General features: G+C 36.9%; 107 protein-coding genes and 1 tRNA gene (2 of these 108 running past the window's edge). 52 read left to right on the top strand and 56 right to left on the bottom strand.

What is annotated here, in order from left to right; all coding sequences use genetic code 11:
* Positions 1-715, top strand: the 3' portion of a protein-coding gene (phoH, locus tag GWI97_RS12815) for a phosphate starvation-inducible protein PhoH (RefSeq protein WP_036936486.1). Its footprint begins 71 nt before the window's first position; only the last 715 of its 786 coding nucleotides appear in the window; its start codon lies beyond the left edge, outside the window; it ends in the stop codon at positions 713-715.
* Positions 716-816: 101 nt separating this feature from the next.
* Here phoH and GWI97_RS12810 read toward each other — a convergent pair whose 3' ends face one another.
* The 5 genes from GWI97_RS12810 to GWI97_RS12790 form a co-directional block, all read right to left on the bottom strand.
* A complete protein-coding gene (locus tag GWI97_RS12810; RefSeq protein ID WP_036936488.1) occupies positions 817-1662 on the bottom strand; it encodes a siderophore-interacting protein in 846 nt (281 codons plus the stop codon).
* 409 nt (positions 1663-2071) lie between these two features.
* A complete protein-coding gene (locus tag GWI97_RS12805; RefSeq protein ID WP_036936491.1) occupies positions 2072-2455 on the bottom strand; it encodes a DUF805 domain-containing protein in 384 nt (127 codons plus the stop codon).
* Between the two features lie 516 nt (positions 2456-2971).
* Positions 2972-3133, bottom strand: coding sequence for a DUF2474 domain-containing protein (locus GWI97_RS12800; RefSeq protein WP_161752012.1), 162 nt, complete (start codon positions 3131-3133; stop codon positions 2972-2974).
* Positions 3114-4121: a cytochrome d ubiquinol oxidase subunit II gene (cydB, locus tag GWI97_RS12795; protein WP_087802295.1), complete on the bottom strand. Its 1008-nt coding sequence runs from the start codon at positions 4119-4121 to the stop codon at positions 3114-3116. Before cydB ends, GWI97_RS12800 begins: the two co-directional genes overlap by 20 nt.
* Complete coding sequence (locus tag GWI97_RS12790; protein WP_115370918.1) at positions 4111-5445, bottom strand: cytochrome ubiquinol oxidase subunit I; 1335 nt, start codon at positions 5443-5445, stop codon at positions 4111-4113. Before GWI97_RS12790 ends, cydB begins: the two co-directional genes overlap by 11 nt.
* Positions 5446-5575: 130 nt before the next feature.
* Here GWI97_RS12790 and GWI97_RS12785 point away from each other — a divergent pair, with 130 nt between their 5' ends.
* Positions 5576-6991, top strand: coding sequence for an aminotransferase-like domain-containing protein (locus GWI97_RS12785; protein ID WP_087802299.1), 1416 nt, complete (start codon positions 5576-5578; stop codon positions 6989-6991).
* Between the two features lie 115 nt (positions 6992-7106).
* A complete protein-coding gene (locus GWI97_RS12780; protein WP_036936503.1) occupies positions 7107-7676 on the top strand; it encodes a HutD/Ves family protein in 570 nt (189 codons plus the stop codon).
* A gap of 57 nt (positions 7677-7733) precedes the next feature.
* Here the strand turns inward: GWI97_RS12780 and GWI97_RS12775 are convergent, their stop codons facing one another.
* Positions 7734-8345 carry a LysE family translocator gene (locus GWI97_RS12775; protein WP_036936506.1) on the bottom strand — a complete coding sequence of 204 codons (612 nt, stop codon included), beginning with the start codon at positions 8343-8345 and terminating at the stop codon, positions 7734-7736.
* Positions 8346-8506: 161 nt separating this feature from the next.
* On the opposite strand from GWI97_RS12775, the gene GWI97_RS12770 reads away from it, so the two are divergent.
* Complete coding sequence (locus GWI97_RS12770; RefSeq protein ID WP_036936508.1) at positions 8507-8971, top strand: Lrp/AsnC family transcriptional regulator; 465 nt, start codon at positions 8507-8509, stop codon at positions 8969-8971.
* 89 nt (positions 8972-9060) lie between these two features.
* On the opposite strand, the gene GWI97_RS12765 is transcribed toward GWI97_RS12770, so the two are convergent.
* Positions 9061-9285, bottom strand: coding sequence for a hypothetical protein (locus GWI97_RS12765; protein ID WP_087802301.1), 225 nt, complete (start codon positions 9283-9285; stop codon positions 9061-9063).
* Between the two features lie 162 nt (positions 9286-9447).
* Positions 9448-10344: a class A beta-lactamase gene (bla, locus tag GWI97_RS12760; RefSeq protein ID WP_036936514.1), complete on the bottom strand. Its 897-nt coding sequence runs from the start codon at positions 10342-10344 to the stop codon at positions 9448-9450.
* A gap of 171 nt (positions 10345-10515) precedes the next feature.
* Here bla and GWI97_RS12755 point away from each other — a divergent pair, with 171 nt between their 5' ends.
* Positions 10516-11394 carry a LysR substrate-binding domain-containing protein gene (locus GWI97_RS12755; protein WP_036936517.1) on the top strand — a complete coding sequence of 293 codons (879 nt, stop codon included), beginning with the start codon at positions 10516-10518 and terminating at the stop codon, positions 11392-11394.
* Positions 11395-11463: 69 nt separating this feature from the next.
* On the opposite strand, the gene lhgO is transcribed toward GWI97_RS12755, so the two are convergent.
* The 14 genes from lhgO to pth form a co-directional block, all read right to left on the bottom strand.
* Positions 11464-12666, bottom strand: coding sequence for an L-2-hydroxyglutarate oxidase (lhgO, locus tag GWI97_RS12750; protein ID WP_087802303.1), 1203 nt, complete (start codon positions 12664-12666; stop codon positions 11464-11466).
* A 15-nt stretch (positions 12667-12681) separates the two neighbouring features.
* Positions 12682-13395: a FadR/GntR family transcriptional regulator gene (locus GWI97_RS12745; protein ID WP_103004698.1), complete on the bottom strand. Its 714-nt coding sequence runs from the start codon at positions 13393-13395 to the stop codon at positions 12682-12684.
* Complete coding sequence (locus GWI97_RS12740) at positions 13396-15363, bottom strand: TRAP transporter permease (protein ID WP_036936526.1); 1968 nt, start codon at positions 15361-15363, stop codon at positions 13396-13398.
* A 12-nt stretch (positions 15364-15375) separates the two neighbouring features.
* Entirely contained in the window at positions 15376-16410 is a 1035-nt protein-coding gene (locus tag GWI97_RS12735) for a TAXI family TRAP transporter solute-binding subunit (RefSeq protein ID WP_036936529.1), read from the bottom strand.
* Between the two features lie 377 nt (positions 16411-16787).
* Complete coding sequence (locus tag GWI97_RS12730) at positions 16788-17300, bottom strand: DedA family protein (protein WP_115370919.1); 513 nt, start codon at positions 17298-17300, stop codon at positions 16788-16790.
* Between the two features lie 70 nt (positions 17301-17370).
* A complete protein-coding gene (locus GWI97_RS12725) occupies positions 17371-18183 on the bottom strand; it encodes an energy-coupling factor ABC transporter ATP-binding protein (protein WP_036936536.1) in 813 nt (270 codons plus the stop codon).
* Positions 18167-19012 carry an energy-coupling factor ABC transporter ATP-binding protein gene (locus tag GWI97_RS12720; protein ID WP_036936539.1) on the bottom strand — a complete coding sequence of 282 codons (846 nt, stop codon included), beginning with the start codon at positions 19010-19012 and terminating at the stop codon, positions 18167-18169. Before GWI97_RS12720 ends, GWI97_RS12725 begins: the two co-directional genes overlap by 17 nt.
* Positions 19003-19707: an energy-coupling factor transporter transmembrane component T gene (locus tag GWI97_RS12715; protein WP_202609424.1), complete on the bottom strand. Its 705-nt coding sequence runs from the start codon at positions 19705-19707 to the stop codon at positions 19003-19005. Before GWI97_RS12715 ends, GWI97_RS12720 begins: the two co-directional genes overlap by 10 nt.
* Positions 19708-19709: 2 nt before the next feature.
* A complete protein-coding gene (locus GWI97_RS12710) occupies positions 19710-20291 on the bottom strand; it encodes a membrane protein (RefSeq protein ID WP_036936544.1) in 582 nt (193 codons plus the stop codon).
* Between the two features lie 77 nt (positions 20292-20368).
* A complete protein-coding gene (locus GWI97_RS12705; RefSeq protein ID WP_036936547.1) occupies positions 20369-20797 on the bottom strand; it encodes a PPC domain-containing DNA-binding protein in 429 nt (142 codons plus the stop codon).
* A gap of 309 nt (positions 20798-21106) precedes the next feature.
* A complete protein-coding gene (gene alsS / locus GWI97_RS12700; RefSeq protein WP_036936550.1) occupies positions 21107-22786 on the bottom strand; it encodes an acetolactate synthase AlsS in 1680 nt (559 codons plus the stop codon).
* 64 nt (positions 22787-22850) lie between these two features.
* Positions 22851-23678: an acetolactate decarboxylase gene (budA, locus tag GWI97_RS12695; protein WP_036936552.1), complete on the bottom strand. Its 828-nt coding sequence runs from the start codon at positions 23676-23678 to the stop codon at positions 22851-22853.
* Between the two features lie 670 nt (positions 23679-24348).
* A complete protein-coding gene (gene ychF, locus GWI97_RS12690) occupies positions 24349-25440 on the bottom strand; it encodes a redox-regulated ATPase YchF (RefSeq protein ID WP_036936555.1) in 1092 nt (363 codons plus the stop codon).
* Between the two features lie 184 nt (positions 25441-25624).
* A complete protein-coding gene (gene pth, locus GWI97_RS12685) occupies positions 25625-26209 on the bottom strand; it encodes an aminoacyl-tRNA hydrolase (RefSeq protein ID WP_036936558.1) in 585 nt (194 codons plus the stop codon).
* Positions 26210-26555: 346 nt separating this feature from the next.
* On the opposite strand from pth, the gene ychH reads away from it, so the two are divergent.
* Positions 26556-26834, top strand: a complete 279-nt coding sequence (gene ychH, locus GWI97_RS12680) for a stress-induced protein YchH (RefSeq protein WP_006536555.1) — start codon at positions 26556-26558, stop codon at positions 26832-26834.
* Positions 26835-27078: 244 nt separating this feature from the next.
* Here the strand turns inward: ychH and prs are convergent, their stop codons facing one another.
* The 3 genes from prs to lolB all read right to left on the bottom strand — a co-directional run bounded on the left by prs (position 27079) and on the right by lolB (position 29624).
* Complete coding sequence (gene prs / locus GWI97_RS12675; RefSeq protein ID WP_036912921.1) at positions 27079-28026, bottom strand: ribose-phosphate diphosphokinase; 948 nt, start codon at positions 28024-28026, stop codon at positions 27079-27081.
* Positions 28027-28113: 87 nt separating this feature from the next.
* A complete protein-coding gene (gene ispE, locus GWI97_RS12670; RefSeq protein ID WP_036936564.1) occupies positions 28114-28989 on the bottom strand; it encodes a 4-(cytidine 5'-diphospho)-2-C-methyl-D-erythritol kinase in 876 nt (291 codons plus the stop codon).
* The gene (gene lolB / locus GWI97_RS12665; protein WP_036936567.1) at positions 28986-29624 is read right to left on the bottom strand and encodes a lipoprotein insertase outer membrane protein LolB; all 639 of its coding nucleotides are present in this window, start codon (positions 29622-29624) and stop codon (positions 28986-28988) included. The genes ispE and lolB overlap by 4 nt, the downstream gene beginning before the upstream one ends.
* A gap of 240 nt (positions 29625-29864) precedes the next feature.
* Between lolB and hemA the strand changes: the two genes are divergently transcribed.
* The 6 genes from hemA to GWI97_RS12635 are packed head-to-tail and all read left to right on the top strand — an operon-like array spanning position 29865 to position 35737.
* A complete protein-coding gene (gene hemA / locus GWI97_RS12660; RefSeq protein WP_036936570.1) occupies positions 29865-31127 on the top strand; it encodes a glutamyl-tRNA reductase in 1263 nt (420 codons plus the stop codon).
* A 28-nt stretch (positions 31128-31155) separates the two neighbouring features.
* Complete coding sequence (gene prfA / locus GWI97_RS12655) at positions 31156-32238, top strand: peptide chain release factor 1 (RefSeq protein WP_036936573.1); 1083 nt, start codon at positions 31156-31158, stop codon at positions 32236-32238.
* Positions 32238-33086: a peptide chain release factor N(5)-glutamine methyltransferase gene (gene prmC / locus GWI97_RS12650; protein ID WP_087802334.1), complete on the top strand. Its 849-nt coding sequence runs from the start codon at positions 32238-32240 to the stop codon at positions 33084-33086. The genes prfA and prmC overlap by 1 nt, the downstream gene beginning before the upstream one ends.
* Positions 33070-33879: an invasion regulator SirB1 gene (sirB1, locus tag GWI97_RS12645; protein WP_036938982.1), complete on the top strand. Its 810-nt coding sequence runs from the start codon at positions 33070-33072 to the stop codon at positions 33877-33879. Before prmC ends, sirB1 begins: the two co-directional genes overlap by 17 nt.
* Before the next feature lie 57 nt (positions 33880-33936).
* Positions 33937-34791 (top strand): 3-deoxy-8-phosphooctulonate synthase, encoded by an 855-nt coding sequence (gene kdsA, locus GWI97_RS12640; protein WP_036936579.1) that lies wholly within the window; start codon positions 33937-33939, stop codon positions 34789-34791.
* 7 nt (positions 34792-34798) lie between these two features.
* Positions 34799-35737 carry a TIGR01212 family radical SAM protein gene (locus tag GWI97_RS12635; RefSeq protein ID WP_036936584.1) on the top strand — a complete coding sequence of 313 codons (939 nt, stop codon included), beginning with the start codon at positions 34799-34801 and terminating at the stop codon, positions 35735-35737.
* Positions 35738-35859: 122 nt separating this feature from the next.
* Here GWI97_RS12635 and dauA read toward each other — a convergent pair whose 3' ends face one another.
* Both dauA and GWI97_RS12625 read right to left on the bottom strand, forming a co-directional pair.
* Complete coding sequence (dauA, locus tag GWI97_RS12630) at positions 35860-37560, bottom strand: C4-dicarboxylic acid transporter DauA (protein WP_036936587.1); 1701 nt, start codon at positions 37558-37560, stop codon at positions 35860-35862.
* A gap of 565 nt (positions 37561-38125) precedes the next feature.
* Positions 38126-38213, bottom strand: a tRNA-Ser gene (locus GWI97_RS12625).
* Between the two features lie 316 nt (positions 38214-38529).
* Here GWI97_RS12625 and ghrA point away from each other — a divergent pair.
* The 4 genes from ghrA to GWI97_RS12605 all read left to right on the top strand — a co-directional run bounded on the left by ghrA (position 38530) and on the right by GWI97_RS12605 (position 44239).
* Positions 38530-39471: a glyoxylate/hydroxypyruvate reductase GhrA gene (gene ghrA / locus GWI97_RS12620; RefSeq protein ID WP_036936589.1), complete on the top strand. Its 942-nt coding sequence runs from the start codon at positions 38530-38532 to the stop codon at positions 39469-39471.
* A 202-nt stretch (positions 39472-39673) separates the two neighbouring features.
* A complete protein-coding gene (locus GWI97_RS12615) occupies positions 39674-42577 on the top strand; it encodes a hypothetical protein (RefSeq protein ID WP_161752011.1) in 2904 nt (967 codons plus the stop codon).
* A 246-nt stretch (positions 42578-42823) separates the two neighbouring features.
* Positions 42824-43432, top strand: coding sequence for a 2OG-Fe(II) oxygenase (locus GWI97_RS12610; RefSeq protein ID WP_036936592.1), 609 nt, complete (start codon positions 42824-42826; stop codon positions 43430-43432).
* Positions 43433-43666: 234 nt separating this feature from the next.
* On the top strand, positions 43667-44239 hold the full coding sequence (locus GWI97_RS12605; protein ID WP_036936595.1) for a TorD/DmsD family molecular chaperone: 573 nt from the start codon (positions 43667-43669) through the stop codon (positions 44237-44239).
* A 109-nt stretch (positions 44240-44348) separates the two neighbouring features.
* On the opposite strand, the gene GWI97_RS12600 is transcribed toward GWI97_RS12605, so the two are convergent.
* Positions 44349-44903: a lipoprotein gene (locus tag GWI97_RS12600; RefSeq protein WP_036936599.1), complete on the bottom strand. Its 555-nt coding sequence runs from the start codon at positions 44901-44903 to the stop codon at positions 44349-44351.
* Between the two features lie 42 nt (positions 44904-44945).
* Complete coding sequence (mdtH, locus tag GWI97_RS12595) at positions 44946-46148, bottom strand: multidrug efflux MFS transporter MdtH (RefSeq protein WP_115370920.1); 1203 nt, start codon at positions 46146-46148, stop codon at positions 44946-44948.
* A 196-nt stretch (positions 46149-46344) separates the two neighbouring features.
* On the opposite strand from mdtH, the gene rimJ reads away from it, so the two are divergent.
* From rimJ to GWI97_RS12580, 3 genes are all read left to right on the top strand, one after another.
* Positions 46345-46926: a ribosomal protein S5-alanine N-acetyltransferase gene (rimJ, locus tag GWI97_RS12590; protein ID WP_087802336.1), complete on the top strand. Its 582-nt coding sequence runs from the start codon at positions 46345-46347 to the stop codon at positions 46924-46926.
* 243 nt (positions 46927-47169) lie between these two features.
* Entirely contained in the window at positions 47170-48708 is a 1539-nt protein-coding gene (gene murJ, locus GWI97_RS12585) for a murein biosynthesis integral membrane protein MurJ (protein WP_036936606.1), read from the top strand.
* 1027 nt (positions 48709-49735) lie between these two features.
* Positions 49736-50008, top strand: coding sequence for a hypothetical protein (locus GWI97_RS12580; protein WP_036936608.1), 273 nt, complete (start codon positions 49736-49738; stop codon positions 50006-50008).
* Between the two features lie 135 nt (positions 50009-50143).
* On the opposite strand, the gene argS is transcribed toward GWI97_RS12580, so the two are convergent.
* A complete protein-coding gene (gene argS / locus GWI97_RS12575) occupies positions 50144-51874 on the bottom strand; it encodes an arginine--tRNA ligase (protein ID WP_036936610.1) in 1731 nt (576 codons plus the stop codon).
* A gap of 172 nt (positions 51875-52046) precedes the next feature.
* Here argS and GWI97_RS12570 point away from each other — a divergent pair, with 172 nt between their 5' ends.
* Together GWI97_RS12570 and cutC are read left to right on the top strand one after the other, a co-directional pair.
* Positions 52047-52601 carry a VOC family protein gene (locus tag GWI97_RS12570; protein ID WP_036936612.1) on the top strand — a complete coding sequence of 185 codons (555 nt, stop codon included), beginning with the start codon at positions 52047-52049 and terminating at the stop codon, positions 52599-52601.
* 154 nt (positions 52602-52755) lie between these two features.
* The gene (gene cutC / locus GWI97_RS12565; protein ID WP_036936614.1) at positions 52756-53508 is read left to right on the top strand and encodes a copper homeostasis protein CutC; all 753 of its coding nucleotides are present in this window, start codon (positions 52756-52758) and stop codon (positions 53506-53508) included.
* Positions 53509-53568: 60 nt separating this feature from the next.
* On the opposite strand, the gene GWI97_RS12560 is transcribed toward cutC, so the two are convergent.
* From GWI97_RS12560 to GWI97_RS12540, 5 genes are all read right to left on the bottom strand, one after another.
* Positions 53569-55143 (bottom strand): ATP-binding cassette domain-containing protein, encoded by a 1575-nt coding sequence (locus GWI97_RS12560; RefSeq protein ID WP_161752010.1) that lies wholly within the window; start codon positions 55141-55143, stop codon positions 53569-53571.
* Positions 55144-55397: 254 nt separating this feature from the next.
* The gene (locus GWI97_RS12555) at positions 55398-56183 is read right to left on the bottom strand and encodes a hypothetical protein (protein ID WP_087802342.1); all 786 of its coding nucleotides are present in this window, start codon (positions 56181-56183) and stop codon (positions 55398-55400) included.
* Between the two features lie 125 nt (positions 56184-56308).
* Positions 56309-57283 carry a tRNA 5-methoxyuridine(34)/uridine 5-oxyacetic acid(34) synthase CmoB gene (gene cmoB / locus GWI97_RS12550; protein WP_036936619.1) on the bottom strand — a complete coding sequence of 325 codons (975 nt, stop codon included), beginning with the start codon at positions 57281-57283 and terminating at the stop codon, positions 56309-56311.
* On the bottom strand, positions 57283-58035 hold the full coding sequence (cmoA, locus tag GWI97_RS12545; protein WP_036936621.1) for a carboxy-S-adenosyl-L-methionine synthase CmoA: 753 nt from the start codon (positions 58033-58035) through the stop codon (positions 57283-57285). The genes cmoB and cmoA overlap by 1 nt, the downstream gene beginning before the upstream one ends.
* 186 nt (positions 58036-58221) lie before the next feature.
* The gene (locus GWI97_RS12540; RefSeq protein WP_161752009.1) at positions 58222-58620 is read right to left on the bottom strand and encodes an MAPEG family protein; all 399 of its coding nucleotides are present in this window, start codon (positions 58618-58620) and stop codon (positions 58222-58224) included.
* Positions 58621-58886: 266 nt separating this feature from the next.
* Between GWI97_RS12540 and aspS the strand changes: the two genes are divergently transcribed.
* The 7 genes from aspS to GWI97_RS12505 all read left to right on the top strand — a co-directional run bounded on the left by aspS (position 58887) and on the right by GWI97_RS12505 (position 64805).
* Positions 58887-60671 carry an aspartate--tRNA ligase gene (aspS, locus tag GWI97_RS12535; protein WP_036936626.1) on the top strand — a complete coding sequence of 595 codons (1785 nt, stop codon included), beginning with the start codon at positions 58887-58889 and terminating at the stop codon, positions 60669-60671.
* A gap of 3 nt (positions 60672-60674) precedes the next feature.
* Positions 60675-61109, top strand: coding sequence for a dihydroneopterin triphosphate diphosphatase (nudB, locus tag GWI97_RS12530; RefSeq protein ID WP_036936628.1), 435 nt, complete (start codon positions 60675-60677; stop codon positions 61107-61109).
* 28 nt (positions 61110-61137) lie between these two features.
* Positions 61138-61893, top strand: coding sequence for a YebC/PmpR family DNA-binding transcriptional regulator (locus GWI97_RS12525; RefSeq protein ID WP_036936630.1), 756 nt, complete (start codon positions 61138-61140; stop codon positions 61891-61893).
* Positions 61894-62019: 126 nt separating this feature from the next.
* Positions 62020-62541 carry a crossover junction endodeoxyribonuclease RuvC gene (ruvC, locus tag GWI97_RS12520; RefSeq protein WP_006536599.1) on the top strand — a complete coding sequence of 174 codons (522 nt, stop codon included), beginning with the start codon at positions 62020-62022 and terminating at the stop codon, positions 62539-62541.
* A gap of 103 nt (positions 62542-62644) precedes the next feature.
* On the top strand, positions 62645-63265 hold the full coding sequence (gene ruvA, locus GWI97_RS12515; protein WP_036936635.1) for a Holliday junction branch migration protein RuvA: 621 nt from the start codon (positions 62645-62647) through the stop codon (positions 63263-63265).
* A gap of 12 nt (positions 63266-63277) precedes the next feature.
* The gene (ruvB, locus tag GWI97_RS12510; RefSeq protein ID WP_036936637.1) at positions 63278-64288 is read left to right on the top strand and encodes a Holliday junction branch migration DNA helicase RuvB; all 1011 of its coding nucleotides are present in this window, start codon (positions 63278-63280) and stop codon (positions 64286-64288) included.
* A gap of 37 nt (positions 64289-64325) precedes the next feature.
* Positions 64326-64805 (top strand): macro domain-containing protein, encoded by a 480-nt coding sequence (locus GWI97_RS12505; RefSeq protein ID WP_036936640.1) that lies wholly within the window; start codon positions 64326-64328, stop codon positions 64803-64805.
* 98 nt (positions 64806-64903) lie between these two features.
* On the opposite strand, the gene znuB is transcribed toward GWI97_RS12505, so the two are convergent.
* On the bottom strand, positions 64904-65689 hold the full coding sequence (gene znuB, locus GWI97_RS12500) for a zinc ABC transporter permease subunit ZnuB (RefSeq protein ID WP_036936643.1): 786 nt from the start codon (positions 65687-65689) through the stop codon (positions 64904-64906).
* The gene (znuC, locus tag GWI97_RS12495) at positions 65682-66407 is read right to left on the bottom strand and encodes a zinc ABC transporter ATP-binding protein ZnuC (protein WP_036936646.1); all 726 of its coding nucleotides are present in this window, start codon (positions 66405-66407) and stop codon (positions 65682-65684) included. Before znuC ends, znuB begins: the two co-directional genes overlap by 8 nt.
* Before the next feature lie 74 nt (positions 66408-66481).
* Between znuC and znuA the strand changes: the two genes are divergently transcribed.
* The 3 genes from znuA to lpxM all read left to right on the top strand — a co-directional run bounded on the left by znuA (position 66482) and on the right by lpxM (position 69844).
* Entirely contained in the window at positions 66482-67426 is a 945-nt protein-coding gene (gene znuA / locus GWI97_RS12490) for a zinc ABC transporter substrate-binding protein ZnuA (RefSeq protein ID WP_036936649.1), read from the top strand.
* Between the two features lie 12 nt (positions 67427-67438).
* On the top strand, positions 67439-68764 hold the full coding sequence (gene mepM / locus GWI97_RS12485) for a murein DD-endopeptidase MepM (RefSeq protein ID WP_036936652.1): 1326 nt from the start codon (positions 67439-67441) through the stop codon (positions 68762-68764).
* A gap of 105 nt (positions 68765-68869) precedes the next feature.
* On the top strand, positions 68870-69844 hold the full coding sequence (lpxM, locus tag GWI97_RS12480) for a lauroyl-Kdo(2)-lipid IV(A) myristoyltransferase (protein ID WP_036936654.1): 975 nt from the start codon (positions 68870-68872) through the stop codon (positions 69842-69844).
* Positions 69845-69921: 77 nt separating this feature from the next.
* On the opposite strand, the gene pyk is transcribed toward lpxM, so the two are convergent.
* Both pyk and GWI97_RS12470 read right to left on the bottom strand, forming a co-directional pair.
* Positions 69922-71364 (bottom strand): pyruvate kinase, encoded by a 1443-nt coding sequence (gene pyk / locus GWI97_RS12475; protein ID WP_036936657.1) that lies wholly within the window; start codon positions 71362-71364, stop codon positions 69922-69924.
* A 231-nt stretch (positions 71365-71595) separates the two neighbouring features.
* The gene (locus GWI97_RS12470; protein WP_161752008.1) at positions 71596-72438 is read right to left on the bottom strand and encodes a MurR/RpiR family transcriptional regulator; all 843 of its coding nucleotides are present in this window, start codon (positions 72436-72438) and stop codon (positions 71596-71598) included.
* A gap of 351 nt (positions 72439-72789) precedes the next feature.
* Here GWI97_RS12470 and zwf point away from each other — a divergent pair, with 351 nt between their 5' ends.
* From zwf to mdtI, 3 genes are all read left to right on the top strand, one after another.
* Positions 72790-74265, top strand: a complete 1476-nt coding sequence (gene zwf / locus GWI97_RS12465) for a glucose-6-phosphate dehydrogenase (protein ID WP_036936662.1) — start codon at positions 72790-72792, stop codon at positions 74263-74265.
* Positions 74266-74840: 575 nt separating this feature from the next.
* Positions 74841-75281 (top strand): multidrug/spermidine efflux SMR transporter subunit MdtJ, encoded by a 441-nt coding sequence (mdtJ, locus tag GWI97_RS12460; protein WP_036938989.1) that lies wholly within the window; start codon positions 74841-74843, stop codon positions 75279-75281.
* Between the two features lie 2 nt (positions 75282-75283).
* Entirely contained in the window at positions 75284-75616 is a 333-nt protein-coding gene (mdtI, locus tag GWI97_RS12455; protein ID WP_006536614.1) for a multidrug/spermidine efflux SMR transporter subunit MdtI, read from the top strand.
* Positions 75617-76130: 514 nt separating this feature from the next.
* Here the strand turns inward: mdtI and GWI97_RS12450 are convergent.
* Entirely contained in the window at positions 76131-76475 is a 345-nt protein-coding gene (locus tag GWI97_RS12450; RefSeq protein WP_036936665.1) for a RidA family protein, read from the bottom strand.
* 83 nt (positions 76476-76558) lie between these two features.
* Here GWI97_RS12450 and GWI97_RS12445 point away from each other — a divergent pair, with 83 nt between their 5' ends.
* From GWI97_RS12445 to rnd, 5 genes are all read left to right on the top strand, one after another.
* Entirely contained in the window at positions 76559-78502 is a 1944-nt protein-coding gene (locus GWI97_RS12445; RefSeq protein ID WP_087802345.1) for an ATP-dependent DNA helicase, read from the top strand.
* A gap of 92 nt (positions 78503-78594) precedes the next feature.
* On the top strand, positions 78595-79296 hold the full coding sequence (gene tsaB / locus GWI97_RS12440) for a tRNA (adenosine(37)-N6)-threonylcarbamoyltransferase complex dimerization subunit type 1 TsaB (RefSeq protein WP_036936668.1): 702 nt from the start codon (positions 78595-78597) through the stop codon (positions 79294-79296).
* 86 nt (positions 79297-79382) lie between these two features.
* Entirely contained in the window at positions 79383-79979 is a 597-nt protein-coding gene (locus tag GWI97_RS12435) for a Slp family lipoprotein (protein ID WP_036936671.1), read from the top strand.
* A gap of 300 nt (positions 79980-80279) precedes the next feature.
* On the top strand, positions 80280-81968 hold the full coding sequence (gene fadD, locus GWI97_RS12430) for a long-chain-fatty-acid--CoA ligase FadD (RefSeq protein ID WP_036936674.1): 1689 nt from the start codon (positions 80280-80282) through the stop codon (positions 81966-81968).
* A 98-nt stretch (positions 81969-82066) separates the two neighbouring features.
* The gene (gene rnd, locus GWI97_RS12425; protein ID WP_036936677.1) at positions 82067-83185 is read left to right on the top strand and encodes a ribonuclease D; all 1119 of its coding nucleotides are present in this window, start codon (positions 82067-82069) and stop codon (positions 83183-83185) included.
* Between the two features lie 388 nt (positions 83186-83573).
* On the opposite strand, the gene minE is transcribed toward rnd, so the two are convergent.
* Genes minE through minC form a run of 3 tightly spaced genes read right to left on the bottom strand, consistent with a single transcriptional unit; the run spans position 83574 to position 85383 of the window.
* On the bottom strand, positions 83574-83843 hold the full coding sequence (minE, locus tag GWI97_RS12420; RefSeq protein ID WP_023582089.1) for a cell division topological specificity factor MinE: 270 nt from the start codon (positions 83841-83843) through the stop codon (positions 83574-83576).
* A 3-nt stretch (positions 83844-83846) separates the two neighbouring features.
* Positions 83847-84659, bottom strand: a complete 813-nt coding sequence (minD, locus tag GWI97_RS12415; protein WP_036936680.1) for a septum site-determining protein MinD — start codon at positions 84657-84659, stop codon at positions 83847-83849.
* 22 nt (positions 84660-84681) lie between these two features.
* Positions 84682-85383: a septum site-determining protein MinC gene (gene minC / locus GWI97_RS12410; RefSeq protein WP_036936683.1), complete on the bottom strand. Its 702-nt coding sequence runs from the start codon at positions 85381-85383 to the stop codon at positions 84682-84684.
* 133 nt (positions 85384-85516) lie between these two features.
* Between minC and GWI97_RS12405 the strand changes: the two genes are divergently transcribed.
* From GWI97_RS12405 to GWI97_RS12390, 4 genes are read left to right on the top strand one after another with little or no spacing between them, the layout of a single operon-like run.
* Positions 85517-85804: a YcgL domain-containing protein gene (locus GWI97_RS12405; protein WP_036938993.1), complete on the top strand. Its 288-nt coding sequence runs from the start codon at positions 85517-85519 to the stop codon at positions 85802-85804.
* Positions 85805-85828: 24 nt separating this feature from the next.
* Positions 85829-86956, top strand: a complete 1128-nt coding sequence (locus tag GWI97_RS12400) for a lytic murein transglycosylase (protein WP_036936686.1) — start codon at positions 85829-85831, stop codon at positions 86954-86956.
* A 51-nt stretch (positions 86957-87007) separates the two neighbouring features.
* Positions 87008-87664: a fumarylacetoacetate hydrolase family protein gene (locus GWI97_RS12395; RefSeq protein WP_036936689.1), complete on the top strand. Its 657-nt coding sequence runs from the start codon at positions 87008-87010 to the stop codon at positions 87662-87664.
* A gap of 36 nt (positions 87665-87700) precedes the next feature.
* Positions 87701-88144 (top strand): YcgN family cysteine cluster protein, encoded by a 444-nt coding sequence (locus tag GWI97_RS12390; protein ID WP_036936692.1) that lies wholly within the window; start codon positions 87701-87703, stop codon positions 88142-88144.
* A 61-nt stretch (positions 88145-88205) separates the two neighbouring features.
* Here GWI97_RS12390 and GWI97_RS12385 read toward each other — a convergent pair whose 3' ends face one another.
* Positions 88206-89093 (bottom strand): PhzF family phenazine biosynthesis protein, encoded by an 888-nt coding sequence (locus GWI97_RS12385; RefSeq protein WP_036936695.1) that lies wholly within the window; start codon positions 89091-89093, stop codon positions 88206-88208.
* Positions 89094-89781: 688 nt separating this feature from the next.
* Between GWI97_RS12385 and GWI97_RS12380 the strand changes: the two genes are divergently transcribed.
* Complete coding sequence (locus GWI97_RS12380; RefSeq protein WP_181880541.1) at positions 89782-90606, top strand: DNA/RNA non-specific endonuclease; 825 nt, start codon at positions 89782-89784, stop codon at positions 90604-90606.
* Between the two features lie 76 nt (positions 90607-90682).
* On the opposite strand, the gene fetB is transcribed toward GWI97_RS12380, so the two are convergent.
* From fetB to GWI97_RS18480, 4 genes are all read right to left on the bottom strand, one after another.
* Positions 90683-91456: an iron efflux ABC transporter permease subunit FetB gene (fetB, locus tag GWI97_RS12375; protein WP_036936698.1), complete on the bottom strand. Its 774-nt coding sequence runs from the start codon at positions 91454-91456 to the stop codon at positions 90683-90685.
* A gap of 51 nt (positions 91457-91507) precedes the next feature.
* Positions 91508-92158 carry an iron efflux ABC transporter ATP-binding subunit FetA gene (gene fetA / locus GWI97_RS12370; protein ID WP_036936700.1) on the bottom strand — a complete coding sequence of 217 codons (651 nt, stop codon included), beginning with the start codon at positions 92156-92158 and terminating at the stop codon, positions 91508-91510.
* 387 nt (positions 92159-92545) lie between these two features.
* On the bottom strand, positions 92546-92785 hold the full coding sequence (locus GWI97_RS18410) for an acyl-CoA thioester hydrolase/BAAT C-terminal domain-containing protein (protein ID WP_103004710.1): 240 nt from the start codon (positions 92783-92785) through the stop codon (positions 92546-92548).
* A 290-nt stretch (positions 92786-93075) separates the two neighbouring features.
* Positions 93076-93990 (bottom strand): helix-turn-helix domain-containing protein, encoded by a 915-nt coding sequence (locus GWI97_RS18480; protein WP_052038496.1) that lies wholly within the window; start codon positions 93988-93990, stop codon positions 93076-93078.
* Between the two features lie 90 nt (positions 93991-94080).
* On the opposite strand from GWI97_RS18480, the gene GWI97_RS12355 reads away from it, so the two are divergent.
* The 3 genes from GWI97_RS12355 to GWI97_RS12345 all read left to right on the top strand — a co-directional run bounded on the left by GWI97_RS12355 (position 94081) and on the right by GWI97_RS12345 (position 97360).
* On the top strand, positions 94081-94701 hold the full coding sequence (locus GWI97_RS12355) for a TetR family transcriptional regulator (RefSeq protein WP_036936703.1): 621 nt from the start codon (positions 94081-94083) through the stop codon (positions 94699-94701).
* 66 nt (positions 94702-94767) lie between these two features.
* A complete protein-coding gene (locus GWI97_RS12350; protein WP_036936706.1) occupies positions 94768-95244 on the top strand; it encodes an NUDIX hydrolase in 477 nt (158 codons plus the stop codon).
* A gap of 517 nt (positions 95245-95761) precedes the next feature.
* Positions 95762-97360 (top strand): methyl-accepting chemotaxis protein, encoded by a 1599-nt coding sequence (locus GWI97_RS12345; protein WP_052038497.1) that lies wholly within the window; start codon positions 95762-95764, stop codon positions 97358-97360.
* Positions 97361-97440: 80 nt separating this feature from the next.
* Here the strand turns inward: GWI97_RS12345 and GWI97_RS12340 are convergent, their stop codons facing one another.
* Positions 97441-98445 (bottom strand): 2-hydroxyacid dehydrogenase, encoded by a 1005-nt coding sequence (locus GWI97_RS12340; protein WP_161752007.1) that lies wholly within the window; start codon positions 98443-98445, stop codon positions 97441-97443.
* A gap of 148 nt (positions 98446-98593) precedes the next feature.
* Between GWI97_RS12340 and GWI97_RS12335 the strand changes: the two genes are divergently transcribed.
* The 3 genes from GWI97_RS12335 to GWI97_RS12325 are packed head-to-tail and all read left to right on the top strand — an operon-like array spanning position 98594 to position 101776.
* Positions 98594-101230 carry a YdbH family protein gene (locus GWI97_RS12335; protein ID WP_087802358.1) on the top strand — a complete coding sequence of 879 codons (2637 nt, stop codon included), beginning with the start codon at positions 98594-98596 and terminating at the stop codon, positions 101228-101230.
* On the top strand, positions 101227-101433 hold the full coding sequence (locus GWI97_RS12330; RefSeq protein WP_036936715.1) for a YnbE family lipoprotein: 207 nt from the start codon (positions 101227-101229) through the stop codon (positions 101431-101433). The genes GWI97_RS12335 and GWI97_RS12330 overlap by 4 nt, the downstream gene beginning before the upstream one ends.
* Positions 101434-101443: 10 nt before the next feature.
* Positions 101444-101776 carry a YdbL family protein gene (locus GWI97_RS12325; protein WP_036936717.1) on the top strand — a complete coding sequence of 111 codons (333 nt, stop codon included), beginning with the start codon at positions 101444-101446 and terminating at the stop codon, positions 101774-101776.
* A 90-nt stretch (positions 101777-101866) separates the two neighbouring features.
* Here GWI97_RS12325 and GWI97_RS12320 read toward each other — a convergent pair whose 3' ends face one another.
* The 5 genes from GWI97_RS12320 to GWI97_RS12300 all read right to left on the bottom strand — a co-directional run bounded on the left by GWI97_RS12320 (position 101867) and on the right by GWI97_RS12300 (position 107141).
* Positions 101867-102421: a fimbrial protein gene (locus tag GWI97_RS12320; protein WP_087802361.1), complete on the bottom strand. Its 555-nt coding sequence runs from the start codon at positions 102419-102421 to the stop codon at positions 101867-101869.
* A 25-nt stretch (positions 102422-102446) separates the two neighbouring features.
* On the bottom strand, positions 102447-104816 hold the full coding sequence (locus tag GWI97_RS12315) for a fimbria/pilus outer membrane usher protein (protein ID WP_036936724.1): 2370 nt from the start codon (positions 104814-104816) through the stop codon (positions 102447-102449).
* Positions 104806-105507 carry a fimbrial biogenesis chaperone gene (locus GWI97_RS12310; protein ID WP_087802365.1) on the bottom strand — a complete coding sequence of 234 codons (702 nt, stop codon included), beginning with the start codon at positions 105505-105507 and terminating at the stop codon, positions 104806-104808. The genes GWI97_RS12315 and GWI97_RS12310 overlap by 11 nt, the downstream gene beginning before the upstream one ends.
* Before the next feature lie 92 nt (positions 105508-105599).
* On the bottom strand, positions 105600-106160 hold the full coding sequence (locus GWI97_RS12305) for a fimbrial protein (protein WP_161710238.1): 561 nt from the start codon (positions 106158-106160) through the stop codon (positions 105600-105602).
* A 357-nt stretch (positions 106161-106517) separates the two neighbouring features.
* Entirely contained in the window at positions 106518-107141 is a 624-nt protein-coding gene (locus tag GWI97_RS12300; protein ID WP_036936729.1) for an FMN-dependent NADH-azoreductase, read from the bottom strand.
* Positions 107142-107392: 251 nt separating this feature from the next.
* Here GWI97_RS12300 and hrpA point away from each other — a divergent pair, with 251 nt between their 5' ends.
* Positions 107393-111271, top strand: coding sequence for an ATP-dependent RNA helicase HrpA (gene hrpA, locus GWI97_RS12295; RefSeq protein WP_087802603.1), 3879 nt, complete (start codon positions 107393-107395; stop codon positions 111269-111271).
* Between the two features lie 267 nt (positions 111272-111538).
* On the opposite strand, the gene GWI97_RS12290 is transcribed toward hrpA, so the two are convergent.
* Both GWI97_RS12290 and ydgH read right to left on the bottom strand, forming a co-directional pair.
* A complete protein-coding gene (locus GWI97_RS12290; RefSeq protein ID WP_103004716.1) occupies positions 111539-112933 on the bottom strand; it encodes a basic amino acid/polyamine antiporter in 1395 nt (464 codons plus the stop codon).
* Positions 112934-113197: 264 nt separating this feature from the next.
* Entirely contained in the window at positions 113198-114151 is a 954-nt protein-coding gene (ydgH, locus tag GWI97_RS12285; protein WP_036936733.1) for a DUF1471 family protein YdgH, read from the bottom strand.
* A gap of 387 nt (positions 114152-114538) precedes the next feature.
* On the opposite strand from ydgH, the gene pntA reads away from it, so the two are divergent.
* Positions 114539-115343, top strand: partial view of a Re/Si-specific NAD(P)(+) transhydrogenase subunit alpha gene (gene pntA / locus GWI97_RS12280; RefSeq protein ID WP_161710239.1) — the 5' portion only. It continues 725 nt past the right edge of the window; 805 of the gene's 1530 nt are visible here — the first part of the coding sequence; its start codon is at positions 114539-114541; the stop codon falls past the right edge of the window.

Raw genomic sequence — 115343 nt, 5'->3', positions numbered from 1 at the left:
CGGAGCACATCGAGATAATGTCATGGTTTTACCAGGATTTGGGGAAATTGATACGATTGGAATGGCGAGAGAAAAGCGTGATGAACGCGCGTTATCTCCACGTAATGAAGCTCAATGCCAATACATGAATGCGATTAAACATCAAAATCTTATTTTTGCAACGGGAGAAGCGGGTTGTGGAAAAACCTTTCTCAGTGCCGCATTGGCGGCAGATGCTTTAATTCATAAAGAAATAGAACGTATTATTGTTACTCGACCTGTATTGCAGGCAGATGAAGATCTTGGTTTTTTACCCGGAGATATTGCTGAAAAATTTGCACCATATTTTCGTCCTGTCTACGATGTATTAGTCAAACGTTTAGGCGCATCATTCTTGCAATATTGTTTACGACCGGAAATTGGCAAAGTCGAAATTGCGCCTTTTGCCTACATGCGAGGCCGTACTTTTGAAAATGCATTTGTTATTTTAGATGAAGCGCAGAATGTCACTGTCAATCAAATGAAATTATTTCTAACGAGAATGGGAGAAAATGTCACCGTTGTGGTTAATGGCGATATTACGCAATGTGATTTACCTTCTAATATACCGTCTGGATTAGCGGATGCGCTTATTCGATTTGAAGCCAATAATCGAGTAGGGGTAATTAAATTTATGCAAGAAGATTGTGTACGTTCTACATTATGTCAGCATGTATTGGCTGCTTATAATGATTAAATTGGGTATAAGAATTTTTGTATAAAATAAAAAAGGCTGCATATTATTAAGGAAATGAATATGCAGCCTGTACAGCCAACGTTTAATCTTTCATTGATAGTTTAGCTTACATCTTCGTTATCCATTACATGATGACGTTCAGCGTGATAGCCTTCTTCGTCGTAACCAAAGCGCCAATAAGGGATTGCATAAATTAAGCTACGATCATAGCCGTTATCACGGCGAATATGGCGCCTTAATGCACGAATAATTTTATCTTCACCGGCAATCCAAAACGCAACATCTTCAGCAGGTAATTTCCAGGACATAAATTCATTAATTAAGTTTTGAGTTTGTTCTTCAACTGAGCCAATCAACCAGATTATCTCTAAACCACGAGGACATTTAATTTCTTGGCGATGCGTTTCGTCTTCTACTCGGATAACGACTTTTCCTCGAACATTAGGTTGCATGGTTTCAATTAAAGCCATCAAGGCTGGTAATGAACTTGGATCGGCTGCCATATAATAATGTGAAGCTGGCGCTAATAGAGGGTCTGGCCCTCCCGGATTAGTGATGCCAATAAAGTCACCTGGTTTAGCATTTAGCGCAAAATGAATAGCGGGGCCAGCATCTTCATGAACGGCAAATTCAATATCTAACTCTTTCTGCTCTGGGCGAATGGCTCGAACACTATAAGTGCGGACAATCGACCTTGGTTCACCTTCAGGCCATTTAGGGCCTTTTTCAGAAAAACTGGGTACTGTTGGTTTAGTTTGGCCTTCTAAGGGTAAAAATATTTTCAGATGTGCGCCCGCAGTATCAGCAGGGTAAGTATCTAAATCATCACTGGTAAAGGTAATACAGCGCATTCCAGGAGTGACATCAGTAATGCGTTTTACTTGAACTAAGCGAGGAGGTGCTGGTTTATAAATATTTTTTTCTTGAGGTGTTTTGGAGTTACTCACGTTTTTTTACCTGACTCATTTAATTGTTTTATCAATGTAGATATTATCATTTTCAATTAATAATGATAGTCATTATCAACATTAACATTGGTTTAGTAAAGTTAGGTGTATGTTTTACTTATCATTGTGTGATTAGGCTCAAACTACTCATACAGAAAACACTTATTAATTAATGAATAGATAAGGCAATAAATCAAGATTGATAACGTAAGAGAAGAGCTTAAAAAAGCTGTCAATAAAAGTAGAATAACAAAGAAATAATAAAAGTTATTAGATTTAAAGAGAAAACACGTGATTAGAAAAAATCAGGGAGTAATAAAAGGTAACAATGAGAAGAAAATGAATTAATACAGTGAGTAAACTTAAAACTAATGTACTCACTGTATTTTGATATAACGTTAGTAATAGATTAGGCTTTAGGATCTGGGCCAAATCTGTTGTCGCCTTTAGTTCCTTCAAGACACATAAAGACAAAAACGATTAATCCACCAATGGCAGGAATAAAGGCAAGTAAGAACATCCAACCCGATTTATCTTGGTCATGGAAGCGACGAATAGTCACCGCAAGGCTAGGTACGATAATAGCTAAAGAATAAATACCTAAAACAATACCAATAATTGAACCTAAACCACTCATTTCACCTGTATTCATATCTATTGATGAAATTAGAATAGCATATAAGATGGTAATAATAATGGTATTTACTAAGGTAAACATCCAGTATTCTTTTCTACGCGCACGCCCTGAAAAATTAGCGTAATTATTTTTAATAACTTCTAAGTACCAATTCATGACTTCATCCTTAATTTAGTAGCAACAATACGTAAGCCTAGTTTAGGGGATCTTTCTTAGCAATTAAGATAATTCTAAATTATCAAAATATGTTTTTTAAAAAGACATAATGATCTCTTTCCCCATTTAATAGGGCGATAGACTTAATTTTTAAGTTAATCAAATAGGTAACATACAATATACGTCTTTATAAAGTAATACAGACGTGAAGTGCTAAGCGGCGGGTATCATAATTACTTTAGAAATTGAATTCAACAAGTACTCTATTTTATTTCTAGAAAAGATGGTTTTTTATAGGATTGTTAATATGTTTATTTATCGTGATAACAGAATAAAAAAGATTTTATCTCTTACTATTAATCAAAAATGATGTGTTTATAGTTATTTTATCAATATGTTTGATTTAAGTTTAGTTAATTATAGGAAAATAAAAAAAGGGCTAAATAATTATTAGCCCATTGTGTTTATTGCTGGCCGTTGTACGACACTATTTTTATATTACTGTGTACTTTTTCTTTACTTCACTTTCATTCCTGCAAGTGTCATTAAGAAACGAAAAAGAGAAGACACCGCAAATAAAACTAAAACGCTACAAAACCAAATTGTAATTAACCATCCCCACTTTTTTAATAATGAGGGGTTACTTTGTATTTGTGGATCAGTGATAGCCTTCTTCATAATTGGTTTTTCCTCTGAAAACGTAATAACTCCAGAATGTATAAACGAGAATAATTGGGATAATAAACAGTGCGCCAACTAACATAAATCCTTGGCTTTCTGGTGGGGCGGAAGCTTCCACAAAACTAATGGCAGGTGGAATAATATTAGGCCAAATGCTGATACCTAATCCGGCAAAACCTAAGAAAATTAAAGCTAGCGCACCAAAGAAAGGAAGATAGTGCCCTTGTTTTTTTATTGAACGTAAAATCAACCATGTGCTGTATAGCACTAAAAGTGGAACAGGTAAAAAGAAGAACAAGTTAGGTAGCTTGAACCAACGCTCCGCAATAGCAGGTTGTGCTAGTGGTGTCCATGCACTAACCATAGCAATTACAATAAGCATCACTAGCGTCAGCGGTTTAGCGACTTTATATAGACTTTGCTGTAAGTGGCCTTCAGTTTTCATAATTAACCAACCACACCCTAATAAAGAATAGGCGATAACTAAACCCAAACCACAAAAGAGTGCAAAAGGTGACAGCCAATCAAAATAATTACCTACAAAGGTACGATTAACAACAGGTAAACCTTGAACAACGCTACCAACGACAATACCCTGCATGAAGGTGGCTAAGATTGATCCAAAAATAAAGGATTTATCCCAAAAGCCTTTGTGGTTATCATCGGCTTTAAAACGAAATTCAAAGGCGACCCCCCGAAATATCAACGCAACAAGCATTAGGGTTAAAGGCATTGCTAATGCATCAAGAATAACGGCATAAGCGAGCGGAAATGCACCAAATAATGCGGCACCCCCTAAGACTAACCATGTTTCGTTACCATCCCATACAGGAGCAACCGTATTCATCATTAAGTCACGATCTTGATTGCTTTTAATAAATGGGTAGAGCATACCGATACCGAGATCGAAACCGTCCATTACAATGTACATTAATGTACTAAATACGATGATGACGAACCAAATAACGGGCAGATCAATTCCCATGATTAACCTCCGAAGTACCTTTGCGGATCAGTCTTAACATATAGGCATATCCGATACCGAACACAGAGCCATAAACAACAAAGAAGATCAGCAGGCTTATGCTCATATGCATTTCGCCATGTGCAGAGACGGCATCTCGAGTTCGTTGTATGCCATAGACTACCCAAGGCTGGCGTCCAACTTCAGTAGTAAACCATCCTGCAAGGATAGCGATAAGACCTGATGGCGCCATTAAAAAAGTTAACCATAAGAACGTTTTAGATTCATAAAGTTTTTTCTTATAACGTAACCATGTTCCCCAAACACCAACTAAAATCATTAACATGCCAAGGCCAACCATAATGCGGAATGACCAGAATACAATGAGTGAATTAGGTCTATCTTCTTTAGGGAATTCTTTGAGTGCAGGAACCTGCTTTTCTAAACTGTGGGTTAAGATCATGCTACCAAGATAAGGAATTTCTATCTTATATTTTGTCTCTTCATCATCCATATCTGGCATACCGAAAAGGATCAATGGTGTGGCTTCACCCGGTTTGTTTTCCCAATGACCTTCAATTGCTGCAATTTTTGCTGGTTGATGTTTTAAGGTATTTAAACCATGAACATCACCAATGAGTGCTTGAATTGGGGCTAGAATTAAAATCATCCACAAAGACATTGAAAGCATCTTTTTCATTGCTGATGTTTTATGGCCTTTAAGGATATGCCATGCAGCAGAAGCTGCAATAAAGAAAGCGGAAGCTAAGAACGCAGCTACACCCATATGTGCGAGACGATAAGGGAAAGAGGGATTAAAAATAACCGCAATCCAGTCTACTGGCACGACTTGATTATTAATGATTTCAAATCCTTGTGGTGTTTGCATCCAGCTATTTGATGCCAAAATCCAAAACGTTGACATCAATGTGCCTAATGCAACCATGCAGGTTGCAAAAAAGTGAAGTTTTTCACCCACTTTATTCCAACCAAACAGCATTACACCTAAGAATCCAGCTTCTAAGAAGAAGGCTGTAAGTACTTCATAAGTCAGCAAAGGGCCAGTAATCGAGCCCGCAAAGTCAGAAAAAAAGCTCCAATTGGTTCCAAATTGATAGGCCATTACCAAACCAGAGACAACTCCCATGGCAAAGTTAACAGCGAATATTTTTGACCAAAAATGGAATAACGCTAAATAATCCTTATTGCGAGTTTTTAACCATAAACCTTCCAAAACGGCTAAAAAACTAGCTAGTCCGATAGTAATTGCAGGGAAGATAATATGAAAAGAAACTGTAAACGCAAATTGGATACGCGCCAAATCAAAGGCACTTAACCCAAGCATAAAAACCTCGTTTTATTGATATATAAATTGCAGGTAAATCGTGTGGATTAGTAGACCATATGACAGTAAACTATAATAGTGACAATAAGTTTAAAAATGACTATAACAGTTTTGAGGTGAACAGTTTTATATGACTCGATATGAACAGCTTGCAGCGCAAATACGCCAACAAATTGAAGATAATATTTGGCAATCTGGTGACCGTTTACCGTCATTGCGAGATACAGTGAAACAGTCTGGTTTAAGTTTAATGACGGTTTTACAATCGTATCAGTTATTAGAAAGTCAAGGATGGATAACGGCGCGACCACAATCTGGTTATTATGTTGCACATCGCAATACACGCTTTGGTCAAGTGACTGCCAGTAAAGGGCTACACATGAGTGAAAATGTTGAAATCAGTGCATCTATTTTTAATGTACTTCAAGCGTGTAAAGATCCTGAAATTATTCCTTTTGGGTCTGCTTTCCCTGATCCTAGCTTATTTATTCAGCCTAAGTTAAGTAGTGCGTTAGCGTCTGCTGCGAGACATCTTGCACCTCAAAGTTCAGTAATAAATTTGCCTCCAGGAAATGAAAAGTTACGCCGTAACATTGCACAACGCTATGCGTTACAAGGAATTCATGTCTCTCCAGATGATATTGTGATTACAGCGGGTGCAATGGAATCACTGAGTTTTAGTTTGCAAGCTGTTACCGAACCTGGCGATTGGGTGGTGATTGAATCACCTGCGTTTTATGGTGCATTACAAGCAATTGAACGTTTACGCTTAAAAGCGCTTGCAATTAGAACCGATCCTGTCACTGGAATTTGTTTAGATGAACTCGAAAAAGTGGTTGAGCAATATGATATTAAAGCCTGCTGGTTGATGAGTCATTGTCAAAATCCATTAGGTGGAACAATGCCAGATGAAAATAAAATAAGGCTGGTGGATATTTTGGCGAAGAAGCAGATAACGCTCATCGAAGATGATGTGTATGGCGAGCTCTATAACAGTCAGAAAGCGCCGATGCCTGTAAAAGGATTTGATAAAACGAATAGCGTATTACATTGTGCTTCTTTTTCTAAATGCTTGGCGCCAGGATTTCGTGTGGGTTGGGTTGCGGCAGGTAAACACGCAACAAAAATACAGCAATTACAAATGATGAGTACGGTTTCTGCGAGTATGCCGACACAGCAAGCCATTGCAGATTATTTATCACAAGGTGGTTACGACACACATCTTCGCCGATTAAGATTATTATTAGAACAAAGGCGCTATCGTATGTTGCAAGCTATACAGATGCATTTACCTGAGGATGTAAAAGTGAATATTCCAACTGGAGGGTATTTTCTTTGGTTAGAATTTGAATCAACATTTGATGCGAATAAGCTTTATCACTTTGCATTGGAAAGGGGAGTCAGTATTGCACCCGGATCTATGTTTTCCACCAGCTCGCAATTTAACCATGCATTTCGTTTAAATTCTTCTTTTCAGTGGAATAGCCGAATAGAAAAAGGAATAGAAATTATCGGTGAAGGATGCAGAAAATTACGACGTAAATAGCGGACGTTAGCGCACATTTTTAAAAGTTAGATATTGATTTATGAACGGTAATCTCCAATGATTAATTCTTAACCTCATTATCAGACTGACTAGCCAGATATTGCAGGAGGACACAATGAAGCTACGTTGTTTTGATCAACAAGAGTTACCGTTTATTCCATGGAGCAATCAAAAAGGCACAACCCAAGAAATTGTGTGTTGGCCAGTGAATAATGATTTTTCATGGCGAGCGTGTTTAACATCTATCGAAGATAATGGCTCATTAGGGCAGTTTCCTGATATTGAACGGCAAATGGTGCTATTAGAAGGTAATGGACTTAATCTAAATAGCACCGGATTTTTGAATCACTCCGTCACTGATCCTTATCAGCCTTATGATTTTTCAGGTGATATTCATGTTAAATCGGAGCTGATTAAAGGTGGTGTAAAGTGTTTAAATATTATGGTACGTCGAACATGCTGGAAAGCAGAAACGACATTAGTGACACAACCACTTATATTACCAAGTTCTCATGCCGGGCTTATTTATGTAACACAAGGTGAATGGAGTTTAACTGGTGCGACTTGCCAGCATTTATCAAAAGGGCAAGGTGCATGGTGGTTACCTGATATTCGTGAAGGTGAAATAAGACCGTTAACCGCAAATTGTCAATTATTATGGGCAGATATTCGACCACTAAAATAAAGGTATTTTTTGTGGTCAAATACTGACTGAAATAATAAATGATGCTTAGGATTATGATTAATTAAAAGCCAGATTAACGGCGGCAAAAGCAAGTAATCCACCGGCAATACCATCGTTATAACGACGACGTTTATCACTTAAACCGCCTTTTACACCAATATAAGCAAAGAAGCTACCGAGAAGGCCATAAATAATTAAGCAAGTCGTGATAAATATCCCAGATAACAGCAATGATTGTGTTGCGACATCATTATGATTATCAATAAAGTTTGGTAAAATAGCGAGATAAACTAATAAGCCTTTAGGATTAAGGAAGCTGGTTAAAAAACCTTTACGAAATAGAGACGAGGTTTTAGTCGTATCAAGGACTAACGTTCCTTTTTTGCAAGCTGAAATTAACATTTTAAGAGCGAGATAACTGATATAAGTAACGCCAACCCATTTAAGTAAATGAAATAAAATGGGTGATGTAGAAACTAAGGCGGCAAGGCCTAAAGCACTTAGCAACGCATGAGTTAAGTAACCTGAAATGACGCCTGAATTAGCAATCCATGCTGATTTCATTCCTCCTGATAACCCTTGAGATGAGATAAACAGAATATCGGGTCCAGGTGTACAGATCAGCGGTAAAACAGTCAGTGCGAATAATAATAAAGTGTTAAATTCCATCTTTTCACCTGATAGAGATAGATTAATAGAAACATCGTTTTTGCTGTGAAATTTAGCTGAAAGATTATATGATGTTTTCGAAAAAATCGGGTTGCTTTGTTGCTAACAAAAAGAATTAATTGGCAATAAAATTCCATAAATAGAATTAAGGTTAATCTTTGATGTCAATAAAATTAGATAAGATAGATAAACATATTTTGCAAGTACTTCAGCGTGATGGCAAAATCCAAAACATTGAGCTAGCAAAAGAAGTTGGACTCTCACCGTCTCCTTGTCTTCGCCGAGTGCGTTTACTTGAAGAGTCGGGAGTGATCACTCGTTATGTTGCTGTATTAGATGGTAGTATGGTTGATGCAGGCTTATCTTTATTCGCAAGAATTTGGTTTAGAGCACAAGATGCAGAAACCATAGAAGAATTCGTAAAGGCCATCAAGGTGTTACCTGAAGTGGTTGAGTGTCATTTAATGGCCGGTGAGTGTGATGCATTAATTCGGATCGTGACAAAAGACTTAGCCACGTATCGTCGTTTTCATGCCGATTATTTAACACAAATTCCGAGTATTCAAAGTATAAAAACAGAAGTACCAATGGAAACGGTAAAAGTCAGTTTTGCTTTGCCTCTTTAAATTAAAGAATTTATTTTAAATCATCACAAAATACTTTTAATTATGAAAGCCCCTATTTTTTAATAGGGGCTTTTGTTATCAATAACAGGTTAAACTATCCAACTTTTAATAAATCGATATATTTCTGGTAGATAAAGCAACATACAAATAAATAATGAAGCACCAATAATATAGAGATCAAATGACCAAGTACATAATGAAACGATTACCAACATGATAATAGTGAGAACAACTAAACAAAAACGAATATTTTCGAGCGTTATTTGACCAGAACAAGATAATAACTCACTTATTAATTCAAAAAGATCAGACATCGTATTCTCTTAAAATAAGTCCATTTAATAAGAGTGAGTATAATAAGGTTAATTATCAAGATCTAATTTTTATTGATAAATATATTTTTAAAAAATGAATAATAAAGCCAAATAAATGGCCTTATTATGTTTAATTTCTTATTAATATTATTAGTAAGGGAGTTATTTTATTTTAGAAGTATTAATATACTCTTTTGTGACAATCTCTGTCGCTTTTACAATAATATCTTTTCGTGGCTTTGCATTCTGTTTTTGTTGCGTAAAATAGACGACTAAAATTAATGGTGCCTGATTTTCAGGCCAAATAATGGCGATATCATTAGTTGTACCATAATCACCACTACCGGTTTTATCTCCTACAACCCAATTGTTAGGTAAACCTGCTTTAATACTTTGATCACCCGTCGTATTGCCTTTTAACCAAGTGATAAGTTGTTGACGCTGATATTGACCTAATGCATCACCTAAAGTCAGTAATTGAAGGCTTGTAGCCATTGCAAGTGGGGAGGTCGTATCGCGGGGATCACCGTGAATGGCTGTATTTAATTCAGGCTCTTTGCGATCTAGGCGATAAGTCACATCATTGATTGAACGTGCGAATTGAGTGACTTTGGAAGGCCCTCCTAAATAATCGAGAATTTTATTCATTGCTGTATTATCACTATATTGCAAGGTAGCAGCGCTTAATTGAGCAAGTGTCATTCCAGTCGCTAAATGTTTTTCTGTAATAGGACTATAAGTGACTAAATCGGTTTTTTTGATAGTCATATGCTTATCAAGCAATCCTGCTTGTTTTTCACTTTCCTTTAAAACAGCAGCGACGGCCATGACTTTGCTGGTACTTGCCATCGCAAAGCGTTCATCACCACGATAAGTTATTTGTGAGTTATCTTTAGTATTAATTAATGCAACACCTAAACGACCTTGGCTATTTTTTTCAAGCGTACTTAATTGTTCTTCAATAGTGCTATTTGTTTTAGCCCATAGCATTGGCGATACCAATAAAGATATTAATGAAACTACGATCACTGCGGTTTGACGATATGTTGTTTTAAACATAGGGATTGATACTCATATTAATATAAGAAAGAAAATTTCAATATAAATAGATAGTTATGGATGAGATATAATGCTATTTATTTATCAAGTGCAATATCCTATTTAATTGATTCATTGACAATCGATAATAAATCACCTTAGCCTATAGAAAATCTATTGACTAAGAATATTATGCGAACACACCTTCCTCTCAACGCACTACGTGCGTTTGAAGCATCTGCAAGACACCTTAATTTCACCAAAGCAGCATTAGAACTCTATGTCACTCAAGGCGCAGTGAGTCAACAAGTAAGGATATTAGAAGAACGTTTGGGTGTAATGCTTTTTAAGCGTTTGCCTCGTGGTTTGGAGATGACGGATGATGCACAGATCTTATTTTCGGTATTAACAACGGCGTTTAGCGATATTGAACGTGTATTTAAGCAGTTTGAGCGAGGTGAATACCGTGATGTTGTTTCGATTGCCACTGTGGGAACATTTGCTGTTGGTTGGTTATTACCGCGATTGGCTGAATTTAGACAACAATACCCAAGAATAGAAGTGAATTTAAGAACAAATAATAATGTAGTTAATTTGGCAACTGAAGGATTAGATTTTGCTATTCGGTTTGGTGAAGGATTATGGCCTTTAACTCATAATAAAGCCTTATTTTCAGCACCATTAACTGTCTTGTGTTCACCAAAAACAGCAGAACGATTGCAACATCCAACTGATTTAATAAATGAAAATTTATACCGTTCTTACCGCGAAGATGAATGGCTACAATGGTTTGAAAAAGCGGGTATTGCACCTATAAAAATTATTGGGTCTATTTTTGACTCTTCGCGTTTAATGGTAGAAAGTGCAATTTATGAAGGCGGAGTTGCGTTAGCACCTGCAAAGATGTTTTCAAGAGAAATAGAAAGTGGTCAATTAATACAACCTTTTAAAATAGACGTTGAAATGGGGAAGTATTGGTTAACGTATTTAAAATCAAAACCAATGACCGCATCAATGGAAATATTTCAGCAGTGGTTAATGCGTGAAGCGTTAAAAGAGAGTCGGGAGTGAAGTAAAAATAAAAGCACTGATTAATGTCAGTGCTTTTATTTATTTTGATAGATGTATTACGTTCAATAATTATAATGAAAAATGTTCTCTGACAATTTCACGACCTATCTCAATAGAGGCTGTCGCTGCAGGGGACGGGGCATTACACACATGCAATGAACGTTTACCTTTTACAAAATGAAAATCATCTACGAGTTTACCGTCATTGGTTAAAGCCTGAGCACGAACACCCGCAGGGCCTGGATGAATATCTGCTTCACGTAAATCAGGGATCAGTTTTTGTGCATTTTGGGTAAACAGTTTGCGTGAATAAGAACGACGAAGCTCTGCCATTCCTTCACCTAAATAATGACCAGCAATTTTCCAAAAGCCCTTGTAAGTGAGAACTTCAGCAAGATCTTTTAAGTTAATATCGCTTTTTTTATAGCCTTCTCGCTTAAACGCTAATACCGCATTAGGTCCAACATCACGGTGCCCGTTGTACATACGTGTAAAATGTACACCTAAAAATGGGAAATCAGGGTTAGGAACAGGGTAAATGAGATGGTTTACTAAGTAATTTTTATTGGCATTAAGCATAAAGTATTCACCACGGAATGGAACTATCTTCATCCCTGTGTCATAACCTGCCATTTTAGCAATACGATCACTAAATAATCCTGCACAATTAATCAACCATTTGCCTGTAAATTGGTTATTGGATGTCGTTACTGTGACACTATCGTCCGTTTCATTGATCGCCGTTACAGCTTGACCAAACGTAAATTTACCGCCACGAGATTGGATGATTTCAACATGTTTTGTTGCAATTTCAGGATAATTAACAATGCCTGCATCAGGAACTAATAACGCAGCAATACCATTAACATAGGGCTCTCTGGCTTTCAGTTCACTTTCTGTCATTTTGATGACTTCAAGCCCATTATCAATACCACGTCGATAAATATTTTCTAAGGCATTTAGCTCTTTTTCATTGGTAGCGACAATCACTTTTCCACAACGATCGTAATAAAGATTATGTTGTTGGCAAAACGCATAAGTGGTGATGTTGCCTTGTTTAGCTAACCTTGCTTTAAGGCTCCCTGGCGTGTAATAAATACCGGAATGAACAACATTACTGTTATGCCCACTTTGATGAGCCGCAGGGCCGGTTTCTTTATCAATCACCAGTAGTTTTAGTTCAGGTTGACTTTCTTGTAGCGCACTTGCAACCCCTAATCCGACTAATCCCGCTCCAATAATAATCACGTCATAAGTCATAATCTTATCCATTTTATAAATTTTAAATTAACAGGGTTTTTGCTGTAAGCGTTTTAATTTGCCACGTACATTCGTTAAATGAAGACGCATTTTATGGCTTGTTTCATCGTGATTTTGTTGTCGTATTGCTTCAACAATAGCTTCATGTTCTGCAATAACACGTTCAGTTTCTGCCTCTCGTCCTTTATTTTGACTTAATGAATACATTAAGACACCAAGATAAAGCTCATGCATATTATCTAATATCCTGACAAAAAAAGGATTATGTGCGGCAACCATAATAGAACGATGAAATTGATAATCCTCTTTATGACCAATACTTTTGTTTTTTTTTGTTGCTAAAACAAAGGCATCGTGGGCATTTTCTATAGCGCGTAATTCTTCTGGTGTTCGGCGTAAAGCGGCAATAGCTGCCGCTTCATGTTCAATGACCTCACGCATCTCTAGTAGTGAATCTATCTCTTTCGGGCAAGCAATTTCCATCACTATTGGCTCATATTTACTGAGGATAGAATGGTCAATTACACGGCGACCGCCTCCTTGGCGTGAAGTCACAATACCACTGGCTTCTAAGACACCCAGCGCTTCCCTGATTGGAACTCGACTGACGCCAAAGGCGTCAGCAAGGACATTTTCAGAGGGTAACTTTTCACCTACAGGGTAGGTGCCGTTATGAATATTTTGCTTAATCTGTTCAAGAATTTGATGCGACGCTTTTTGGCGTGAGATCTTTTGTATCATCTAGTTTTCTCCCGATACTTGCCCCATGTTGGTTAATTGTTTTTTCGACCGTAACATGTGCAATGCTCCTGTTAATATGATTAAGCTTATACCCAAAAGGTCGGTATATAAGCCTGGTTTAATCATTAAAATCGCGGCCGCCGCAAATGCAATGCGTTCAAACCAGGTTGTTTTGATCATCCAGAAATTAGCGGCTGCAATACTTAGTGCATAAATTCCGACTAATGCAGTAATAACCATTAATCCAATAGAAAGTACACCTAAATTATCGCCTTGCATCAGTAAAGCTGGGTTATAAACCAAAATAAATGGAATGATAAAGCCCGGAAGTGCGAGTCGCACGGCATCCCATGATGTTTGCATCGGGTCGGCTCTTGCAATACTTGCTGCGGTATAACTGGCTAAAGCCACAGGAGGGGTAATATTGGATAATGCGCCGAACCAGAATACAAAGAAGTGAGCGGCTAAAGGCATAACACCTGCTTTAATTAATATTGGTGACACTGTAACGGCAACAACGATATATAAAGCCGTTGAAGGTAAACCCATACTTAATACGATACACACCAGCATCACGACTAATAAGATCATCCATAATGTATTATCTGTCATTGAGACAATATTAAAGGCCAATGTTGCACCAATACCTGTCATAGTCACGACACAGATAATCACCCCGATGGCGGCACAAGCTACAGTAACTTGGACGGAACCACGAGCGGCTTCAGCTAAGGCGTCGGCCACTTTAGTTAATGTCATACGGACTGATTTATCAGGTGTAATCCAGCTTGCAACAATAATAGTTAGAATACCTAAGAAACCTGCATAAATAGGTGTTTTACCCACTAATAAGGTGCCAATAACAATAACTAAAGGCAGTAATAATAAACCACGCGCTTTTAATACCGCTTTAACTTGTGGGATATTCTCTTTACTTAAACCTTTTAATCCTTGTTTTTTAGCTTCGATATCAATCGCCATAATTAATGCTGCGTAATACAACAGCGCTGGAATAATGGCTGCAATGACAATAGTGGTATACGAAATGCCTAAAAAGCCTGCCATAATAAATGCAGCTGCACCCATAATAGGGGGCATGATCATACCCCCTGTTGATGCTGTAGCTTCAACTGCACCAGCAAAGCGAGGAGTTAGACCGATATTTTTCATTAAAGGAATAGTAAATGTTCCAGTTGTTGCTACGTTAGCAACAGCACTTCCACTTAAAGAGCCGGTTAATGCTGATGAAATAACAGCTACTTGAGCGGGACCTCCACGACGACGACCTGCAATAGCGAGCGCTAAATCGTTAAATAATGCAGTCGCACCACTTACACTCAAGAATGAGCCAAAGAGAATAAAGACCACAATAGCGGTGGAGGCTGTTGAAAGGGTGATACCAAAAATCCCTTCACTGGTCATAAATAAACGGTATAACAATCTTTCTACAGAAAATCCGGCATGACCGAAAATACCCATAAAATACTGACCAAAAAGAGCATAAATAATAGCGAAAGTCGCAAGCCCTGGAATAAAATATCCGGTTGTTCGTCTTGCTGCTTCAAACAGTACGATAATACCCAGTATAGCCATGACATAATCAGTAGTATTTGGAATACTTTTTCTTACAACATGAAGATCAACATAATTAAAGAAAAAATAGCCATAACTGATTAATGTTAAAGCAATAAAAAGATAATCCCATCCATTAAATTTAGGCGTAGAAAAGCGCTTAGAAAAAGGAAATAAAATAAAGCCTAAAATTAAAATACCACTAAGAAAAATAGTATTACGGTAAAACTCTTGGGTATTTGATAATGCGTTGGAATAAATCGCATAAAGTGAAATTAATATTGCAAGGGTCGTAGTAATTTTCAGGTAAATACCTGCAAGCTGGCGACTGCCGGAGCTGGCTTCTTTATCTAATGCAGGTGGCTCTACCGGAGTTAGATGGTCATTATTAGTCATAACTCACTCCTGTTATTTATTATTAGTCTGCGTTTGAGCTTCTGGTGGAATAAGATAATCAGGGATCTCTAATCCAATTTCTTGGTAATAACGGTAAGCCCCTAGGTGCAGTGGTACAGAAACGCCTTTTAATGCATTTTCGGTAGTGATGTATTTGGCCGCGCTATGAACCTGATGAACCTCTGGCAGATTTTCAAACATGGTTTTTGTCAGCTCATACACTAAGTCATTATCAATATTAGTAGTGGTCATTAAAATATTGGGTTGAGCTATCGTATTAACCATTTCGGTTTGACGAGGATAGGTATCTGCGGGTATTTCAAAACGAAACCAAGAATTTGCCACATGATTGATATCATCAAGTTGTTTATCTGTCACTTCGAGTAGTTTTGCGCTTACGCCACTGGCATACATATCAGTGACGGCTGAGGCTGGTACACCTGCTGGTAATGCACCGCCATCAAGGCGACCATCTCGCATGGCGGAAACGGTATCGCCATATCCAAGATATTCAGGAGTAATCTCTTTTTTGGTTAAATTAACGCCTTTAAGAATGATGATCGTAGATTGTTCTGTGCCACTAGCTTGAGGGCCTACAGAAAAACTTGTTGCACGAATATCATCTAATGTGCCAGTTTTTACTTTGTCATTCATCAAAACAAAGTGTTCAACATTGGGCCATAACATAGAAATTGAGCGCAGATTTTTTTCGGGTTTGCCTTCAAAATTACGTACACCTTCATAAGCTTCTACCGCTAATAGGCTTTGTAAAATAGAAAGTTGGGCTTCATTTTTCTGCATTAAATAGATATTTTCTATCGATCCTGCCGAAGACTGCCCTGTTACTTGAATGCCTCTATCCTTAAGATGTGTACTCCATACGTTTGCTAATCCCACCCCCATCGGATAATACGTTCCTCCTGTTGAAGCGGTTGCTACAGAGAGAAATTGTTTATTCGCATTCTCTTTTTTGCCAGCTATTGCTAATGAGACAACAGCAATAACAGCAACAATACCGATGGCAAGCTTTGTTTTTCTTATTCTCATGATGTTGTTCCTGTACATAAAAACGCAGGTGAATGTTTCACACCAACTTGTATACAACATGACAACTTTTATAGAAACAAGGGACGTTAAAAAATTGTGAACTGACCTAATGAAATTAGAACAAGAAAATAACAAATTGTGATCAACATAGTAATTATGCAAATTTTAATCATAATTATGGTGATAAATATAAAGTGCAAAAGAAAATATCAATAACATAAGAAATAAAAGATAAAAAACAATATATTTGTCAATAATTAAAAATAAAATAAAAAAAGAGGAGTCAGAAGATATTTAAATAATATGATTAAATAAAAAGTAAATAGATGGCTTTTAGTATTAATAGAACGATTAAAAATATGTGTTAATCAATACGTTTATAACGCAATGGAAAGCACTCCTGTTGCAATTAAAATAAATATAGCAGACCACACTAAGGCAGAAATGGCGCTGGTGATATAAATACCGTATGTAGGTAATTTTAATAAGCCAGCACTAAAGGGGGTTAAATAGCGAAAGACAGCTAAGAATCGAGAAATAAACAAAATATAGTGAGTTTTATTTTTTAATAGCTGTTGAATACGATTAATTTTTGACTGATAACGTTTAACCCATATTTTAAGGCGAGGAAAACGGTAAATAGAACGTCCTAATTCATAGCTTAAAATGGAACCTAGTAAAGCACCACAACTGGTCGCTAACCAAAGAAATATTGGGGAGTAAAGCGGTAAACAAGCACCGAAAATAAAGATTAACATTAAAGATGCTGGTGGCAAAAATGAGGAAATACCGATAGTCGATTTTCCCGTAGTGATTAAGATAATAGATAAGAATAGGGTAAGAGGAGATAAGTGACTCAATGAGTCTAATAAAGTGTGGATGATTTCCATTTTTTATCTCCGACTACGCATAAATAAACACAATAATGGCGATAAATCTTAAGATTATTATGAGTTTATTTTAGTGTTTTTTGTTCATTTCAACTAGCATTTTAGCCCACTCAATGGGGGTGTTTTTTTTAATGGGTAATTTTAGTTTTTGGCTTAATGAGTATAGCGTAGGCGCTGGGATATCGGAAAGGGATTGCAGTGTTGAATTCATTAGCACTTTTTCAGGCGAACCATCTGCAATTAATTTACCTGAGGATAAATGGATAACACGCTGAAAATGGCGAGCAGTAAAATCAAGATCATGACTAATAGCCAATACCGTTTTACCTAATGTTTTTTGTACCTGAAGCCAATTCTCAAAACAGCTTAACCAATGTGCATCAAAATCACGAGTGGGTTCATCTAGTAATAATATTTGAGGCGATAAAATACTTAAACTTGCAACAGCAACCATTCTACGTTGGCCTGCATGTAAATCTAAAGGGTGAACATCTGCAACATCACTTAAACCACAAAGCGACAGTGTTTCATCTAAACGCCTTTTAATCTCTTCTTTAGAGAATTTATGCTGTTTTAGGCTGAAAACCACCTCTTTTGCGACTGTATTATGAAAGATTTGTCGTTCAGGCTCTTGAAATAATACCCCAATATAATGAGCGCGTTGCTGTGCTTTTAATTGAAAAAGTGACTGATTATTGAGTGTTATATCACCTTCATTGGGCGTTAATAGTCCTGCAATTAATCGTAATAAGGTAGATTTACCAGCCCCATTATCACCGACTAAGGTTATCCATTCCCCTTGATTTAATGTGAATGATAATTGAGAGATACAAGGCGGAACATCTTCGCTCCAGCGATAAGTCACATTATTGAGCTGTAACATAAAATTCCTTAAAAGCATTAAGCAAGGCTTTATCATTATTCACAATATTCTTATCCCAATGATGATTTTCAATTAACCAGTGTAAAGCTTGCCATGCATCGGGCGCATTAATCGTTGAAAACAAGAATGGAAAAATAGAGTCTAACGTACCTTTTGCCTTTATTTTTCCCGCCTCTAATAATAAAAATTGTTCACTCAGGCTTATTGCAGGTAATAAATTACGTTCAAAAATGACCACACTGCATTTATGCTCTTTTGCATAGTGTTTTATACGTAGTTGTAATTGTTGGGTCGCATTGGGCGTTAAGCGGCTAAAAGCTTCATCAAGTAATAATAATTTCGGGTGCATAGCGAGTGCACTTGCGATAACAACACGTTGAGCCTCACCACCTGAAAGCGTTGAAGGGTGGTGAAAACGCAAGTATTCACATTGTGTTAATGCCATAGCTTCTTTTACTCGAAATCGAATTTCATTGTCACTCAACCCTAAATTTTCTGGGCCAAAGGCAATTTCTTGCTCTACGGTGAATGCACATCCTGAAAGTTGTAATTGTGGCGATTGTTGAACGAGCTGACGACCCGGAGCGAGTGACACTAATCGACTTTTATCGAGAGCGATATTTTGTACGATACCAATACCTTGAATTGACCCTGTTAATAAGTCGGGTAACCACCCCGCGAGTAATTGCGCAAGAAGACTTTTCCCACTGCCATTGCCTCCTAAAATAACAAGCCATTCCCCTTGTTTTAACTGCAAATCAATAGGGCCAATAATAGGTTGTTCATCACCTTTTGGGGTAAAACTCAATTGCTGAAGATTTAGTACCATAGCCAAATACCTCCTTCAATCAAGATAAGCAATAAAATCAAATAACGAACCATTGTTTGCAGTGGCGTATTCTTTGGAGGATATAAGGTTGTCCGCTTTGCAATAATGCGAAATCCTCGCATATCTAATGCTGCGCTTCGAACAGTTAAATCACTTAAAACGTGACTAATAAGGGGCAAAATAATGGCGGGTAATGTGATAAGTCGTTGCCAAAATGATCCATCAAGAGGAACACCTCGTGCTAATTGCGCTTCTTTTATATTGTGTAATTGTTGGCGTAATTGTTCTACAAGTAACAAAGGTCCTGCTAGTAAATAGGAGAGGCTCATCGGTAAACGGCTAGCAAATAAGGCCCTGATAAATTGCTCTGTTGAGGTGTATTGTAACCACAATTGAGCGCTACTTATTATTGCTAATAATCTTAACCATAGTGTTATTGCCATCGTTTGTTTACGGGTATCTAAAGGCTCACCGGTTAACCAATAAGCTAACCAACCACTATGGACTAACCATAACCCTATTGCCATGGGGAGCATTAACCAGACAATAAAACGCCAGCGCCAGCGAGACGCTTTCCAAAGCAATACGCCAATAAAAGTCCCACTGCTGATAATCAGCAGTGGTAAGCTTAGCGATAAAAAAAGCACACTAGCACTTAGCCAAAGCCATAATGCCAATGAGGTAAAGGGATGCATTATTAACGAACCTTGGCCATCGCGGGAAAATTGCGTTGTGTTCTTTGTGGTAGCTGACGTACTAATAACCAAGCGATAATTGCGGATAATATTTTATCGGCGAGATTAGCACCTAATACAGTAATAGCAACAGATTCGATGAGTCCTTCACCCACAGCATGAAAATAAGCGACAAAGAAATCAGCGCCACTTCCTGTTGCACCACCAAATAAATAGGTACGAATAGGAACAGCAACGATCATTAAAGCTAAAGTAATAATAACGCCAGAGCCAATGACGCGAATTAAAGAGCGAAAGCCTCCAGCGCGTGCTAATAAACCTGCACTTAACCCTATCATCATGGCAACAGGCGCAAATGCGGCGGCCATAGGGCCACTAATTAATCCCCATAATAGATTAGTTAATAATCCTGTGAACAATGCAACCCATGGGCCACCTAATAAGGCACAAATCAGTGTACCGATAGAATCTAGAAAGATGGGAAGCTTTACCATTGAGGTAATTTGACCACCGATCATATTTATGGCAATAGAAACAACAATTAGAACGAGTGTTCGACTCGAAATGTGAGGTGTGGTAGACATAGTTTAAAAACCTTTACAAAGGATAGTGACTATTGGTTTTATTATTTTGCATAAATAACGTTCTTTTTATAAAAATGTTATTTACGCGGTGTGATGACTAACTCCTCATAACCAGAGTGTTCACAAGGCTGACGGCTAAAAGTCACTTGCTCTAACTCACCAATAACGAGTTCTAGCGTCGTGCGCACTGTACAGCCAGGCATCATATGTCCACCACACATTAATCCATTTTCATCTGAGACCGCTAAATGTAAATGTTCACCTAGAGTATCTAATGTTCCAATCAGTGAAACAATTTCAAATTTGCCTGTAAGATAGCGATTTTCTTCGCGTCCTGCAAAGCGCAATGCCACATCTGTTAAACTTCCTACACAACCTGCAATAAATGCTGATTTTAGATTTTGCTCTTTCATCATTTGTCGTAATGCGACAATCACATCTTCATTAGGGAGAAGGCGATGTGAAATAAATCGAGCATGAGAAGCAAGTAATGAGGTGTGAGACATCGTGATTATCCTGATAACTGAAAGTCTATATTTAATTTATTTATGGTTATTGTAAGCACTAAAATGCCTGTGTCAGATAAGATAAGACTTAGTTTACTTTATATTATCTACTTTCATTTTTATGCACAAAAATCGCATAACGTATTATTAATAAAAAAAACGAAAGAAGAAATAGATAATAACTTTTTATTAACAATGAAGTTGTTTTGTATCAAAAGAATAAGATAGGAAGAAAAACAAAGAAAGGTATAAGGATGAGTAGAAAATGCTCATCCTTATTTTTTAAAACACGATATTTAAGTAAAATAACTAAATGATTAAATTATAATCAATATGTTCCATTAATTTAGCGTTATCACGATAATCGACAGGAATAGCAAGAACAGCGGGGCCATCAACAGCCATCGCTTCATGTAAAACGGTACGTAATTGAGAAGCACAATCAACAAAAAAGCCTTTAGCACCGAAGGATTCCGCGTAACGTTTAAAATCAATTGCACCAAATTTTACACCCGAATAACGTCCATACTTTTCTTGCTCTTGCATTTCCACCATATTATAAGCGTTATCAACCCAGATAATATGCAAAATATTTGTATTTAAACGAACCGCAGTTTCTAATTCCATCGACGACTGCATAAAGCCACCATCACCAGAGACAGAAATAATTTTGTCAGAGGGACGAACAAATGATGCGCCAATTCCCCAAGGTAATGCAACACCCATCGTTTGCTGCCCATTAGAAATCAACATTTGTCTTGCCCTAAAGCTATAGAGATAACGTGCAAGCCAAATATGAAAACTTCCCATGTCAATACAAAGCGTGACATCATTATTAATAATATTTTGCATCTCATGAATAATGGTTAAAGGGTGAATAGGGCTACCCTGTCTAAAATAACTGTTTTGTTGCAGAGTTTCTCTTTGGTGACGGATCTTTTCTAAAACCTGATGTGTATTATTTGAGAGTGTAATTTGAGAGATGGATTGTTTAGCAAAATGTTGAGTTAAATTATCAATCGTTAATTTAATATTGCCTGTTAATTCTAAATCAGGACAGTAAGCTAAATCTATTTCAGCAGGAATTTCATCAATATGAATAATATTAGCATTATTGTGATTCCATAATGACGGCTCATATTCGATAGGGCTATAACCTAAAGTAATCACTAAATCCGCATGAGAAAGTAATTCATCACCTGGTTGATTATTAAATAAACCAATTCGGCCTGCAAATAAAGGAAAATGGCGTTGAGCAATCGCACCTGCTGATTGATAAGTTCCAACTATAGGTAATGGGCAAATATCAAGTAATGATTGTAAGGCTAATGCATTATCAGGAAAACTTGCCTGTAAACCCAATAAAATAACAGGACTTTTTGCAGCTAATAATAATTTAACCGCTTCTTTTACTGCATCATTATTTGCACCACCCAAATTTGATTTAGACTTAGGCACTAATATTGGGCTATCAACAGCACTATTTAAAATATCCATTGGAAAAGTTAAGAAAGCGGAGCCTGGTCTTCCTGATTCTGCATGACGGAAAGCATTGGCCATGGTTTCAGAAATTGATTTTGAAGAATCAATTTCTGCACAGAATTTTGTAATCGGATTAAACATGGTAACAGTATCCATGCTTTGATGAACCAATTTTAATCTATCTGCAGACTTGACAGATCCACCCAATGCGACCAGTGGATCACCTTCAGAAGTGGCTGTTGCAATGCCCGTGGCTAGGTTAGAACACCCTGGTCCAGATGTTGCGATAGCAACACCCGCTTTACCCGTTAAACGTCCAACCGCAGCCGCCATAAATGCGGCATTAGCTTCATGACGAACAACGACCGTTTCAATACTGGAATCAACAAGAGAATCAAATACACGATCAATTTTTGCACCAGGAATACCAAATACCTGTTTAATGCCATGTTGTTCTAATTGTTTAACCACTAAATCTGCACCACATTTCCAATGAGGAGTATTCATATAACCTTCTTTGATTTTGCAAGTGAATAAATAGAATTAATAATAAAATTAATAGACTGCTAGATTAATTTTCAGCTTGTTCTATAGCCTGATGAAGATCGTCGGGCATTAAGTTCGCTTGTAGAAATGTAGATTGGTTGGGTAAATCAATAGTAAGACGGGAAATAACACCGATTTGTAAGGTGCCATTTTTTAAATAATAATCTAGAACATGACCACCACCTTGGCGTTGTTGATTAATATAATGCTCATGAAATCCAGCAACATTTATTCCTTGAGTAAACTGTGGTGAACGAAAGCCTGCAATAATGCCCACTTCATTGTGAAACGTAAAAGTAGGCTGATTTTCGATAGCGTCTAACATTGGGCGGTAAGGGGGTGTTTGTCGAGGTACTGTCCGTGTTTTAACTAATTCAAATTCGCCTTCAATTCTGATTGCACAAAACAGGTTATCAGAAGGGACATATTGATTAATTATGTTATGTATTTCTTTTTGTGATACACCATGAGAAAAGTGATGTTCAATATCACAATTAAAAAATGTCATTACAGCAAAAGGGGATTTTTGAGAATGTAAAGCCTTACGAGCGCTACCATCAGAACGTAATTGAAAAACAGTATTGTCGAATGCAACGAGTTCTCCATCAAGTTGTTCAAAAGTTCCTAAACCAAAATCACCATGCGTTAATAAATCAGCAATAGTAACCTCACTATCATATACACCGGCAATTAAGCTACTCATTAATGAGTTTTGATAAACAGTGCATTCGGGGTGTTTACTAATATAATTATTTAAGTTTGTTATTATTTCCTGTCCACATTGACAATGATGATTTTTATTATGTTTTATATCGCTATTATCTCGCACATTAGATTGAAAATTATTATTCATGTTAAAGCCATTCCTTTATTTAAAAAGTAACAATCATTAATTGATCATTAAATTAAGTATTAGCCTTATTCATAAGTATTTCAAATGTTTTTATTGTGATTAAATAGAAGGCGATAGTTTCATGTTTTAAATTTTAATATAGGTTACTGTTTTAATTGAATTTAATTTATTGCATTTATTGGTTAAAAAAAATTTTAATATTCTATTTTATTATTAATAAGATTAATTTATTAAATATATCATCTAAAGGAGATAACTAAAAATAGTTATATTGATAATTTTATAGTCGAGCTATTCGCATGGATAAAATAATTTGCAAATGAGTAGAGAAAAAAGCTGTTGCGTAGCAGATTGATAACTTAGATTTTATTGAGTCACTATATGATCTCTCTTAGTTAGAGAATGAAATGAAAGAGCACAACGCATTTTATTATAATTTAGTATCGCCACTGTTGGGGATCAAATAGACTGGAGTTTTGTTTCATCAGAAAGATGGTTAAGTGAAAATATTGTAGGTATTGCTTATTATTATCTTCCTATGGAAGAAATTTTTTTAATGCTAATATTTAAATTTGAAATGGATTGTTAATTAGGAAAAGTAAATTAAATACATATAAAAAACCCACGAATATGCTCGCAGGTTTAGTAATGATATTAATATAAGCAGTTATTACACATTAAACAAGAAGTTCATTACATCGCCATCTTGAACGATATACTCTTTACCTTCTGCACGCATTTTACCTGCTTCTTTCGCGCCTTGTTCACCACCGTAAGTGATAAAATCGTTATAAGCGATAGTTTGAGCACGAATAAAACCTTTCTCAAAGTCAGTGTGGATTTTACCTGCTGCTTGTGGTGCAGTTGCACCCACAGGGATAGTCCATGCACGGACTTCTTTAACGCCAGCAGTGAAGTAAGTTTGTAAGTTCAGTAGTGCATAACCCGCGCGAATAACACGGTTTAATCCAGGCTCTTCAATGCCTAAATCTTGCATAAACTCTTCACGTTCTGCATCTTCTAACTCAGCAATATCTGCTTCGATAGCGGCACAAACAGGAACCACTACAGAGCCTTCAGCTTGCGCAATTTTACGAACAGTTTCAAGATAAGGGTTGTTTTCAAAACCATCTTCATTAACGTTTGCAATATACATGGTAGGTTTTAACGTTAAGAAACTTAAATAACGAATCGTTGCTTTTTCTTCTTCCGTTAAATCTAAAGCTCGTAACATGCCCGCGTTTTCTAAATGCGGTAAGCATTTTTCTAACACTTCCATTTCTGCTTTAGCGATTTTATCGCCACCTTTTGCCTTTTTCTGATTACGGTGCATTGCTCGTTCACACGTCTCTAAGTCAGAAAGTGCTAATTCAGTATTGATAGTTTCGATATCTTCGGCAGGATCAACTTTACCTGCAACATGAATAATGTTGTCATTTTCAAAACAACGAACTACATGGCCAATTGCTTCAGTTTCACGAATATTGGTGAGGAATTGGTTACCTAAACCTTCACCTTTAGATGCGCCTTTTACTAAGCCCGCGATATCAACAAATTCCATTGTTGTAGGTAAAATACGCTGTGGTTTAACAATTTCAGCCAGTTTATCTAAACGAGGATCAGGCATTGGAACAACACCTGTATTTGGCTCGATAGTACAGAATGGGAAATTGGCTGCCTCAATACCTGCCTTAGTTAAGGCATTAAACAGTGTAGATTTCCCTACGTTAGGCAGACCGACGATACCACATTTAAATCCCATAAACGTTCACCTTGTCACATAAAAACAACAGGAGGGAGTATTCCTGTTGTGTGCAGTTAAAAAAATTTGGCGCTATTATAGAGCAAATCCTAGATTGATTAAATCATCATGGGGAAATCGTACAAAAGAAGAGGGCTGTTTCACCCTCTGAATATTAAAATGACTTAATCTATTAATATAACGACTACGCTTTAAAGCTATGTAAACGATTTATTGCTTTCTCATACCCATCACGCATTAAAATATCTGTGCATGAAAGAGCTTCGTCAATCGCGTCATCAATTAATTTTTGTTCACTCATTGGCGGTTTGCCTAATACAAAGCCAACAACTTTATTTTTATCACCAGGGTGTCCAATGCCAATGCGTAAACGATAGAAATTCGGATTATTAGCAAACTTACTTTGAATATCTTTTAACCCGTTATGACCACCATTGCCACCACCCAATTTCATTTTGACAATACCTGGTGGTAAGTCGAGTTCATCATGTGCAACTAAAATTTCATCAAGCTCAATACGGTAGAAATTCGCCATTGCTTGTACCGCTTTACCGCTTAAGTTCATAAAAGTCGTAGGCACTAATAATCGAACATCATTGCCATTCAAATTAATGCGAGCGGTATAACCAAAGAATTTACTCTCTTCTTTTAGAGATTGTTGATGACGTTGAGCCAATAAATCAACATACCAAGCACCCGCATTATGGCGAGTCTGGGCATAATCTGCACCGGGGTTTGCTAACCCGACGATAAGTTTAATTTTACTCACAATAGCCTTTCACTGTTATCGTCTTAAAAGAAAGCCCATAGTTTACCTGTCTAAGCTCATAAGCACAAAATAGATTGTATAGAATGTTTTTTGCAATGATAAGCAGGAGAAAAAACCACTATTTTAGATTTAACAAAAAGAGCGAAAGCAACAAAATAGACGCTATTTTCTTCTTTTAAAGGAAAAAAACACATTTTTTGTGAAGATTTGTCAATAAATTTCGGATGGATGTGATCCCTTCGACAGTAACTTTTTAGTGTTTATGGCTATAATAACTGCAAAGAATAAAAGGTTATTCGATGTATTTTGTTGTTGAATCGTCTGACGACGCGCTTGGAGGTGCAACATGAAATATAAACATGCATTTGCAGTGGGTAATTTATGTATGGCTACGGGGATGATTGTTATGCTCGGTAGTCTGGGTTATACGCTTCTTAGTCATATTTTTCCATTAGGATTGCCTGAATTTTTAGCAGACATCTCTTTAATGGGGATCTTTATAGGTGCTCTGGTTTGGTTAGCGGGTGCCCGTATTGGTGGTAGAGAAACAATTGCAGAAAGATATTGGTGGTTACGTAATCATGATGAGCGTTATCGTCGCCATGATAATCACCGTTATCCATAATATCGGTAACGTTATTAATATCAAGAACAGATAAAATAAAAATAATAACGGAGTTAAAATAAACTGGTATTAAGTAACTATCATTATTATGCGTTGTCATACCCATCTATAGACCCGTTGATATTATGACGGGTTTTTTATTACCTAAAGTTTCCTATTTGAGGAACGAGCGACAAAAAACCCGCTATAACAAATGCTATAGCGGGTTTAGTTATCTCAAATTGCAATGAATGTTTATAACAAATTAATGTTCAAACATCGCAGAGATTGACTCTTCATTGCTAATACGGCGAATTGCTTCAGCCAGCATGCCAGAAAGGGTCAATGAGCGGACTTTATTTAATGCTTTGATTTCTGCTGACAATGGAATTGTATCGCAGACAACCACTTCATCAATAACAGAGCTTTTGATGTTCTCAACAGCATTACCAGAAAATATGGGGTGGGTTGCGTAAGCAAAAACGCGCTTAGCACCACGTTCTTTCAGTGCTTCTGCTGCTTTACACAATGTACCACCTGTGTCGATCATATCGTCAACAAGGATACAGTCGCGGTTAGCAACATCACCAATAATATGCATAACTTGAGAAACGTTAGCACGAGGGCGACGTTTATCAATGATAGCCATATCAGTGTCATTCAGAAGTTTAGCGATAGCACGAGCGCGAACAACGCCGCCAATATCTGGAGAAACAACAATAGGGTTGTCCAAATCTTTTTGAAGCATATCTTCTAAAAGAATCGGGCTGCCGAAGACATTGTCAACCGGTACATCAAAGAACCCTTGGATTTGTTCTGCGTGTAAGTCACAGGTTAAAACACGGTCTACGCCTACACTAGATAAGAAATCCGCAACAACTTTTGCCGTAATAGGAACACGGGCTGAACGAACACGGCGATCCTGACGGGCATAACCGAAGTAAGGAATAACAGCAGTGATACGACCAGCGGAAGCTCGACGTAATGCATCAACCATGACCACTAATTCCATTAAGTTATCATTAGTAGGTGCACAGGTTGATTGAATGATAAATACATCACCACCACGTACGTTTTCGTTGATTTGCACACTGACTTCACCGTCGCTAAAACGACCTACAGCAGCGTCTCCTAGGCTAGTGTAGAGTCGGTTGGCAACACGTTGAGCCAGTTCCGGGGTTGCGTTACCAGCAAAAAGCTTCATATCGGGCACGAGAAAAACCTCAGGCTTGCGTCCAGAGAGAGATATTGTTGACCAGTAAAAAACGTGTTTATGAACATAGGGTTTGTAAACATCATTTTACGGGTGCAATAACACAGGTATCCTTGAGCGGAATAAATGCAGAGGAGAAATGTTGACGCCTTGCGCTACAAACCCATGCACCCACTCAGGGGCGTTAATTAACACTTTACTAGCGGCAACTTGTGAGTCGAACTCGCCGAACACACAGGCACCTGTTCCAGTTAAGCGTGACGGTGCATATTCTAACAGCCACGAAAGCAGATATTCAACCTCACGAAAACGTTTTCTTGCGATCATTTCACAGTCATTTTCGAACGGAGCCTTTAATAATGCGCCAAGAGAGCGAATAGGAGAATTACGTTTTAATTCTGGATCTGTGAAGATTGTCGGGGTTGGGATGGAAATTCCGGGGTGTGCGACCAAATACCATTGCTCTTTTGGCTTTGCAGGGGTTAAAATTTCGCCAACGCCTTCGGCGAACGCAGCATGACCTTTTACAAAAACAGGGACATCAGCCCCTAAACTTACCCCTAATTCGGCTAAGATTTCGTCACTTAAACCCGCTTGCCAGTGGTAATTAAGTGCAATTAATGTGGTTGCTGCGTTAGATGAACCTCCACCTAAGCCTCCCCCCATTGGAAGCTTTTTATCAACACTGATATCAGCCCCTTGATACTGCAACTCAATATTATGTTGTTGGCAATAATCACGCAGTAATTTAGCAGCTTTAATAATTAAATTATCTTTATCTTCTACGCCATCAATTGGCGTTAAGATAGTTAACTGGGTATCGTTACGAGGCGTAATGGTTAGTGTGTCGCCGTAATCTAAAAACTGGAATAACGTTTGTAGATTATGATAACCATCAGGGCGTTTCCCTGTAATGTAGAGAAAAAGATTTAATTTGGCAGGAGAAGGCCAACTTAGAGTCATTGCTGTATATCCCAGTTATCCATTTTTAATTTGATAGTACGTTCACCTTGTTTTAATTCAAGGCGTTGTGGCAGGTTAGGGGTGATACTTGAATCATAAGCTTGATAAGTCACAATCCAATCGCCTTCAGGTGTGGGTAATGTGACAGATTTTAATAAGTGGTTTGCATCTAATTCGAAGTTAGTAGCATCACCCGGTAAACCAACAAGCCAAGCGCGTAGATTTTTCAGTGGAATAACCATGCCAGTCAGTTGATAAATCATCTCTGCAGGGTTATTGCTATAATATTTTTTGCCTTTATTATCTGTGACTTCAATGACACCTGGCATAATATTTAAATCAAGTTCTGTGGTACCTAGTGGATTTGTCAACAATAAGCGATAACGCTCATCGGCGCTGTCTTGCCAATAGAATCGGGCATAAGTTTTGTTAGTATCTTCGATATAAGCAAAAGCACCTCGAGTTTCATATTGTGAAATTTTCTTTAATGCTTGTTGGCGAGCTTGCCATTGCATATCGTTATCAGATGCTGAACCTTGAGTCTTTATCTGATTTAGATTACAGGCGCTCAGCAACAACGCGGCTAGTGGGATAAGGCGCACAAGTTGTTTGGTTGAAAAAAAGCGTGAACGCATAGCTGAGACATTCCTTTAATTCGTTATTAGTTGAAAAAAAGAGTATCATAAACCTTATGATATAACGATATTTCATTAAATTGTGTATAGAAATCTCCTATCACTCAAGTAAGCTCTTTTATTGACTCTGTTCATCAAGTAGAATGTCGGGAATAAAGAGTCCATACTAAATGCGCTGTTTTAGGTTTACACTAAGTCAAGTCGCGAGGCGGTATTTATTCATAACTCGATATAGTTGATATGACGTTATTAGCATTAGGTATTAATCATAAAACAGCCCCCGTTGCTTTACGTGAGAAAGTTTCTTTTTCTCCCGATACCATGGGTGATGCCTTAAACAACCTCTTACAGCAACCTGCTGTCAGAGGCGGTGTTGTGCTGTCTACTTGTAACCGTACTGAGCTCTATCTTAGTATGGAAGACAAAGAAAATAGTCATGAACAGCTTATACGCTGGTTATGTCAATATCACCAAATAGAGCCTAATGAACTGAAACAAAGTGTTTATTGGCATCAAGATAATCAAGCGGTTAGCCACTTAATGCGAGTGGCAAGCGGTTTAGATTCTCTCGTATTGGGTGAACCTCAAATTTTAGGGCAAGTTAAAAAAGCCTTTGCCGATTCTCAAAATTACGACTCGCTCTCTTCAGAGCTGGAACGCTTGTTTCAGAAGTCTTTTTCAGTTGCGAAAAGAGTGAGAACAGAAACACAAATTGGTGCTAACGCAGTTTCTGTTGCTTTTGCAGCGTGTACTTTAGCGCGTCAAATCTTTGAATCGTTATCCTCTTTAACTATTTTATTGGTTGGTGCTGGTGAAACGATAGAACTCGTCGCTCGCCATCTTCGTGAGCACCAAGTCAAAAAAATCATTATTGCTAACCGAACTAAAGAGCGAGCTCAGCGTTTAGCTAACGAAGTTGATGCGGATGTTATTACATTATCAGAGATTGATGAATGCTTAGCACAAGCAGATATTGTTATTAGTTCTACTGCTAGCCCTTTGCCTATTATTGGCAAAGGGATGGTTGAAAGAGCACTTAAAAAGCGTCGTAATCAACCTATGTTGCTGGTAGATATTGCGGTTCCTCGCGATATAGAACAAGATGTTGAAAAGCTTAATAACGTCTACCTCTATAGTGTTGATGATTTAGACGCGATTATTCAACATAACCGAGAACAACGCCAAGCGGCCGCTGTTCAAGCTGAACATATTGTCCAACAAGAAAGTGGGCAATTTATGGATTGGCTTCGAGCGCAAAGTGCTGTGGGTGCAATTCGAGAGTATCGAGACAGTGCTGAAATGCTACGTGCAGAGATGACAGAAAAAGCCATCACATTGATACAAAATGGAGCGGATGCAGAAAAAGTCATTCAACAGCTCTCACATCAATTGATGAACCGTCTAATTCACACACCAACGAAATCTCTTCAACAGGCTGCCAGTGATGGTGATATTGAACGCCTGAATCTATTACGTGAAAGTTTGGGTATTACCCATAATTAACTTTGTCTAACAGGATCTTAATCTACGAATGAAGCCTTCTATTGTCGCCAAGTTGGAAGCTCTACAAGAGCGTTATGAAGAAATTCAGGCACTTCTGTCAGAAGCCGATGTCATTGCCTCTCAGGAGCGTTTTCGTGCGCTTTCAAAAGAATACTCTCAATTAACCGATGTCACGGCTTGTTTTAGTCAATGGCGAAAAGTGCAAGATGACATCGAGGCAGCAGAAATGATGCTTGATGATCCTGAAATGAAAGAGATGGCGCAAGAAGAATTGAAAGAAGCGCAAGCATTAAACGATAATTTAGAGCAACAATTACAACTACTGCTATTGCCTAAAGATCCTGATGATGAATTTAACTGTTTCCTTGAAATACGTGCAGGAACCGGTGGTGATGAAGCCGCATTATTTGCGGGTGATTTATTCCGTATGTATAGCCGTTATGCAGAATCACGTCGTTGGCGCATTGAGGTCATGAATGCGAATGAAGGTGAGCATGGTGGCTATAAAGAAATCATTGCAAAAGTGGTTGGTGATGGCGCTTATGGGGTATTAAAATTTGAATCAGGTGGTCATCGTGTTCAACGTGTACCAGAAACAGAATCTCAAGGCCGTATTCATACCTCGGCTTGTACGGTTGCCGTATTAGCAGAAGTGCCAGAAGCTGAATTACCTGAGATTAGCCCAAGTGATTTACGTATTGATACATTCCGTTCGTCAGGCGCAGGGGGGCAGCACGTTAACACCACCGATTCCGCAATTCGTATCACACATATTCCAACGGGGATTGTAGTGGAATGTCAGGATGAGCGTTCACAGCATAAAAATAAAGCCAAGGCGATGTCTGTATTAGGTGCGCGTATTCGTGCGGCTGAAATACAAAAACGTCAAGAGGCGGAAGCGTCTGAACGCCGTAATTTATTAGGCTCTGGCGATCGTTCTGACCGTATTAGAACGTATAATTTCCCACAAGGGCGAGTAACAGATCACCGTATCAACCTCACATTTTATCGTTTAGATGAAGTGATGGAAGGAAAATTAGATCCTTTAATTCAACCTATTGTCACTGAGTATCAAGCGGATCAACTTTCGGCACTTTCTGAGTTAAATTAATGAATTATGAACAATGGCTGCGTCAAGCAGCCTTGCAATTAATGGAAAGTGACACTCCTAAACGTGATGCTGAAATTCTACTTGGTCACGTAACACAACGTGCTCGAACGTATTTAATAGCCTTTAATGAAACGTTACTTTCACAAGACGAGTTAGCGCAATTATCGCAATTACTTGCCCGACGGGTTAAAGGAGAACCTATTGCTTATTTAGTAGGTGAACGAGAGTTTTGGTCACTGCCTCTAAAGGTCTCAGCTGCAACATTAATTCCCCGTCCTGATACTGAATGCCTTGTTGAAAAAGCACTGGAAAAATTGCCATCAAAACCCACTAATATTCTTGATTTAGGGACAGGAACAGGTGCTATTGCGCTTGCTATGGCATCTGAGCGCCCTGATTGCCATATTATTGGTGTGGACTTTCAAGCCCAAGCGGTTGCATTAGCGCAAGAGAATGCGACTCATTTGGCATTAAACAACACAGAATTTATGGAAAGTTGCTGGTTTAGTTCACTCTCAGGGTATCAATTTGGTATGATAATCAGTAATCCTCCTTACATAGATGAGAATGATGAGCATATTCATCAGGGGGATGTTCGTTTTGAACCTTTAACCGCATTAGTTGCTGGTAAAAACGGTTTTGCTGATATTGAGATTATCATTGAAACTGCTCACCAGTTTTTAACTGATAAAGGCTGGCTATTATTAGAACACGGCTGGGATCAAGGCGAAGGTGTACGTAAAATTTTTACTGATAAGGGTTACTGCTGTGTGGAAACTTTCCGTGATTATGGCGGTAATGAGCGAGTGACAGTAGGTCGTTGGAATTATGATAGAAACCATAGCTGATTACGAATTTAATAAAGCCCCTTTAGTAAAGGGCATGATCCTTATCTCTCAGGCTATTCGACCTGATTTTCCGACCACTTCTGTGGGTTATCAACTCGCACAGCTTGTTGAACAAGCAGAAGCAGAAATTCCTAGGCAAGGAAGTATCAAAGAACAAATAGAAGCATTACTCAAACTGTTTTATAAGCAGTGGCACTTTAGTGGTGCGAGTGGTAAATATTGCCTTTCTGACACTTTATGGTTAGATAAAGTGTTAGCGACACATGTGGGGTCTCCCGTTTCACTAGGTTCGATTCTTATTTATATTGCACAAGCGTTAAACTTGCCGTTAGCCCCCGTTATTTTTCCTACACAACTTATTATCAGAATAGATATTCCCGATGAAAAAACGTTATTTTTAAATCCAATAAATGGTGAATATCTATCACAGCATACTCTAGAGGTTTGGTTAAAAGGGAATGTTGGAAATAATTCTGTTTTATTAGATGCAGATTTAGAAGAATCAGAATACAGCTCCATTATTCGCAAGCTTTTGGATACATTGAAAGTATCTTTAATGGAAGAAAAAAATATGGAACAAGCATTAAAAGCCAGTGAAACGGTATTACTGTTTGATCCTGAAGATCCTTATGAAATACGTGATCGTGGGCTGATTTTTGCTCAGTTAGAGTGCCATCATGTGGCAATTTCTGACTTAAACTATTTTGTTGAGCAATGTCCTGAAGATCCTATTTCAGAAATGATTAAAATTCAAATTCATTCGATAGAGCAAAATCCAGTTGTTCTACATTAAAAGTTTACGCAACGTACTTGATTAACACAGTACATTACAAACAGTATAGGAATAAATATGCAACATAAAGTGGTGAACATTGGTGATATCAAGGTAGCAAACAACCTGCCATTTGTGCTTTTTGGTGGCATGAATGTATTAGAATCTCGCGATTTAGCCATGCGTATTTGTGAGCATTACGTCACTGTAACTCAAAAACTGAATATTCCTTATGTATTCAAAGCCTCTTTTGATAAAGCTAACCGTTCTTCTATCCACTCTTATCGTGGCCCTGGTTTAGAAGCGGGAATGAAGATTTTCCAAGAATTAAAAGAGACTTTCGGCGTTAAAATTATTACGGATGTTCATGAAGCGGCACAAGCTCAACCGGTATCAGAAGTGGTTGATGTTATTCAATTGCCTGCATTTTTAGCGCGTCAAACCGATCTTGTTGAAGCGATGGCGAAAACAGGTGCGGTGATTAATGTAAAAAAACCTCAGTTTGTTAGCCCTGGTCAAATGGGGAATATCGTCGATAAATTTAAAGAAGGCGGTAACGATCAAGTTATCTTATGTGATCGTGGTAGTAATTTTGGCTATGATAACTTGGTTGTTGATATGTTGGGTTTCCATGTCATGATGCAAGCTTCTCAAGGTGCACCCGTTATTTTTGACGTAACACATTCACTACAATGTCGTGACCCATTTGGTGCGGCATCTGGCGGACGTCGTGCGCAAGTTGCTGAATTAGCGCGTGCAGGCATGGCAGTTGGTCTTGCGGGCTTATTTCTTGAAGCGCACCCAGATCCTGATAATGCACTTTGCGATGGCCCATCAGCGTTACCATTGGCAAAATTAGAGCCATTCCTAGCGCAAATTAAAGCGATTGATGAGTTAGTAAAAAGTTTCCCTGAATTAGATACCAGCAAATAAAATTGTTATGCAACTGCATACGGTAGTGAATATGTTCGGCGCTGATCTTCAGCGCCGTTATCACGAAAAGATCCATAAAATCACCCTTCATGGCGGTTTCAACTGTCCTAATCGAGATGGTACGTTAGGGCGAGGTGGCTGTACTTTCTGTAATGTCTCTTCTTTTGCTGATGAACAAACTCAATATCACTCCATTGAAGAACAAATTGCGTTACAAGCCAAAAATATTAACCGAGCACATCGTTACCTGGCTTATTTTCAAGCTTATACCAGCACTTATGCTGAAGTAGAATACCTACGTACGTTATATGAAACCGCACTATTACAAGCCGATATGGTTGGATTATGTGTAGGAACTCGGCCAGATTGTGTACCGATTAGAGTGTTGGATTTATTGCAAGGTTATCGTGATCAAGGTTATGAAGTATGGTTAGAGCTTGGATTACAAACGGCCCATGACAAAACATTAAAACGAATTAATAGAGGGCATGATTTTCAATGCTATCAAGCGACAACGCGTGAAGCTCGTCGCCGTGGTTTAAAGGTATGTACACATCTTATTATTGGGTTACCACGTGAAGATCATCAGCTTAATATGCAAACTTTAGAACATGTTGTGGACACAGGTACTGATGGACTTAAATTACACCCTTTACATATTGTTGATGGAAGCACAATAGCAAAAGCGTGGAAAGCAGGGCGCATCAATGCACTGACACAAGAACAATATGTCTATACTGCGGGTGAAATGATCCGCCATACTCCTCCTGAAATTATCTATCACCGTGTTTGTGCCAGTGCTAGAAAACCGACTCTATTAGCACCAGCATGGTGTGAAAACCATTGGCTAGGGATGAATGCGCTTTATCAAGATTTATTAAAAAAGGGTGTACAAGGGAGTGGAATAAATAAAGCATTTTTATTTAACACTCGCTTAAATAAGTAATTTTTTATTATGAGTTATTGAAATTGTTTTTTATTGAATTTAGAACTAGATGAATTCAGCCTTTAACCATTTATGAATAGTGAGTTAAAGGCTGAATTATTTGGGGAAGATTAAGAACATTGTTACTGAATTAATTCCAAATCATCCAATGCTTTTTGTAATGAAGGATAAAAGTTAAGTTCTCCTTCAATGGGGGTCATTCTCGCTCTTGCCAACGTTTTTAAAGGTTGGAATGGAATATCACACACAATTACATGGGTATCGTGTTTGACATCGGTAACAAAATGTTGGAAAGCATGTAAACCTCCAGCATCTAATACGGGAACAGCATCCCATTGCATAATAACGGTTTTATAACCTTTACTACGCTCACGTAATTCATTAAAAATACGCTCAGCAGCGGCAAAGAATAGCGGGCCATTAACACGTACAACTAATAATTGTTTATCATCATCGGTATACGGGGATTCTGTTATTTTGGTCATATTGGCAATACGACGCATAAATAGCAGTGAAGCCAATACAATACCGATAGTAATGGCAATGACCATATCAAAGAGAACGGTAAGTGATAAACATAACACTAAGACAATAATATCGTCTTTAGGGGCGTGACGAATAAGATCAATAACTTTACGCGCTTCACTCATATTCCATGCAACAATTAGTAATAGAGCTGACATTGCTGCTAAAGGCAAATATGAAAGAAATGGCGCTAATACCAGTAAAGTTAGTAACACCAACAATGAGTGAACAATAGCTGAAACGGGCGATGTTGCACCTGCACGGACGTTAGCAGCTGAACGTGCAATCGCCGCTGTCGCTGTTATACCGCCAAAGAAAGGTGCGACAATATTACCGACACCTTGTCCTAGTAATTCACCATTAGAGTGGTGTTTTTTACCGGTCATGCCATCAAGCACAACGGCACACAGTAACGATTCAATAGCACCTAACATTGCCATTGAAAAAGCCGCAGGTAACAAAGCAGAAACCGTACTCCAATTTAATTCAAGAGATGCTCCAGTGTTTGGTAAATTCCAAGGTAAAACAAACTGAGGCAATATAGGTGGAATACCTTGCCCCGTCGATCCATCTGGCAGTAGATAACTAAATTGTGAGCCAATTGTTGCAACTTCATGGCCAAACATATTCACAATACCCATTACAGCAGTACCTGCTATTAACGCGGGCAAGTGCCCTGGTAAGCGTAAATTTAATTTTGGCCAGTAGATTAAAACAAACAGCGTTGTTAAGCCGATAAGTGTATCACCAAGATGGATAGTAGGTAATGCTGAGCCTAAGGCAATAATTTTATCGATATAGGTTTCTGGTACATGTGTCATTTCAAGACCAAAAAAGTCTTTTATTTGCATGGTCGCGATGGTGATAGCAATCCCAGAGGTAAATCCTAGAGTGACAGAAACAGGAATATACTCGATGAGCTTACCAAAGCGAGCTAATCCCATAACGACTAAGATAACGCCAGACATAAGCGTCGCAATTAGTAAGCCACTTAATCCAAATTGTTGTGATACAGGGTAAAGGATCACAACAAAAGCAGCAGTAGGGCCTGAAACGCTGTAGCGAGAGCCACCAGAAACAGCAATGACTATACCGGCAATAGCTGCGGTATAAAGACCGTATTGCGGAGGAACACCGCTACCAATAGCCAAAGCCATGGCTAATGGTATCGCGATAATTCCGACGGTGATCCCTGCAATAATATCTTTTAATAAACGCGCAAAAGAGTAAGGCTCTTTTACACATGCATCAATAAATGCACTAAAGGGGCGAACCCGGTTAACTTTATGAGTTTTCATTTAGGCTTAAACCAAAATAAGAAGTCAGATGCCGAATAACGGCGATAAGGAAAAGAGAGGATATCGCTTTTATTCGCTGATAATAATGTGATACATCAAATTATTAATGTATATCTTAAAGCTTAGTAAAAATTAAATCAATTAAACTAATAAGTTAACGTAAAGAGATAATACAATGTATCTTATTGTATTTATTCTGTTGCCTGTATGAAAATAAAGTTTAAATTTATTTTAAAATTATAAAAAGCGTTTTATTTTAGAATAAATGTCATTTATAGGGAGGTAATAAAAGTCTTTTTTTGTCATAAAAATACGATCAAGTTAAATAGCAACCACATAAATGATTATCGACAATTAAAAATTAATAATTGTTAACATATAAGAAATTACTAAATAAAACGATTAAGTAAAAATAAATGATAGACTGTAGACTAAAAATATATCATAGAAAAATAAATTTAAATGAGTGACCCTAGGAAGGGATAAAAAAAGAATCAGATCGAATATCTGATTTTTTCTATAAAAAAATAGAGCCTAGCTGAAAACTAGGCTCTATCTTATAATATGGCGGTGAGAGAGGGATTCGAACCCTCGATACGTTGCCGTATACACACTTTCCAGGCGTGCTCCTTCAGCCTCTCGGACATCTCACCATATTGTTGTTGGATATGAACTTAACATCTCTCAACGGGGCGCTACTATAGGGAAAAGGAGCATAAGCGTCAACAGCTAAATGCATTTTTCTTTTAACTTTTGTCTCAAGCAGCCAAATAAAAAACAATATGCACAAATGCTAGGCAAATTAGGCAGTAAACCAAAGTAAGTATAGGTTAGCGTTTTGAAAAAAGAATTCAGATTTTCGTTAGCGGGTTAACATTCTCAACATTTTTATTAACAACTTATTCAAAGAGACTTGAAATCAGAACGTAACCCTCGCACCCTATGATAAAAATGCTGGAGGAAGGCACAATGAAGATTATTTATTATCATCCTTTTTTTGACGCAGAGACATGGATCAATGGTATGAAAGCACGTTTGCCGAATGCCAATATACGCATCTGGGAACCCGGCGATAATCAACCTGCTGATTATGCTATGGTTTGGCTTCCTCCTTATGAAATGCTCGCAAGTCGCAATCATCTTAAAGGTATTTTTGCATTAGGGGCAGGCGTTGATGCTATTTTAAAACAAGAACAACAAAAGCCTGGCACATTACCTGCAGGTGTTCCTGTTATGCGTTTGGAAGACACCGGAATGGGACTACAGATGCAAGAATATGCGATTGCCAAGGTGATGTATTACTTTCGTCGTATGGATGATTATAAACGTCAACAATCACAACGCTTATGGAAGCAACTGCCTTCTCACTCTTATGATAATTTTGTGATTGGTGTTTTAGGTGCTGGAGCTTTAGGGGGTAGCGTTGCAACTAAACTGGCAGAATTAGGTTTTAATGTTCGTTGTTGGAGTCGAAGTCAAAAAGAATTCAATAATGTTGAGAGTTTTTATGGTAAAGATCAACTCAGCGATTTTCTCAAAGAGTGTCATTTACTGATTAATTTATTGCCTTACACACCAGAAACTCATGGTATTTTGAATTTTTCTCTTTTTGAACAGCTTAAACCTTCTTCTTATTTAATTAATCTTGCTCGTGGTGCTCATTTAGTTGATCAAGATTTATTAGAAGCGATAGATCAAGGATACATTGCAGATGCGACTCTTGATGTTTTTGCTCAGGAGCCTTTAGCGGGTATGCACCCATTCTGGACTCACCCCAGAATTTCTATTACACCACATATTGCTGCTTTCACAATTCCAAATATTGCAATGGATACTATTGTTGAAAATATTCAACGAATTGAAAAAGGAGAGGCTCCTTTTGGTGTAGTTGATATGAATAGTGGATATTAAAGATAATTAATATCCACTTTCGTTTTATATAATAGGCGATAAAATTTAGTTTATCGCCTATTTTTTTGTCTGGACTTTCAAAAAACAACATTTTTTTTATTATTTATATAAGGTAATAAAAATCTGACTATAAATAGATATCCCTTGAAGTTTATCTTATCGATGATTATCTCATTCTTTTGATAAAATGAGGTATACAATAATGAGTATAACAAAAGTAATTAATAGTACGCTTCACCCTATGGATGATTTATATAGTCAGAAAAAAGAGACTAATACTAATATAGTAGGAATAAATAACAATAATAAAGTATATAATAAAGAACTCAAGATACAAAAAAAAGAGAAAAATTTCAGTCTAAATAATGCAAACAATTATGTGTATTTAGGTTCGACAAATATGCCACTGCTTAACAATATGGGGATTACGCTTACAGATGATGGCTCATTAATGTTAATTAAAGGAAAAACATATGATTTATTTACAGGGTTATATCAAAAACACATAAAAAATGGATTTAAATATAATGTGTTTAATATTGAATCAAAAACGGGTGAAGATATGAGGTTTAAAGAGCTTTATGTCGATTCACAAGGCTATTTAATTGGAAATAGAAGAAGTGAAAACCAAATAGAAAATAAAGATAAAATTAACAGTGAACTTTATAAAATTAAATTTAGTAAGATAGAAAAAGATTATAATTTAAAAGATGATTCATTAAGTGAAATTGATAATAATTTCATTATAGAATATGAGAGATATGTAGTCGAAAGTAATTTAAAGCATGATTTATCAAGTATCAATAATATTATAGAAATCAAAGAGAATAATATTTTAAAATTAAATAGAGAAGGACTAAATATAACAATAGAAGTTAAAGATAATCAACTTGTTACAACTGGATTACCTGCTACCTTATTATCTAAGGGGGATGAGGTTGATAGTGAAGCCTTCGTTAAAAAACATAAAATTAGGCTTCCATTAAAAAAAACAGATAAAATATTAGCAATAAAACCAATATTAAATCAAGTCCAACTTGTGGTAGATAAAGGTAATAAAATAAAGATATATTATCTTGATCCTTTGAACATTTTTGCTATTAAAGATTATCAGTACGAAGTGACTCGTTTAAAACAAGAACCACCTTTATCTTTTTATTCGATGATAGGCGAAAATAATTATAAAAACTATCATTCAGGACAACCTTTTTCGACTCAAACAATAGGTAATTTTAGTAGCCGACATATTCCTTTTATTTCATCATTTATTGATAATGCAAGGATCCATATTGATAAAGCAAAACAACAATATGCATTAAAAAAATATGATGCAATGGTGAAGAATATAGCGAAAAGTATTGATCCTGGATTTCGAGGGATATTTTCTAATATTAAAGGTTTAACTAATTCATCAAGTCTACCTAATAAGAGTAAAAATATAGCATTATATAGTATAAAGAAAAATATCCATAAAGATTATGAAGTGATAAATAGAGTTATTAAAGGAATTAATAATGGTATAAAACAAGGTGAAGTAATTTACTCTTTAGTTAAAGAGTTAAAAAAGAGTGAAAGTATTACAATTAGCCATGATAATGATATTCGTGCATTTTTTGGCATTAATGTATTTAATTTATCAGGCAATATGGGAGTAAATGCTTTTATATTAGCGAATTACGCTAAAAATCATTCACTTATATTATCAAAAAATGAGAAAGATAAAGTCACATTCTCATTTATTAATAAAGCTAATGCCAATGTTTCGGGGGGGTTATCGGCAGGGATCACTAGTTATAATAAGCAATGGCAGGATGGAGCGATTGATTATGGACTGGTTACTCCTGTAATGGCAAGTGTACTTCTTGATATAAACTATAAAAAACACTCGAGTTTTTCATTTACGATTGAGTTAAAAAATGTAAGTGAGTTTATTAATAAAGGATTAGATCTCTCTGAAAATGAACTTCAATATAATTCAATACTAGAAACCAATAAAAAAATGGCATTCTCATTAGGAAGTGAGATAAGAAGTGAAATCAATTTAAATATTGAAACTAACCTTAATCCAGATACAAAAGTCATTATACCAAGAAATGCTATTGGTACTAATTTTGCGTTAAATTTGATGAAGCTAGATTTAAATATCAATAAACTCATCTCTTATGGCGAGATAGAGTCTAAGAGCTCAGAAAAAAAGGTTAATCTTGACTTTTTTGAATTTTATTTTGAATTTTATCGAGACCTAAAAATTACGCCATCAACAACAAGTTCTACAAATCATATTCAATGGTATCCTTTAGCAACGGTTAAAAATTTTGAGACAATGCTACAAAAAAAGATTAATTCCTTATTTAGAATACCTGTTTATGATAGTGAGTATAATAAAAAGAAGAAAGAATTTGAAGAAAAAAGGAAAGATTTAAAAGGAATATATAAGAGAACACTCAAACTAAATAAGTTGTTTGATACTTATCCTAATGAGTACGATGTTTCTAGTAGTATTAATAAACTTGATAATATCTATTTATCTTTATCAGCAAATAAAAAACAAAGTAATAAACTGGATGGCTTGTTACAAAGTAAAAAATTAAACCCAAAAGATAATTTAATAAATCAATCAACATACTTAACTAATGAAAATGCTAAATTAAAACAATTTCTATCAGACTTAAAAGAGAGAAAAGAAACACTGTCTTCACAAGAAAAAGATAATATGAATGAAAAATTCAAACCTTATTTTGTTTCTAAATATCAATTAGATCCAAGAAGTAAGGAGATCTATAATGGGGTTAAAACAAGGGTTCAAATACTTTTAGATGAAGTGAGAGTGAATAAAAATCTTAATTTAAATGAGATCAAAAATAAGTTAGATAATTTATATAATGAATCAAAGAAAGAATTAAATAAAGTTAAATATTATATTAATTCTATAGATGTTATGTCGGTAAGCGAGTTAGCGGATAAAGGTAAATCATTACCGCTAATATTTTTGCGCTTAGGAAGTAAAAAATCTATTTCACATCATCAAATTAAGGGGGAAATTAAATTCTCTTATGATGAAAACAGAGCACAATTAGAAAAAATATCTACAAATTATTATTTTTGATAAATCATTTGTTTATCTTATGTGTTTTAAGGGAAAATCGTATGGTTAATCGATAATATAATGTTTATTAAAGGTTTTTTTATAACACTGAAAAGTATAAAATTTTATTTATCTTTAAAAATGTCTGTTTTGTGGAATTTATCTCTAATTAATGAATATTATCGAAAAGATAAGTTTATTAAATTGCAATTTCACTTGTCTTGGTGATATAAAGTTGTTTCCCATGTTTATCAGACAATATACTTAATGAATATAGCAGAACTTCTTGAGCAAATAGCAGAGAAAGGATGGTGTGTGTGGGATGACTTCCTCACACCAGAAGCTGTTCAACAATTGCGAGCTTGTTTTGGTGATAATGCTCAACAAGCACGTATAGGTCGTCATGAAAATCGACAAGCAGAGACGACAATACGCAGTGATAAAATAAGCTGGCTAGAACCTAATATGGGGATACCTGTTCAGCATTATTTAACGCAGATGGCGTCTATTCAACGAGCTGTAAATCGTGAGTTTTTTCTAGGGCTTTTTGAATATGAAGCGCATTTTGCTTGTTATGAAAAAGGGGCTTTTTATAAAAAGCATCTTGATGCTTTTAGAGAAAATGTTACTCGACGCTTAACGACTGTATTATATCTTAATGAGGATTGGACAAAAGAAGACGGTGGCGAATTAGTTATTTATGATTTAGACGATAATGAACTTGCAACAGTTGCTCCTAAAGGTGGACGTTTAGTTGTTTTCCTTTCAGAACAATTTCCTCATGAAGTACTTCCTACTTATAAAGAGAGAATAAGTATTGCAGGTTGGTTTCGTGTAAATGGTGTCAGGGATAATTTTCTTGATATAGCAAGTTAACTAATGTAATTAAAATGCTGTTGTCATAAAGTGATTTTTATTGTTTTTTATAAAATTGCTTTAAAAGATAAGTGGCATGGGATGAGGCGCGTTTCTTATATTAAGTAAAAGCTTAATTATTAAGAGCGCGCTTTTTCTGTTTTAAGATTAAGTGAATAACCATAAAAAAGAAAAAAGTTGATTTTTTTATCGTTAAAAGCACAATAACCCGAAACTTTTTAGGATAAAAATACAATGAACGAATTCTCAATAGTTTGCCGACTGTTAGGCACATTATTTCAAAGATCCCCCAATGACCCTATTTTAGCGCCAATTATTAAAATGATTGCTGAAGGGAAATTGACCCAATTATGGCCTCTGGAACAAGACGAGTTATTTAATACACTAAAAAATAGTGTTAAAGATTTGACTACCGTTGAAGCAGATTATCAATCTCTTTTTGGCAACAAAGTTCCTGCGGTGTCTATTTATGCTCATGATTATGGAGAGATCAAAGAAGACGATATTCGTCAGTTCTTAGTCGCAAGAGGCATGCCTGTTAGTGAAAGTGCCACAGATAGCTTTGGTGCTTTATTACTTGCAGCCTCCTGGCTTGAGGATAATTCGGCACAAGATGAATTATTAGCTCAAATACAACTATTTGATGAGTATCTATTGCCTTGGGCTGGGATCTTCTTAGGGAAGGTTGAAGCTCATGCAACAAGTGGCTTTTATCGTACCTTAGCAGGTATTGCACGGGGCGCATTATCAGCATTACGTGAAGAACTCTCTGATGATGCCGAGAGCGAAGAGGCTGAATCAGAGTAATATCATACTTTCTTTGTAATGGTATTTTACTATTCATAAAAAAGGCAAACCATTAGGTTTGCCTTTCTCGTTAATGACGATAAATATTTTTAATCAACTCACGTAACTATTAGAGTTGGATCACGAATTTACCTGGCTTAACTTCAATCCCTTTAGCTAGTTTAAACGCTGCAGCTTCGGCACTATTTTTTTCTGGGTCAAGAACATAAACAGGTTGATTATCAAAGTAAGTTGTGATTGTTGTATCTAAATAAGGTTTTAGTGCCACAACTACCGCATCCATTTTTTCTGGTGATACTTTGTAGTTATCAATAGTCATTGATTTTATATATATCGCCCCTTGATCTGCTTGATAAGAGGGTTGACCTGATAATATAAGATCAACTTTGGCACTGGTTTTACCAAAGAATGAGTTAATTTTTAGGTCGGCTGTACCAGAAAGGTTAATTTTACCCGGCTCAGTACGGCCAATTTGAATAGTAAGATTGCTTAATTTAATATCAGCAGATACAACGTCATCTTCACCTATATGTTTCTGAAAATTTGTTTTTTGACTGATATAGTCATTAATGAGGTTTTCACTTACATCAAATTGTTTTAGCTGATCACAACCTGTGACTAAGCTTGTTAATACGAACATGGTTGTTAGAAAAATAGCTTTCATAAACACTCCTTGATCACTGATAATTAAGAGTTTACCTGATCTTTAGGGAGTAAGCATGGCTGTTTCTATTTTTTTACGATTAAATTGGCGGTGTAGTGCATAAAGTGTTATGAAACCAACCGTTCCTAGTAAAAACCAAGGTAATTCAGGCATATTGAATTGATTACCTAAGTCATACATCCATCCACCGCCTGTATATCCAATGGCACCACCAAAAGCTAAACCTAATCGACTAAATCCCATATAACTGCCACGAGCCCGAGGATCGGCAAGTGATGCACTTAACGTTTCACGCGCAGGCTCTGCGGTAATAGTACCGAGATAGAATAAACCAATAATTAGAAAAATACCTTGTAATGAGTGGATCATACCAACAGGGAACATGCTGATGCTCATTAAAAATAAACCCGCCATTAAACGTTGTTCTAATTTGAAGCGTTTCTCACTCCAGCGAGCAATAGGATAAAGCAACGTTAAAGAAAGTAAGGCTTCAATGGCATACATCCATTTTACAGCAGTCGGTGTGCCAGCAATATCGTTGACGATAATAGGGAACATCAGCATAACTTGAACAGATAAGACAAAATAGCCTGTTAACGTTAAGACATAACTGACAAAGCGTTTATCCAGGAATACACGATTTAATCCTTCTTTAATTGGTGTTTTGGTGGTAGATATACGGTAGGCAGGTAATAGCCAAGCGTTAAATAAAGCGGCGATAACAAAAACACCTGCGCCAACCCAGCATACTAAATGAAAATCATATAGTAATAACCAACTACCAATAAGCGCACCAATAACAGCACCGGCACTATCTTGCATTAATAATAAAGAATAAAAACGACCACGTTCATAAGGACGGGTTAATTTAATAACCAGTGCGGTGCGAGGCGGGTCAAATAGTGTTCCCCCTAATGCGGATAAAATGCAAGATAACCAAAGTATCCAAGGTTGGTCTGCCATTGCCATTAAAGCAAAACCTAAAGCGCGTAATAACATTCCTGTTATTATCATTGGTTTTGCACCAAATCGGTCCGCAATAGCGCCACCAAAAATACCTAGACCTTGTTGAACTAATTGCCTAAGCCCTAACGCAAAACCAACAATAACACCAGCCCAACCCAATTGTTCGACGAAACGAATGGAAATAAGTGGAAAAACGACAAAAAAGCCTAAGACAACTAACATATTGTCAATTAGGAGGAAGTATTTACCCAAGGTACGGGCTTGTGTTACCAGTGCCATTACTCACCATCAATAAGCAAATAATTTAAATAAATAAGGGGGGAATGAAATAATTTATTTCTTCGACTATTCTGTCTCTAAATGTGCATAATTCCTAGTAAATTAAAGATGATATTTTTTTATTAAGGTTAGTGGCAGAATAAGAAGAGTTGCTTCAGAATTAGGCTTATTTATATCAAAGGATAATGAGATCGTAATGTTTGGTTATCGTGGTGGAATTCCTAAAATTCGTTTTGAAACACAAAGAATGATCATTCGTTTAGCATACGAACGAGATGCAGAAAGATTGGCTAATTATTATACATTAAATCGTCGTTTTTTAATTCCCTGGGAACCATTAAGAGATAAAACACACTATTTACCTTCTGGTTGGGAACATCGTTTACAATATATGAATGAATTACACCGGCAAGAAAGCGCTTTTCATTTTCTGTTATTAACGCAGAAAGAAGATGAAATTATTGGTGTTGCTAATTACAGTAATGTTATGCGTGGCGCTTTTAATGCCTGTTTTTTGGGATATTCAGTCGGTGAAAAATGGCAAGGGCAAGGGTATATGTCTGAAGCTTTAACGGAAACACTCCGTTATATGCAAAGACAACAGGGTATGCATCGAATTATGGCGAATTATATGCCTCATAATTTACGTAGTGGAAATTTATTGGCCAAACATGGCTTTGAACGAGAAGGGTACGCCAAAAACTACCTGCAAATTAATCAAGAATGGCGAGATCACGTACTGACTGCATTAACAACGCGAAGCTATTTTAAACGTTAAATATATTGATCGTAATAACAGAAAAGTATTGTTGATAATTATCTTTCTAACTTCTTATGCTGGAAATGATGTTGAGAAAGATACGCACGAAGCGTTAAGAATAGGTGTTTTTTTATTGTTTGGCTGGGTAAAAATAAACAGAGTCAGCTTATTCCTAGCGAATTGAAGATTGATTTTTCGATGTTAGAGACGGAGTATAGTCCCTTTCTTTTTATTCCATTCAACAAAAATTAGAATGATTTTATGAATTTACTTAAATCACTTGCTGCGGTGAGTTCTATGACTATGTTTTCACGGGTCTTAGGATTTATTCGTGATGCAATCATTGCGCGTATTTTTGGCGCAGGTATGGCAACAGATGCTTTTTTTGTTGCGTTTAAATTACCAAATTTACTTCGCCGTATTTTTGCTGAAGGCGCATTTTCTCAAGCTTTTGTTCCGATATTAGCAGAATATAAAAATCAGCAGGGCGATGAAGCAACACGTACTTTTATTGCTTATGTTTCAGGTATGCTGACGTTGATCCTTGCGATTGTTACGTTGATTGGTATTGTCGCTGCACCATGGGTTATTTATGTCACAGCGCCAGGTTTTAGTAACTCACCAGATAAGTTTCAACTTACGACTGATTTATTGCGAATAACGTTCCCTTATATTTTTCTTATTTCATTGGCTTCTTTAACGGGTTCAATTCTAAATACCTGGAACCGTTTTTCAGTACCTGCTTTTGCACCCACTTTACTCAATATCAGCATGATCTTTTTTGCTTTGGTTGTTGCTCCTTATTGTAATCCCCCCATTATGGCATTGGCATGGGCGGTTGTTGCTGGTGGGATATTACAACTTGGTTATCAATTACCACATTTGAAAAAAATCGGTATGCTTGTACTACCTCGAGTCTCATTTAAAAACAGCGGAGTCTGGCGTGTTTTAAAATTAATGGGGCCAGCTATTTTGGGTGTTTCAGTTAGCCAAATTTCCCTAATTATCAATACAATTTTTGCCTCTTTTTTAGTTTCAGGCTCCGTTTCATGGATGTATTATGCAGACCGATTAATGGAGTTACCTACAGGCGTCTTAGGGGTTGCATTGGGAACTATTTTACTTCCTTCATTATCAAAGAGCTTTGCTAGTGGGAATACTGAAGAATATAGAAAGCTGATGGATTGGGGGTTAAGATTGTGCTTTTTATTAGCCTTGCCTTGTACTATTGGTTTAGCTGTATTATCTGGGCCGTTAACAGCGTCTTTATTTCAGTACGGAAATTTTAAAGCTCACGATGCGTTAATGACACAACAGGCGTTAATTGCTTACTGTGTTGGGCTGATGGGGCTTATTATCATAAAAATCCTAGCGCCAGGTTTCTATTCTCGTCAGGATATTAAAACACCAGTAAAAATTGCTATTGCAACATTAATACTGACACAATTAATGAATCTTGCATTTATTGGTAGCCTAAAACATGTTGGTCTTGCGCTTTCAATCGGTATTGCCGCCTGTTTTAATGCTGCGATGCTGTTTTGGCAAATCCGTAAGAAAAATATTTATCAACCTTTGGCGGGGTGGCCTGTATTTTTATTAAAACTAGCGGTTGCGCTGGTGGTTATGGGAGCTGTTTTAGTTGGCATGTTATGGGTTATGCCAAGCTGGGATGTGGGAAGTATGCTAATGCGTATTTTACGTCTATTACTGGTCGTTGTAGTCGGGGCTGGTAGTTATTTTGTTGCCTTGTATATATTAGGTTTTAGACCTCGACATTTTTCATTACGTGCTGCTTTATAACTCATAAGATAGACTCCTCGCTTTTGGGATAAAAGCGGGGAGATTAAATTAACAATATTTTTATCAGTGTTATTCCTCTCATTTAGATCCTTTCTCTATTTCTAGACTATTTATAATGCAACATTGATCACACTTTTGGCATTTAGTTAGATTGGCTTTATGCCGTCTAAAAAGAAAAATAGAATAAAAAACGCAGAAATTTTTTTTCTTCATTATTTTTTTTATTAAATTTTTTTTCCAATTTCTGAATGATTTATACAGTTTTTCGGCATTAACATGTGTTTTTTAAGAAATATTCATAAATTATTCTAATCATTAATCATATCGAATATCTTTAGACAATTTGTTGATCAATGGTGAGATTCTACATAAAGTAAAAAAATAGACGCTATATTCTAAGTACTTACGGTTTGACGAATTATCTTTTTTTAGATAAACTCTCTGGTGTTGTCTAGGTTTAAAAAATGACACATCTGTTAAATATTTCTTACTAAATGATGAGATATTACAAATATTTCAAAATATTGCAGTATATTTTAAAATATTTGATTTTTTTGATTTAAGACATATTATTATTTCTTTATTCAGGTAGATTAACCGTGACTGTAAAGTTATTTGCTTGTTATCGTTCAGTACTACTGAAAGTGATCATATCTATTTTGTCTGCGCTTCAAATAGGTAATACGATTGCTGGGGATAAGCAGTAAACAATAGGTCGTGTGAATAATGAAATTAATGCTAAATCTATTATTAATAGACAATTAGATTACTGGTAATTCGGTATGGTACACTAATTATTGCTTTCATTTGTCCGCCATTGTTTTCTGTTTTTCCCTCTCTTTTCAAATCCTTCGCCACCGTTCTTATTTTTTTCATTGATAGCTCAATAACTCAAATATTTCTTCGTTTGTTCGTTATACTCAAAGTAGTTATAAACGATTAGATATTCCAAGTTTAAAGACGACTGAACAATCAATTAGTTGATTTTTTAGTAAGAATAAAAATAAAAGAGTGTCAAGGATCTACTATGAAAAAAGCCATTATCATCTCTGTGTCATTAGCTACGTTATTTCTTGCTGGTTGTACTGCTGACGGGAAATTTAATACCTCAAAATTAACGCCAGTTAATTGTGTGGGGGTATTTGACAAGACAAATGAACAGCTGTCATTTACGGCTAAAGATGTCAACGATCGCCTTTATAGCCCAAGCAAACCAATAGATAGCGTTGATGGTTGGATTGAGGTAAAAGATATCAGAGGGCTATTGTGTCAGGATGTTATAACTGCTAATGAAGATTAGACTAAATAGCATTGGAAGTTTATTGAGTGATTGTTAGAAGTGGTTTTTGACGATATTGAATTAAGAGTAATAGATAAAAAAACCGATGGTTAATGCCATCGGTTTTCTGTCTATGTCATTTGCATATTGAGCTAATTACATTCTATCAACTGTTTCAATTCCTAATGTATCTAAACCTTGCTTTAATGTTCTTGCCGTCAAGCGAGCCAGTTTTAGGCGACTTTGGCGAATGCTTTCATCTTCAGCAGATAAGATAGGGCAGTTTTCATAAAAACCCGAGAAGGTTTGTGCCAGATCGTAGAGATAAGCACACATCACATGAGGTGTTCCTTCGCGAGCAACTTGCATGATAGTCTCATCAAATTGCACTAAACGCAGTGCAAGTTGTTTTTCATGAGATTGTGTTAACTCGATAGGTTGCGTTAATGTGTTCTCATCAATTTCTGCGCGTTTGAAGATTGAGGCAACGCGAGTATAAGCATATTGCATATAAGGTGCGGTATTACCTTCAAAACTTAACATCAGATCCCAATCAAAGATGTAATCTGTTGTACGGTTTTTAGATAAGTCAGCGTATTTTACAGCACCAATACCGACAACACGAGCAACATTATTTAACTCGTCTTGATCCATATCTGGATTTTTTTCAGCGATTAATGTACGTGCTCTTTCTTGTGCCTCATCGAGTAAATCCGTTAAACGGATAGTACCACCAGAACGTGTTTTAAATGGGCGACCATCTTTACCTAACATCATACCGAACATATGGTGTTCAAGTGACATTGAATCAGGGATGTAACCTGCTTTACGGACAATAGTCCACGCTTGCATTAAATGTTGATGTTGGCGAGAGTCGATATAATAGAGCACGCGGTCAGCATGTAGGTGTTCGTGACGATATTTAGCACAAGCAATATCCGTTGTTGTATAAAGGTAGCCACCGTCTTTTTTCTGAACGATAACACCCATAGGTTCGCCTTCCTTGTTTTTATACTCATCCAGGAAAACAACCGTTGCCCCCTCACTTTCTACAGCAAGGCCTTTTGCTTTTAGGTCAGCGACAATGCCAGGCAACATCGGGTTATAAAGGCTTTCACCCATGATGTCATCTTCAGTTAGCGTGACATTAAGACGCTGATAAGTCACTTGGTTTTGTTGCATAGTGATATCAACAAGTTTGCGCCACATTGTACGACAATACTCATCACCACCTTGTAATTTTACAACGTAATTACGTGCACGCTCGGCGAAGACTTCATCTTCGTCATAACATTTTTTTGCTTCACGATAGAATTCTTCGAGATCAGATAATGCCATATCTGCGGCATTTTCGTTTTGTTTTTTCTCTAAGTACGCAATTAACATACCAAATTGTGTACCCCAATCACCGAGGTGATTAGCACGAATAACGTTATGACCTAAGAAAGATAAAGTACGTGCACTTGCATCACCAATAATGGTGGAGCGTAAGTGGCCAACATGCATTTGTTTTGCAACGTTTGGTGATGAATAGTCGATAACAATAGTTTGAGGTGCAACAGGTGTTACATTCAGATGTTCATCGACTAATGCGTTTTCAGCTTGTTTAGCAACCCATTGCGGAGATAAGAAGATATTGATAAAGCCAGGACCTGCAATTTCAACTTTATCTGCAATACCTGTAATATCAAGCTGTTCCAGAATTTTTTCTGCGAGTTGTCGGGGTGGGATCCCCATTTTCTTTGCTGCTCCCATGACACCATTTGCCTGATAGTCACCAAATTGTACTTTGGCTGACTGACGGACAAGAGGTTCGCTATCAGCGGGTGCGCCAGCAGCACACATTGCCACACTGATTTTTTCTGAAAGAAAAGCCTGAATATTCACCGGGTTACCTTAAATTATTGAGAAAATAAAACCTGACGACAAAAGCCTGACAGGTTTATTATAAAGAATTAGGATTAACCTTGAATTTATAACATATTCCGGCTAGAACATGCTACTATCTGCGCCTTATCTTTAAGGTTTTTTCTCTGTTTTTTCATTAAGGTTATTCAACATGGCGTTATTTTCTTCAATCCCTCAATTAAATGATTTAACTCACGCGCTTCCTCTGTTTGAAGAAAAAATGACACAGCTTGCTAATCAGTTAGGTTTAAATTTTACATATTATCTTACGGATCATATTTCGTTACGTTGTCACGATTTAACGTTGGCTGAGCAGTGGCGAAAAGGGCTTAGTCTATGTGGAAAGTGTATTTCTGATAATGTTATTAATGGGCGCCCAATTTATCTTTTTCAATTAGACACGCCATTAACGGTTTTAAATCAAGCGGTTTCTATTGTTGAATTACCATTCCCTACACATAAAATATATGAATACCAAGGTTGGGAACATATTGAGCAAGTGATCCCCGTCGAGCCCGCAGATTTAGTGAATAAAGTCATGTCTTTTTTACCCCAAACGTTACCTGAGAGTGTTAGCTTAAAAATCAGTGAACCTAAAGGTGAGAAAGAACGGTTGCCTAATCCAACGGTAGCTATTTCTAACGGGAAAGTGACAGTAAAGTATCATCCTTATTCGTTACTTGAAATCGTAGAAAGTGAGTGTTGAGCGACACTTTCAGAAAATAGTTTGCTTGTGTCAGCACAAAATTCTGATAGCAGAATTGAATGAATAACGATATTCGACAACTATTGTTAGTAATCGCTAAGAAATGATATTTATTTTCTGATTACTTTCTGTATTAAGGATAAAGAGGGATGATATGGCTACGTTGGAGATTTGTTGTTTTGGCGCAGAATGTGCGCTAGTGGCAGAACGAGCAGGTGCAGATAGAATTGAGCTATGCACGAGTCCTTCAGAAGGTGGCATTACGCCAAGTTTTGGGATGCTAAGACAAGTCAGAGATCTGGTTCGTATTCCCGTTCATCCTATTGTTCGCCCTCGAGGTGGGGATTTTTGTTACACACAAGCTGATTTTTCAGCTATGAAAAATGATATTAGTCTTATCCGTGATATGGGATTTCCAGGTGCGGTTGTTGGTCTTTTAAATGAAGAAGGGCATATTGATTTGCCTAAAATGGATATTTTAATGGAGCTTGCTGGCCCTTTAGCCATTACTTTTCATCGCGCTTTTGATATGTGTGTTAACCCCTTATTGGGGTTAGAACAACTGACACAGTTAGGTGTTTCTCGTATTTTAACTTCAGGCCAACAAGCGAATGCGGAATTAGGTTTACCTTTATTACGTACATTAAATGAAAAATCACAAGGCCCTATAATTATGGCTGGTGCTGGCGTAAGGCTCAGTAATATCCAAAAATTCCTAGATGTAGGATTAAAAGAAATACACAGTTCAGCAGGAAAAGTGGCACCTTCAACCATGATTTATCGTAAAGCAGGTGTAACAATGAGCTCTGATAGCGAGGTTGATGAATTCACACATTATTGTGTAGATGAAGATACCGTTGAAGCGATGAAAGATATTATGAGTATTCATACGCCATTAGCTTCTTAATTTTAATTAAATTAACGTTAGTGAGCGATTTTAGAACTGCGCCTTTTATAGCGCAGTTTTTTATGCAATATCGTCTAATACCAAGGTATGTGTTATACCACAGTGTTCAACAAAGACTTCATCGTGAGAAACCAATAACAATGTACCTTGATATTCAACTAATAAATTCTCTAATAGTTGTTTGGACTCAATATCAAGATGATTATCAGGTTCATCAAGCAATAAGATCGCGGGGGGTTTTGGACTATGTGTTAAAGCCAATAATGTTGCTTTTAATTGTTCTCCACCACTTAGTTTTTCAAGTGGTAGTAAAGATTTATTACCTCTAATTCTCAACATCCCCAGTCGAGTTCGCCATTGTTCGATAGAAATGGCAGGTTGATACTGATGTAACGCTTGTGCAACAGGCAATGTTTTATCAAGTAAAGTAAGGTGTTGATCGAGATAACAATAGCCTTGATTTAGACGAAACTCACCAGAGAGTGGAGCAAATTGCTGGATCAAACATTTCAATAATGTTGATTTTCCGCACCCATTTTTACCTTTAATGTGCCAATGTTCATTACTATAAGCTGAAAATGAAATAGGGTGTGGGTAGCCATAGGGAAGTTGAAGATTATCAACAAACACATTTAAGCGATGGCCTTCACTTTGATAATTCAACGTGATTTTTTGTTGATGGATATGTGACTTTTCTTCATCAATACCTTGTTTTTGAGACTGCATCTCTTCTATTACACGCTGATGGCGTTTTGCTACAGCAGATTGTCGTTGTTCTGCTCTGTTTTTCTGCATATCCAGCAAAAGTAAGCACTGGGAGCCACTTTGTCTGATTGACTCCCCTTGATGTCTACGTTGTATAGCTTTTTGTAATGTGGCTTGTTGTTGGCGCTTTTCATTTTTAATCTGACTATTTAATCGTTCACTGGTCGTGTCTAAAAATGCGATTTCTGCACTTTTTTGTGTTTCATATAAAGCATAATTTCCACCATATTCAGATAAACCTTTTTCACTTAACTCTAAAATAGTGTCTGTATAAGTGAGTAATTTTCGATTATGGCTTACGATAAGTGATCCTGATTTATGTTTTGCTAATTGTTTTATTAGCCACTGTTGCCCTTGATAATCGAGATGATTATCGGGTTCATCTAATAAGAGAAAGCAATCTGTTTGTAAAAATGCGTGGCAAAGTGCCAAGCGCGTTTGTTCTCCTCCACTTAAATGCACAATGGGGGTATCAAGTGCGACAGCAAGCTGTGCTGAATCTAATAAATTTTGCCAAGTAACAGGGAGTTGCCATTTGCCATCAAGTAATTCAATGTCTTTTAATGTTGCAGTCCCTGTATCAACGCGTTGGAAGGCTTGATAAATTTCATTTATATCCAATGCTTCAGCAACTGTATTGCCTTGAAGTCGTGTGAATTGGTCAACATATATAAAAGGGATATTCCAATTAATTAGCCCAGATGATGGCGTTATTTTTTTTGCTAATAATTTTAATAATACGGATTTACCTTTACCGTTATAGCCGATTAATGCATTTTGCTGACAAGCTAATGCGCGAGTTAATCGCGAGAAAAGAGGTTCTTGATTAAATTCTATAGTAAGTTGTGAAAAGTGACAGGCTATTGCCATAGTAATACCTCCTAAGCGAAATAGGCGGCAGACAGCAGAAATCTTCTTCTTGATGCGACGAAATAAATTATTGTCTGCCAGTAACAGAGAATGAATATCCAAAATAGTATTTGAAATATTTTCTGGCAGAATTTAGTTCATCGTAGGGATGTGCCTTCTTAAAAAGAGAAATAATAGGGGGGTGATAACTTCTGTATTAAAGCATGAATAAAGATGAACAACAAGTGTCGAATAAGGCACGCTGTGAGTAGTTTTTATTTTTCTAACATTATCCGTTTATAAATCGATGATATATTAATATAGGTTATGCAAGCTAAAGGGATACCATAAAATAGAGTGCCGTAAGCCATACCAATATGTGGAACATTAAAATAATCACTATGCTGTGGAATTAAATAAAGATAATTAATATTGTCTAAATATTCGGGTGTTAATCCACCATAAGGGACTAAAAATTGAAAAATCATGACGGAAAAAAGGCATAGCATAAAATTTAAAACTAATAGTGCAGAATAGAATAAATTTTTCCCCATTTCTTCTTTTGTTTTCACTTGATAACCACTGATAATTCGATTTGCAACAATTACTACATAGAGCCAAATAATCAGATTTTCATCCCCCATAATCATACTATTGATAATAAGAGCAAATATTCCATAAAATGGAATAAGAGCAAAAACAAGTTTAGTACGACCAAAGGCTGCCATAAACACACCTGAATGCACGAGAATAAATTCAAATAAGAATAAAACGGTTAGGTTATAAATTGTTTGAACTGAAAAATGTTCAGGAAACCACCATACGGTAATAATAAAAGCGATATATAAAAGTTGCGTGGCATAGTCAAATAATGAAAAAAAGATTTGTACTCCACGTTGTAATGGCGTCAGTGGCAGATGTTTTGCTGATGTTGTTTCTACAAAGGATGAGAAAAGAGGAACATCGTATTGTTGATGCTTATTCTTTTGTAAAAGGGTGTGTTGTTTTTTTTGTGTTATTTTCTTTTGAATAGCCACTTTGCTCTTTGGTGTTTTCGCCATAATTTCTTTAATCGTTCATCTGCAAATAAAGGGGCGTGTAAGATATTTTTAATAAAAATAGGATCCATTTTATGAAATAAAGGGATATTTAATAACTTGATATCCCCTTAGATCCAAATAAAAATTTAAGGCTTAGTTGCAATTAATATTGCTCGTTTAGGCGCAGGATAACCCTCAACTGTTTTTGTTTTATCATTCGCATCTAAGAATGCGTCTAATGAATCTGTTATCATCCAATCTGTTTTACGTTGCTCATCCAGAGAGGTTGTATTTTCATCGACAATGTGTACATTTTTAAAACCACATTTTTCTAACCAAACTTTTAGCATTTTTGCCGACGGGATAAAGTACACATTACGCATTTGTGCATAACGTTCACCAGGGATCAGGCATTGAAATTCATCACCATCAACAACGAGGCTTTCTAATACTAATTCACCGCCTGAAACCAATTGATTCTTTAATTGCCATAGATGATCCAGTGGTGAACGACGATGATAAAGCACTCCCATTGAGAATACGGTATCGAAGGCTTTTAATTCTGGCATCTGTTCAATGCCAATAGGAATTAAATGTGCACGTTGATCATTTCCTAATAATTTTCTGACGGCTTCAAATTGACATAAAAAGAGTTGAGTGGGATCGATCCCCACAACACATTCAGCCCCTTCACCTAACATTCGCCACATGTGATAGCCACTGCCACAACCGACATCCAACACCAAACGACCTTCAAGAGGCGAAAGGTGAGGCAAAACACGATCCCATTTCCAATCTGAGCGCCATTCTGTATCAATATCGACCCCATAAAGGGAGAAAGGGCCTTTTCGCCATGGCATTAAAGACTTCAGAATATTGTTCAAACCCAGTTGTTCACCAGCACTTAATGCGGGCGTTCTATTGGCAATCACGCCATTTTTTAAATCAAGTTCAGTAGGGGTAATGTCTGGCAAACCATCGAGCATTCTTTCCCATGAGGAAAAGTGACCATGTAACGCATTTGAGCGCCATTCTGATAATTGAGCTGGTAATGTATCTAACCAATGAAATAAGCGCTCATCTTGCGCAATAAGTTGATAGAACGAGCCAAAATTAATCATTAGTTATTGCCTTTAATCGCTAAAAGCGAGCCGAAATTAAAACATTGGAACCAAACTTCTGCATGTGGAAAACCTGCATTATGTAAGCGAGCTTTATGCGTTTCAACCGAGTCTGTTAGCATGACATTTTCTAACATACTACGTTTTTGGCTGATTTCTAATTCGCTGTAACCGTTAGCACGTTTAAAATCATGGTGCATATTAAACAGTAATTCACCAATTTTTTTATCTTCAAAACTGAATTTTTCAGAAAGTACTAACACGCCACCGGGATTTAGGCCTTGGTAAATGCGGTTTAATAATATTTGGCGATCGCTTGGCGCTAAGAATTGTAAGGTGAAGTTAAGCACGACCATTGAGGCATTATTAATGTCGATATCAAGAATATCACCTTCAATAATATCGACGGGTGTATCCGCTTTATAAGCATCAATATGGCGTTGACAGCGTTCTACCATGGCGGGTGAATTATCCACACCAATAATTTTGCAACCCGCAACATCAATATTACGACGCATGGAAAGCGTGGCCGCACCTAAAGAGCAGCCTAAATCATAGACTTGGCTATTGGGGGTAACAAAGCGACCTGCAAGCATACCAATCATAGAGATGATATTAGAGTAACCAGGTACAGAGCGTTTTATCATATCAGGAAACACTTCAGCGACTTTTTCATCAAAGCGCCAGTCACCCAGGTTAGCAATAGGGGTCGCAAATAAGCTGTCTTGTTGTGATGATTTTGAATTCGACATAACTAAAATAGGTTTTAGGAATAAAAGAAGTGAGCATTCTACCAGAAGCGACGGTGCTCACAAAGTTGCATTCTTTAGAAAGAAATTGGAAAAAATAAATAAACCTTTTTGATCCCTTGCCGTTATTAGACACAACAGCAAGGATGTCGGTTTTGATCATGGATGATCATATTATTCCTAAAGGACTTAGTAATAAAAGGAAAAGATTTGTATCCAAGGCAGGAAATAAATATTAGCAATGATCATCAATAACATTGATAAATAAGTGGCAGCCATGCCTGAACGACGCCAGCGAAGTTCACGGTGTTTTAATCCATATGAATGTAAAAAGCGACCGACGATTAAAATTGAACCACAGATGTGCACCATCCAAACAAAAGCTCCATTCATTTCCATGACCAGTAATAAAACCATGGAAATAGGAATATATTCTACCGCATTACCGTGAACACGGATGGCAGTTTGTAATTCATAAAAGTCACCATCACCATAAGCAACCCGATATTGTGTTCTGAGTTTTACGACATTGAGGGACAATTTAATCAATAACAGTGCGCCCAGTACGATATAAAGCGAGCTAACCATCTTTTCTCCATTGCCAAAGCCAAAAAACGGCGAATTTAATGATAAACCTCAAAGCGACATCTGTCGCTATAAATAATTATTATTAATTAATTGTTTGGGGATTAGCAAATCCTTGAAAAGATGTATCATATAAACTAGGTCTATACTCTTATCTCCAGGAAGAATTTTCGTTATAATGTCTGCCTTTTTTTTGACACTACTCGAAAAAGACTATTGCCAAAATTTCCGCAGCAGAAAGCACAACAAGCTGAGTAAAAGGATATTGTATGCGTACTAATTATTGTGGGCAGTTGAATAGCGCCCATGTGGGCCAAAAAGTGACTCTTTGTGGTTGGGTTAATCGTCGCCGTGATTTAGGTGGACTTATCTTTATAGATATGCGAGATCGCGAAGGTATTGTTCAAGTCTTCTTTGACCCAGAGCAGAAAGAGGCATTTTCTCAGGCATCAGAACTGCGTAATGAATTTTGTATTCAAGTCACAGGAACAGTACGCGCTCGTCCTGATAGCCAAGTTAATAAAAATATGGCAACAGGGGAAGTTGAGTTAGCGGCAGAATCTCTGTCTATTTTTAACCGTTCAGAGCCATTACCGTTAGATAGTAATCAAACAAATAGTGAAGAGCGTCGTTTAACTTATCGTTATTTAGACCTGCGTCGCCCTGAAATGTCTGATCGCTTAAAAACCCGCGCTAAAATAACAAGCTTTGTTCGTCGTTTTATGGATGGCGAAGGTTTCATTGATGTTGAAACCCCAATGCTGACAAAAGCAACACCTGAAGGTGCGCGTGACTATTTAGTGCCAAGCCGTGTTCATAAAGGTAAATTTTACGCATTACCACAATCACCACAGCTGTTTAAACAGCTGTTAATGATGTCGGGCTTTGATCGTTACTATCAAATCGTAAAATGCTTCCGTGATGAAGACTTACGTGCCGATCGTCAACCTGAATTTACACAAATCGATGTTGAAACCTCTTTCATGAGTGCAGATCAAGTACGCGAAGTGATGGAGCGTATGATCCATGCATTATGGTTAGATATTCTTGATGTCGATTTAGGGGCATTCCCTGTCATGACCTTTGCAGAAGCAATGCGTCGCTATGGTTCAGACAAACCAGATTTACGTAATCCAATGGAACTCAAAGACATTGCTGATTTAGTCAAAGATGTAGAGTTCAGTGTATTTGCACAAGCAGCAAATGATGAAAAATGCCGTGTTATCGCACTGCGTGTGCCAGGTGGAGCATCATTAACTCGTAAAAACATTGATGAATATACACAATTTGTCAGTATTTACGGTGCTAAAGGCCTTGCGTGGATGAAGGTCAATGAAAGTGCAAAAGGTATTGAAGGTGTACAAAGCCCAATTGCTAAATTCCTGACTAACGATGTTGTTAATAGTCTCTTAGAAACCACAGGTGCAACTGATGGCGATTTAATTTTCTTTGGTGCGGGTCGTAAAGGCACAATGAGTGATGCAATGGGGGCTCTGCGTTTGAAAGTCGGTCGTGACCTTGAACTGACAGATTTAAATGCATGGAAACCCTTATGGGTTATTGACTTCCCTATGTTTGAAGAAGATGAAGAGACTGGGGAATTAAGCGCAATGCACCATCCATTTACTTCACCAAAAGACTTATCACCTGTTGAGTTGACAGCACACCCTGTGGGAGCAGTCGCAAATGCGTATGATATGGTTATTAACGGTTATGAAGTGGGTGGCGGTTCAGTGCGTATTCACCGTAATGAAATGCAACAAGCGGTATTTAGCATTTTAGGAATTTCGCCTGATGAGCAACAAGAGAAATTTGGTTTCTTATTAGATGCATTGAAATTTGGTACACCACCACATGCGGGCTTAGCCTTCGGTTTAGACCGTTTAGTAATGCTGTTAACAGGTACTGATAATATTCGTGATGTTATTGCATTTCCTAAAACAACCGCAGCCGCGTGTTTAATGACTAATGCACCAAGCTTTGCGAATGAAGATGCTTTAAAAGAGTTAGCAATTGCAGTTACTCAAAAAGAAGTTAGCGAAGATAAAGAGTAAATAATGAAATATAAGCGCCCGATATCCGTTTTAGTTGTTATTTATGCAAAAGAGACCAAACGGGTGCTTATGCTGAAGCGTCGAGATGATCCTGATTTCTGGCAATCAGTGACAGGTAGTTTAGAAGAGGGGGAAATGCCTTTTCAAACGGCATTGCGTGAAGTGCAAGAAGAAGTGGGAATTGATATCATAGGTGAAAATCTTGAGCTGGTGGATTGCCATCGCTCGATTCTCTTTGAGATATTTGCACATTTTCGACATCGTTATGCACCCAATGTGACACATTGTCAGGAACATTGGTTTACGTTAGCGCTTCCAGCAGAGCGAGAAATTATGCTAACAGAGCATTCGCAATACCAATGGCTAGACGCGCCACTAGCGGCAAAACTAACAAAATCTGCTAGTAATCAGCAAGCGATTGAAGAATTTGTTATTTAATGATTAGACCACGTTTGGAGATATTTTCATGGCAGGTCATAGTAAATGGGCCAATACAAAACACCGTAAAGCAGCGCAAGATGCGAAACGCGGTAAAATTTTCACTAAAATCATCCGTGAATTAGTTACAGCAGCACGTTTAGGTGGTGGTGATCCTGCAACTAACCCGCGCTTACGTGCGGCAGTTGATAAAGCATTATCAAACAACATGACTCGTGACACATTAAACCGTGCAATTGCACGCGGTGCGGGAAATGATGAAAATGATAATATGGAAACTATCATCTATGAAGGTTACGGCCCGGGTGGTACTGCTGTCATGGTTGAGTGTTTAAGTGATAATCGTAATCGTACTGTTTCCGATGTTCGCCATGCATTTACCAAAACAGGTGGTAACTTAGGAACCGATGGTTCTGTATCTTATCTATTTACCAAAAAAGGGGTGATTTCTTATGCTCCTGGTGTCGATGAAGATGCTGTTATGGAAGCTGCATTAGAAGCAGGCGCTGATGATGTTGAAACTTATGATGATGGTGCTATTGATGTTTACACAACACCAGAATCTTTTGGTGAAGTGAAAGATGCAATGGATGCGGCTGGTTTCGTTGCTGAAGCTGCCGAAGTGTCCATGATCCCATCGACAAAAGCAGAATTAGATATTGAAACTGCACCAAAATTAATGCGTCTTATCGATATGTTAGAAGACAGTGATGACGTGCAAGAAGTGTATCACAACGGTGATATCTCTGATGAAGTTGCAAAACAACTAGAAGATATCCTGTAATCGTTCTTACGATTATCGAAAATAACAGTATTAATTGCTGTTATTCAAAAGTGCGAAGAGAAGAGCAGAGCAGGTTTCCTTGCTCTTTTCTCTCGCCATCCGACCATATCGGCAACAGGAATTGATATGGCTATCATTTTAGGTATAGACCCAGGATCTCGTGTTACAGGTTACGGTGTAATTCGACAGCAAGGGCGCCAACTTATTTACTTGGGAAGTGGTTGTATCCGTACACAAGTTCCCGACCTTCCTAATCGACTTAAGCGTATTTATGCTGGTGTTAGCGAAATTATCACACAATTTTCGCCGGATGTGTTTGCCGTTGAGCAAGTGTTTATGGCAAAAAATGCCGATTCAGCATTAAAACTGGGGCAAGCGCGAGGTGTTGCGATACTTGCTGCAGTCAATAACGATCTTCCTGTTTTTGAATATGCTGCTCGCCAAGTCAAACAAACAGTTGTAGGGACGGGGGCTGCTGAAAAAAGCCAAGTACAACATATGGTGCGATCAATATTAAAATTATCAGCTGCACCTCAATCGGATGCCGCCGATGCGTTGGCGATTGCTATCACTCATTGCCACTTTAACCAAAATTTATTACGAGTGGGTGATCCTCGTCTGGTTTTAACGAGAGGGCGGTTAAGATAAGTGGCTATATTAGTAAATGTCTTTGGTTTTTCACGAGCTGGATATACGTCCAGCTTTTTTTATGTTATAAACTTGACGTAATTATTTTTGCGGAGGCGTTAGGGTGATAGGTCGTATCAGAGGAATTATTCTTGAAAAACAGCCACCAGTGGTGCTGATCGAAGCAGGTAATGGTGTTGGGTATGAAATCAATATGCCAATGACCTGTTTTTATGAATTGCCTGATATTGGCCAAGAAGCCATTATCTACACGCAATTTATTGTACGTGAAGATGCACAATTACTTTATGGTTTTAACCAAAAACAAGAACGCGCACTTTTTCGTGAATTAATTAAAGTGAATGGTGTCGGACCTAAACTTGCGCTAGCCATTTTATCAGGTATGTCTGCTCGCCAATTTGTAACTGCGATTGAAAATGAATCTATCACTTCATTAGTGAAATTACCTGGTGTGGGTAAGAAAACAGCAGAACGCTTAGTGGTTGAAATGAAAGACCGCTTCAAAGGCCTTAATGGTGATTTATTCGAAAATAGTGAGATTGAATTACCAGAAAGTGCTTCACCTAAAGTACCAAAAGCGGCTGATATTGAAGCTGAAGCTTCCGCTGCATTAATCGCATTAGGCTATAAACCACAAGAAGCAGCAAAAATGATCAGCAAAGTAGCAAAACTGGGTACAGATAGTGAAACGCTTATTAAAGAAGCATTGCGTGCGGCTATTTAGGAGTAATACATTGTGATTGAAGCAGATCGCCTGATTTCAGCAGAAATTCAACAACCTGAAGAAGAAATAATAGATAGGGCGATTCGCCCTAAATCTCTTGCCGAATATGTTGGGCAACCACAAGTTCGTGAACAAATGGAGATTTTTATTCAGGCAGCTAAATTACGTCAGGATGCGCTCGATCATTTACTTATCTTTGGCCCGCCTGGATTGGGTAAAACCACATTAGCAAATATCATTGCAAATGAAATGGGGGTTAATTTACGTACGACATCAGGCCCTGTACTTGAAAAAGCGGGTGATTTAGCCGCGATGCTTACTAACCTTGAGCCTCATGATGTATTGTTTATTGATGAAATCCATCGCCTTTCTCCCGTGGTTGAAGAAATTCTTTATCCTGCAATGGAAGATTATCAGCTTGATATTATGATTGGTGAAGGGCCAGCAGCTCGCTCAATTAAAATAGATCTACCACCATTCACCTTAGTGGGCGCCACCACAAGGGCTGGCTCTTTAACATCCCCTTTGCGTGATCGCTTTGGTATTGTGCAACGTCTTGAGTTTTACAATGTTGATGATCTCCAACATATTGTCTCTCGTAGTGCCAGTTTTATGGGATTAGAGATGACAGATGAAGGTGCACGTCAAATTGCTATGCGTTCACGAGGCACTCCACGTATTACTAACCGATTATTACGACGTGTACGAGACTTTGCACAGGTAAAAGGTAACGGTGCCATTGATGAGGATACCGCCTCTAAAGCACTGGACATGCTAAATGTGGATGCGGCCGGTTTTGACTATTTAGACCGTAAATTACTTTTCGCTATTATTGATAAATTTATGGGGGGACCTGTGGGTTTAGATAACCTAGCGGCCGCCATTGGTGAAGAGCGGGAAACCATAGAAGATGTGTTAGAGCCTTATTTAATCCAACAAGGATTTATTCAGCGTACACCACGAGGTCGTGTTGCCACTAATCATGCCTATCGTCATTTTAATCGTATTGTAGAAGAACCTTAATCTTTATATCAGTATGACGACGTTGGAGACGATTTAAATGATAGAACTCACCCGAGGCAACCTCTTACATGCAAATACTGAGGCAATTGTAAATGCTGTTAATTGTGTTGGTGTAATGGGACGTGGTATTGCCTTACAATTTAAAAAAGCATGGCCAGATAATTTTAACGCCTATGCTTTAGCATGCAAAAACAAAGAACTTACACCGGGTGTAATGTTTATTTATGAGATACAAAAGGCAGCTAATCCTCGTTTTATTATCAATTTTCCAACCAAACGACACTGGCGGAATACCAGTTGTATTGAAGATATTGAAGCAGGGTTAATTACACTGGTTAATGAAATCAAACAGCGCAATATTAAATCTATTGCTATTCCACCATTAGGGGCGGGATTAGGTGGCTTAGAGTGGTCTGTTGTATATGAAAAAATCAAAAATGCAATGGAACCCTTAACGGATGTTCATGTGCTAATTTATGGTCCTATAGGCGAAACAGAATTAAGTGAAAAAGAGTGATATCAATTTCTTAGATATTCCATAGACAAAAGATAACAATCCCCCCCAACAATATAGTGTTGTTGGGGGGGATTGTTTATCTAACGTGTTGGAAATAATTACTGTTTAGCAGGTACGAACAAACTCAAAATAAATAAACAGCTTGCTACTAATACCACTGAAGGGCCTGCGGGGGTGTCATAAAACGCAGAGAAGGTTAAACCGCCTGTAATTGCTAACATACCAACGATGATTGCAATCACGGCCATCTGTTCTGGTGAGCGAGCAAAACGCCGTGCCGTTGCTGCAGGGATAATCAGCAGTGAGGTGATAATTAATGCTCCAACAAACTTCATGGCTAAACCAATGGTTAGCGCAGTGATCATCATCAGTTTCAAACGTTCACGTTGAATATTTACACCATCGACAAAGGCCATATCTTGATTAATGGTCATGGAAAGTAGAGGGCGCCATGAACGAATGATCACAAACAAGACAATCACAACGCCAATAAAAATACTGATGACATCTTGATAGTTTACAGAGAGCAAGTCACCAAACAGATATGCCATTAAATCAACACGGACATTGGACATTAAACTGACAACGACAAGTCCCAAAGAAAGCGCACTGTGTGCCATGATCCCTAAAAGAGTATCGACGGAAAGCTGTGGTTTTAGTTCTAACCACACTAATAAAATAGCTAAAATTAACGTAACAGCAATCACCGCATAGAATGGTTCGATATTAAATAACAAACCAAAAGCAACACCAAGTAATGAGGCGTGTGCTAACGTATCTCCGAAATAAGACATGCGACGCCAAACGACAAAAGAGCCTAAAGGGCCCGCCGCCATTGCTAAGAGCATACCGGCAATCCAGCCCGGCAACAGCAACTCAATCATGACGACACTCCTTATTGTGTTGATGATGATGGCGATAAATACCAAGTTGTTCCGCCCCACGACTACCAAACATGGCAATAAATTCTGGGTGAGAAGAAACGACATCCGGTGTGCCTGAACAGCAAATATGACCATTTAAACAGAGCACTTCGTCTGTTTTTGCCATTACCAAATGAAGATCATGAGAAACCATTAAAATGGCGCAACCTAATTCATTACGAAGTTGATTAATTAAATCATAAAGAGCGAGTTGACCATTAACATCAACACCTTGGGTTGGTTCATCTAAGACTAAAAGTTGAGGTTGATTAAGTAAGGCTCTTGCTAATAACACACGCTGAGATTCACCACCAGACAGTTTTTGCATTGGCTGATTGATTAATTTAGCCGCATTAACACGCTCTAGGGCAGGGAGAATATCTTTATCTCGTACACCGGGTTTTAGCGTCATAAAGCGCTTAACAGTTAATGGCATGGTAGGATCGAGATAAAGCTTTTGAGGAACATAGCCAATACGTAACGTATTATGGCGTTCTACTTTTCCTGATGTTGGATTTAATAACCCAAGAACTAAACGGATAACCGTGGATTTACCCGCACCATTAGGGCCAAGTAAAGTAAGAATACGGCCTGCTTTTAAATCAAAAGAGATATCTTTTAAAATTTCTCTTTCACCAAAAGAAACAGAAACCGATTTTAAACAAATCAAGTCAGACATAAAATTAGCACTTGCAGAATCATTGAAACGTTATAATATAACATTTCCAATGGTAATTCACGAGAATTCTTCCTATGTTACATAAAAACAACAAATTTGCGCATCGTTTTTTATTGAAATCATTTTTAGCGACAGCGATGATAAGCTCATTCAGCGCTTCTGTTCAGGCTGATGTGGTGGTTTCAATTCGGCCTATCGGGTTTATTGCCGCTGCTATCGCTGATGGAGTGACACCAACGGAAGTTTTATTGCCGGATGGGGCATCTCCACATGATTATGCGTTAAAACCGTCTGATTTGAAAAAAATCACTTCAGCAGACCTAATGGTATGGGTTGGGCCTGATATGGAAGTGTTTTTAGATAGGCCATTAAACAGACTTACAGACAATCATAAGTTGGCTTTAGCGGAAACTGACGAAATAAAGTCGCTTTTATTGAAAGATGATGATGACAATGTGCATAAACATGAGGAAAATCACGAACATCATTCTCACGGTGATTATAATATGCACATCTGGTTATCACCAGAAATTGCGTTGTCGTCTGCAAAACAGATCCATGAAAGGTTAATTGCGCTTTATCCAGATAAAAAAGAACTTCTGGACGTAAACCTAGGTAAATTCAGCGAACAACTCAAGCAAACTGATAAAAATCTTGTTAATATTCTGTCGCCTGTGAAAAGTAAGGGTTATTTTGTCTTTCATGATGCTTATGGCTACTTCGAAAAACATTATAATTTAAAGCCGTTAGGTCATTTTACTATCAACCCTGAAATACAGCCAGGCGCGCAGAAATTACATCAAATACGAACACAGTTGGTTGAGCAAAAAGCAACTTGCATTTTTGCTGAGCCGCAATTCAGGCCGACAGTAATAGAAACAGTGGCAAAAGGCACTGGGGTTAAAATGGGTGTATTAGACCCCCTAGGAAGTGGGATTTCTCTGACTCAAGAGAGCTATGTAAAATTCCTTACCCAACTAGCTAACCAATATGCGAGCTGCCTGAATGAAACACAATAAGGAATTAAGAGCGTGCAGCAGAAGAAATCCATTGCACAGGTATATTTAAGTTTACCACTCCCACATAAAATCATGCTTGGTTCGTTAACTGCAGCAACATTGGCCGTCGCAATTTGGCGGCCTGTGGTACTTCAAAATGAACAAAGTCGTGAAGTTCCTGTCAGTATTCAAATGCCTCTTGCCAATCAAGGCGAAAATACGGATGACATTATTACTGACAGTAGCGATCAACTTACCGATGAAGGATTAGTTGGTGCGGAAGATGGCACAGATACAAGTACCGCAGTTGCACAAGTTCCTCATACTTATATCGTCTCTAGTGGTGATTCATTAAGTTCAATACTGACTCAATTTGGTATTGATTCTGCTGATATCGCAACTATTTCTAATCAAAATAAAGATCTCAGAAACCTCAAAATAGGGCAATCTATTAGTTGGGAACTTGATGATAATGGATTACTTCAAGAATTAAGCTGGGGTGTTTCTCGTCGCGAAACGCGTATTTATACTCGTACAGAAACGGGTTTTAAAGAAACAAAAGAGTTCCAAAAAGGTGAATGGAAAAACAGTGTCACTACAGGTGTTATTCGTGGCAGTTTTTCGGTCAGTGCAACAAATGCGGGTTTAACTAATGCTGAAGCACGTGCCGTCACCAAAGCATTACAGTGGCAAGTAGACTTTAAAAAATTACAAAGCGGTGACCAATTCGCAGCGTTATTTTCTCGTGAGGTGCTGGATGGGCGTACCGAGCAAAGTGAGCTAATTGGTGTCCGTTTACGTAGTGCGGGTAAAGATTACTATGCTTTCCTTGCTGAAGATGGCCGTTTCTATGACAGCCAAGCAGGTGGATTAGAGCGCGGATTTATGCGTTTTCCAACGGTAAAGCAGTTTAGAGTTTCTTCTCAATTCAATCCTCGTCGTATTAACCCTGTCACAGGGCGTTTAGCTGCTCATAAAGGTGTCGATTTTGCTATGCCAGTAGGTACACCAGTATTAGCAACAGGGGATGGCGAAGTTATTGTCGCAAAATATAGTGGCGCTGCGGGTAATTTTATTGCTATTCGTCATGGTAGCCAATACACCACACGTTATATGCATTTGCGCCAATTATTGGTAAAACCGGGGCAACGAGTTAAACGTGGTGATAGAATTGCCTTATCAGGTAATACAGGACGTTCTACTGGACCTCATTTACACTATGAGATGTGGATCAACCAACAAGCTGTTAACCCATTAACGGCAACCTTGCCGCGTGCTGATGGTTTAACTGGTAAAGATAAGCAAGAATATCTAGCCAAAGTCAAAGAGATTAAGCCTCAATTAGTGCTAGCCGATTGACAATAACCACGATCTTAAAGACATAAAAGCGGATGATTGATATCATCCGTTTTTGTTTTAACGTTTTTTACGCCTATTAGGGATGTTAGTTCAGAGAATTATCTGATGAATAAAGAAAAAGATACAGATAGCAAAGCGGGTTATGTACCTACATTTCACCGTGCGTATTTACATCCTCGTCACTGGGGGACCTGGGTGGGTGCCGGTGTTTTAAGTGCATTGGCTTATATACCAGTTAAATGGCGTGATCCATTTCTTGCTTCTATTGGTCGTTTTGTTGGACGTAAAGCGAAAAGCGCGAGACGTCGTGCCGATATCAATTTGAGATACTGTTTCCCAAAATGGGATAAAACACAACGTGAAACAGTCCTTGATAGTATGTTTGAAACGGCGCCTCAATCTTTTGTTATGTTAGCAGAGCTTTGCTTAAGAGGGCCTGAGCGCATATTAAAACGGACAAGTTGGCAAGGCTTAGAAATTATTGAACGTTTTAAAGAGCAAGGTCGTAATGTTATTTTTATGGTACCGCATGGTTGGGCTGTTGATATTCCTGCAATGCTATTAGCGGCACAAGGCCAGCAAATGGCAGCTATGTTCCACCATCAAAAAGATCCTGTTGCTGATTATTTATGGAATAAAGCACGTCACCACTTTGATGGACGATTGCATTCACGAGAAGCCGGTATTAAGCCATTTATTTCTTCTGTTCGACAAGGATTCTGGGGATATTATTTACCTGACCAAGATCATGGTGCAGAGCATAGCCAATTTGTCGATTTTTTTGGTACTTATAAAGCAACATTGCCCGCGATTGGGCGTCTAATGAAAGTATGTCGAGCCGCTATCGTACCTTTATTTCCTGTGTATTGTCATAAAACACATCAGCTTCATATAATTATTCGTGAGCCAATGGATGATATTGAAGATAAAGACGATGCTTATATTGCACGTAGAATGAATGAAGAGTTAGAAGCGTTAGTCACACCATCCCCTGAACAATACACGTGGATCTTAAAATTATTAAAAACACGTAGAGAGGGGGAAATAGAGCCTTATTCACGTGAAAATATATTAGATTAATTAGTCATAAATTGCAGATATAAAAAACGGGCACTTACTTAAGAGCCCGTTTTGCGATTAAGATTTACAGCCCTGTATTATTCAACAGTAAGAATACGGCATGTATTGGTACTGCCTACGGTGCCCATTTGGTCGCCTTGCGTGACTAACACTAAATCACCAGAAACCAAGAAACCTTTATCACGTAAACGCCCAATAGCTTCATTTGCGGCTGCGATACCATCAGTATGAGTGCTGCAATAAACAGGTGTAACACCACGGTAAAGTGCTGTTTGATTGAGTGTTTTCTCATGTCGAGACATTGAGAAAATGGGTAAACCTGTACTGATACGAGACATCATGCGAGCAGTACGGCCTGATTCTGTCATTGCAATAATGGCATTAACGCCTTTCATATGGTTAGCGGCATACATGGTGGACATTGCAATGGCTTCTTCTACGGTATCAAACACCATATCTAAGCGGTGTTTAGATACATTAGCCGCAGGCATTTTTTCTGCCCCTAAACAGACTTGTGCCATTGAAGCAACTGTTTCTGCTGGGTATTGTCCTGCTGCTGTTTCAGCAGATAGCATAACAGCGTCAGTACCATCTAACACGGCATTAGCAACGTCCATAACCTCTGCACGTGTTGGCATTGGGTTTGTTATCATTGACTCCATCATTTGAGTTGCAGTGATAACTACGCGATTAAGCTGACGAGCACGACGAATTAATTTTTTCTGAACACCAACAAGTTCTGGATCGCCAATTTCAACGCCTAAATCGCCACGGGCTACCATCACTACATCAGATGCAAGAATGATCTCATCGATAATTTCATCATTAGCAACAGCTTCAGCACGTTCTACCTTAGACACGATTTGGCATTCACAACCTGCATCACGGGCTAAACGTCGAGCGAGATTAAGATCTTCGCCGGTTCTTGGGAATGAAACAGCGAGGTAATCGACACCAATTTTGGCAGCTGTAATAATATCTTGTTTATCTTTTTCTGTTAATGCATCAGCAGAAAGACCGCCACCCAGCTTGTTAATACCTTTATTGTTAGATAAAGGACCGCCTACAGTGACTTCAGTAAAGACTTTTAGTCCATCGACTTTAAGTACTTTCAACTGAACACGGCCATCATCGAGTAGTAAAATATCACCAGGAACTACATCAGCGGGTAGTCCTTTATAGTCAATGCCGACTTGATTTTGATTGCCTTCGCCTTTTTCAAGGGTGGCATCAAGTAAGAATTTATCACCGACATTCAAGAAAACTTTTCCGTCTTTAAATGTAGAAACACGGATTTTAGGGCCTTGTAGATCCCCAAGAATAGCAACATGGCGACCAAGTCTAGCGGCAATTTCACGCGTACGATTAGCGCGAGCAAGATGATCTTCCGCAGAACCATGAGAGAAATTTAATCGAACAACATTCGCACCAGCAATAATAATTTTTTCTAAGTTATTATCACGATCTGTTGCTGGGCCTAAGGTGGTAACAATTTTTGTTCTTCTGAGCCGTCTGGACATGTATTACTCCGTTGACCTTGAACGAAAGGTGTTGGCTATCGGATAAAACAGAAATTAGACAATATTTCATCCAATATGTTAAGTGAAACGCATCAAGCTAATTGCAACATACACTACTGTTTTCAGTATATACGAGAGTTAGCTCGCAGATATGCTACCATTTTTCAAAAACTTATCTAGTCAGGGGCACAATAGGAAGTGTGACAATACTAACAGAATAATTAAAAACGGTTACTTATCAAACCGTGAATCACGTAATGCTTCTTTGACGCGCTTCAAGTTATCTCTGAATTTTGGCCCTCGGCGTAAAATAAATCCTGTGGCAAGAATATCAATAATAGTGAGTTGGGCAAGGCGGGAGATCATCGGCATGTAGATATCAGTATCTTCAGGCACATCAAGCAAAATGGGAAGGGTGGCTTCAAAAGCTAAAAGTGAGCCAGGTGTCGTAATTGCAATTACTGAAGCATCGTTTTCGCGTGCAATTTTAGCTATTTCAACAAGATTTTTAGTACGCCCCGTATGTGAGATAACAACGACAACATCACCATCAGTGCTATTAATACAGCTCATACGTTGCATAACAACGTCATCAAAGTAAGTGACAGGAATATTAAAACGAGAAAATTTGTTCATGGCATCGTGAGCAACGGCGGCTGATGCACCCAAACCAAAAAAGGAGATCTTTTTAGCTTGAGTCAGAATATCCACTGCGCGATTAATGGCAGCGATATCAATATTTGTTTTGACGTTTTCTAATCCAGCCATGGCGGATTCAAAAATTTTATTGGTATAAGAAGAGACCGTATCAGAATCATCAATATTACGATTGACATAGGGAGTGCCGTTGGCAATGCTTTGTGCTAATTGTAATTTAAAATCAGGGAATCCCTTCGTTGCCATACGACGGCAAAAACGATTAACGGTGGGTTCGCTGACATCAGCCGTTTTAGCCATTAAGGCAATGCTAGAGTGGATAACAGTTTGTGGCGCAGTTAAAACAGCCTCAGCCACTTTTTTTTCTGATTTACTCAAGATGTCCAGATTAGACTGAACCCTTTCCAATATATTCATTAAATATACAGATCCTAGGCTTTGCCAATTTCAATAAAAGGAGAAATCTATAACGGTTTTATGAAAATATACTACGCAAAGAACAAGGCTTGCAGTGTAAACCATCGGTAAACAGGGCTTTTTTCGTTAAAGTATGACGTGTGTCTAACTTTCAAAGTTGAAAACAAGAAACAAAACTGTTGTAAAGTTACAAGAAAGGATAAAACACGAGACATAAAATGAAGCATTACAATATCTGTGGTAAGTTAGAGACTAAAATGTGTGAGCGTATTTACTGAATACACCCAAAAGAGTACATTAATACAAAATTCTGTAACAAAATTACAAAATCTCATCATGAGGAGACGTACTATGGCAGCGATATCGACTGCTCAGGCCTGTGATCTGGTTATCTTCGGTACGAAAGGGGATCTCGCACGCCGTAAGCTTATTCCATCATTATATCAATTGGAAAAAGCAGGATATATTCACCCTGACTCTCGCATTATTGGTGTAGGCCGTGCCGATTGGGATGCTGAGGCATATAAAAATGTTGCCCACGAAGCATTAAAAACCTTTTTAAAAGAAGAAATTAATCCTGAAATTTGGCAGCGTTTAAGTGATCGCTTAGATTTTTGTAATCTTGATGTCAATGAAACAGATCATTTCATTGAGCTATCAAAGCACCTAAAACAAGACAAATTACCGGCTATTTATTACTTTGCAATGCCACCCAGTACCTTTAGTGCAATGTGTAAAGGGTTAGGTCATGCAAAACTTAATAAAGAGCCAAATCGTGTTGTGATGGAGAAACCATTAGGCACGGATTTAGCGTCTTCTGTTTCTATTAATGATAGTGTGGCGAAATATTTTAAAGAGAGTCAAATTTATCGTATCGACCACTATTTAGGTAAAGAAACGGTTTTAAACCTATTAGCACTGCGCTTTGCTAACTCTCTCTTTGTTAATAATTGGGACAATAAAACGATTGATCATGTCCAAATTACGGTTGCAGAAGAGGTTGGCATCGAAGGGCGCTGGGGATATTTCGACCAAGCGGGTCAAATGCGTGATATGGTACAAAACCACCTGTTGCAGATCTTAACGATGATTGCAATGTCCCCGCCTGCTGATTTAACCGCAGATAGTATTCGCCAAGAAAAAGTGAAAGTCTTACGTTCATTACGTCGTATTGATAATACTAATATCCGCGAAAAAACGGTGCGTGGGCAATATACGGGAGGCTTTGTTCAAGGTAAGAAAGTGCCTGGTTATCTTGATGAAGACGGTGCAAATAAAACCAGCCATACAGAAACCTTTGTGGCTATCCGCGCTGATATTGATAACTGGCGTTGGGCTGGTGTTCCGTTTTATCTAAGAACAGGTAAACGTCTGCCAAGTAAATGTTCAGAAGTTGTGGTTTATTTTAAAAAACCGGCATTAAATATTTTTAGTGAGACTTATCAAGAGCTACCACAAAATAAACTAACTATTCGTCTACAGCCAGATGAAGGTATTGATATTGAAGTGCTGAATAAAGCACCGGGTCTTGATCATAAACATCGTTTACAAACGACGAAGCTGGACTTGAGTTTCTCTGAAACATTCAATCAAACACATTTAGCGGATGCTTACGAACGCTTATTATTAGAGGCAATGCGTGGTATTCAAGCATTATTTGTACGTCGCGATGAAGTAGAAGAAGCATGGAAATGGGTTGATTCAATTATCAATGCATGGGAATGCGATAATGAACTGCCAAAGCCTTATCAAGCTGGTACATGGGGGCCTGTTGCATCTGTTGCAATGATCACTCGTGATGGGCGTTCATGGAATGAAATTGAATAATTAATTTCGATTGTCGATTATAAAGAAAAACACCCAGTTAAGCTGGGTGTTTTTGTCTTTGGTCAATATCTTTAAGCATAATTACAGCAATTTAGATGAATAAAACTGCTGAAAGAACAGAAAACGCCTGATTAACTATGCAATCTGATTTTGCTTAGAAACTAAAACTCAAATAAAACCAATCAATTAACAAAAAAATTTTGCGAAAAGGCATTGCTTTAAATAATTCGGCATGATAGAAATATCATGTAACATTTAACCATCTTATATGAGGGTTCGGAGTATATCGTGCGGATGGTCTGTGCGATGAAAGAATAAATAATCATGACTAGCGCCAAAAGCGTCAAAGTTAAACGTTCTACCTATAAGTTATTCCTTTCTGCTATTTTATCCAGTGAACACTACTGGTGTGGCGCATTATAGAAATCTCTCATCTTAATTCCTGACACAATCAGGAAATGACGTTGCCTTAACGTTCGGCTTTTATTGCCGCCAGAAAGACTATCTACATATTCTCTATCTTCCTGCGCAAGAAACGTTTCGGCGTATTTCAAATGTGTATGAGAGATGAAAAAATGATTTATTGGATATTTTTAGCATTAGCTATTGTTTGTGAAGTTATTGGCACTTTATCAATGAAGTACGCCAGTGTAAGCGGTGGTTACACCGGAATGATAGTAATGTGGTTAATGATTGCCACTTCCTATATCTTTTTAGCCATAGCCGTTAAGAAAGTGGCATTAGGTGTAGCATATGCACTGTGGGAAGGTATTGGAATTGTCATTATTACGACATTTAGCGTTCTGTGGTTTGGTGAATCACTGTCACCATTAAAGTTAGGTGGTCTAGCGATGTTAATTGCAGGGATCACACTTATCAAATCGGGTACTAAAAAATCGGCTGTTGCGAAGAAAACAACAGATTCGGTAAAAAGTATCGCGGGTAAAGCCAAGTATGTTGCGAGTGCTGTAAAAGGAGCAAATAAGTCAATTCCTGCCAATATCAAGGAGGCTTAATTATGTTAGCTCAATTTGAATGGTGGCATGGTGCATTTTTAATATTGGCTGTAGTACTTGAAATCGTTGCAAATATATTTTTAAAAATGTCTAACGGCTTTAGCCGAATGGGATTAGGAATATTATCACTGGTTTGTGTTTTAGGTGCTTTTAGCGCACTAGCAATGGCGGTCAAAGGGATCGAGCTTTCGGTTGCTTACGCCTTATGGGGCGCTTTCGGAATTATTGCAACTATTGCCGCCGGTTGGATTTTATTTAATCAACGACTTAATTATAAAGGATGGGGGGGGATTATATTATTACTGGTTGGTATGGTAATGATTAAGTTTGCCTAAATCTAATTAACAGAATAAATGATATTTTGATAATGTTCGAAATCTAATTATCACAGCAAAGTCAGAGACAATAAAAAAGCTGAATTTTTATAAATTCAGCTTTTTTGTTATCTCTACAAATTTAATCTATTTGGAACGATATCTATAAAATTTAATTTTTTCTTCGTTGCCCTAAAAGTAAGCCCATGTTTGCGAATACCAAAAGGGAGGAACAAACGCGATTAAAAATACGTTTAGATTTAGGTTTCACTAAAAGTTGTTGCATATGCAAACTTATAGCTACATAAAGCACAATGGCAATAAATTCGAGCAGTAGAAAGAGCGTGCCTAAAATTTTAAATTGGTAGCCAAAAAATTTTATGGGCCTTTTGAGTTTTTCTTAACATTTATGGGAACGAGCCATATTGCTGAAGTATATGGTAATGAACATTTATCAGATTATTATCTTGATTTAGCCGATAAATTAAATTCAAAAAATAAGCACCCATAAATCCGGGTGCTAATAACAGTGCAATTACATTGCCGCAATAATTTTAATTTCGACTTTATATTCAGGATGCATTAATTGTGCTTGCACAGTACAACGTACAGGCGCGCTACCTTTAGCCACCCATGCATCCCATGCTTTATTCATCCCTTCAAAGTCGGCTTTATCAGCTAAAAAGATTGTCACATCAAGAATTTGAGTTTTATCAGAACCTACACGCTGTAATAAGACATCGATTGCCGCTAATGTGTCTGCTGTTTGTTCAATAATATCGCCTGATAAATTCTCTGGTACAGCGGTGTAATAAATAGTGTCATTATGAATAACCGCTTCAGACCAGCGATCTTCGGGGTCGATACGTTTAATTGTCATTGCGTTCTCCTTTGTATTAACGGCATAGGTGGTACTTTTGATTATCCACTGGCATAATTTACGTCTTATTTTATAAAAAGAGTATGCCTGTGTCAGACGATTTTGCAGAAAACGGGATTTTAACCCGAACTATTCCTGGATTTCATCCCCGTGAAGCTCAACGACAAATGGCGAAATCAATAATAGATATTATTGATAAGCAGGGTGTACTTATTGCGGAGGCTGGTACGGGAACAGGGAAAACCTATGCTTACCTTGTACCTGCTTTGCGTTCAGGTAAAAAAACCATTATTTCAACAGGTTCTAAAGCCCTACAAGATCAACTTTATAATCGAGATTTACCAACGATCATTAAAGCCATTAATTACGATGGCAACACAGCATTATTAAAAGGGCGCTCAAATTACCTGTGTTTAGAACGACTTGATCAACAAATGCTCAGTGGTGGTGATCTGGAAGCTGAAGTATTGTCTGATGTGATGTATATACGTCAATGGTCAACACAGACAGAAGATGGTGATGTTAGCCGTTGTCACAGTGTTGCAGAAGATAGCCGAGTTTGGCCTCTAGTTACGAGTACTAACGATAACTGTTTAGGAAGTGATTGCCCTCGTTATAAAGAGTGCTATGTTCTAAGCGCACGTAAAAAAGCAATGGATGCGGATGTCGTGGTGGTTAATCACCATTTATTTATGGCGGATACTGTCGTTAAAGATACCGGTTTTGGTGAACTAATTCCGGAAGCTGAAATTATGATCTTTGATGAAGCTCATCAAATTCCGGATATTGCCAGTCATTATTTTGGTCAACAACTGACGAGTAGACAACTTTTTGATCTCGCTAGAGATATGACCGTTGCTTATCGCACAGAAGTACGCGACCAAGTTCAATTGCAAAAAAGTGCCGATCGATTAACACAAATGGTCATGGATTTTCGCTTAGTATTAGGAGAAACAGGCTATCGAGGGAATTTACGTGAACTGCTACAAGGTGGTGAAACAAAACGTTTTCTTACGTTGCTTGATGATGCGTTAGAACTAAGTTATGACGTCATGAAGCTCTCATTAGGGCGAAGCCAATTACTCGATAGCGCCTTTGAACGAGCCACGATTTATCGTAACCGCTTAAAACGCCTAATTGATACTACAATTCCTGGTTATAGCTACTGGTTTGAAAGTTACGGTCGTCATTTTTTACTGGCTATTACGCCACTTTCTGTTGCAGATAAATTTCGTGAATTAATTAAATCACATAAAAGCAGTTGGGTATTTACCTCGGCAACGCTTTCTGTGAATGAGCAAATGTCTTATTACACGGATAGATTGGGGTTAGAAAATGCCACAACGCTGATTTTAAATAGTCCATTTGATTATCAGCATCAAACATTACTTTGTGTTCCTCGTTATTTACCGCCATTAAATCAGCCTTATACTGCAAAACGTTTAGCAACGATGCTAACGCCTGTTATTTTAAAAAACCAGGGGCGCTGTTTTTTCCTCTGTACTTCACATGCCATGATGCGTGGACTTGCTGAAGAATTTAAAGTCAGTTTGCCTTTGCCTGTATTAATGCAAGGGGAAATGAGTAAAACACAATTACTGCAAAAATTTGTCTCATCAGGAAATGCACTGCTAGTGGCAACTCAAAGCTTTTGGGAAGGTGTGGATGTGCGTGGCGATACACTTTCTTGTGTCATTATTGATAAATTACCTTTTACGGCACCCGATGATCCTTTATTAAGGGCACGTATTGAAGATTGTGAATTACGGGGTGGTGATGCATTTCGCGATGTTCAAATTCCGGATGCTGTGATTAGTTTAAAACAAGGTGTTGGACGATTAATTCGTGATGTACACGATTATGGTGCGATTATCGTGTGTGATGATAGGTTGGTTTCTCGTGCTTATGGTGAGGTTTTCTTAAGCAGCTTGCCACCGTCACCACGCACTCGCTCACTCGAAAAAACGATGGAATTTTTGAGTCAACGCGCACAGCATGATGTAATACAAGAAATATCGGATTCATAATAGCGATTGTGCAGAATGTGTGTTTATTCTGTTGAACACTATTATGATATTATTCTTTCTCTTTTAATTATCGAATTTGCCGGAGTTATGGCGTGTCACTGCGAATTTTAGCAATTGATACTGCAACCGAATCCTGTTCGGTTGCAGTTTGGAATGAAGGCGTTGTTGCTTCACGTTTTGAAATCTCACCTCGTGAACATACACAAAAGATTTTACCTATGGTCAAAAGCGCCTTAGAAGAAGCGAACTTAACATTGCAATCATTAGATGCGCTCGCTTTTGGACGAGGCCCGGGTAGCTTTACAGGTGTTCGTATTGGTGTCGGTGTTGCACAAGGTATCGCGTTAGGTGCTGAATTACCGATGATGGGAATTTCTTCACTAGCTACCATGGCAGAAGGTGTATTTAGAACAACGGGCATCAAGCAGGTTTTAGTCGCAATAGATGCGCGTATGGGTGAAATTTATTGTGCACAATATCAGCGTAATGATAAAGGGATTTGGTTAGGCGAAGAAACAGAAGCGGTGATGAAACCTGAACACTTTGTTGAAGTTTTACAATCAACCACGGGCACTTGGGCAATGGCGGGGACAGGTTGGCAAGCTTACCCTGATTTAAAAGAGACATTGCCATTTACCGTTATTGAAACTGAAATTACACTGCCTGCAGCACAAGATATGCTACCGCTTGCTGTTACCGCTTGGCATGAAGGTAAAGCAACAAAAGTAGAAGAGGCTGAACCTGTCTATTTGCGTAATGAAGTGACGTGGAAAAAACTACCTGGCCGCGAATAGATTATGAGTATCTATTAGAAATCTCAGAGTAAAGCTATAATAGTATTATAGAGTAACGTCAATAATGACTTGCAATGAGGTGGTTTATGAAAAGACAATTAAACTACCGTTTAGTAAGCAAAGCGCTATTTTTGTCTGGTGCTTTGTTTCTAACGGGATGCGTCTCTATACCTGAATCAATAAAAGGAACATCAGCAACACCTGTCACTGATTTAAATGGTATTTTTGTAGCGCCTGAACTTTATGTAGGTCAAGAAGGTCGTTTTGGCGGACGTGTAATTGATGTTAAAAATCTTCAATCATCTACACAGCTAGAAATTGCCGTTATGCCACTTTCTCAATATGATGCAGCACCTGAATTACAACAACCATCTATTGGGCGTCTCTATGCAAATGTTATGCATTTCTTAGATCCTACTGATTATAAAAATCAGTATGTAACAGTTGTTGGTACTATCAAAGGTGTTGAGACAGGCAAGGTCGGTGACGCCAGTTATCCATTTTTACGCATGGATGTAACAGGCATGAAACGTTGGACTCTCACACAGCAAGTGATTATGCCAGCGCCTATGATGACATGGGGTTATTATGGTGATGGCCCATATTGGGGTTATTATCATGGATATGGTGGCTACGGTGGATATCCATATGGAACTGGTCAGGTCGTACCCGTTTTAGAATAAAAACGGGATTTGTGACTGCATGACGATATAATATTTTATCTCCATTTGGATGAAACGGTGTATAATTGATATCTATAATATATTAGGTAACTATCTAATAGCGTTATTAAAGTTGAATAAAAATAAAAGAGAGGGCGGTTTTGACCGCCTTCTTTTTTGTTAATCTAAAAATAAAATATTTAGTGACACACTTCGCATCTTCACAACAGAAAATTGTTTGTGCTGGTAGGATGAGTTAATACTTTGTTAAAAATAAAACATAATATTAACCAAGAAGTGCGATTAATCAGGAGTACTACTTTGGAAAAAGTCTGGCTTAAACGTTATCCGGCAGATGTCCCGGCTGAAATTGACCCGGACCGTTTCGCATCCCTTGCTGAGATGCTTGAAAACGCTGTCGCAAATTACGCAGATCAACCCGCCTTTATCAATATGGGCGAGGTCATGACTTATCGCAAACTTGAAGAGCGTAGCCGTGCTTTTGCAGCATACCTGCAAAATGGCTTAGGATTGAAAAAAGGTGATCGTGTTGCCTTAATGATGCCTAATTTATTGCAATATCCTATCGCGCTTTTCGGTATTCTTCGTGCAGGCATGGTTGTTGTAAATGTAAACCCACTTTACACACCAAGAGAACTTGAACATCAGTTAAATGACAGTGGTGCTAGTGCCATTGTTATAGTCTCTAACTTTGCGCATACGTTAGAAAAAATCGTATTTAATACCAGTATTAAACACGTTATTTTAACGAGAATGGGCGATCAGCTATCACGCCCTAAAGCGACCCTTGTTGATTTTGTTGTTAAGTATATCAAACGATTAGTCCCTAAATATAATTTGCCTGATGCCATTTCATTTCGTAGAGCAATGCATTTTGGCTATCGAATGCAATATATCAAACCTGAAATTACAGGTGGCGATTTAGCTTTCTTACAATATACAGGTGGAACAACCGGTATTGCCAAAGGCGCCATGTTAACGCATCGCAATATGCTGGCAAATCTTGAACAAGCCAAAGCGGCTTATGTACCTGCATTACATGTAGGTAAAGAGCTGGTGGTAACGGCATTACCGCTGTATCACGTCTTTGCTTTAACCGTTAACTGTCTGCTATTTATTGAGGTTGGAGGGAAAAACTTACTGATCACCAATCCTCGAGACGTTAAAGGAACAATTAAAGAGTTAGGGCGTTACCCTGTCACGGCTATTACAGGGGTAAACACACTCTTCAATGCTTGGTTGCAAAATCCAGAGTTTCGACAACTCGATTTTTCTAAACTCAACCTCTCTGTTGGCGGAGGTATGCCAGTACAAAGCAGTGTCGCCAAAGAGTGGGAAGAATTAACAGGTAAACATTTATTAGAGGGATATGGCCTAACGGAATGTTCCCCTTTAGTAACGGGTAATCCTTATAACCTGAAAAAATACAGTGGTAGTATTGGATTGCCTGTACCTTCGACTGACGTTAAGTTTATGGATGATGAAGGAAACGAAGTTGATCGTACTGTAGGCGGCGAGATGTGGGTTCGTGGGCCTCAGGTCATGAAAGGATATTGGAACCGTCCTGATGCCACTGATGAAGTTTTACATGATGGTTGGGTTGCCACGGGTGATATCGCGACAATGGATGACCAAGGTTTTATTCGCATTATTGATCGCAAGAAAGATATGATCTTAGTTTCAGGGTTTAACGTTTATCCCAACGAAGTCGAAGAAGTGGTTAGTGCTCACCCTAAAGTATTGGAATCGGCAGCAATTGGTGTACCAAGTAAGAGCTCGGGTGAGACTGTGAAGATTTTTATCGTCAAAAAAGACCTTACATTGACGGAAGATGAGGTAAAAACACACTGTCGTCGCTACTTGACAGGTTATAAGGTGCCTAAAATTATTGAGTTTCGCGATGAGCTACCAAAATCAAATGTTGGTAAAATTTTACGCAGAGAGTTAAGAAATGAAGAAAAACAGTTGAAAACCTCAACGGAATCTTGATACAACACTTAATAACCTTTTTCAATTTCGCCGGTTTATACCGGCGTTTTTGTCATTACATAAAAAGTCATTAGACATAAAAATAAGAGAAACTTGTTTTGAATTATCAATTGATTACGACAGACACTGCATTAGAAACTGCCTGTAAAGCCGCATCACAGGCTTCACAAATTGCTTTAGATACAGAGTTTGTCCGGATACGCACCTACTACCCACATCTTGGTTTGATCCAGATGTATGATGGTAAACAGATCTCTCTTATTGATCCGCTAGCAATAACCAATTGGACTCCCTTCGTTGAATTATTAACCCACCCAAATATCATGAAATATCTTCATGCAGGCAGTGAAGATCTGGAAGTCTTTTCTCACCAGTTTGGTTGTGTCCCCACACCGATGATTGATACTCAAGTGGTTGCCGCATTTTTGGGCTATCCGATTTCTTGTGGCTTTGCAACATTAGTTGAGAAATATGAAAATATTGCTCTAGATAAAAGCGAATCGCGTACGGATTGGCTCGCGCGTCCTTTAACAGAAAAACAGTGTCAATATGCCAGTGGTGATGTCTTCTATTTACTCCCTCTTGCTAAAAAGCTCATTGTAGAAGCACAAGACGCTGGTTATATGGATGCGATTACTGATGAATGTGAAATGATAGCAGAGCGTCGTCAAGAAATGGTTGTACCTGAGCTTGCCTACCGTGATATTAGTAATGCATGGCAATTAAAAGGCCAACAGCTAGCCTGCTTACAAATGCTTGCTCAATGGCGCTTAAATCAAGCTAAAGCTCGCGATATGGCATTAAACTTCGTTGTGAGAGAAGAGCATTTATGGTCTGTTGCTCGTTATCTTCCTTCCTCATTAGCAGAATTAGATGCTTTGTCGCTATCTGGGCAAGAAATTCGTTGTCATGGTCGTCGATTATTAGATTTTGTCGCGAAAGCGAAAGAAATGAAAGATGAAGATTGCCCTGAACCTATAAGCAATATCATTGAACAACCCAATTATAAAAAAGCGTTTAAAGCCATTAAGACGGTTATTCAAGAAATTAGTGAGGGAGAGCGTTATAACCCGGAGTTATTGGCTTCAAGAAGACAAATTAACCAGTTATTGAGTATTCACTGGAAAATAAAAGAAGGACAACCTGAACTTATTTCACGCTGGCGAAAAGCTGTATTAGAAGATAAATTGTCTGAAATTCTAGCGCAATATCCTTAATTTACTAAACGTTTATTTCTCCTATTAGTTGAATTATGAGATAAAACAAATCTACATAGTTCAATAAATAGACGAAGTTGATAAAATAGAAAGTAATGCATAATGGGAGTCTCTTTGGAGGCTCTTATTTTTTTGTACGTAAAAACACCTATAAAATAGGTGGTATTAACAATACATTAAATAGACAGACAGTAAAAATAAACACTCTTGTGGAATAAAAGAACTCCTTTGATTTATCGCTAATGATTAAAATAGCAACGAGATATAGCGCTATTTATGCATTCAGGTACATTCAGATTGTATATAATTAAACACAGAGCCAATCAAATTGATTATAGTTCATGGTTGGCCCTGTGAATAATGACTTATATAAAGCGTAAAATATGATTTACTTTGTCGGTTCTTCGCTTTCAGGTAAGGTCACATTTAGCTCTAATACAGAGATATCATCACCTTTTTGTTCAAATTGAACAGAAAGCATCTCTGGATCTATTTGCACATATTTACAGATAACACCTAATAAATCTCTTTTCATATCAGGTAAATAAGCTGGCTCGCTATCACCACGGCGACGTTCAGCGACGATAATTTGCAAACGTTCCTTGGCAATATTAGCTGTCGACTTTTTACGCGACAGGAAAAAATCTAGTAAAGCCATCTTTTACCCCCCAAAAAGGCGTTTCAGGAAGCCTTTTTTCTCTTCTTCAATAAAACGGAATGGATGTTCTTCACCTAACAAACGATTTACTGTATCTGAATAGGCTTTACCCGCATCAGACTCGCTATCTAAAATAACAGGTTCACCTTGGTTAGATGAACGTAAAACAGATTGGTCTTCGGGAATAACACCCAAAAGTGGAATGCATAGAATTTCAAGAACATCTTCCATGCTTAACATATCACCACGGCTCACTCGGCCTGGATTATAACGTGTTAATAACAGATGTTCTTTAATTGGGTCTTCACCGCGCTCTGCACGACGTGATTTAGAGGCGAGAATACCTAAAATACGGTCGGAGTCACGTACAGATGAAACTTCAGGGTTTGTTGTGATAACCGCTTCATCTGCAAAATAAAGGGCCATTAATGCGCCACTTTCGATACCTGCGGGAGAATCACAAATAATAAAATCAAAACCCATTTCATCGAGTTCATCTAATACTTGTTCTACACCATCACGAGTGAGCGCGTCTTTATCTCTTGTCTGTGAAGCAGGGAGAATAAATAAGTTTTCTGTACGCTTATCTTTAATCAATGCTTGATTTAAAGAGGCATCACCCTGAATAACGTTAACAAAATCATAAACAACTCTACGTTCACAACCCATGATAAGGTCTAAATTACGTAACCCAATATCAAAGTCGATAACAACCGTCTTATGACCTTTTTGAGCGAGGCCGGTAGAAATGGCCGCGCTGGAAGTTGTTTTACCAACCCCACCTTTACCTGACGTAACAACAATAATGCGTGCCATGGAGTGATTCCTTGTCGATGCTCTAAATTAAGTTCTCGATTGTTAATTCATTCTCTTGCAAACTCAGTTGTACCGATTTACCAACAAAGTCTGTAGGAATTTGGTCGCTTAGCCAATATTGACCAGCAATGGAAACAAGCTCAGCAGACAGATGTGTACAAAAAATATGACTCTCTTGATCACCCGATGCTCCTGCTAAGACACGTCCACGCAAAACACCGTAAACATGAACATTACCATCAGCAATTAATTCAGCGCCTGCACTTACATTACTCATAACGACTAAATCGCTATTTTGAGCATAAATACGTTGCCCTGAACGTACAGGAGTATGGATGATTTTGGTTTTTTGACGCACAACTGCCGGTGCTTCATTCGTTTTATCGTTATTTGCCTGAGTTGTTGGCTTCGCTATTTTACCCTCATTTAAGATAGGTAACTGTGCGGCAATTATCGCTTCTTTCTGTTGAGCGTCCGAACTGCCGCTAATTCCCACGACGCGTAAGCCAGCATCTTCTACAATTCGCCTCAGTTTTTTAAAATCAATCTTTTCATCTGCTAAAGCAGAGACATTGATAACTACAGGTGCGTTTTTCAGAAATTGAGGCGCTTGTGCAATTTTTTCTGAAATCGCCTGACGAATAACTTTCGGTGTTCCATCGTTTAAATGGAGTACTGAAAGGGTAAAATTACTGCCTTTTAACTCAATGGGCGTGTTTGACATCTATCTGACTCAGTAAATTTTTTATAATCTGGCACAAAAAACCAGAGACGATATTACGAAAGTATATAAGCATGTTATATTTACTAAAATATTCAGGCAAGTCGCTTATTTTAATAATTAGAGTTTAATGAAAATGATTTGTGCAATTTACCGTAGTACCAAACGTGATCAAACTTATTTATACATCGAAAAAAAGGATGATTTCTCCCGAATTCCGGACGAATTATTACAAAGTTTTGGCGAACCTCAGTTTGCAATGTTGCTTAATCTCGCGGATAGACAGCGTTTAGCGCATGCTGACATTGAAAAAGTCAAAAAAGCGTTAATTGATCAGGGATTTTACTTACAAGTTCCGCCACCTGTCGAAAGTATGTTAAATGCTTATTTAGATGAATTAAAAAAATCAGAAAAAACTGAATAAATCATCGAGATAAAAGGAGCATAAATGTTCAAATATTCGTTCATCGCTGTGATTGTTTCCGGTTTAATGTTATCTGCGTGTACTAATGGCCAACAAAAATTGGCGGAAAGGCAAATTAAAGTACCAGATCCAACAACGTTTGAAACACAAAAAACGTCCCGATGGAAACAAGTGAATGTTGCATCATTAGAACAGGCCTTTCCTAAAGATGCGCGCACGGTTGCCCAATTTCCGGCTTATGTCGATGCATTAAAATTGAAGGCAGCTCAATTAGGTTATAAACAAGAAACAATAGATTTTGCTTTTTCAGAAGTACATTTTATTGAACGAGTGATTAAATCTGACCGAAATCAACCGGAAAAGAAAATTACACTCGATGTTTATCTACCTCGTATTGTTACTAATGGACGTATAAACCAAGGCGCTAATCTCTATCAAGCAAATCAAAACACCCTAGAACAAATAAGTAAGAAATATGGTGTGCCGTCAAATTATATTATTGCGTTATGGGGGCTTGAAAGTGGTTTTGGCAAAGTGCAAGGCAAAGAAGATGTTGTTTCAGCCCTTGCTACATTAGCGTTTGAGGGACGTCGAGAAGAGCTGTTTACACGCCAACTGATGGCCGCGCTTGAAATTATCGAGGAAGGACACTTACCTCAAGGCCAGCGCTTGAAAGGCTCTTGGGCGGGTGCAATGGGGCAAACTCAGTTTATGCCATCCTCTTTCCTCACTTATGCGGCAGATGGTAATGGTGATGGAAAAATTGATATCTGGAATACACGTGAAGATGCATTTGCTTCTGCTGCTAATTATTTAGCAACTGAAGGCTGGAAAAGTGGACTTCCTTGGGGGGAACAGGTTACTTTATCGGTAGATTTTAACCCACAACTTGAAGGCATTAAGGCCGAGCAACAAAAAACGGTTGCTCAATGGAAAGCATTAGGTGTTCAATTACCTGCTAATAGTCAATTAAGTGACGATATGCCGGTATGGTTAATAATTCCTGATGATAATTTGCATAGAAGTTATTTAGTGACACAAAACTTCCGCACAATTATGCATTGGAACAGTTCTTACTTCTTTGCCCTTAGCATTGTGACAATGGCTGATGGCGTTGCTAATAAAATAAACTCACTGCCTAACGCAGGTTAGTCATATCTGTAGTGAAATAAAACACAGCAATTTACCTAAAAGGAACACATTATGTATCAACATCGCGATTGGGAAGGTGCGTTACTTGATTTTCCTGTCAATAAAGTCATTTGTGTTGGCAGTAACTATGCAAATCACATTAAAGAGATGGGGTCAGTTCGTTCAGAAGAGCCAGTGATTTTTATTAAGCCAGAAACCGCTATGTGTGATCTTCGCCAACCTATTGCAATTCCTAAAGATATGGGTGCCGTTCATCACGAAATCGAATTAGCCGTACTTATCGGTCAACCACTGAAACAAGCTAATGAAGATAGAGTTGATCGTGCAATTGCTGGTTTTGGTATTGGTCTTGATCTTACGTTACGTGATTTACAAGGTAAATTGAAAAAAGCAGGGCAGCCATGGGAAAAAAGTAAGGCGTTTGATGGCTCCGCCCCATTATCAGGTTTTATTCCAGTCAATTCATTTGGTGACCCACAAAATGCCAATTTAATATTGCGTGTTAATGACGAGATTCGTCAGCAGGGTAACAGTCGTGATATGCTTACCCCTGTTTTACCCCTTATCAGCTATATGTCTCGCTTTTTCACCCTACGCCCTGGTGATGTAATTTTAACGGGAACTCCTGAAGGAGTTGGCCCTCTAGAATCGGGTGATATGTTGGTATTAAGTGTTAACGAGCATCAGCTGACAACGCGGGTTATTTAATTCGTATCAGATGAGCAATAAGGTAATAACGTAGAGATGACACAGGCTTTTTGGCAGACTAAAACATTAGATGAAATGAGTGATGATGAGTGGGAATCACTTTGTGACGGGTGTGGACAATGTTGTTTACACAAGTTAATGGATGACGATACCGACGAAATATATTTTACCAATGTTGCTTGTAATCAACTTAATATTAAAACCTGCCAATGCAGTAATTATGACGATCGTTTCCGTTATGAGCCAGATTGTATCAAGCTTACACGGTATAATTTACCGACATTTGAATGGTTGCCGATGACGTGTGCATATCGTCTGTTAGCTGAAGGCAAAACGTTACAAAATTGGCATCCCCTTATTGCGGGTAATAAAGCAAAAATGCACCAAAGCAATATTTCTGTAAGGTATATTGCCGTACCAGAAACGGAAGTTGAAGATTGGGAAGAACACATTCTTAATCGCCCGAAAGGGCGTGGTTAATTAAAACCAAACAACGTTTCTGGTTCCATGATTAAAAGCCCTTTTTGGGGCTTTTTTCCATTTAAAGACGGAGTGTTTTTTCTCCGAATATAGCAGCTTGCCCACCAACGCGAACACGATTAATTTTTTGAGCATGTGAATCAATCATCACCTCAAGCAACGATGAGCACCCCATCGCACGTCCTTGTTCTAATAGGAAATGGGTTTCATTAGGAAAAACGTAATTAACTAAATAGCAACCTAATGCTCCACTAGAACTACCTGTCGCGGATTCTTCATTTATGCCATACAAAGGTGCAAAATTACGACAATGAGCTGTAATCGTAGCATGGTGGCTTAATTCAAATACGTGAAAACCGATAGTGTTAAACTCACGGCTTAGGTTTGCAATCGTGTCAAAATTAGGTTGTAAAGCATCTAGCGAGCCTGATTGCACAGGAACAATGATATCGTATAAACCTGTCGAAATAATCGTAATAGGTAAGCCCGTTTTTCCTATAACATTACAGTGAACACCCAGCGCTAAGGCAACAGCATTAATATCAGGGCCTTGTCGCATAACAGGATGTGTTTGTTCCATAACAATACTCTGAGGGCTTACAGAGACACTTAAAATACCGGCTTTCGTTTTTTGCGTGTAATTACCAGAACCAATGATATTAAGTGAAGCCAGCGTAAAGAAAACAGCTAATGTCGCGTGTCCACAAAAATCAACTTCACCTTCAGGAGTGAAAAAATCGACCTTAAAATCCGTTTCTTTACCAGTGTAGACAAATGCTGTTTCAGAAAAACCAACTAGACGTGCGATTTCTATTTTTTGAATATCACTTAGATTAGGCGGATTAAGCACGACACCTGCCGGATTACCTCCTGAATTATTTCGGGTAAATGCGTTGACAAGGTGTACCTTTACTTCGTGCTCAATGGTGAGGGGAGGATTGTTTGGCATTTGTATTTCTCGTGTTATAACTCAACTCAATAAATCTTACGTATAACATTTATTGTGGTTATTGTTGGTAAGCGACGGTTTTATATATTAAAAATAACAGTGGGATTTTGTATCATCTTTTGAATGATAATACATACGAAAAAATAAAGCTCTAGGATCTTCTCATTAACTGGAATGGCCATAATTCAAGAAGAATAAGGAATTTGCGATATTAATAAATTTCTCTTTATTGATGAAAAGAAAGGTAATTTTTTTCTATATAAAAATATTTTTAGAAAACATATTGACTAAATAAGAATTATATCCCATGATTATTCTCATGGTGGAAATTTAGTCTTTACCAAATCTAATAAGTTTTTAAACCTCGCTTAATGCGGGGTTTTTTGCTTTTTGGGACAGTGAAAATAAATATTCGCCACGAACGGTGTTTGTAATATCTGATATTTAGAATTTTTACTCACCGTTTTTTATTTCTTAGCAAGATTCTGAGCTGTAAATTGTGATTAAAAATAACCTCATCAATACGATGGGGCTTTTGTGTTGCAGTTTATAGCTGGAATATATCATTGAGAGAAAATAGGATTTTTCTCTTTTAGCAAAAAGCTCGCTTTGGCGAGTTTTTTTGTTTCTTCATTTTAAAAAGGAATTTTATATGAAACGTATTACACCTATTATTTTATCATTTCTTATGATCTCCACCAGTTATGCAAATGCCGATATAACTGTTGAACCTAATGCTAATATTGGATCTTCATTGTTAACTTCGGCGCGTGATATTTCCAAGCGTTCAATGAATGATGAAAATTGTGGAATTGGTTGCCCATTAGGAGGAAGTGAAACCACTATTCAGCGAGATGTTTATACACTAAATAATAATAGCGAAACCAAGTTTGCAGACTGGGTTGCTTATTTAGTAACTAAAGACAGCATCGGTAGTGGTAAAACACGTAATTGGAAAAAAGATCCGGCTTTAGGCAATGATGAAACCTTATCGCCAGCGGATTATAAAAATGCTAATGCCACATTAAAAGTTGACCGCGGTCATCAGGCACCTTTAGCGTCATTGGCTGCGTTACCTGGTTGGAATGCACTTAATTATCTTTCTAATATCACACCACAAAAAGCAGATTTAAACCAAGGTGCGTGGGTGCGATTAGAAGATCAAGAGCGTAATTTGGCAAAAGAAGGTCATAAAGTCTTTACAGTGACAGGCCCTATCTATGAAAGAAATATGGGTAAATTGCCTAGTACAGATAAAGATCACACTATCCCAAGTGCTTATTTTAAAGTGGTTTTTCTAAATGATACACCAGAAAACTCCTCTTATGCAGCGTTTATTATGGATCAACAAACACCGAAAAAAGCAGATTTTTGTGAATTCCAAGTAACAGCGGCAGAAGTGGAAGCTCGTACAGGTTTAACACTTTGGAGTCAGTTACCTGAAAAAGCTCAAGATGTGAAATCTCAATTTGGTGAGTTAGTTAAAAAAATGGGGTGTACAGTATTAAAGTAATAATTTAAACCTGAATACTAATAATAAAAGGTCACTTCATTTAGTGACCTTTTTCAATATAATCAAATAATTATAATTAACTATTTTCTAAATTAATTAGCTGATGACGTTGATTAAAGAATTTTTTATAGGTTAAGTAACATGCAATTATGGTTGAAATACTGGCTGTTGCCATCAACATAAACGTCACCATAATTTGATATTTTACGGCTTGTAATGGATCAACACCTGCAAAAATAAGTCCAGACATCATCCCAGGTAAACTTACAATTCCCACTGTTTTGGCTGCATCCACCGTGGGGATTAATGAAGATTTAATGCTGTCTCTAATAATACTCATAGAGGCTAATTTAGGTGTTGCACCCAAACTTAGCATCTCTTGTAATTGCTGTTGCTGATTTTGAAAACGTTGTCCTAAATTATTATAACAAAGGCCAGTTGCTATCATCGCATTACCTGCAATCATCCCAGTAATAGGAATAATTTGAATTGGAGTAAAAGCAATAGAACTGGTGAGTAATAAAATAGTTAAGGTTAATAATGCCCCTGTAGTAATAGCAGTAAAAGAGATAAGAAAAATATCTTTAACATATTTACTGCGTTTCTTGGCGTTATACGCCGCGTTATAACAGATAAAGAGCACCATTAAAAAGGTAAGGATAAAATGGTCTACATGGAATATATAGGTTAATACATAGCCAACAATTAACAGTTGGACAATTGCTCTTGCAGTACTCCAAATGATATCTTTTTCTAAAGCGAGTTTTTCTTTACTGCTAATAAAAATAGCCACAAGAACTAATAAAAGCGAGAAAATAAGAGACTCGTTGCTTATTGTATGTTCGTTCATAATATGATGTTCGCTCATAGCAAAGGGTGACTAATTAAGAGAAAAAAATGTTTAAGCATTATTGTGAGAGGGTAACTGGATGACATCATCAGCATGTTTTATTTCATTTTGATCATGTGTGACCCATAACACGGCTAGTTTTTGATCTTTTACATAGTGGTGGATAACATCATTCACTTTTATTTTATTATCTTCATCTAATGCACTGGTTATCTCATCAAGTAATAAAATTTTTGGCATAAATTGCAAATTTCTTATCAGTGAAATGCGCTGTTTTTCGCCACCTGAAAGTTCGTTGATCCTTTTTTCTATTATGGATGCGGGCAAACCAAAATAGTCTAAATTCTGCTTAAGTTTTCTATCATCTACTGAAACTTTTCGTAATAAATAAGGAAATTTTAGATTATCGTAAACAGTTTCACCAAATAACATGGGTGTTTGTGTACAGTAAGAAACCTGCTGACGATACTCTTCGGGGGGAAGGGTTACATAATCTTTATTTTCAAAGAAGATGTTACCGCTGGTGGGTGAGAGTAGAGAGGAAATAAGCTTAAGTAAAGTACTCTTACCGCAACCCGAAGGGCCTGTAATAAGTTTAAATTCAGAAGGTTGAAGTTGAAAATTTATGTTATCGAGGATAGTTTTGTTATCAATTCGATAGCCTATTTTATCAAGACGTAAAAGAGTCACTGTGCTTTCCATTCTTATCCTAAACTTAGAAGAGATAATAGTTATCATTATATAGATATAGTAATATAAAGATCCTGTTTTAAATCAGTTATTCAGTTATTTCGCAAATTATGCATACCATTGTTGTATATCGCTGATTATTTTACCGGTTAAACGTTCACCTTGTTCATTATAAAATCCATGATCTAACTTATCGTATTTAATAAATGTTATATTAGATTGTTTAATATCTTAGTTTAGTTTATGTAACGCTTCTACGTTGACATTTGTGTCATTGAGAGTTTAAATAATTAAAACAGGTGTGTGTTGATTACTTTTAATTATTTTAAGTAAATCGACAGCAAAAAATTGTTGCCACCAATATTTACTGTATTCGCTGATAAATCGTTCATCATCAATTTAATTGTTTTTTATTGTATCAGCAAATTGTTTAAAGCCATTTAAGGCATCTTCAACATATTCTTTAGGTCTAGTATGACGGATATTATAAAGAACATCGTCAAGAAAAAAACGACCTCCACCATTTAATGCAACGACAGCTTTAATATCGTTACGTCTAGCTACCACTAAAAGCACCATCGTAGTGCCTTTACTCCCACCGATTAAAATGATATTCGGATATTGCGAAGATAATTTCACTTCCATCTTGACGAGTTAATGTATGTGTTGATATTTATGCATAACTCACAAAAGAAGTCAGTAAAAAAGCAGAAAGTATGAGGTGAGGTGAGATACGCATAAGAACCTTTATTGTTTTATATAGGGATCTAAAGTAGAAAAGCTTTTTATGTTGATAAAATATAGCTAATTAGTTTAGTAAAATAATAACAAAGGCAATCAAAACAAATTTTATTGCGCCAATAGACTTTATAGAATTAATTTATTCTTAATAAAAACAGCCTGAAATATTCAAGCTGTTTTTATCGTAATTAGTGAATTGGAACAAAATAATCTATTTCTAAGGTTTTTGGGAGTTCCATTAAATCGACATCGGTTTCAATACTGACATATTTTTCAATATCAGCGCCTAAACGGCGACATAGCCCTAATGCAGGTAGTGTATAAAAATATATTTTCATCGCAAATTGTTTATATTCATCCAGTGTGCCTTTAAATTGAAACCTAACATAACGACCAGGTTCTATACGTTTTTTTCTAAATCCACTGGTTTTTGTAAAATGATCCAAACTATTCAAACCAATCTCATAGTCAATTTGGATTTTATTTTTACGTAGCGTATTAGGTTGATATGAAATCAGCACTGTACTTTCTGTGAAATTTTTATCTGTATACAATAAAAAATCGTTCCAAAATTGATGGCGAATATCTTCATGCAATTTACCGATATCTTCAATAGAACAAAAATATTGGTATTGCATACCATAAACATAACTTTCAGGTAGTTCCATAATGTTAGGAATAGGTAAATCAGTGACATCAAAATTAATGGGAGGTTGAAAATTATCACCACAAAGATTATCAAGTTTACGATATTCAGTAGGTGTAACGCCAAATGTAGCTTTAAAACGGCGTGTGAACGATTGCTGAGAATCAAACTGATAACGTAATGCCACCGTAAGAATAGGCAGTTTTGTTAACCGTAATTCAGTTGCAGCTTTTGTGAGGCGTCGCCCTCGAATATATGAAGCCAGCGTTAAGCCCGTTGCTTGCTTAAATACTCGTTGCAAATGCCATTTTGTATAGCCTGATTTAATCGCAACATCATCAAGTAGCAACGGTTTTTCCAGATTTACCTCAATCCAGAGAAGAAGCTCTTTGATAATTTCTATATTAAATGTGGATAAGGTATTCGCGGGAGCAAACCCATTGTGCGGAGATGACATGATAATTTCCTGAAAATATTTTGTTCAGTTTACACAAAACTGATACCCATATATTATTACATACTTATGGTATGTTTTTAGGGTTTTATCATGAATATAAAATCACGGCAACAAGAGAATTCAGAGCAAACACGCACCGCGTTACGTGAGGCGGCACAAGAACTATTTATAAATCAAAACTATTGTGATGTTTCCATAGATGAAATATCACGTCACGCAAGAGTGACAAAAGGGGCGTTTTATCATCATTTTAGTAATAAGAAAGCACTATTAAAAGAGTGTTATCTTTTTCAAGTTTATAAAGTCATGGAGCAACTTGTTAAAATTCCTAACTATGATGATAAATGGCAAGAACTTGAAGTTATTTTTAGTTTTTGTGTTGATCATATTTATCAACATAAAGATACACTTATTCCGCTACAAGAGATTATCTCCGTTTTAGGTTGGAAGGAATGGGATGAAATTGATGCACAAATTCTTATTCCTCGAATCAAATCCTGCGTAGAAATACTCTATTCTAAGCAAGAAATTTGTACTTACTCTCCTGATATTGTCGTTAATTTAATCTATGGTTTTCTCACGCATATCGCGATTAACTTAAAAAATGAAGAAACATTATCGGAAAATGCCTGTAGGGATTTCAAAAGGATCTTTGCTGATTTTCTGATGGGAATAAAACAAGCTTCAATAAACGTGAAAGCCGGTAAATAGCACAAAAAAACAGGATGATTTAATGTACATTGGAACAAGAACATAAGACATAAGGATAAGCATATCATGACACTAGAAGTGCCTAAAAGCCATTTCACTGCAACGGGTATCGTATTTAATCAACAGGGACAATTTCTTTTCCATTTACATTCCAAAATAGGGTACTGGTTACCACCAGGTGGTCATATCGAAGATAATGAAGAACCACAAAATGCGGTATTAAGAGAAATAGAAGAAGAAACTGGATTATTGTGTGAATGTCTTTGTTATCAGCCTGAATTTAGCCTTGGTTTAAATGATAATGATGTTATTGAACTCGTTAAGCCCCTCGCCATTTTAAAAGAACCTATTCACGATAAAAAACAAGGATTTCATTATCACATTGATATGATTTATCTTTGTAAACCACTAGAAAATAGCCAATTGACAAATAAATCTTTCCAATGGCTTTCTTTAGATGAACTAAAAAAAAGAGAAACGCCATTGAATGTGATAAGACTTATTGAACTAACTGAAAAGTTATTAATAGAAAATATTATTTAAATTTCTCAATAAAACTAAATTAATCTTAATAAATAAACAATAAAGACAGTTTTTAGAAACTGTCTTATTTTTATTGGAAATAAAATATTTTTAATATTTGATATAACTTAATATTGAAGTTAAATAAATTAATGTTAATAAGTGTATATACTTAAAATGGAAGTAGGTGAAAATAAATAAAAAAAACACAAAAACTAAAAAATAATTAATAAATTATCTTTTTCTGAGTAAAATCAGCATCATTGCGAGATATTATAGAGTTAATTTATCTCTGGTTGGATAAAAAACTCGTTTATTTTGTAAATGAAAAATGCTTTTCACGACACTCTAAAGTTTTCTCTTACTATTACCGACATTATAAGTAAAGGCAGATCTTATGCGCCTTTATATTTTAATGAATACATTTTAGTCTTATTTTATTACACCAGGGAATATGCTCTTTATCAGAGAAAGAGTGCATTCTGATATCTTACAAATGTACAGATTAAAACTCTGTATATTTTGATGGAATATGACCATGTTTAAAAATATCAGTATAGAAAAGACCGTTAAGGTCATGCTGGCCATTTTATTTGCGTTGATTATGAGCATTATTTATTTTAGTTATGATGCTTCCACTCGATCTTATAATAATTTCGTTTCATCAAATAGCTTAAGCCAGCAAATGTTACTAATGGGCAAAGCTCGATATCAAATGGCCGTGATCAGGGCAAATATTAATGGTTTAGATGGACAATTAAGAGTCAATGAAAAACCCTCTGCAAAATATTTTCATCAAACTGCTGAGTATATTGAAATTACCCGTGAAGAAATCCACCGTTGGGCAGACGCTGAAAAGCTAACAATGGAAGGGCGTGAATTAGCAGATGATATGACAAAACGCTTTGATGAACTGCTTGATATTTTTACTGGCGCGTTAGAGCGATTGCGCAAAGGCCAGCTCACAATTCATTCGTCTAGTGCTAAGATGGATGAGCTCAATGACATCACAATGCAATATTATGCTGTTGCTAATGGCATAGAGAGTGGTTATATCGATATTGCTAAAACATCTCAAGAACGTTTGATGATGGTATCATTAACAACAGGCATTATTGTTATTCTTTTATTTATCATTATATTGCGTTGGTTCTCTCATACCTTCATTGGCAATATCAAAATATTAATCAATATTTTTAGCAAGATGAGCCAAGGTGATTTTAGTATGCGTATCGATAATCATGGCACTAATGAATTTGGTCAATTATTTAATGAAATGAATAAGATGAAAAATTCATTAAGCCATATGATTTCTTCAGTCAAAAATGCTGTTAATACCATTAGTGTGAGTGCGAGTGAAATTGCGACCGGAAATACGGATTTATCATCCCGTACAGAAGAGCAAGCAAGCGCATTACAAGAAACGGTTGCGAGTATGGAGCAAATTAAAACTACCGTTGAGAAGAATGCTGATAATTCACGTGAAGCCAGTAAATTAGCATTAACAGCGACAAGCTCTGCTCAAAACGGGGAAAGTGTTATGGATAGCGTGGTAGAAACCATGTCTTCAATCTCTGAAAGTGCGAAGAAAATTGCAGATATTAATGACATCATCAATAGTATTGCAAACCAAACCAATATCTTATCATTGAATGCTGCTGTTGAAGCTGCTAGAGCGGGTGAGCAAGGTCGCGGATTTACAGTTGTTGCATCTGAGGTACGTAATTTAGCAAGCCGTAGTGCAGAAGCTGCAAAAGAGATCAATGAACTGATCACCCACTCTGTCAATAAAGTACATGTTGGTTCTCAACAGGTGGCCCAAGCAGGACGCTCAATGTCAGAGATCGTTACAACCATTAATCAAGTAAATGACTTTATGCAACAGATAGCCCTTGCTTCTAATGAGCAAAGCATGGGTATTAACCAAATTGCATTAGCGGTAAGTGAAATGGATACAGTTACCCAACAAAATGCAGCATTGGTTGAAGAATCTGCCGCCATTACAGCGAATATGGATGATGAAGCTCACCAATTAGCTAAATTAGTTTCACAATTTAAAGTGGATGAAGAGACAGAAACATCTTCACACTTTGAAGCAACTAAATCAGTTGAAGATAGCAATACTAAAGAAAAATAAGTGGTTGCACGGTTAATAAATAAAAAGCCCCTTGGCATAATTTATGCGAAAGGGCTTTTTGTTGCATTTATTCTGAACGTTTATAATGGCACTTTGATCTGATTAACACATTCATTACCCGTAGCTACATCTTTAATATTGTGTAGTGTTGTCTCACTAATACTGATTAAAGCTTCTTCTGTTAAAAATGCTTGATGCCCAGTAAATAACACGTTATGACAAGAAGAAAGGCGACGGAAAATATCATCTTGAATAACGTCATTGGATTTATCTTCAAAGAAAAGATCGCGTTCATTTTCATAAACGTCCATCCCCAAAGCACCGATTTTTCCTTGTTTTAGCGCATTAATCGCAGCGGCAGAATCAATTAATGCACCACGACTAGTGTTAATAATCATCACACCGTCTTTCATTTGTGCAAAAGCAGTTTCATTTAATAAATGATGATTATCTGCAGTCAGCGGACAATGTAACGAAATAATATGAGAATTTGCATAAATTGTTGCTAAATCAACATATTCAGCACCTAAATCAAGTACAGCTTGATTTGGGTAAGGATCATAGGCTAGTAATTTCATACCAAAGCCTTTTAGTATACGTAATGCCGCTAATCCAATTTTGCCAGTACCAATAATACCCGCCGTACGGTTATGCATATTAAAACCAGTTAGACCTTCTAATGAGAAGTTTGCATCACGAGTACGCTGATAAGCTCTGTGTATACGGCGGTTTAAAGAGAGCATCATGCCAACAGCATGTTCTGCAATGGCCTCGGGTGAATAAGCTGGCACACGTACAACGGTGATACCCAATTCCGTAGCTGCTTCTAAGTCAACGTTATTAAAACCCGCACAGCGTAAAGCAAGTATACGAATATTAAGGCTAGCCAGCTCTTGCAAAACCGCACGATTGGCATCGTCATTAACGAAAATACAAACCGCATCCACACCAACGGCATTTTTTGCGGTTTGTTCTGTCAAATTAAAATCGAAATATTCAATATCATAATGATATCCATTATGCTGATTGACCCATTCCATGTGTTTACGATCATAATGTTTAGTACTATAGGAAACGATTTTCATCTAGTTTTCTCTACTCTCGATTAAAATTTTGTTCAGAGACTGGAAAAACAGAATTATCCAGCCCCAATATGAAAGAAATTAATACTATCATTATAAACAATTTAACAAGGTAAGTGGATGATTCAGGTTTGTTTAAAAGGAATATGATGTGTTGTTAAGAAAAACAATCAAATGGACAGGGACGATACTGGTAGGTGTAAGCCTAATCGGTACTGCGTTGTGGGTATCTATCCCTCGTTGGTTGCCTGTTGTTGCAAAAATTTATCTACCTGAAGGTGTCACTCTTTCATTATCTCAGCCACAATTACAACGGGCAGGCGTTTCTGTTGAGAATATTGCATTAAAGACAGCCAGTTGTACTTTAGCAAACATGGACAACTTTGCTTTTTCTTATCGAAAAGAACAAATTGATAAACTGCAATTTAATAGTCAGAAACTTACTATTGATGAGCACTGTTTTTCAACGATGCCACCGAATAAGCAGGAAGAGGCGGTATCAGTACCTGTTGAGATAAATTCCTTATTAACGTCGATACCCTATTTATCTGTCAATATAGAAAATCTACTCTTAAAAGAAAATGCCCGCTATCAAGGTTCGTTACAGCTAAAAACACAAAATGATGGACGATTAGTGACGTTCCAAGGAGAAAATGCTCAACTCGGTATTTTTATTAGAGATAATAAATGGCTAGATATAAAGCAATTCAAATTGAATTTACCTGATGACAATAATATTGAACTTGCAGCTGAAATAGCATTACCAATTGACATTGCGTCATTACCTGAAAAAGGTACGATTGATGCGACTTTATTAACTTCTCATTATGCTTATCCCTTAGTCCTCATTCTTGAATGGGAAGGACTATCAGGCACTATTTCACTTGCTGAGCAAGGTGGTGGCCATGCATTGGCTCTATTACCTTGGCATGTTACCCCCGAAAATATAAAGATTGAACAAGGTCGTTGGGAATGGTTTGGATTAGATCAACCTTTGCGTGGGGGGATTAATATTAATATTGCTCAATGGCAAAAAGGTCTGACAGATTTAAGATTAAGTGCACGATTAAATGTAATGACAGAGGGTCATGCAGGAAAAGGAAATTTAGTTATTTCAATTCCTGAGACGGCAGTAAATTGGTTAGATGCACATATTCCTATTCAAATTACCGGAGTGGTTAATAAAGAATTAATGCAAGCCAGTGCGCGATTACCTATTAACGTGACAGGAACATTCGTTGATCCTACTGTTGAATTTCAATCTGGCTCGTTACTTCGTTTTAAAGGTCCATTAACTGAAACGCTTACGATAAAAGATGCACGCTTACCCTTAGCAGGAACGACATTTTCATCAAAAGGTTTTAATGGCCGTTTAAATGCGATTGTTGTCGCACAAGACAAGATTTGGGGGGATTATCGTATTCATTTTCAAGGTAAGGCAACTGATTTTTTACCTGATAATGGGACTTGGCAATGGCGTTATTGGGGAGAAGGAAATTTATTACCTTTAAAAGCACGTTGGGATATTGCGGGAACAGGGTATTGGGTTGATAAAATCATCAGCTTTGAAAAAATTAATACAGGTTTTGACGTTTTAAAATATCAACATACAACGATGACGGCACCTCGATTATCGTTAGAAAGTCCGTTTCGTTGGATAAGAGATGAGAAAAAGCCCGCATTTGGTGGAAAATTAAAATTAACTAGTCAACGTATTGATTTTCCGTCAGGTGGTTTTCTAGATAAAGCCGATTTTATTGCCACGATCAGTGGTGAATCACCCTTCAATTTTAATGTAAAAGGTGAGTTAAGCGCTAAACCCAACATAGGACCTATTGCAATTAATACACGTTGGGATGGGGCAAGATTAAGGGGGCAAATGCGTTGGCCCTTACAGCCAATAAATGTTTTTCAATCTTTAATTCCAGATAAGTTAGGGATTACCCTTGATAAAGGTGAACTCTATACCCAAGCAGATTTTTCTATTGCACCAGAACAAGGCTTAATTGCTGGTGGACATCTTGTGGTTAAGCAGGGGGGAATGTGGCTTAAAGAGGGCATTTTAGAAGGCTTAGATTTTATTTTGCCTTGGCGTTTAAACGGTGATGAATGGCAACTGGGGGTTAAACAACCTGTTCAGTTACGGATAAAACGCGTTAATAATCTTTTTGAAATGACTGATATTACGGCTGACCTTCAAGGTTTTTACCCAGCAACAGAAAATAAACCGCTAGTTTTATCCAATGTGAATGTAGCAATGCTTGATGGCACTATTTCGTTGGCAAAACTCACTATTCCACAGCATGAAGCAGCGATTATTTCTCTTGATAATATTCAATTAAGTCATCTGTTTACTTTATTAAAAGTGACCCAGTTTGCTGCATCAGGTAAAGTTAGCGGGGAATTTCCATTCTTTATTAATAATAATCAATGGATTATTAAAGATGGTTGGCTTGCTAATTCATCATATTTGACGTTAAGACTTGATAAAGACTTTGTTGATTCAATTGATGATAATAATATGTCAGCGGGTATTGCTATGGCGTGGTTACGTTATTTAGAGATCAATCGCTCTTGGACTCGCGTCAACTTAAGTAATTTAGGTGAGTTAATATTAGAGGCTGAAATTCAGGGAACGAATCCTCTAGAAGATAAACGTCGACAAGTTAACTTCAATTATCGACACGAAGAAAATGTCTTTCAATTATGGCGGAGTTTACGATTTGGTTCACAATTGGAAGAGTGGTTAGAAAAAAGCTTATCAGATTTAGGGAGTGAGTCAGAGTGAAACCATTATTTTTAAGAAAATTATTTATATTAACAGCCTTAATAATGGGAATATCGGCGTTAACAGGATGTATTCGACTCGAAGTTGCTACACCTGATAAACCGATTAATATAAATATGAATGTTAAAATTGAACATGAGATTAATGTAAAAATAGATCGCCAAGTAGAAGATCTCTTAAAAAATAACAGCGCCATTTTTTAAAGGATAGATGATGAATTATAAAAAATATCTCTTAAGTTTTGCGCTAATGTTGACTTTAGTGAGTACTAATGCCACAGCATTAACACTTGATGAAGCAAGAGAGCAGGGATTAGTGGGAGAAACATTTAGTGGCTACATCGAGCTTGTTCAAATAAATAATAAACAGGCTCAACGACTTGTTGATGAAATAAATCAAGCGAGGAAGACAAAATATGCTGAAATCGCTAGAACTAATCAAGTAACGCCGGAATCTGTTGCTCGACTTGCGGGTGAAAAGCTAGTCGCAAGGGCTAATGAAGGTGAATTTGTCAAAGGTATCAATGGAAAATGGGTGAAGAAATAACTAAGCCTTAAAATAAATATTTAATAACTACTTAGTATATTTAAAGCACGAGCTAGGATAAATAGCAACCGTGCTTTTCTATCATTATAATTACTCACTATCATTAAACATAACAACATCGTCATTTATTTTTGTAATAAACTGAATGTTTGATTGTATATAACCAGGCTTAGGGGGGAAGTCATCTTTTTTTACATAATTAGCTAAAAAATAAAACTCTGCTTCTCCATCAATAAGTTCTTCAACAAACTCATTTTTTTCATTAAGGTTTATGGGGTTTCCCTCATCATTGTACAATAATTGAAATGCAATATTAGTGCTTGCATTATCGCCAGCAATCATATTTTTTAAATAACCAGTATTAGTATCAATGCTCGAATTTTCAATTTTCAAACGAACTTCACCATGAGTTTTAGAACAATCTTTTATAATAATAATGATAATATGATTGTCTATATTTGCTAATGTTCCTGCTTCATGTGATGAAAAATCATTTTCATTAATAGAAAGCCTATCACTAATATTTTCATAGATATAATCAATATCACAACTTAAAGGAATTTCATGATCACCACGGCTAGCTGTTGATGGTAATGAAAAAGATGTAAGTAGTAACATAATGATTAACTGAGTGATTTTTTTCATATTTTCTTAATAGAGATAATTTAGTTTAAATACAGTTGATTTCTTTTTTTATTAGTGTGGCGTTTTTTTCATTATCATCAATTTCATAATTAAATTGACACTGCTTATCTTCTTCCCATCTTACTTTTACTAAGCCACTCTCTGTAACACCAGAAAGAAAAATAATATTATTTTCCGACACTAACCCATGTGATGTAATATTACCCTCTGTGTCTAATACGGTAACTACTGATGCGAAAGGAAGTGGAGTTGTTGATTTAAAAATAATACGATATCCTATTTTTATAGGGAAAGTTATTTTAGATACTGCGCCTAATGTGGGAATAATATTCTTGCTATAAACTTCTGTTTCTGCTTTTTGGGGTAATGTCGTTGCATTTAATTTAATGTTATTTATTCGATAAGGTGTAATATTATTTAAAACTAGATTTCCAAAAAAATCAGTTTCCATTTTTGATGAAAGTGACGTTTTGATTCCAGATATTCCTTGTGTATTAATTAATGCAAATGTTCTACCTAAACGAGGAGTAAGAGTAATGCCATTAGAATGAAGGACAATTCCTCCATTAATAGAAATATTATAATTATAATTATCTTCCATTTTGTTTGCATTAAATGTGTAAGATTGATAGTTGTTTTGATAACGGGCATTAGTGGAAAATTGGTTAAATTTTCTTTTCTCATCATACGTGTGTTGATAATTTAATGAATATCCTAAATTATGATTAAGCAGACTGCCTCCGATGTTGGTAGTATTGATATAATGTTTTTTATTACCTTGATAATTTGTTTGATTATTAAACCAATGATTATGGTCACTATTATTTCCCAATGGTATATGGAGATTAAGTGAGAATGAATGATCAAAAATAGATTTATTTTTTTTAAAATCATATTTAAGGTTATAGTTTATTTTATTTATTGAAGATGAAAGAGAAGTACTTAACCCAAAATCTTTAGATATTTTTCTATATATTTTTTCTTGATACTGAAAAGAAAGATAACCCAAGTTACTAAAGTTTTTTGATAAAGAAAATGAATAATTTCTTTTAACTCCATCGTTTTTTTGAAAATTATCTAAATAATGATAAAAAGATATTTTAGAAGTAAAATAGATTTGCGTTTTAAGCATACTTTTTTGATAAAGAAATTGATATTTTAATTTATTTTTACTATTTTCATAACTTAAGTCTGTTGCTAAACCACCCAATATACCTAAATCAAGAGATAGTCCAGATAGGTAATTCATATGGTTATCTCGTTTTTTTATTGCGCTATATGAGGTGATTTTTTGGCTAAGGCCATAGGAAAACTCACTTAAAAGGAAAGTAGAATTTTCTTTATGGTTATTATTGGGTAATGTACCAGCAATTAAATTATATTGATAGCTACCTTTATTTAGCTGATTAGGAAGTGATGTAAAATAATGGGTTGAGGTTTTGATTCTGCCATCCTCTTCTTTTATTTCTAACGTTAGTTTTCCACTTCTTAAAACAGGTAATGAATTTATAATAAATGGACCCGGAGGAACGGTGGTTTCATAAATAACTTTGTCACCTTGTCTGATCACTACTTGAGCTTCAGTATCAGCCATTCCTTCTATAATCGGTTTGTTAGCATAAAGAGTATTACTTGAAATTAAATTATTGGATATTAATTGAAAGCCAATTATTTTATCAGTTGGTAATATTCGTGTTGTAGGTGAAAAATTACCACCATAAAAAATAGAAGAAAAAGAATTAATTTGTCGATATGCATATATTGATGAAAGCTTAGATTGATAACGATCTTTCGTCCAATCAAATCTACTTTGACCACGTACACGCCAAGCTCCCATGTTAATTCCTGAATATAAATTGAGCTTTTGCTCAATAGATTTTTTTTGATGATACTTAATCCAATATGAGTATTGGGTGAATAATGCTGTAATTCCATCATCCCAGTTTTGTTCATTTGCAATATAATCAGTTGTCTTTATTAATGCTTTTTGTGGAATAATTAAATTTAACTTCTGATTAGAGAAATGATATTTAAAATCGATTGAAAGATCACTTAAAAGTATTGAGCCTTTATTCTTTTTGTCAATTTTATAAAAATCTGAATCAATGCCAAGAGAAATAAAATCATCGATAGAAAAATAAGGTGTTAATTTATTATCTATATTTTTAAAATAAAGAAGTTTTGCTGTTTTTTTTCTATTATTTATATGAATGATAGAGTGATAAAAACCTTCAGGTTTTTTATTTTCAAGAAGCAGTTTAATCGTATCATCACTAATGTTAAAAAGTGAATAAGAATAAAGAGATAGAAAATTATTTTGTGCGACAGTATCTTTGTTGAAAATAATCATTAAAATAAAAAAAGTGATCTCTTTTTTTTTAAATTTAATCTTCATTAATTATGGCCTTCTCTGTCGCATTGATTTCTACGCCAAATTGATCAATCGTTTTCCATTTAATCAATCCACTTTCTTTAATTACATTTCTTGTATTATGTTTTGTAAAAGGCGGAATTGTTTTACTTTTATTATTCAATAAAACTTCATTTAAACTAATTTTAAGTAAGGTGATAAAATAAGGTGTTGGGTTATTTATAATCAACTCATTGTTTTTGTTTTTTAAAAACTCAATCTTTTCATAAGAAGTTTTGGCATTTTTCTCTATTGATATAGGTCTATATATTAAGTTATAAACAGAGTTCATTGATATGTGTAATAAATTTTCGTTTCCATCTGAATTAGATAGCAAAGGTATTCTTTTAATGTTTATTCTATACAATGTTTCTCTATCTTTTTTTTCTATTTCACCTAATCTAAATATTTTCAAAGAATAATTTTCGTCTTTTTCTATTTTAAAGAGTGGTGGAGTGATGATAAAAGGTAATTCATCATCATTATTTTCATTGTAATGTGAAATCCAGCTTTGTATAAAATAGTTATTATCTGTTTTGTTTTTTATTTCAATGACTTCTTGATTTTGACTTTCAATAAAAATAAATCTATTCTTATTTATTTCTATTGCTGAATAACCATAAATAGGAAAAATAGTAAATATGGATAAAATGGTGACTTTTATTTTTTTGATCATGCTTTATTGTTTTATGGTAAGTTATATTTTTTCACTATAAATTCACAGTATTAAAACAAAGCTGGAAAACCAGCTTTGTCTATTCTTAAATGTTAACCTTGATCGGCAACATCAGAATAAATAACATCGAAATTTAAGCTGGTTATTACTTTTCCAGGAGTTGCATCTATATTATCTGGCTTTTTATAATTTGCGTAAAATTTATAACTTGCCATATGTGTTACTTGATCAATTTTTGCTTTAAATTGTGTGTTATTTTCCTGTGCTAAATCTATCTCGCTTCCAGTTGTATCTAAAATAGCAACGGACACATTACTACCATTATCTTTAGATATGACAGTGTTTTCTAATGTGCTCTTTCCTTGGTTTTGAACTCTTAATTTAATATTATTAAGTTCTTGAGTACAATTTTCAAAGATAATATTAATTTCTTTTGCTTCTACATTTGCTAAATTAGAAAATGTAAAATTATTTTCTTGAACATTAGGTAACTGAATTTCAGCTATTGGTTGTAATATGCAACTAGGTGTTGCTGTTATTTGGCCTTTAATATTAACTATACCTACACTGTTTTTTTCATATTCAGTAGCATTTGATTGAGTTGATAAAAAAGCCGTAGATAGAATAAATATTGAGAGTATGCTTTTTTTCATCGTAAATTCCATTTATTGAATTAATAAAATTATTTGATTTTTTATATGTTTGTTGAAACACCTAAATGTTATTTATTTGTTTTTTATAAATCAAATTAACTTTTTATTGATAATTTCATTATTAATATGAATTAAAGAATAAGTAGTAATGAATGGCTATTAAAATAAATTTTATTTAGTCGATGATTTAAAAATTTGATTAAGTTTAGATTTTTTATCTATCAAGGTTTTTAAATTATAAATCAACAATGCTCTTTTTATAAAAGAGGTGTTGATATAAAAATGATGCTGTTAAATATAACTATAAAAAAAGCACCTGAATTAGGTGCTTTTAAAGAATAATAGAAATACAAATTACTATTTTACAGTAATGCTTCTTGTATTAATAACAGCATCAATTTCTTTTTGTGCTTGCAGGTGAGCTTGCTGTGTGTATTCTTCACCAAAAGCTGTACCTTCAGCCATAATAAATTGTACGTCGTGAATGCCAATAAATGCTAAAAATTGTTTTAGAAAAGGAACGATAAGATCAGAAGGTTGATCTTTATGAACACCACCACGACTAGTTAATACAATAGCTTGTTTATTTTCAAGTAAGCCTACAGAGCCGGCTTCGGTATATTTAAATGTTTCACCCGCACGAGCGATATAATCAATGTAATGTTTTAACTGTGCTGGAATTGAGAAGTTATACATTGGTGCAGTAATAATAATCATATCATGCGATTTTAATTCACTAATTAATTCATCTGATAATGCTCTGGCTACTTTTTGTTCATCAGAGAGCATTTCTGTTTCTTGTCCAAAAGCAAATAGGGTAGCCTGGTCCAAAGTTGGTACGGTATTTTTAGCGAGGTCACGTACAGTAATAACATCATCTTTATAGTTGTTCTGCCAATTTTCAATCAAATAATCGGCCATTTTATTACTGTGTGAGTAGCTTTCTAAAATGCTGGATTTTAGTACAAGGATCTTTTTCATTATTTTCTCTTGATCTATCAAATATGCTATTAGTTTAAATTTGTTGGTTTACGGTATTTTACTCTATCTTTTAACAATCACATCTCAATCCTTTGAATATGCTATTCAAATATATTGATTATATAAAATCATAGGCTAAGAAATTTAACCAAGCCTTTATGTGCCAATAGTCTGTTGTGATATCATACTTGCATTAGTTTTGATTAGAATAACCTCAAAAAGGATAATAAAAGGTGACATTATCATCTGCCATGCTCTATCAAGAAATAGAGCAATTATCGTTGCGGGAGCAGCAACGATTAAGAAAACGTCTACGTGGCGTCGCTAAAATTAATAATGAAGAGTCTAAACAAGCGGTATTAAGTGCAATTAAAGACGATATCACAACAGCACAACAGATGATAATTCGCCGTCGTGCCACTTGTCCTGAAATTACTTACCCAGAAAACCTTCCTGTTAGTCAAAAGAAAGATGCTATTTATAATGCAATAAAAGATAACCAAGTTGTTATTATTGCAGGAGAAACTGGCTCAGGTAAAACAACACAGATCCCTAAAATCTGTCTTGAATTAGGGCGAGGGATCAAGGGTTTTATTGGGCATACTCAACCGCGCCGTTTAGCTGCGCGTTCAGTGGCTGAACGTATTGCTCATGAGTTAAAGAGTACGTTAGGAGAAGCGGTAGGTTATAAGGTCCGTTTTAGCGATCATGTTGGTGATAACTCGCTCGTTAAGTTAATGACAGATGGTATTTTATTAGCAGAATTACAGCAAGATAAGCTGTTATTACAATATGACACTATCATTATTGATGAAGCCCATGAACGTAGCTTAAATATCGATTTTATTCTTGGCTATTTAAAGCAACTATTACCTAAACGCCCTGATTTAAAAGTTATTATTACTTCTGCAACCATCGATCCTGAGCGTTTTTCTAAACACTTTAGCCAAGCTCCAATTATTGAGGTTTCAGGTAGAACTTATCCTGTTGAAGTGAGATATCGCCCAATTGGTGGTGATGAACTTGATAGCGATAAGGATATGACTGATGGGATTATCGATGCTATTGATGAATTAAGTCGAGAAAGTGCGGGTGATATTCTTATTTTTATGAGTGGTGAACGAGAAATTCGCGATACTGCTGATGCGCTGAATAAGTTACAGCTTCGCCATACTGAAGTATTACCTTTATTTGCCCGTTTATCGAATAGTGAACAGAATCGTATTTTTCACCCCCACAATGGCAGACGCATTATTTTAGCAACCAACGTTGCCGAAACTTCATTAACTGTACCGGGCATTAAATACGTTATTGATACCGGTTTTGCGCGTGTCAGTCGTTATAGTTATCGTACTAAAGTACAACGACTTCCAATAGAACCTATTTCTCAAGCTTCAGCAAATCAAAGAAAAGGGCGTTGTGGTCGTGTTTCTGATGGCATTTGTATTCGTCTTTATTCAGAAGATGATTTTATTTCTCGTGCTGAATTTACTGATCCTGAAATATTAAGAACTAATCTTGCATCTGTTATTTTGCAAATGACCTCAATAGGATTAGGTGATATTAGTGCGTTCCCATTTGTACAGCCACCTGATAAACGTAATATTCAAGATGGTGTTCGATTATTAGAAGAGCTAGGTGCATTACAAGAGGGAACAGATCATAATGGTGCTTATCGTTTAACCCCTATGGGAAAACAACTTGCACAACTTCCTATTGATCCTCGTTTAGCAAGAATGGTACTTGAAGCGCGTAAATATGGTGCTGTTAAAGAGTTGATGGTCATTACTTCCGCACTTTCAATTCAAGATCCTCGTGAAAGACCAATGGATAAACAGCAAGCTTCTGATGAGAAACATCGGCGCTTCCAAGATAAAGATTCTGATTTCTTGTCTTTTTTAAACATGTGGGATTATTTGAAAACTCAACAAAAAGAGTTGAGTCATTCCCAGTTTAGAAAATTGTGTCGCCAAGAATTCTTAAACTTTATGCGAGTTCGAGAGTGGCAAGATGTTTATACGCAATTGCGACAAGTTGTGAAAGAATTAGGTTTTCCAGTCAATAGTGAACCTGCCGATTTTAGAAGTATTCACGTAGCACTACTAAGTGGTTTATTGTCGCATATTGGGCAAAAAGATACGGATAAACAAGAGTTTACTGGAGCAAGGAATGCTCGTTTTTCTATTTATCCAGGCTCAGGTTTATTCAAAAAACCGCCTAAATGGACAATGGTAGCGGAGCTAGTCGAAACATCTCGTTTATGGGGGAGAATTGCAGCTCGGGTCGAACCAGAATGGATTGAACCTATTGCTGAACATTTGGTGAAACATCACTATAGTGAACCCCATTGGTCAAAAGCGCAAGGCGCTGTAATGGCTAATGAAAAAGTGACATTGTATGGTCTGCCAATCGTTGCTTCTCGGCCTATAAATTACAGCCAAATTGATCCGCTTTTATGTCGTGAGCTTTTTATTCGCCACGCGTTAGTGGAGGGAGATTGGCTAACTCGCCATGCATTTTTCCGTGACAATTTAAAATTACGGACAGAAGTTGAAGAGTTAGAGCATAAATCTCGTCGTCGAGACATTCTTGTCGATGATGAAACAATGTTTACCTTCTACGATCAGCGAATACCTCAGGACGTCGTTTCGTCTCGTCATTTTGATAAATGGTGGAAAGAGGCACAAAAGGCATCACCTGATCTGCTTAACTTTGAAAAAAGTATGCTTATCAAAGATGATGCTAAACGAGTTAGTGCATTAGATTATCCGAACTATTGGCAACAAGATAATTTAAAATTACGTCTCACTTACCAATTTGAGCCTGGTACTGCGGCTGATGGTGTCACCGTTCATATTCCATTACCTATTTTAAATCAGGTAAAAAATGAAGGGTTTGATTGGCAAATTCCGGGTATTCGTCATGAATTAATAGTGGCTTTAATTAAATCATTACCAAAACCTATCCGTCGTAATTTTGTACCAGCACCTAATTATGCTTCTGCATTTTTAGAGCGAGTACCTCAAGTTGAAGGTGATTTGCTTGATAGACTTGAAAAAGAGTTACGTCGAATGACTGGAGTGACGGTTGATAGAGAAAGTTGGCAACTTGATCAAGTTGCCGATCACTTAAAAATGACATTCCGTGTTGTAGGTGATAAAAATAAAACGTTAGCAGAAAGTAAAGATCTTAATAAGTTAAAAGAAAATTTAAAGGAAAAAGTGCAAGAAACGTTATCGGCGGTGGCTGATGATGGTATCGAGCAGCAAAACCTACATATTTGGAGTTTTGGTGATTTACCACAGCGATATGAGCAAAAACGCGGTGGTTATTCAGTGAAGGCTTATCCTGCTTTAGTTGATGAAAAAAACAGTGTAGGCATTAAGCTTTTTGAAACAGAAACTGAACAACAAGCATCAATGTGGGAAGGGGTACGACGGTTATTATTATTAAATATTCCTTCTCCGATTAAATACTTGCATGAAAAATTACCAAATAAAGCAAAGTTGGGTCTTTATTTTAATCCTTATGGCAAGGTGCTCGATTTAATTGATGATTGTATCTCCTGTGGTGTTGATAAGCTCATGGCGTCTTATGGTGGTTTAATTTGGCAAGAAGACGAATATCAAAAGCTACAAGAGTATGTCAGGGCAGAGCTAAATGATGCTGTGGTTGAAATAGCAAAACAAGTTGAATCAATTCTAACGCAAGTTTTTGCCATCAATAAACGTTTAAAAGGGCGGGTTGATATTAGTGTTGCTTTTGCATTATCTGATATTAAAGCCCAACTTGGTCTGTTAGTTTTTCCTGGTTTTGTTACCTCTCATGGTTGGAAGCGCCTTGCTGATATCCCTCGTTATTTAAGTGCAATTGAAAAACGAATGGAAAAATTGGCTATTGATCCTAATCGTGATCGTGCACAAATGAGTCGAGTTGAAAATGTTATACAGCAATGGCAACAGTGGTTAGGCAAACTGACTGAAAAACAAAAACAGCAAGACGATGTACAAAATATTCGCTGGATGATAGAGGAGTTAAGAGTGAGTCTATTTGCCCAGCAGATAGGAACACCTTATCCAATATCAGATAAACGGATATTGCAGGCAATAGAACAAATTAATTTTAACTAATAAAATAGTGACATGTTTGAGCCCACGAAAACTAATGCTTTTCGTGGGCTTTTTTATTCTCTTGTTAATTAATAGCTAGCTATATATTAGTTACAACATACTATTGTTTTCTTAACTTATAAGCACCTAACCATCTGTGTAAAAAACAACAGCTTAATAGGGGAAAATAACCGGTTTACAAAATAGGATTTTTAGTAGAGACAAACATGAGAGAAAAGCGCTAGAGAGAAAAGAGGTGCTATTTTTATAGCACCTCTAGGCGTGATTTTAGTAAAGAGCTAAGTAACCTAATGCGGGAATAGCACCAAATAACACAAGTATCAGCATGATCTTTTCGCCTAAAAGTAAGGGGGTATTGTTTTTATATTGTTTGCGTGTATATAAAAACATTAAGATACCAGGCGCATAAAGTACAACGGATAACAATAAGTTAATAACACCAGATGCATAAAGTAACCATAAACCATATAAACTTGCGGGTATGGCTATCAGTAATAGAGCACGGCTACTACGTGCAATGGCAACTTTAAATAGAAATGCGCCTACTAAGAAGTAAGGTACAAGGATCATCTCTGAGGCGATAGTCAGCAATGTGTTGTAGTTACTTCCTGTTAACCAGATTAAGACTAAAGAGAATTGAACCGCTAAGTTGGTAAACCATAAAGAAGATGAAGGTGCGTCATTTTTATTTTGCTTACCGAGCTGTTTAGGGAATGAATGATGCAATGCTGCGATATAGGGAACTTCTGCTGCCATAATTGTCCAGCTTAAATATGCGCCACAAACAGATAAAATAAGACCTGTAGCAATAATTATTTCACCCATACTACCAATAAGCTGTACAAGCAAAGGAGCCATTGACGGGTTTTTCATTGTGGCTAATTCAGCTTGGCTGACTAAACCTTGTGATAAAAGTGTCACAAGAATATAAATAATGAGAGCAATCACAACAGCTAGTACGGTGGCTAAACCAACATCTTGTCGATTTTTAGCTCTGGCAGAAACGACAACGGCACCTTCAATACCAATAAATACCCATAGCGTAATCAGCATTGTATTTTTAACTTGGTCCCAAACAGGAACGCCCATATTTATGCCTTGAAAATCAAGGGTAAATATATCCATATTGAAAGCTAATAAAGCGACAATAACGAATAATCCTAACGGAATAAGTTTTGCCATTGTTGCCATTAAATTAATACTGGCGGCTGTTTGTACACCACGTAAGATAAGAAAGTGAACAACCCAAAGTAATATGGATTCTCCTATTAAGGCCTGCCAAGTATTACCATCACCAAAAATGACATTTTCAGGGGGATCCGTAAAAAAACTGAAGGCAGCAAAAACAATAACAAGATAAGAAACGTTAGCGACAACCGCGCAGACCCAATAACCCCATGCAGAGCAAAAACCAATAAACTCACCAAATCCTTCTTTAGCGTAAGTAAAAATACCACCATCAAGATCAGGGCGAAGACGAGAGAGAAGTAATAAAGACGTGGCAAGAAAGAGGATCCCAATACCGGTTATAACCCAACCAATAATCAATGCGGCAGGGCTAGCAACTTCAGCCATATTTTGAGGCAAACTGAATACACCAGCACCAACCATTGAGCTTAACACTAACGCGGTGAGTGATATTAAGCCAAGTTTCTTATTCAAGGATAATTACCTACGTGATTAAAATTGTAAATAAATAGCGTATTTTCTTGTTTTTTGGTCAGTAAATAGAATAAATATGAATATCTCAAATTTAAATAAAGATAAAAACACTAAAAAACAGCGAGATTTTACGGAGAGTTAACGTGGTTGTCTATGCATTAAATCATAAAAATTATGCACTTTTACAAAATGTAGTTTGTTTGATTATATTTTGAGTAAAAAAAAACCTCGCATTAGCAAGGTTTTTTAATTAGGACGTTTTTATTACTTGAAGAGGTCGGCTGTAATCGTGACGGTACCACCATCACTTTGCCATTCATTTGTAATATGGTAATACTTGGCGCCTTTTGCTGCAGCACGCTTTGCAACCTGATAAGAAATTTCTGGTGAGTTTACAAAGTATCCACTAAATGTAATGGTATCAAAAGGATCCATTAATGCAGCAGCTGCTTTGTTAACTTCTTGAATTTCAGTACCATCAGGTAATGTTACAGTGTAACGACCACTTGCACCCGAAGTTTGTGTATCAGTAAATGTACCTACACTTCTATCAAAATCAGTGTTTGATGCAAGACCTGGTTTCTCAACTTTATTGGCAGCGGCTCCGCCTTCTGCAATAAGTGCGCGACCGGCATCAGAATCGTAAGGAACAACGGCTTCTGGTGCTTGAATAGCACGTTTAGGTGCATCTTTTTTGTAGATATAAGCTGTGACTTCTTGGTTACCACCATCATTTGTCGATACGTTACGTACAATAAAGAATGATGCTGCACCTTTTTTAGCCGCTGCTTTTGCAATTGCATCGTTAATATCAGGGGTTGTAGGGAAGTAACCACGGATAGAAACAGTATCAAATGGTTGTAACAGAATTGCTTCAGGTTTTGGTAATTCAGTTACGCCATGAAAAACACGATAGCTTTCTTCTTCTGCTTTTGGTGCATCTTTATGGTATAGGTCAGCAGTAACAGTCATATTGCCACTATCACTGATATCATCAAGACCTTGAATATAGAAACTATCAGCACCGACTTTATCAGCACGACGTGATACCGCATCTGCGGCTTCATAAATCGCGTTAAAACGACCGATAACTGTAATTCTTTCAAATGGTTTTAGTGCTGCAGCTTGTTCTGGAGTCAGTTCCTGAGCAGCCTGCGCAACAGTGATATTAGTTAAAGACAACATCGCTGCTGCGATGACTGAGGTTTTCAGCTTCATACAAAATCCTTCCGCCTTGCGCAATTAATATTGGTCATGTGCTGAACGTAGTGGTTTATCACATAGGGATTAATTATTACATGTAATAATAGCATTTGTCGCATTATTTTATTTAGTGAATCACCACAGAGTCAAATGACCAGTATATGTTACCAGATATTTACCTGAATATAGTGAATAATTCATAAATATGCCTTTTCGACTAAAATGATCCAATTAAGTTCAATTTTAGCTTTACACAGATATAGATTATTGGTTTTATTTTCAGTAGGTTATTAGAGCTACGATTAATAGCATGCATTTGATTATTTTTAACATTTTTTTTGCATGATTATGAAATTAGCGGAGAAATTTTAACAGGTCTCATATGGATAAGAAGGGAAAATTATGCGAATTGGTATACCCAAAGAGCGACTTTCTAATGAAACAAGGGTTGCTGCAACACCTGCTACAGTAACTCAACTCATAAAATTAGGATTTACAGTCGCAATTGAAAATGGTGCTGGTATTGCTTCAAGTTTTGAGGATAAAGCTTATCAGGAAGCAGGGGCTGAGATCCTCGATCTCCAAAATGTCTGGCAATCAGACATTATTTTAAAAGTAAATGCACCACTTGATAATGAAATCGCGCAATTACAAGATGGCGCAACGTTAGTGAGCTTTATTTGGCCTGCACAGAATGCGACATTACTCGAAAAACTAGCGGAAAAAAACATTAACGTTATGGCAATGGATAGTGTGCCACGTATTTCTCGTGCACAATCCCTTGATGCGTTAAGTTCAATGGCAAATATTGCTGGTTATCGTGCCGTTGTTGAAGCAGCCCATGAATTCGGAAGATTCTTTACTGGGCAAATTACTGCGGCAGGTAAAGTACCACCAGCTAAAGTGATGGTTATTGGCGCTGGTGTTGCAGGCCTTGCTGCAATTGGTGCGGCAGGAAGCCTCGGTGCAATTGTTCGTGCATTTGATACGCGGCCTGAAGTGAAAGAACAAGTTCAAAGTATGGGGGCTGAGTTCCTTGAACTTGATTTTAAAGAAGAAGCAGGCAGTGGTGATGGTTACGCTAAGGTCATGTCAAAAGCTTTTATTGACGCTGAAATGGCATTGTTTGCAGAGCAAGCAAAAGATGTTGATATCATTATTACAACTGCATTAATCCCAGGAAAACCAGCACCTCGTTTAATTACGA

This window comes from Proteus sp. G2300, from assembly GCF_009915965.1.
GTDB classification, from domain to species: Bacteria; Pseudomonadota; Gammaproteobacteria; order Enterobacterales; family Enterobacteriaceae; genus Proteus; species Proteus vulgaris.
This window is presented reverse-complemented; position numbering and strand designations above follow the sequence as displayed.

Bases quoted from the DNA above. Each gene is read 5' to 3' on its own strand.
- GWI97_RS12805 (WP_036936491.1), bottom strand. From the start codon at position 2,455: ATGAATTGGTACTTAGAAGTTATTAAAAATAATTACGCTAATTTTTCA.
- GWI97_RS12800 (WP_161752012.1), bottom strand. From the start codon at position 3,133: ATGAAGAAGGCTATCACTGATCCACAAATACAAAGTAACCCCTCATTA.
- cydB (WP_087802295.1), bottom strand. From the start codon at position 4,121: ATGGGAATTGATCTGCCCGTTATTTGGTTCGTCATCATCGTATTTAGT.
- GWI97_RS12790 (WP_115370918.1), bottom strand. From the start codon at position 5,445: ATGCTTGGGTTAAGTGCCTTTGATTTGGCGCGTATCCAATTTGCGTTT.
- GWI97_RS12785 (WP_087802299.1), top strand. From the start codon at position 5,576: ATGACTCGATATGAACAGCTTGCAGCGCAAATACGCCAACAAATTGAA.
- GWI97_RS12780 (WP_036936503.1), top strand. From the start codon at position 7,107: ATGAAGCTACGTTGTTTTGATCAACAAGAGTTACCGTTTATTCCATGG.
- GWI97_RS12775 (WP_036936506.1), bottom strand. From the start codon at position 8,345: ATGGAATTTAACACTTTATTATTATTCGCACTGACTGTTTTACCGCTG.
- GWI97_RS12770 (WP_036936508.1), top strand. From the start codon at position 8,507: ATGTCAATAAAATTAGATAAGATAGATAAACATATTTTGCAAGTACTT.
- GWI97_RS12765 (WP_087802301.1), bottom strand. From the start codon at position 9,285: ATGTCTGATCTTTTTGAATTAATAAGTGAGTTATTATCTTGTTCTGGT.
- bla (WP_036936514.1), bottom strand. From the start codon at position 10,344: ATGTTTAAAACAACATATCGTCAAACCGCAGTGATCGTAGTTTCATTA.
- GWI97_RS12755 (WP_036936517.1), top strand. From the start codon at position 10,516: ATGCGAACACACCTTCCTCTCAACGCACTACGTGCGTTTGAAGCATCT.
- lhgO (WP_087802303.1), bottom strand. From the start codon at position 12,666: ATGGATAAGATTATGACTTATGACGTGATTATTATTGGAGCGGGATTA.
- GWI97_RS12745 (WP_103004698.1), bottom strand. From the start codon at position 13,395: ATGATACAAAAGATCTCACGCCAAAAAGCGTCGCATCAAATTCTTGAA.
- GWI97_RS12740 (WP_036936526.1), bottom strand. From the start codon at position 15,363: ATGACTAATAATGACCATCTAACTCCGGTAGAGCCACCTGCATTAGAT.
- GWI97_RS12735 (WP_036936529.1), bottom strand. From the start codon at position 16,410: ATGAGAATAAGAAAAACAAAGCTTGCCATCGGTATTGTTGCTGTTATT.
- GWI97_RS12730 (WP_115370919.1), bottom strand. From the start codon at position 17,300: ATGGAAATCATCCACACTTTATTAGACTCATTGAGTCACTTATCTCCT.
- GWI97_RS12725 (WP_036936536.1), bottom strand. From the start codon at position 18,183: ATGTTACAGCTCAATAATGTGACTTATCGCTGGAGCGAAGATGTTCCG.
- GWI97_RS12720 (WP_036936539.1), bottom strand. From the start codon at position 19,012: ATGGTACTAAATCTTCAGCAATTGAGTTTTACCCCAAAAGGTGATGAA.
- GWI97_RS12715 (WP_202609424.1), bottom strand. From the start codon at position 19,707: ATGCATCCCTTTACCTCATTGGCATTATGGCTTTGGCTAAGTGCTAGT.
- GWI97_RS12710 (WP_036936544.1), bottom strand. From the start codon at position 20,291: ATGTCTACCACACCTCACATTTCGAGTCGAACACTCGTTCTAATTGTT.
- GWI97_RS12705 (WP_036936547.1), bottom strand. From the start codon at position 20,797: ATGTCTCACACCTCATTACTTGCTTCTCATGCTCGATTTATTTCACAT.
- alsS (WP_036936550.1), bottom strand. From the start codon at position 22,786: ATGAATACTCCTCATTGGAAATGTGGTGCAGATTTAGTGGTTAAACAA.
- budA (WP_036936552.1), bottom strand. From the start codon at position 23,678: ATGAATAATAATTTTCAATCTAATGTGCGAGATAATAGCGATATAAAA.
- ychF (WP_036936555.1), bottom strand. From the start codon at position 25,440: ATGGGATTTAAATGTGGTATCGTCGGTCTGCCTAACGTAGGGAAATCT.
- ychH (WP_006536555.1), top strand. From the start codon at position 26,556: ATGAAATATAAACATGCATTTGCAGTGGGTAATTTATGTATGGCTACG.
- ispE (WP_036936564.1), bottom strand. From the start codon at position 28,989: ATGACTCTAAGTTGGCCTTCTCCTGCCAAATTAAATCTTTTTCTCTAC.
- lolB (WP_036936567.1), bottom strand. From the start codon at position 29,624: ATGCGTTCACGCTTTTTTTCAACCAAACAACTTGTGCGCCTTATCCCA.
- hemA (WP_036936570.1), top strand. From the start codon at position 29,865: ATGACGTTATTAGCATTAGGTATTAATCATAAAACAGCCCCCGTTGCT.
- prfA (WP_036936573.1), top strand. From the start codon at position 31,156: ATGAAGCCTTCTATTGTCGCCAAGTTGGAAGCTCTACAAGAGCGTTAT.
- prmC (WP_087802334.1), top strand. From the start codon at position 32,238: ATGAATTATGAACAATGGCTGCGTCAAGCAGCCTTGCAATTAATGGAA.
- kdsA (WP_036936579.1), top strand. From the start codon at position 33,937: ATGCAACATAAAGTGGTGAACATTGGTGATATCAAGGTAGCAAACAAC.
- GWI97_RS12635 (WP_036936584.1), top strand. From the start codon at position 34,799: ATGCAACTGCATACGGTAGTGAATATGTTCGGCGCTGATCTTCAGCGC.
- dauA (WP_036936587.1), bottom strand. From the start codon at position 37,560: ATGAAAACTCATAAAGTTAACCGGGTTCGCCCCTTTAGTGCATTTATT.
- ghrA (WP_036936589.1), top strand. From the start codon at position 38,530: ATGAAGATTATTTATTATCATCCTTTTTTTGACGCAGAGACATGGATC.
- GWI97_RS12615 (WP_161752011.1), top strand. From the start codon at position 39,674: ATGAGTATAACAAAAGTAATTAATAGTACGCTTCACCCTATGGATGAT.
- GWI97_RS12610 (WP_036936592.1), top strand. From the start codon at position 42,824: ATGAATATAGCAGAACTTCTTGAGCAAATAGCAGAGAAAGGATGGTGT.
- GWI97_RS12605 (WP_036936595.1), top strand. From the start codon at position 43,667: ATGAACGAATTCTCAATAGTTTGCCGACTGTTAGGCACATTATTTCAA.
- GWI97_RS12600 (WP_036936599.1), bottom strand. From the start codon at position 44,903: ATGAAAGCTATTTTTCTAACAACCATGTTCGTATTAACAAGCTTAGTC.
- mdtH (WP_115370920.1), bottom strand. From the start codon at position 46,148: ATGGCACTGGTAACACAAGCCCGTACCTTGGGTAAATACTTCCTCCTA.
- rimJ (WP_087802336.1), top strand. From the start codon at position 46,345: ATGTTTGGTTATCGTGGTGGAATTCCTAAAATTCGTTTTGAAACACAA.
- murJ (WP_036936606.1), top strand. From the start codon at position 47,170: ATGAATTTACTTAAATCACTTGCTGCGGTGAGTTCTATGACTATGTTT.
- GWI97_RS12580 (WP_036936608.1), top strand. From the start codon at position 49,736: ATGAAAAAAGCCATTATCATCTCTGTGTCATTAGCTACGTTATTTCTT.
- GWI97_RS12570 (WP_036936612.1), top strand. From the start codon at position 52,047: ATGGCGTTATTTTCTTCAATCCCTCAATTAAATGATTTAACTCACGCG.
- cutC (WP_036936614.1), top strand. From the start codon at position 52,756: ATGGCTACGTTGGAGATTTGTTGTTTTGGCGCAGAATGTGCGCTAGTG.
- GWI97_RS12560 (WP_161752010.1), bottom strand. From the start codon at position 55,143: ATGGCAATAGCCTGTCACTTTTCACAACTTACTATAGAATTTAATCAA.
- GWI97_RS12555 (WP_087802342.1), bottom strand. From the start codon at position 56,183: ATGGCGAAAACACCAAAGAGCAAAGTGGCTATTCAAAAGAAAATAACA.
- cmoB (WP_036936619.1), bottom strand. From the start codon at position 57,283: ATGATTAATTTTGGCTCGTTCTATCAACTTATTGCGCAAGATGAGCGC.
- cmoA (WP_036936621.1), bottom strand. From the start codon at position 58,035: ATGTCGAATTCAAAATCATCACAACAAGACAGCTTATTTGCGACCCCT.
- GWI97_RS12540 (WP_161752009.1), bottom strand. From the start codon at position 58,620: ATGGTTAGCTCGCTTTATATCGTACTGGGCGCACTGTTATTGATTAAA.
- aspS (WP_036936626.1), top strand. From the start codon at position 58,887: ATGCGTACTAATTATTGTGGGCAGTTGAATAGCGCCCATGTGGGCCAA.
- nudB (WP_036936628.1), top strand. From the start codon at position 60,675: ATGAAATATAAGCGCCCGATATCCGTTTTAGTTGTTATTTATGCAAAA.
- GWI97_RS12525 (WP_036936630.1), top strand. From the start codon at position 61,138: ATGGCAGGTCATAGTAAATGGGCCAATACAAAACACCGTAAAGCAGCG.
- ruvC (WP_006536599.1), top strand. From the start codon at position 62,020: ATGGCTATCATTTTAGGTATAGACCCAGGATCTCGTGTTACAGGTTAC.
- GWI97_RS12505 (WP_036936640.1), top strand. From the start codon at position 64,326: ATGATAGAACTCACCCGAGGCAACCTCTTACATGCAAATACTGAGGCA.
- znuB (WP_036936643.1), bottom strand. From the start codon at position 65,689: ATGATTGAGTTGCTGTTGCCGGGCTGGATTGCCGGTATGCTCTTAGCA.
- znuC (WP_036936646.1), bottom strand. From the start codon at position 66,407: ATGTCTGACTTGATTTGTTTAAAATCGGTTTCTGTTTCTTTTGGTGAA.
- znuA (WP_036936649.1), top strand. From the start codon at position 66,482: ATGTTACATAAAAACAACAAATTTGCGCATCGTTTTTTATTGAAATCA.
- lpxM (WP_036936654.1), top strand. From the start codon at position 68,870: ATGAATAAAGAAAAAGATACAGATAGCAAAGCGGGTTATGTACCTACA.
- pyk (WP_036936657.1), bottom strand. From the start codon at position 71,364: ATGTCCAGACGGCTCAGAAGAACAAAAATTGTTACCACCTTAGGCCCA.
- GWI97_RS12470 (WP_161752008.1), bottom strand. From the start codon at position 72,438: ATGAATATATTGGAAAGGGTTCAGTCTAATCTGGACATCTTGAGTAAA.
- zwf (WP_036936662.1), top strand. From the start codon at position 72,790: ATGGCAGCGATATCGACTGCTCAGGCCTGTGATCTGGTTATCTTCGGT.
- mdtJ (WP_036938989.1), top strand. From the start codon at position 74,841: ATGATTTATTGGATATTTTTAGCATTAGCTATTGTTTGTGAAGTTATT.
- mdtI (WP_006536614.1), top strand. From the start codon at position 75,284: ATGTTAGCTCAATTTGAATGGTGGCATGGTGCATTTTTAATATTGGCT.
- GWI97_RS12450 (WP_036936665.1), bottom strand. From the start codon at position 76,475: ATGACAATTAAACGTATCGACCCCGAAGATCGCTGGTCTGAAGCGGTT.
- GWI97_RS12445 (WP_087802345.1), top strand. From the start codon at position 76,559: ATGCCTGTGTCAGACGATTTTGCAGAAAACGGGATTTTAACCCGAACT.
- GWI97_RS12435 (WP_036936671.1), top strand. From the start codon at position 79,383: ATGAAAAGACAATTAAACTACCGTTTAGTAAGCAAAGCGCTATTTTTG.
- minE (WP_023582089.1), bottom strand. From the start codon at position 83,843: ATGGCTTTACTAGATTTTTTCCTGTCGCGTAAAAAGTCGACAGCTAAT.
- minD (WP_036936680.1), bottom strand. From the start codon at position 84,659: ATGGCACGCATTATTGTTGTTACGTCAGGTAAAGGTGGGGTTGGTAAA.
- minC (WP_036936683.1), bottom strand. From the start codon at position 85,383: ATGTCAAACACGCCCATTGAGTTAAAAGGCAGTAATTTTACCCTTTCA.
- GWI97_RS12405 (WP_036938993.1), top strand. From the start codon at position 85,517: ATGATTTGTGCAATTTACCGTAGTACCAAACGTGATCAAACTTATTTA.
- GWI97_RS12400 (WP_036936686.1), top strand. From the start codon at position 85,829: ATGTTCAAATATTCGTTCATCGCTGTGATTGTTTCCGGTTTAATGTTA.
- GWI97_RS12395 (WP_036936689.1), top strand. From the start codon at position 87,008: ATGTATCAACATCGCGATTGGGAAGGTGCGTTACTTGATTTTCCTGTC.
- GWI97_RS12390 (WP_036936692.1), top strand. From the start codon at position 87,701: ATGACACAGGCTTTTTGGCAGACTAAAACATTAGATGAAATGAGTGAT.
- GWI97_RS12385 (WP_036936695.1), bottom strand. From the start codon at position 89,093: ATGCCAAACAATCCTCCCCTCACCATTGAGCACGAAGTAAAGGTACAC.
- GWI97_RS12380 (WP_181880541.1), top strand. From the start codon at position 89,782: ATGATCTCCACCAGTTATGCAAATGCCGATATAACTGTTGAACCTAAT.
- fetB (WP_036936698.1), bottom strand. From the start codon at position 91,456: ATGAACGAACATACAATAAGCAACGAGTCTCTTATTTTCTCGCTTTTA.
- fetA (WP_036936700.1), bottom strand. From the start codon at position 92,158: ATGGAAAGCACAGTGACTCTTTTACGTCTTGATAAAATAGGCTATCGA.
- GWI97_RS18480 (WP_052038496.1), bottom strand. From the start codon at position 93,990: ATGTCATCTCCGCACAATGGGTTTGCTCCCGCGAATACCTTATCCACA.
- GWI97_RS12355 (WP_036936703.1), top strand. From the start codon at position 94,081: ATGAATATAAAATCACGGCAACAAGAGAATTCAGAGCAAACACGCACC.
- GWI97_RS12350 (WP_036936706.1), top strand. From the start codon at position 94,768: ATGACACTAGAAGTGCCTAAAAGCCATTTCACTGCAACGGGTATCGTA.
- GWI97_RS12345 (WP_052038497.1), top strand. From the start codon at position 95,762: ATGTTTAAAAATATCAGTATAGAAAAGACCGTTAAGGTCATGCTGGCC.
- GWI97_RS12340 (WP_161752007.1), bottom strand. From the start codon at position 98,445: ATGAAAATCGTTTCCTATAGTACTAAACATTATGATCGTAAACACATG.
- GWI97_RS12325 (WP_036936717.1), top strand. From the start codon at position 101,444: ATGAATTATAAAAAATATCTCTTAAGTTTTGCGCTAATGTTGACTTTA.
- GWI97_RS12320 (WP_087802361.1), bottom strand. From the start codon at position 102,421: ATGAAAAAAATCACTCAGTTAATCATTATGTTACTACTTACATCTTTT.
- GWI97_RS12315 (WP_036936724.1), bottom strand. From the start codon at position 104,816: ATGAAGATTAAATTTAAAAAAAAAGAGATCACTTTTTTTATTTTAATG.
- GWI97_RS12310 (WP_087802365.1), bottom strand. From the start codon at position 105,507: ATGATCAAAAAAATAAAAGTCACCATTTTATCCATATTTACTATTTTT.
- GWI97_RS12305 (WP_161710238.1), bottom strand. From the start codon at position 106,160: ATGAAAAAAAGCATACTCTCAATATTTATTCTATCTACGGCTTTTTTA.
- GWI97_RS12300 (WP_036936729.1), bottom strand. From the start codon at position 107,141: ATGAAAAAGATCCTTGTACTAAAATCCAGCATTTTAGAAAGCTACTCA.
- hrpA (WP_087802603.1), top strand. From the start codon at position 107,393: ATGCTCTATCAAGAAATAGAGCAATTATCGTTGCGGGAGCAGCAACGA.
- ydgH (WP_036936733.1), bottom strand. From the start codon at position 114,151: ATGAAGCTGAAAACCTCAGTCATCGCAGCAGCGATGTTGTCTTTAACT.